The following is a 90,730-nucleotide window of genomic DNA, read 5'->3' as shown; positions in this document are numbered from 1 at the left end:
CTGAACGCCTCGAAGGATCGGTCAACCGATCGCTCGAATATTTCTTAACTGATCGGCATTAGGCGAAAGCCCGTTTTTTATTGCGCTTAAACGAGCCATCAACCTTGATTAACTTTGCAGCAGATTCTCCAGCGCGGGTTTGAGGTGCTGGAACTGAAAATGAAAGCCAGCTTCTTCTAAGCGCGTGGGAATGACGCGCTGTCCGTATAAAAGCAGCTCAGACATTTCGCCAAACAGCAGCTTCAGTGCAAAGCCCGGCATGGGAAACAGACAAGGGCGTCCTAGCACGGTGGCCAGGGTTTCGGAAAACTCCTGATTTGTGACAGGATTCGGGGCGGTTAGGTTATAAGGCCCCTGACAGTCGGGGGTTTCCAGTAAAAAGCGAATCGCAGCCATCATGTCACTGATATGGATCCAGGACATAAATTGTCGCCCGTCGCCCATTCGGCCACCTAATCCCGCCCTGAATGCCGGGAGCATCTTGACGAGTGCGCCACCTTTGCGACTCAGGACGATACCAGTGCGTAACAAACAAACCCGGGTATTTTCGCTTTGCGCCTGAGAAGCAATCTGTTCCCAGCGTTGGCAAAGCTGGTGGCTGAATTCATCATGCACGGACCGGTGATATTCGCTGATTAGCTCTTCTCCCTGACGTCCGTAATAGCCAATAGCGGAGCCACTTAAAAACACCTTGGGGGGATTGGCGCTGGTCTGACACAATTCCACCAGTTTTTCGGTGATCTGCCAGCGACTTTGACATATCCGCTGCTTTTGCTCATTGCTCCAGCGTTTGTCGGCAATAGGCTCACCGGCCAGATTAATAACAGCATCGTAGCCGTCCAGACTGGGGAGTTCGTTAAAGGAGGAGATCCAGCTTGCGCGCCGACCAAGTGCCAGTTCCGCCTCGGCAAGATTCCGGGTCAGCACCGTGACCTGATAACCCTCTGGCAGCCTGGAAAGCAGACGAGTGCCAATCAGTCCTGTACCTCCCGTCATCAGAATCTGCATAATAGGAAAAATCCTTTATGGCTCAGCGTTTACTACAAGATAAGCACAGAGAGACCGAATCAGCAAAGCGCAATGCATGGGGTTTATCTACCTCGGCTTCAGCATGAATCACCCAGGGATGCTCCGACGCGATTGCCAGGATGTCTGAAGTGAGCTTTTCCAGCAAAGAGAAGCGGTTGTTTTCCACCAGGTCAATAATACGTTTGGTGATAGTGCGGTAGTTTAGGGCGTCCTGCATATCATCACTATTGGTGGCTTGCTCGGCCTGGTACTGGATAGTGACGTTAATAAGCACATCCTGTTTATTATCAATCTCGTCTTGCTTGATACCGATGTAAGTGCGCAGGCGCAGATTTTTGATTCGAATGATTGCGGGGTTTAGCTTCATAGGGACATCCGTTTTTTCTTGATTTTGTTTCAAACACATAAGGCTTTTGGTAATTTTGCCACAACCTGACTTTCTTCTCTCTTGGATATGGAAATAAAAAACGCCTCTTCGAGCAAAGTTCTCCTGACCATGGCGGCCCTGGTAGTGATTCTGGCCGGCGTAAAAGCGGCCAGCAGTATATTGGTGCCGTTTCTACTGTCGGTGTTTATCGCCATGGCCTGTAATCCGCTTATCACCTGGGCCAGTCGCTATCGGGTACCGCGCTGGCTGTCAGTGATATTAGTTATACTGTTGATCGTGGTTTTTGGATTTATGCTGGCCGGATTAGTTGGCAATTCCATGAACGAGTTTTCCCGCAATTTGCCTGAGTATAAAGAGCAGTTAGCCGGTGAGCTAAGCTGGCTGGTCGGGCGCCTGGCAACGTTTGATATCCACTTGGACCGCAGCCAACTTTTGTCCTATTTGGATCCTGGTCTGGCCATGAACATGGCATCTAACCTGTTATCAGGTGTGGGAGCTGTGATGACCAACTTCCTGCTTATCCTGCTTACCGTGGTATTTATGCTATTCGAAGCCGAGTCGGTGCCGCGCAAGGTGCATATAGCCCTGGACGACCCGGCGATGAAAATTGAACAAATCGATAAGTTTCTGTCCTCAATTAAGGATTACCTGGCAATCAAAACACTGGTGAGTCTGGCGACGGGATTTCTGGCGGGTTTGATGTTGTATTTGCTGGGGGTCGACCATTTTATGTTGTGGGCCGTACTAGCCTTCCTGCTTAACTATATTCCTAATATTGGCTCTATTATTGCGGCTGTGCCGGCCGTGCTGTTAGCACTCGTACAGCTTGGCCCTGCTACCGCTGGCTTGGTGGGTATAGGTTATGTGGTGATCAACACCCTGATGGGCAATGTGGTGGAGCCGCGCTTTATGGGGCGGGGCTTGGGGTTATCTACCTTGGTGGTGTTTTTGTCGTTGATCTTCTGGGGCTGGCTATTGGGCACGGTGGGGATGTTGTTATCGGTGCCCCTGACCATGATTGTTAAAATCGCCTTGGAATCTACTCAGGGAGGGCGCTGGTTTGCGTTACTCTTGGCTGATGATGTTAAGCCGGTAGAGGAAAGCGCAAGCTGATTCTGGCGCCACCAAGCTCGGAGTCTCTGATTAGCAGGGTGCCGTTGTAGGCTGCCACTAAATCAGAGACCACCGCCATGCCAATTCCCTGACCACTGGCGTAAGAGTCCAGTCGTGTTCCGCGGTTGAGGAGATCCTGGCGTTTGTCTGTCGGGATCCCCGGACCGTCATCTTCAATATCAATACACAGCTGCTGGTTACAGTGCAGACTCACCTGAACCTGCTTATGGGCGGCTTTACAGGCGTTATCCAGCAGGTTGCCAAACAGTTCCATCAGATCGGTTTGATCGCCGGGCAGTGCTAAATTGTCCGGATCATGCAATTGGATAGCCAGTTGCTTGTCGGCGTGCACTTTTGTCATCGCGGAGATAAGTTTCGTCAGCAAAGGCGCCAGTGGCTCGGCTTGTTGCCAGCCGCTGCCGATACCGGCTACTGCTCGCTTGAGTTGGCGGGCGATAATGCTTTCAATCTGTTCCAGTGGCTCTCTGGCAGAAGCGGGCAATTCAGGATTGCCTTTGAGAACCGCTAAGGGCGTTTTCAGGTTGTGCGCCAAGTCGCCCAAACTATGATGATAACGACTACGCTGCTGCTGCTCTGAGTCCAGCAGGTGGTTAAGGCTGGCTTTGAGGTGTTCAAGCTCTGGTGGAAAATTACCCTCTGCGCGTCGCTGCTTACCGGATTCTACTTCACTGATTTGTTTGACCAGGCCACCAATAGGTTTAAGCGCCGCATTCAGGCTGAAGGCTAGCAGGGCGATAAGTACCAAGGCAACGAAGGCTAACCATTGCCATAGGGTGTAGCGAAAGGTTGAAAGTTCGCTATCGAAAAGTCGTCCTTCCATCAGAATGTGAAAGGTGACCGGAAACATCAGGCTTCTGTCCTCAAATTCGGCCGTGTAGCTGAATTGAAAAAAGGTACGGCCATTGAACTGCTTGGATAAAAACAATTCATCGCCGACATCAGGCCGTTGTAGTTCCGGTATCTTCTGCCAGTGCAGGGTTGACTCGGATTGCCATAACGGCAGCATATGCATGGAAATAAGGGCATAGGTGCCGGAGTCGGGAATATTCAGGCTGTTATTGAACAGGGTTTCCGGCATCTGGATCACGCCGTTGATGACCTCAAACTCAGAAATGAGTCCCAGATTCTGAATGCGCAGTTGATCCTGCATGGATTGGGTCAGGCTGTTGGTATACGCCTTTTCCAGAGTGAGTGCGGTCAGCGGCAAAAATACCACTAACACCAGCAGCGCCGCAGCAAAACTGCGGCCTTTCAGTGACCACCTGCGCATCGCAATCAAAGCTGGCGACTAATACGATAGCCACGTCCACGCAACGTATCGATGGGCTTTATACTGCCGTCCGGGTCGATTTTTTTGCGCAGGCGCCCGATAAACACCTCAATGACGTTGCTGTCCAGATCAAAATCCTGATCATAGATATGCTCGGTCAACTCGGTTTTAGACACAATCTTATTGGGATTCATCAACAGGTACTCTAGTACCTTATATTCGTAGGCGGTAAGCTCTACATACTGCTCGTTGACAAACACTTCCTCCGAAAGGGTATCCAGACGGATGGGGCCACGTTCTATGGCTGGGTTAGGCTGGCCTGCAGCGCGGCGAATCAGAGCCTTGGCGCGGGCTAACAGCTCTTCATTGTGAAAAGGTTTAGTCAGGTAATCATCGGCGCCTGCCTCCAGGCCTTCGACTTTTTCCTGCCAGCGATCACGGGCGGTAAGGATGAGAATCGGGCTGGTGATCTTGTCTTTTCGGACCTGACGGATTAAATCCAGACCGTCCAGCACTGGCAGTCCGATATCAACTATGGCCAAATCGTAAGGATATTCGCGAAACAGAAAAAGGGCTTTTTGCCCGTCATCGGCCAGATCCACACTATAGCCATTTTGCTGCATCAGTTGGTCAAGCTGGGTGAGCAGCCGGGCGTCATCTTCAACAATTAATACTCGCATTACGCTTACTTCCTATCTTTGTTGTCCTTGCTAGGTCTGACTTTTCCTGACTTTTTATCTACGTCTACCGTCACGACACGGCCGTTTTTCTGCAGCACTTTGACCCGGTAGTTGTCTTTTTGTGGCTCGACTTTTAACACCCGGCCATTGACCTGTTGCTTCACGCGTTTGGCTGCCTGCGCCTCATCCAGTTGCTCCTTGTCCTGAGGGGCAGCGTGAGTCGCGGCAGCCAACACACAACCTAGTGTGAAAATCAGTATTTTACCCAGTTTCATTCTCGCTACCTTTGACTTGCATTGATGCTGACAAGTCTACCTGTAAAGCCCATATCAATAAAATGCAGGACGAACATTTATTTTAACTTTCAGGCGCTTGCCAGGATGGCGCTGGGTCACGGTATGATAGAGCTCGCCCTTGTATTTGTACGTCACATCATAGCCGGTCAGTTCGCGTATGCGACGTTGCGTTCCCGGGCGCATTTCACACACTTCCCGATAGCCGTTGCGTCCTACATCATGACCAATGGCCCCACCTAATGCGGCACCGGCCACCATGCCAACTTTCTTGTTTGACGAGCTATGACCTAAGGCATGACCCACGGCTCCGCCAATAATAGCACCCACTACGGTAGGGGTTGCGTCATGGCGCTGGCGGGTGGGGTAGCAAACGCGCTCGGGTGCACTGCTCACCAGTACGGTTTCGTATATGGGGGTAACCTGCTTCACTTTGGCATAAGCATAACGCTCAGCGGCTTGGACGTTGGCAGATAACACTAGCATGGATAAAGGGATGATCCAGGTTTTCATAATTGCATCCTCATCGTTCTCGTTATGCATAGAGTAGGATGACGAGGATGAATCTTGCCTGAACTTTTACTTAAGGGTAGAAACTGTGTTCCAGATAACAAAACAGGGGCCTGAGCCCCTGCTTTACCGCAACATATGACCTATCAAGCCAGCGGGTTGGTGCATTCAGCGTAAACGCTAAACTTTTTGTTAAAGGTATAGATATGCACCGACAAGGACAGTGGACCTATCTCCTGCCAGAAGTCCTGCTGTGCGGCAGAAGGACAAACAGATTGGCGAAGATAGTTACGCTGATACTCCAGTTCCATATCCAACTTGGCGGGGATCTGGATATAGGCGTTGATACCGCCCTTAACCACCTGCGCACCTTGGTAATACCAATCGCCCATCATAAAGGAGGTCTTGAAGCTATGATTGACGCGTTTAAGGGCCTGCTGAACCAACTGCGGATCTTGTGTGTCTACCGCAGTGAGGGATTGGCTCTGGATACAGGCAGACAGAGATAAGGTGGCCAGCAGCGCCACTGCTGAATAACAGAGTTTGCGAATCAGGGTATGGGGCTGTTTGGACATAAATGAACTCCGTCTTGCGTTTACATACTGAAGTATCGGCAAATCCGGCATATCCTTTAATCTGTTACTGAGTCAGGAGTGTAACCATTTGAAGATATTGAGTTTCATGCTGATGGGCGGGGTTAAACTTTTGTCTCATTGTTTTTACCGGGGGGCACCCAACTGGCTGAGTCAGGAACGGGAAGCCGCGCTTCGTGAAGTACGCCTGGTGGTCTTTTTAAATCATACCAGCCTGTTTGAGCCCTTATTTATCCGCTTTGCCCCTTGGTCATTTGTCTGGAACATTGCCCATAAGGTTATTGTGCCTGGTGCAGACGTTACCCTGCAGCGGCCCTTGGCGGGGCGCGTACTCAAGGTGTTGTTGCCTGGGGTGATTCCCATAACCCGTAAAGCCGATGAAAGCTGGGAGCATTTTTTATCTCTGGTGCGAGGCGATGTGATCACGGCGATTTTACCCGAAGGACGAATGAAAAGACGCAACGGTCTGGATAAAGACGGCCAGCCCATGTCTGTTCGGGGGGGCGTGGCGGATATTCTGCAGCGCCTCGACAGCGGCAAACTGTTGTTTGTGTATAGCGGCGGATTGCACCATATCCAATGTCCCGGGGAACGGTTGCCTCGCCTGTTTAAAACCCTTAACGCTAATCTGGAAGTAGTTGATATTGCAGACTATAAAGCACGGATCGGTAAGCGTACAGAAAGTAACTTTAAAGCCAAGGTAATGGCAGATATGAATCAGCGCCTTGATGATTTTGTGCCGTAATCGGCGATGCTGTTATCAATGATTAAGGGAAAGGAGGGGCACCACAGGATAACCGCTGATGCTGCTAAACCGAGCATAATAAAAAAGCCGCATAAAGCGGCTTTTTAGTCTCAGTGGAGACTTACAGTACGGCTACTAACGCGTCCGCGATGTAGTCAACGTTGGAATGACTGATACCGGCGATGTTCACGCGGCTGGAGTCCACAAAGTAAATTGCATAGTCGCTGCGCATTTTCTTCACCTGCTCAGGACTGATGCACAAGTAGGAGAACATGCCTTTTTGACGGGTAATAAAGTCAAAGTCGTTGCCGCTTTTCTCTTTAATCTTATCCGCCAGCAAGCGACGCAGGGTTTGCATACGCTCACGCATCTCGGTGACTTCATCCTGCCACAGAGCCTTAAGCTCGTCGTTGTTCAGGATAATGTCCACCAGTGCACCACCGTAAGAAGGCGGCATGGAATAGATGGCTCGGGCAATTGCCTGGATCTGGGTTTGCAGTGCATCGCGGGTTTGACGGTTAGCGCTGATAATGGCGGCCAGGCCAACACGCTCACGGTACAGACCAAAGTTCTTTGAACAGGAAGCCGCAATAATCACTTCCGGTAAATTGTCTGCCAGTAACCGCAAACCGTATGCGTCATCATCAATGCTGTCACCAAAACCTAAGTAGGCAATATCCAAAAATGGCAGGAATTCACGCTGTTGCGCCAGTTCCAGTACTTTATTCCATTGCTCTTTGGTGAGATCGGCACCTGTGGGGTTATGGCAGCATCCGTGTAGCAGCACCACATCGCCCTTATTAACTTTTTCCAGGCAGGCAACCATCTCGTCAAACTTGATGCTGGCACTGTCTTTGTCGAAGTAGGGGTAAGTTTCGATTTTAAGACCGGCACTGCCGATCAGAGGGATATGGTTAGCCCAGGTCGGATCGCTAACCCAAACGGTCAGATCGCCTTTGGCACGCTTAAGCAGTTCCGCCAGAATACGCAGCGAACCACAGCCACCTGGCGCTTGAACTGCTGAAACACGCTGTTCGATCAGGGTCTTGTGACCTTTACCCAGCAGCAATTCCAACATACCGTCAATAAAACCTTGCACGCCCTGAGGACTGATGTAGGTTTTGGAATCCTCATTCGCCAGCAGGATATTCTGCGCCTTAGCGACAGCGTGCAAAATTGGCGTGCGGCCTTGTTCGTCTTTGTATACGCCAACACCCAGATCAACCTTCTTAGGGTTGGTTTCCTGTTTGAACGCGGCGGACAGGCCAAGGATAGGATCGGCAGGTAACTGCTCAAGCACTTCTAACATGGTTTCCCTCAACTAATTATGTGCAGATGGTTTGGTGCGCAAAAGGCGTCCTATTATGACAGCAGTACGACAAATTTCGAGTGCCGATTTATAAATAGTCGCTTATCTGAAGATGTTGACTGACATTGTTGTAAACCGCGCCTGATGGCAGAAAGCTCCGTTCATACCAACTCAGTTGATGATGGCGGTTTATCAACAGCAAAGTAGAGGTTCTTGTGCCGTATTCTTCTGAACAGATAAAGATGGACGAGAGGCGCTTTTCCCAATCTTTGGGAACGCCTGTGTCTGGTAGCGCTGCATCCTCGGCTTGTGTGTCATTTCGCAGCAAGCTGAACAAGGTTTCAATGTCGGTATCACCCCGTTGGCAATAGGCCGTCAGGGCGGCCACACCCTGACTGGTCTTAGGCCAGGGACTATGCAAATCGGCGTTGGACAAGCCGTAGATACCTGGCTCAAGCGAGGTCAGCGCATTGCTGTGATTATTGTAGACCGCCAATGATTGCCAATCACCAAACAGCAGGTTGTAGCCATTGTAATCGTTTCGGTGCTGGGCCAGCCACTGCGCGTAATCTGCCGGTGGGGTGTCAGCCAGGTAGTGGCTGACCAAATGGCCGCGACTGGGTTTATCAGCAACAAAAGTGGCCGGGGCACGGATATTGGTTAAAGCGGCAATCCGGCCTTGTCGGTTTACCCCCATCCAAGTGCCACCGCCCTGAAGGTCCCGACCCGCCAATATCTGCGGCTGTTCAGGCCAGAATGCCGACGCCTGAGTAGGGCGGTTGTGAAACTCATCCCGGTTGGCAGCAATCAGCAGCGGATACTCCGGATGCTGACGTACTGCCACAAACAGGATGCACATGCCTTAGATTACTCTTTACCGCGACTTGTCGCGGTTTTCTCATAGGTACTGGCCAGACCTTCCACAAACTCTTCTGTGGACACCCCATCGTCAATGGCATAGGTGCCTGGGAGCAAGACAAACTGATAGGGGGGGCGAGGCGAGAAGTCTGCCTGTTTAATTTCCTGCCAACCCATCAGGCAGGCAACCAACAAAAAGGTGCAGCCCAAAGCAATACGGTTGCGACGGTAGGTTGGTTGATGGAAGGCGATAAGTAACGTCAGCCACAGTAGCGTAAAGAACAGCATACCCAATGCAACCAGTTCAACGCCGTTCCAGGCTGGGAACTGGGCAAAGTTAAACTTCAGCCATTGATTCAACAGCGACAGTCCCATGCCTATCAATACCATCAACAGTAAAATAGAGTATTGGCTGGCAAGCCGGGCATCTTGCTTTTGCAGCCTTGAGAGTAAACCAAATAACAACGGCCATACCGACAATATCAGTAGTTCGCTGATAAGTCTGGGGAGCATTTTGCCTAGCTCAAACTCAACAAAGGTATGCAGGTAGGTTTGATAAGTAAGGGCCAGGGCGTACACAAAGGCCAATAAAAAGGTAAACCGCCAGTGGGACAGGAAGGATAGGCGCGATTCGATAACGCTCAGCCTAAGAGCCGGCTCGACCTGTTCGGCACTGTCAAAAACACGCAGACGGGTTTTACCCAGCACCACTACATCGTCTTTTGCCAATCTTGCCTGCTGCTGCACCTTACCGTTGATATGTATGCCATTGAGTGACTGGCAGTCACGAATATGAATCTGGCCCTCAGCATCCTGTTCAATCACGGCGTGCTCGGCCCCCACATAAGGGTCATCCAGGCGGATATCGTTGTCATAACCGCGGCCAATGCTGACCGACGACTGGCCGAAACGGTAATGTTTTACCTGACGGTTATTGGCCGCTAGCTTTTCAATAATTATTGCCATGCCATAGCCTCCACAAAACGCTGGGTAAAGGCCTGACTCATTTGCTGAGTGACACCGGCCAGGGTGAAATGGCTTATCAGTCCCTGCTGAGCCTGCCCGTAACTGGCGCCAAGAATGAGCACATCAAAGAGCTGATCAAAGTCTTTATAGGCGCGGGTGCAGAATACGAAGCGCAATTTCATGTTTTGTGCGTTGCTGACTCGTTGCTGCTGGCATTGATAATTGGTGACGTTTTCCTTTCCGGCATTATTGCCTGGGCCGGCACTTTGCATACCCTGTTCGTATAAATTATAAAAAGCCGCAGAAGAGAGTTTGTTGGAGGTCAGCCATTCGTATTCAAGTTCCAGGGTACCGGTACGCAAACGCTGATTTAAAAATATTTCTTCATCCAGGCGACAGCGCTTTTGCACAGTCAGATAACGGGCATTCTTGTCATCGGCGTTGGAGTTGCCCCAACAGGGCAGAAAATCCACCACCTCACCAGCGACGCTGGCTTGCCCCAAAGATGCCAGCGGCCATGGCGCCTGAATAAATGGCGAAAGCAAGCGCTCCTGGTTAACAATCAACTGGCGTTGAATTTCGTCCATAAAACGCTCAGGCGTTGCGTCTTTTGCACGTGCAACCAGAGCTTGTAGCGGGGCCAATGGCACCAAAAAGCCTATTTGATTACCGGCTGTGGCAACGTTTACACCCACCACTTGCCCCGAGGCATTGACGGTCGGTCCACCACTCATGCCGGGGTTGATTGAACCGGTAAAGTGAATTTTCTGATTAAAACTGCTTTTTTTCAGTCCGTTATAGGTGCCGGGAACGACAATCATGCCCAGGTCATGGGGATTACCCAGGGAAAATATACTGTCACCTTGTGCCGGCAGGCTGTCGGCCAGGGGAAAATGCTCGGCTCCCTCTACCTTGCGGCGCACCAGGGCCAGATCATTGACTACATCAATATGCTGCAGAGTGAGTGGGCCGGTTTCTCCGGTATGAGTAAGATACTCTATGCGGTATTTTTTAGGGGAGAACACTGAGTCAGAAATCACGTGATAATTTGTCACGATCAGGCCGTCATCGCTGACCTGAAAGCCCGAACCGATGGACGATTTATTGCCTGATTCAACTTCGATCATACGGATTTGAAACAAGGCCGGCTGATAATGACCAAATACATCCTTGGCGTTTTCTTCAGCCAGCAGCGTCGTACTGACCAGTGAACAAAGCAGGCACACCGTAGTGCCGATTAACGACGTCAACTTCATTGTCATACCAGAGGGTGGTGAATAGCCCCATTCTGCCTGAGCAAACAAGGCTTTACCATGCTTTCTCTTGTTTGCCTTTGTGCAAATCCACTCGACAAGTGGCAGGAGGTCGGAGAACATTAAGGATATTGAAGTTAAAGACGTGAATTTATGCAATCTTCACTGAATATGCCGCCAATTGGCGATAAAGTGCCCAGAATAGGCAGCCGTTTTACCTTTTGGCTTGGCTGTAAAGTTTTGTCGATGAAAGGTTGGAGAATGGAGGGTGAGTTTCCTAATCTGGATAAAATGGTGGCCTGTGTTGCACCACATACCTCCAATTGGGATTTTGTTATTGGTCTGGCGACCGCGTTTGCACTCAGATTGCGGGTATCTTTTCTTGGCAAGCATTCCCTGTTTAAGGGGCCCCTTGGTTGGTGGATGCGTAAAATAGGCGGTATTCCGGTGGAGCGCAGCGCACCACAAGGATTAGTGCAACAGGTGGCGGATGTGTTTGCTCGTCAGGATATGGTGTTAGGTGTGGCGCCAGAAGGGACGCGCAAAAAGGTAGAAAACTGGAAATCTGGTTTCCTGCATATTGCTAAAGCCGCCAATGTACCTGTGCTGCTTATATATTTGGATTATAAAAAGAAAGTAATTGGATTTGGTCCTTTGCTGGAAATCGGCGATGATATAGCCGTAGAGATGGCTAAAATAAGAGAGTTTTATGCCGGCGTCACAGCCAAGTATCCTGAATTGGCGTGATAAGTTAGTGTTAGGGCGGTGAGTGAGTTATTTACCGTCCTTCAGGGCAACGACGAGGTGATTTTTGGATTTTAAAGGTTTTACTACCAAGCTGGTGCATGCAGACCGCCTGCTTAACCATCCCGAGGATGGTGCGGTGCACCAACCTGCAACCAAGTCAGTGCTGTTTGAATACAAACGAGTCGAAGACTTGGTGGATGTATTTCAAGGGCGTAATGCTGGCCATGCCTATTCGCGTCAGTCATCCGCTTCCATTAATGCATTGCAGAATATGCTGACGCAAATGGAAGAGGGGGTGGGTGCTCTTACCTTTGCTAGTGGCATGGCAGCGATTACTACCACCATGCTGGCCTTGTTTAAGCATGGCGACCATCTGATTTTCAGTCAGTACTTATTTGGCAATACCAATAGCTTTGCCAATACGCTGCGCGGCTTTGGCATTGAGGTTACGCTGGTGGACACCACCAAGGTGGCCAATGTGACGGCGGCTATTCAGGACAATACCCGTGCGGTCTACCTCGAAACCATCGCGAATCCGGTGACACAGGTTGCCGATTTGGCGGCCATAGGTAATTTATGTGAGCAACGCGGGTTGCTGTACTTGGTGGATAACACCATGACTCCGGCAAACTTGTTCGATGCTAAATCGGTCAAAGCCTCGATGTTGGTTGGTTCATTAACCAAGTATATTGCCGGACATGGTCAGATTCTGGGTGGTGCGGTGATCGATACCGGCTTGTTTAATTGGCAAGCTTTCCCGAATATCAATGATTCATACAAGTCTCAGCCGGCACATTTGTGGGGCCTGTTGCAAATTAAGAAAAAAGGCTTGCGGGATATGGGCGGCTGCCTGACGCCGGATGCGGCACATATGATTTCGGTCGGTATGGAAACCCTGGCGCTGCGCATGGATAAAATCTGCAAGAACGCCCTAACTCTGGCCACCTATTTGGCCAGCCACGCCAAAGTGGAGAAAGTTTACTATCCGGGATTGAATGACCATCCTCAGCACGCGCTGGCTAACGAGTTTTTCACCCAGTATGGCGGTATTCTGAGCCTGGATTTGAAGGATGGCGCAGACTGTTTTGCATTTTTGAATGACCTTAAATTAGTTCTTAATGCTACGCATCTGGGGGATACCCGCACCCTGGCTATTCCGGTTGCCCACACTATCTATTTTGAGATGGGAGCTGAGCAACGTGCCAAGGCGGGTATCAGCGACAATATGATTCGTCTCAGTGTCGGTATTGAAGACATTGATGACATTATTGCTGATTTTGACCAGGCGCTGGATAAGCTCTGAGTTATTTTTCCATCTTGTTAAAGGCGCGTTTTTTTACGCGCCTTTTTTGTTCCTGTTTGAGTTGAATTGAGGCGCGAACAGGCCAGGGCCTATGCGTGCCGCTTTGCATCTGTGTTACTCTTATTCTTTATACCGCAGGGGAAGGCGCCATGAATGAAGTGATCGGTATTATGCTGTTGGGTGGGGCGCTGCTGGTATTTAGTATTTTGGCCAGCGTGTTGTCAAACCGCCTGGGCGCGCCGTTGTTATTGGTGTTTTTGTGTATCGGTATGCTGGCCGGCGAAGATGGCATACTGGGTGTGGAATTCGACAACCCTCAGTTAAGTTTCTTTATTGGCTCTCTGGCTTTGGCCATTATTCTCTTTGACGGTGGCATGCGTACCCATAAGGAGCGATTCCGGGTCGCACTGTGGCCGGCTATCAGCTTGTCTACCTTAGGGGTGGCGCTGACATGCACTATTACCGCGGCTGGTGCGGTATGGTTGTTTTCATTGCCCTGGCCCACGGCATTACTGATTGGTGCCTTATTAAGTTCCACTGATGCGGCAGCGGTATTTGGTATTTTCCAGTCCCGTGGCGTGACGCTTAAGCAGCGAGTTGCTTCGACATTGGAAATAGAGTCGGGTACCAACGATCCCATGGCCGTTATTTTGACCATGACGCTTACTACGGCCTTGGCAACCGGTGCATCCCTGGACTTATCCAGTTTGGGGTTAAATGTGTTGTGGCAACTGGTTATCGGTCTGATCGCAGGGTGGCTGGGGGGCCAGGCATTTATTTTGTTGGTCAGACGTATTCCGCTGGATTTTACCTTTGTGCCCTTGTTGGCAGCCGCCAGTGCCATTTTAGTCTTTGCCCTGACCGCCAAGGCTAATGCTAGCGGCTTTTTGGCGGTATATCTGATGGGCTTTCTTATCGGTAACGCGCGTTTACCGCAGCTTGTGCATATATTGCAGGTGCAGGATGGATTAACCTGGCTGGGACAGATATTGATGTTCCTTATTCTGGGACTGCTGGTCACCCCTTCGCATCTGATGGACAACGCTGCGCTGTCGTTATCCGTTGCGTTGATTCTGATTTTTGTGGCAAGGCCTATTGCAACCTTGATTTGCTTGTTGCCATTTTCCTTTCCCTGGCGCGAGCAGCTATTTATCAGCTGGGTGGGGCTGCGTGGCGCCGTGCCAATTATCCTGGCACTGTATCCCTGGTTATCGGGGTTGGAAGATCAGGCGCTGTATTTTGATGTGGCGTTTTTCGTGGTTTTGATTTCTCTGTTAGTACAAGGTTGGACAATGACACCGCTGGCTCGTTGGCTGGGACTGGAGGTGCCGCCTACACCGGAGCCGACGCAGCGCTTGCCGCTGGAAACCTTGCCAAGTGGTGACCCCATGGAGGTCTGGGCCTTTCCCATCACCAAAGACAGTCTGGCCTTTGAACATCGCTGGGATGAACTTACCTTTACCCATCAGCCTTGTTTTGTGGGCATTATTCGTAATCTTGCCTGGATCCAGCCCGAGCATACCCGACAGTTTATCGAGGGGGATAACGTCCTGGTAATGGGGCGCGCTGCCGATATGGAAAGTGTCAGCCGGGTGCTGGCGAGTACGGATAAAGCCAAGCAACTACAAGAAAGCGACTTCTTTGGTGCGTTTAGCTTGCATGCCGGTCTGTCATTACGAGAAGTGGCACAGTTTTATCCGCTAGGGGAGTTACCTGAGGAAAAAGCGGCCTTGAGCCTGTCTGACTTTTTCGCCCGTAAGTTTCATCGCCGGGTAGTAGTGGGAGACTATCTGAATGTGGGAAGCGTCACACTGACGGTTCGCCAAGTGGATGAGCAGGGCAATATTGAAAGCGTGGGGATAAAGGAAAGTTAGAAACAAAGCGGCCCAAGGCCGCTCTGTTGGGTTGTCATTCTAAACCACCTCCTATGCAGGTGTTTTTTACTAGGGCTGGCTGTCATCCAGCAGCAAAACCTGCGCAGGTAAGCCGCCACCGGCGGCGTCCAGTGCTACGGCGGTAAACACCCGTCCAGGCATAAGATCCAAGGCTATTGGCCCTATGGCGGCTTGTTTACTGCCGGTTGGTGTGACGGTCACATAGTAGCGCCCTTCGGGTAATTCAACGTAACCGGTATTTATCAGCTCGGGTGAGCCATACGGAATATCGCTGAATGCCGCGTCAGTATTGGTGATGTCCTCGCTGCCAGTCACGTAAATATCTACATTCCCTGCACTGGGTGAGGCATGCACGATGCGCACTTTAGCTGCGGTGGCCAGGGGGCGGGGCGTATCAAGCAAAACACCCAAGGCAATATTGGCCAGTTGGTTGTGTGCCATGGCCGTGTAGATAGCGCCTTGTTGCAAGGTTAAGACGGCATCATCAATGACAACAACACTGTTATCTGCATCGGCGACCACATCAACCAGATAATCACCTTCGGCTAAGGGCAGATAGCCCGACTGTTGTAAAAATGCCACACCATCCAGTGACGGGGCCGCCGGCGTTGAAGCATTGTTGAGTAAAATATCCACCGCTGGTGCATCCGCTACACCATGAACGACGCGAACGTGCGCGCCCGCGTTAGCATCCCAAACCATGCTGGAGCCTTCTGCGGTGGATAACAGTAGGGTGACCGGGGATGCCCCCGCGCCTACGTTATCTGTGGCTGTCACCATGGCATCCAAACCCTCTGGCAGTGTTAGGGTGCCGGAGTCAAATACCACATCCTGGCTGCCTGCAGGTGTTACCCTTACCCTGTAGTCGCCTGCTGACACTTCCGTTTGGGCGGTATGTTCCTTAAAGGACAGGGTTGCCAGCGCTTGAGCGCTGCTGAGATCATCCTCTGGTGCGGTGACATAGATATCCACCATGGGGGCATCTGCTGCGCCATGTACTATTTGTACTCTAGCGTTACCGGCTGACACCTGGGTAAAGTCATTTTCAATGATCAGTGGCTCAATGGTTGCCACCTTGCCGACCGCCAAAATGTCATAGGTTTTATTGCCCATAAAGGCCAAATCGACCGGCCCTATGACCGGTGTTTGAGTATCCATGGGGAGTTGAGCGTCTACTTGTATGCTGTAGCTGCCTTCGTCCAGGGCTATCCAAGGGGATGAAACCTGGTAATCGACATTTTCCAGTTCCGCCAGTATGCTGCCATTGGCGAGAATATTGACCTTGGGCGCATCAGATACCGCATGGGTAACACGCACATAAGTGCTGGCCGGTGCGGGGGGCTCTGGCTCTGGGGTAGGTGTGGGAGCAACCGAATCGTCATCGTCAAGCCAGCATCCCGATAGTGCTGCAGTCATCATTGAGATCGTCAAGAGTTTTGTGATCCCTTGCATGGTTTTTTCCTCATTGTTGTTTAGGCAAATTCAACTACGGGGAGAAGTCGGCAAGGGATCACATTCCATTTACAAGAGTGTCTTTCTATTACCTTCCTGTTTTTTAGAATGGTTTTGCGTATTTTTTGCGATTTTCTTTCTGTTTTTAGTGGTTAGAATGACTAGGACTTAAAGATTAACCGACTGGAGAACAAGCCATGAAAAAGCTGTTACTAATCAATTCGAGCCTTAACGGTGCACAAGGTCATTCCTGGCAGTTAGCCGACAAATTCGTTAAACAGTTAGCTGCGTCTACCGACATCAGCGTTTCGGTGCGCGACCTGGATGGCGAGAGTCTGCCACATCTGGGCGGCAGTGAAATGGCAGCATGGATGACTCCTGCTGAGGAACGTTCACAAGAGCAACAAGCCCTGGCGGCGCTATCAGATGGTCTGATAGCCGAGCTGCAGGACAATGACATTATTGTCATTGGTATGCCCATGTACAATTTTGGCGTGCCATCGGTATTTAAATCCTGGATTGACCGGGTGGCGCGTGCCGGAATGACATTCCGTTATACCGAAAACGGCCCTGTGGGGTTGGTGCAAAATAAGAAGGTTTATGTGGTGGCGGCGCGCGGCGGCGTTTATCAAGGAACGCCCAAAGACAGCCAAACCCAGTATCTGAACGATGTATTGGCATTTATGGGCATGACGGATGTGGAGTTTGTGTATGCCGAAGGCCTGAATATGGGCCCCGAAGCAGCTAATAAAGGTTTTGCTCAAGCCGACGAAAAAATTTCTGAACTTATTGAAAAAATGGTTGCCTGAATAAGTGCAGTGAGTGAGAGCCGAGCTCTCGCAAATGTGTGTTCCTAGTTGAGTGTGCTCTTTATGCCCCGCTTATAAGCGGGGCTTTTTTATGCCCGTTTATAAGCTCATGATTTGTCCCCAATTTTCTCACTATCTGAATATCTATGCTAAACCTTGATAGTCCGGGCTTTTTATCTGTGCCGGACAAGGCTTGGAGGGAAGTATGGCCAGCCTTTGAGCATCGATGGCGTTCATTACCCGTTGTGGCGTTGTCGATACAATGAAAATCAAGGGAGTACAGCATGAAAAAGCACACAATCAGTATTGCCGTGGCGGCCATTTTGGGCAGCTTACCGGTTACGGAAGCCGTTGCACAGCAACAAGGGGCAGAACAAGTTGAGAAAATAGCCGTGGTGGGAAGCCGTGTGTCAGGCCGCTCTGCCGAAGAATTACCGGTACCCGTGGATATTCTTGACGCCGAAGCCCTGCAGAACACCGGCCAAACGGAAGTGGGTAGAATGCTACAAGCGGTCGCCCCGTCGTTTAATTTTTCCAGTTCATCCATCAGTGATGGTACCGATGCCCTGCGACCTGCGACTCTCAGAGGATTAGGGCCAGATCAAACCCTGGTGTTAATTAATGGCAAACGCCGCCACCAGGCATCGCTTATCCATATTAATACCTCGGTCGGGCGGGGAACGGCAGGTACCGATATGAATGCCATTCCTGCTGCCGCCATTAAACGCATTGAGGTACTCAGAGATGGCGCGGCGGCGCAATATGGCTCCGACGCTATTGCCGGTGTGATTAATTTGGTGCTCAAAGACAGTGCCGAGCAGGGGAGCGCCGCGCTGTCTTATGGTGAATACTCGGAAGGTGATGGTGAAACCCTGAATCTGGATTTGAATAAAGGTCTGGCGCTTGGGGACGAGGGGTATCTGAATTTAACCTTTAACTACCGTGATCGGGGTTACACCAACCGGGCCGGTTTGCATGGCTCCTGCCAGTTTCCTGGCTGCACTACACTAGCAGACGGCTCCTTGCTGGCGGGGGATCCCAGAGAGCTGACCGCGCCCCGCGATACCTTTCGGATTGGTGACGCAGACTCCCGGCAAATCGCCTTAACCCTAAATACGGGGTATCAGTTGGGTGAAGGGGAGTTGTATGCTTTTTTAACTTACTCTACCCGAGATAACGAGTCCGCCGCGTTTTTCCGCCACAATGCCAATACCGGTGGCAATACCCCCTTACAAGATGGCGATGCCACTATTCAGATGGGCTTTTTGCCCAAGATAAACTCACAGATCGATGATGTGTCGTACAACCTGGGTTACAAGGTGGATTTTTCCAACCAGGCCAGTCTGGATCTGTCCTACACCTGGGGTGAGAACCGCATTGACTATGAGACCAGTGACTCCATTAATGCCTCTTACGCTAATACATTACGTTATGAGCAGGGTATGAGCGCGGAGGAGATTCGCGCCAGTATTCCCAGAGAAGCAGATGCCTATGGCTTAGAGCTGACACTGCAAACCCTGAATCTGGATTACACCAAAGAGTTTGATGACTTTTCCCTGGCTCTGGGGGCTGAACTCAGGGAAGACGGCTATAAAATATTGCCTGGTGAGGAATATGCCTATCGTGATTACGACACGGTAAATGGTGTGAGTATTTACAGTGGCATGAGTGGTGGTGTGGGCAGTGAAGATGCCAGTGGCGGCATCCAGGGCTTTCCAGGTATTGCCCCAGCCTCGTCGGTGGATGAAACTCGCAATGTGATGTCGTTCTATCTGGATGCTGAGACCGATCTTAGTGATAACCTGAGAGTCACCGGGGCAGTGCGCTTTGATGATTACGACGGTTTTGGCCATACCACCAACTACAAACTGGCCGCTAATTGGTTTGTCACCGACAACCTGAGTTTGCGTGGTGCGGTCAGCTCCGGTTTTCGCGCCCCGTCTATGCAGCAATTGTATTTTAACAATATCGGTACCCAGTTTGTGGTTAACGACCAGGGCGTATTGGTGGCACAGGAAGTGGGTACCTTCAGAAACGACAGTAACCTAGCTCAGGCCATCGGCATCCCTGAATTAACCGAGGAAAAATCGCAAAACTGGAGTGTGGGGGCCATTGTGAAGCTGTTTGATGAAATCAGCGTGACTCTGGACTACTACGCCATTGATATTGATGACCGTATAGTGATCAGCAACCGTCTGGGCAAAGGTTTATCGTCCACCCTGGACGCGGCCCTTGATGCATCCGGTGCTGGCGCCGGGCAGTTTTTCTTAAATGGGGCGGATACCGAAACCCGCGGACTGGATATTGTTAGTACCTGGAATACCGAGCTGGCCGGAGGGGACTTAGATCTGACTTTTGCGGCGAACTTCACCGATACCGATGTTGTCAGGTTGTTTACACCCCAAGGCAGTGGCCTGGAGACGGTGTCGGTGGACCAGGTGTTTTCTGAGCAGGATATTTCCATTATCGAAGAATGGCAGCCCGACAGCCGCCTTAGCCTGAGCGGTTTATATCGTCAGGACAGCTGGGATATGACACTGGCATTTAATCGGTACGGGGAATACACCGTCACCGATGGCGGTATGCAAACCTATGGGGCCGAGGTGCTGACCGATGTGAGATTCCGCTATCACTTTAGTGAGGATATAAGCATCAGTCTGGGGGCTAACAACCTGTTTGATGTCACCCCAGATGAGAACCAGATCGGCAATTCCCGTGGCGGTACTATAGTGGATGCTCAGGGCAATGTAGTGGTATCCAGTCCGGGGATTTTCAAATATTCACGCCGCTCAGCACCTTTTGGTTTTAATGGTGCTTATTACTATGTCGGGGTGGAATACCGCATGTAATTAAGATGTTCCCGGTCAGACACTGTCTGACCGGGCGTTTGTGGTTATTCACCCGCCAGGGTTTTCTCCAGGGTCTGAATAAAGTCTTTGTCCTGTGGTTTAGTTCTAGAGCCGTAAGACTCCACCACGTCTCCTTTGCTGTTTACCAGATACTTATAGAAGTTCCATTTGGGCGTTGTGCCGGATTTTCTGGCCAGCATGCGATACAGGGGATCAGCATCATCACCACGCACGGCGATAGGCTCAAACATGGGGAATTTCACCCCGTAAGTTAACTCGCAAAGCTCAGCCGTTTTGGCTTCGTCGTTGTCTTCCTGATTAAAATCATGAGAGGGGAAGCCCATCACCACTAACCCTTGGTCTTTGTAATCGGCATAGAGTTTCTCCAGCCCTTCAAATTGCGGGGTAAAGCCGCAGTAGCTGGCAGTATTGACGATAAGCAAGGTTTTGCCTTGGTAGGCCTGACACAAGTTAACCTCTTCCTGTGAGTTCAGTTTGCGTTTAACAAACTTGAGTAAATCTGGGCACTGGTCAGCCATGGCACTGCCGGCTACCAAACTGAATAACAAAGCAATCAAACGCGTTTTCATGGTGATCCTTATGGAATTGGGATATTAAAATCTGTTGTATAACAAGAACTGATAATACGCCATCGTCTTTCAGTCAGATCATTTATCGTAGCGATAAACGACGCTTTAGGATTTAATAATCGGTTCATCACCCAGCAAATACGGGAACACTATAACAATGCACAAGACGACAAAACGTTATCTGGTGCTGCTGATGTGCGCCGGCTTAAGCGCATGCAGCACCACCAGTCAAACATCCTCAGGCCCAGCCGTACAATCCAAACCCTTGCCAGAACCCGTTCAGGCCCAGGCAGCCTTAGCTGCCCAGGGTGACAAAATCAGCCTGGAACAAATTATGGCCGATCCGGACTGGATGGGGCGTTTCCCTCAGGCGCCATTCTGGGGATTGGACAGCCAAAGTGTGCGCTATGCACGTAAGCGCGAAGGCAGCCCGGTGATGGATCTGTGGCAAACCTCTGCACAGCAAGGTGGCAATGGTGGGGTACTTCCTCTTGGTGAACGGCACCTGACCGATAACGGCCAGCGTATTTTTAATGCCGATGCCAGCCAGGCGGCCTGGTTGTTTGAAGGCAATTTGTTCGTGAAAGACCTAGCCAGTGGCAAAGTGACTCAACTGACCCGTTCCAGTGAACGTGTCAGCCGCCCTATGTTTATGACTAACGGCAATCTGGCTTATCAGATGGGCAATGCCTTACTGGCTATTGATCTCAACAGTGGCTTGACCCGCCAATTGGCCAGCTGGACGTTTGCTGACAAGCCCAAAGCGGTAGACGCGCCCAAAGATTACCTGGCCGAAAAGCAGTTGGAATTGATTCAGTATGTGAATAAGGAGCGCGCTGATCGTCAGGCCAAGTTTGACCACAAACAGGCACTGATGGCTGAAAATGCCAGCCTAACCCCCGAGCCCTTTTACCTACCGGCCAATTATCGCACTGTAGAAGCCAGCTTGTCGCCGGATGGCAAGGGCCTGGTCTTGGCTATCGAGAAAGATGAGCCGGGTCGCGATGATAACGACATCATGCCTAACTACATTGGCGAAGATGGCCGGATTAAATCCGAAGCCGTGCGCCGTATGGTGGTCGATGCCAAGCCCCGCGCTCAGGAACTATGGTTATTGGACCTGACCAAAGGCAGCCAGGTGGCGCTGAGTTATCAGACCTTACCTGGCTACAACGATGATGTACTGGCCGAGGTGAAAACCGAAAACGCCAAAGCCAAAGGTGAGAAATATCAAGCCAATCGTCTGCCCCGTGATATCGGTTTGATTACCGACTGGTACTGGAGCGAAAGTGCTATCAAGTGGCACAGCAACGGTCAGCAAGTGGCTGTGATGCTCAAAGCCTGGGACAACAAAGACCGCTGGATTGCCACCGTGGATCTGGCCAAGGGCAAGCTGGTTAATCAGCACCGTTTACACGACAAAGCCTGGGTCAACTACCGTTTCAACAGCTTTGGCTGGCTGAACCAGAGTGAAACCTTGTATTTTCTGTCTGAGCAGTCGGGCTATGCCCAGTTGTATCGTCAGGAGCTGGGCGGCAAAGAGTTGGCCCTGACCTATGGCGACTATGAAGTGGACAAGCTGACGCTGACCCGCGATGACAAGTTCATCTACTTCAGAGCCAACATTAAGCACCCTGGTATTTACGAGATTTATCGGGTGAATCTGCAAAGTGGTGATATTGAAGCCCTGACCGATATGGGCGGCGATAATGAATATGTGCTTAGCCCCGATGAGCAAAAGCTGCTGCTGACCCACAGTCAGGTAACCCGTCCGCCCGAATTGTACGTGCAGGATGCCCAAGTAGCGGCCAAACCGGTTAAACTGACCGATACGGTTAGTGAGGCCTTTAAGGCCTTGCCCTGGGTAGCGCCTAAGGTGGTGCCTGTGCCGTCTAGCCATTCCGAGCTGCCGGTCTACGCCAAGGTTTATTTGCCTGAGGATTATCAGCAAGGTCAAAAACGTAAAGCGGTCATCTTTAACCATGGCGCCGGTTACTTGCAAAATTCACATTTGGGCTGGTCAGGTTATTTCCGTGAATTTATGTTCCACAGCATGCTGGTACAGCAAGGCTATGTGGTCATGGATATGGATTATCGCGCCTCTGCCGGCTACGGCCGTGACTGGCGTACCGCTATATATCGTCAAATGGGGACGCCGGAAATTCAGGATCTGCAGGACGGGGTAAACTGGTTGGGCGCCAATGCCAACGTAGATACCCAGCGTATCTGTACTTACGGCGGCTCTTACGGCGGTTTTATGACCTTTATGGCACTGTTTACCAATCCTGAGCTGTTTCAGTGCGGCGCGGCGTTGCGTCCCGTTACCGACTGGGCTTATTACAACACGCCTTATACCGCCAATATTCTCAACACCCCGCAGGTAGACGATTTGGCCTATAAGCGCAGTTCGCCTATCTACTATGCTGAAGGTTTGAACAAGCCGCTGCTGATTAACGCCCCTATGGTGGATAACAATGTGTTCTTCGTGGATGTGGTGCGCCTGGTGCAGCGTTTGATTGAGCTGGAGAAAACCGATTTCGAAACGGCTATTTATCCGGTTGAATCCCACGGTTTCCGCCAGCCCAGCTCCTGGCTGGATGAGTATCGTCGTATCTACAAGTTGTTTGAGGATAACCTCAACTAATCAGGATAAAGCCCCGCTGGTCGGGGCTTTTCTTTTTTTTATCAATCCATTAAGTTATCGCCCCTGGCTGGAAAGGGGACATGCTGATGAAAATAGCCTTAATTGGTCTGGGGGATATTGCCCAAAAGGCCTACTTGCCGCTGTTGCAGGAATGGCCACAAGTGGACTGGTTGTTTTGCAGCCGTAATCCTGAGGTATTAAGCCGGTTGACCAGGCAATATTCGGCTGCCGAGGCTTGCCTGGATTACCGTCAGTTGCCTAACCTTGACGCAGTGATGATCCACAGTGCCACATCCAGCCACTTTGAGATTGCCCGCTATTTTCTGGCTCGTAAGGTTGCTGTCTTTGTGGATAAGCCCTTATGCGACAATTATGCCGATTGTGAAAGTTTGCATGAGCTGGCCGCGAAACAGGGCGCGCCGCTGTTTGTTGGCTTTAATCGTCGCTACCTGCCCATAGTGCAACAGCAAGCCGGCTGTTCGCTGGACAAGATGCCAGGGCTGACATCACTGCGCTGGGAGAAGCACCGACATAACCTGCCCGGGGATGTGCGTACCTTTGTGTTTGATGATTTTATCCACGCCCTGGATGGCATCAACTTGTATGGCAATGTGAATCCGGATGATATGGTTTTGCATAGCCAGTTTCAGGGGCTGCAACTGGGCCGGTTAGAGTGTCAATGGCGAATTGGAGAACAAGACTTTGAGGCTCGCATGGATAGGCGCTTTGGCATGACCTGTGAGCGCATTCAGCTTTGTCAGGTTAATCATACCCTGGAGTTTGACAGTTTTACCTCAGGCCGGCTGTTATCAAACAACGTTGCATCACAGTTTGCCCTGGCGGATTGGACGCCCATGCTGCACAGCAAGGGGTTTTCTGCCATGCTGACACATTGGCTCAGTGTGGTGGAGCAGGGCAAGTTAGACGATGCCAGTATAGCCCGCAATCTTAACAGCCATCTGCTGTGCGAAGAAATCTGCCATCGTCTGGGCGCCTAAGGGCTAAGCTTAATGCGCTTTAGTCTTGAGGGGCGAACTGGGCAAACACTTCTGCGCCGGTCATATTGTGGGTCTGGTTGGCAAAGCTGTAATAGTGCGGCTTTTCATCGATAAAGATTTGATGATCCAGGGTTAAGCCATCCAGGTCGTCAAACAAACCGGCCGACACGATATGCTGGTTGTTTTGCTTGAGCCGGTAAAAAAGTGCACTGCCGCATTTTTTGCAAAAGGCGCGTTCAGCCCACTCAGATGAAGCAAAGCGCTCCACATGTTGCTCACCACTGATTGTTAGTTCGGTGCCGCCGTCTACGGCCAGAAAGGGGCCGCCTACCCATTGCCTGCACATACTGCAATGGCAGACTCCTACCTTGCTTTCCACCTCGCCGCTAAGGGTTACCGCGCCGCAAAGACAGCGCCCGTCTGCTGGTAATTTCATCTCATCTCTCCTTATGTGAAAAATGCCTAAACAGCGCAGGAAGCGCTAATACTGTTCCTGATATGGCACCGAATAAATGGGCATCTATGGCAACATTGGCGTCAATCAGCGCGGCTACGTCCGCACTTGGGCCAAACCATTGCTCATAAATCACTTTGGCCCATAAACCCAGCAATAGCAGCCAGCCTGACTGGATGCCCTGGCGGATATCCATCATGGCGCCCCAGGCAAATAAGCCATGTAGCACACCGGATAACCCTACGTACCAGATTAACTGTACCGAAAACAGATACAAGCCCAGACTGCATGCCAAGGCAGATAGGAGCATAAACAGCAGGTAAGGGCGGTATTGATAATAATAGCCGTGTAGCGCCCAGAGCAATAACACCCCGGCACTATTGAGTAGCAGATGATTGAAATTAGTATGTAGCAGATGCCCGGTGAGCAAGCGCCACCACTGACCATTTTCAATTTGCAGGCGATCATACTGTAAGTACGTCTGGCTCCAGGGCTCCAGGCCATATAAAAGCCATGCCAGCGTAAGAATCAGCAATGGCCCGGCAAAGTGCTGGAATTGAAGTGGTAATTTTGGCATAAGGTCTTACATCGTCTGAGCTGGGACTATGATACCTTGCCGGCCGAGCTTATGCCTGAGAAATTCCCGTGGAAACTGGCCCGGGGGCAGTGGTCACTGGTAAAGTGACAAAAAAGTCCGGAGAAACCCATGTCTTTGATCCAAGTGTTATATGAACAGCATGTGCTGAAGATTCAACTGAATCGTGCTGACAAGAAAAATGCCCTGTCAACGCAGATGTATGGAGAGCTGGCGCAGGCACTTGAAGAAGTAAAACAAGACCCGGCCATCAGAGCGGTGCTGTTGTGTGCGGCCGGTAACGATTTTACCGCAGGCAATGATCTGGCTGACTTTGCCGATTTTTCCGGTCGGGATATGCTCAAAGACACCGAGCGGTTTATGCACGCCTTATTGGAATGTCCCTTGCCTGTGGTGGCGCAAGTGCAGGGGATGGCGGTGGGCATTGGTACTACCTTGTTACTGCACTGCGATTTGGTGTATTGCTCACCGGATAGCCGTTTTGCCTTGCCTTTTATCAATTTAGGATTGGTACCTGAATATGCCTCCAGCTATCTGTTGCCTAAACGGGTCGGGCATGCCAAGGCTGCTGAGTGGTTGATGCTGGGTGACGCTTTTGGCGCCGAAGAAGCCTTGCAGCATGGCTTGGTGAATAAGATTGTCGATACCCCAGAGTTAACCGAAGAGGTGAACAAGGTGTTGGCCAAATTAGTGACCAAACCACGTCAGGCATTGGCTTTGACCAAGCAACTGATGAAAGGGGATATCGATGAAACCCGTCGGCAAATGGGTAAGGAGCTGGCCTGCTTTATTCAGCAACTGGACTCACCGGCCGCTAAGGAAGCCTTTGCAGCATTTCTGCAAAAGCGTAAACCCGACCCAGCGATTTTTAATTAGCCGCGCGATAAGACCGGCGGCTTTGTCAGGCCCTGTGGCCTGCTGGCATAATTAGCGTAATGTACGCGTAGAGGGGAATTGATTTGTATAAAGTGGCGTTGTTATTGGGATGGTGTTTATTGGCCTGGCCGGCAGTGGGTCAGGACAAGGCCAGGGAAGACAGAGAGCCTGAGGCCGCAACCGGATTTGCCAATAAAACCGCTGTGCGTGGGCAAAAGTTTATGGTCAGTGCGGCCAACCCTTATGCGGCCTGGGCGGGGAAAAAAGTGCTAATGCAAGGCGGCAGTGCTGTTGATGCGGCCATTGCTATTCAGGCCATGCTGACCTTGGTAGAGCCGCAGTCCTCCGGTATTGGTGGCGGTGCCTTTATGCTGTACTGGGACAATAAAAAGCAAGCTTTATACAGTTACGATGGTCGCGAAACCGCCCCCCGTGATATCAACGCTGCGCATTTTATTAAAGACGGTAAGCCCATTCCCTGGCGTGACGCCATTGTGGGTGGCCGTGCCGTTGGTGTGCCCGGCGTGCTGCGTGCACTGGAAACGGCCCACAAGGAACACGGTAAACTGCCTTGGATCAGCTTGTTTCGTGATGCCACTATTGCCGCCGAAGAAGGGTTTAAAGTCTCGCCGCGTCTGGCCAAATTGGTGGAGCTGGAATTACACCCTGGCCTAAAGCAGTTTATTGCCAGCAAGGCGTATTTTTATCCCGACGGTAAGCCTATTCAGGAAGGGTATCTGCGTAAAAATCTGCCGCTGGCGCGTACTTTTAATACTATTGCTGAAAAGGGCGCCGATGCTTTTTATCGCGGCGATCTGGCTGACAAGATAGTAGCGGCCGTGCAAAAGGCCAGTATTAATCCGGGAACTATGACGGCCCAGGATCTGGCCGAGTATAAGGCCAAAAAACGTACCCCCGTCTGTGGTGGCTATCGCCAATATAGGGTGTGCGGCATGGCGCCGCCCAGCTCCGGTGGGGTCGCGACCCTGCAAATCCTGCGTCTGCTGGAAGGTTTTGATATGGCAAGTTTTGCGCCCAATCAGCTTGAAGGCCTGCATTTATTTACCCAGGCCTCAAGGCTGGCCTTTGCAGACAGAGAAACCTTCTCGGCCGACCCGGACTTTTTCCCGCATCCGGTAGCCGCCATGATCAGTGGCTCATATATCAAAGAACGCGCCACGCTGATTGATAAAGAGCAGGATATGGGTCGCGCTTTTGCTGGCGATCCTTTCCCGCATCAGCGTTTGGCCACCGATAATGCCTATGAGCTGCCCAATACCAGCCATATTTCTATTGTTGATGCCGAAGGGAATGCGCTGTCCATGACCACCAGTATAGAAATGGCCTTTGGCTCTGGCTTGATGGTGGAAGGCTTTTTGCTGAATAACCAATTGACCGATTTCTCCTTTGTACCCGAGGTGAACCGTGCCTTGGTGGCTAATCGCGTTGAGCCGCTTAAACGGCCTCGCAGTGCCATGAGCCCGACCATGGTATTTGATAAAGAAGGGGATCTGTATCTGGTGGTCGGCTCTCCAGGTGGCAGTCGAATCATCGACTATGTGGCGCAAACCCTGGTAGGGGTGCTGGATTGGAATTTGGATATCCAGCAGGCCATCAACCTGCCGCGCATTACCAACCGTAATGACTATACGGCACTGGAAAAAGACAGTGCTCTGGAAGCGCTGGCGCCTGCATTTGAAAAGCTGGGTCACCAGGTTAAAGTGCAGGAACTTAACAGCGGCTTGCACGGCATTATGATTAAAGACGGTAAGCTAATCGGCGGCGCCGATCCCAGAAGAGAAGGGGTGGCTGTCGGTTTGTAGGATATTCGAGGTTTCACTGACCCGCCAATGGCGGGTCTTTTTTTATCTATTTAAAATAGGGTGTTACTCCGCTTTTAGCCAAGTCTTGATGCGCCAGTGAATTTTTAAGCGGGAGTTGAAGCGGCCTAGGCCGCTAAGGGAATGGAGGTTTCAGAAATTCAGACCTTTCGATTGGTTAGTTATGCTTGGAAGCTTTAGTTCTTATAAGTGCTGTTGCAATATGGGTGAGAGAGTTGTGCATTATCAATACTAGAATCGCCACCGTCGGCTTTTCGAACTCTGTGATCAATAGAAATTGATTTCTGATGGAGAATTCCTCCGCAAATTTTACATCTACTTGCATTATTTAAAGCTTCAGATATAAATGCAGCACTTTTTGTTGCTTTTGAAAATGATGTTGAACTGGTGTTCGACTGACTCACTTCATCTAAATTAATGTATGAAAATTCTTGAGACTTACTTAACTCGTCTAAGACATCAGCGGTATTAGTTTGCAAGGAAAGTTTATCAAGAATAGCATGGAAAAACTTTACTAAAGGTATGACGGCCTTATTGGCTTGCCTAGCCTTTCTAACTATTTGCTGTATTACTAGGTCTGATCTTACTATTGTGTCTTCAAACTCTTTTCGGTACTTTGTGAAAATATCCAGCTTTTTGAACTCAAGTAACTCTTTAGTGAAAACAATAACTGCATGAAAGCAACTAACTCTAAAATTCCCTGACTGACTGTAAATATAGACTGCAGGGTGAATTCCCAGTGAAGAAGGGTGAATATCGTTGACTCTTTGAAGAGATTTTCTTATTTCACATAGGGTCTTAAGTGTTTCATCTCCAGTGTGGTCTTCGTCTTTTATGTTTGCCCCTAGTAATTTAACCAACTCAAAAACCATTGCGAGTGATGTGCTAGCATGATTTTTCCCTCCCAATGGGAGATCTAGTGTTTTTATTGGTGTTGATAGTTCAGGCTTGAAAATAAGATCATTGATTTTTTCTGCTTCATCCTGAATTTTCTTTGATAACTCTGTTTCAAATACACCCCAATATTTGTATCCTTGCCCTCCTCTTAAAATAGCTCTGGAACATAATCCAGCAGGCATCCTTCTAGCTTCTAATATTGCAATTTCTGTCTCGCTAATGGGAGTGGATTTTTGATTTATTTTGAAGAAACTACTTTCTGCTTTTTTTGAATCCCCATCCACCCATTGTAGCTGCAATGCTCTTGTACCAAAGTTTTTGAGTCTTTTCTTTACATGGTCTGCCGCAATCTCAGGTTCAAACAGTGCGTCCTTAAAGTCTTTGAATGCTCCGATATCTTGATTAATCATTTGACGCGCTTTCTTTGCAGCGTCTAACTGTTGTTCGGGAATAGCGTTGTCGAAAAACTTTCTAGATATTTTTCCATCGCCGTAATCATCGTTCACCCAAGCAGCAATCGCACTAATTCTATGTGCTCCATCTATTACAAATGTATAGCTATCTGCATATTTCCATAAAATTATTGCAGGAACTAAATCGCCGTCCAAGAAACTCTCTACTAGGTCTTTAACTTTGTCAGCATCCCACTCATTTGTCTCACGTTGAAAATCTGGCTTGCGCAATGACGAAAAGAAAAAGCCGGGTATTTCAAAATCACCATAGCTAAGTGTGGTTTTGTGGGGGCCTTGCGAATTATGAGCCTGGTCTTGAACTTCAAAATCATCTCTACCAATAAGTGCGTCTAAAAATAATTTTTGGGCCATTTCTTATCCTAAATACTATTGAACCGTCATTTGCCGCGACTCTTTTGTTGGTGAATCGCCATATTTGAATGTTAAACATGTGGTTGTCGTATGCGGCTGTTTTGTAACATGTTTGTAACCCTTTGCCTAGCAAGAGTTTTTTGGATTACACCAAGTTTGTGAAGGTAAATGTGTTGATAGGCATTAGTATTGCTGTGATACGGCATTCTGCTTTCAAAGAAAAAATACCGCCGCAGGGTGATTGGCGAAAGCAGAGGGCGAGCGCAGAATAGGCGTCTGCGTGTTTACCTACCTTGTTTATGTAAAACCCGGTTGTTATTTGTGTACTGCTGATACGCTGCAATCTGTTTGTAACCTGCGATGGTCATTTTAAAGGGATGAGCAGCAAGCCCTGGCTAATTGCCGCACTGGTATGTTGGGGTATCGCCTTATTTGAATATCTGTTGCAGGTGCCGGCCAATCTTGGCTATACGGTATTGTCCGTGGGACAGCTAAAGATTATTCAGGAGGTGATTACCTTAAGCCTGTTTGTTCCCTTTGCGGTGCTTCACTTAAAGGAGCCACTGGAGCTGACTATCTGTGGGCAGACATGTGTCTGATGGGGGCGGTGTTTTTTTATGTTCCACGATAAACCGGCTTGATGTTGAGAGAAAGGGGCCATAAGGCCCCTTACATAAATTTGTCCACTTCGATTTCGTCAACCCGCCAGTCACCGCTGATTTTCAGCAAGTTGACGGTGCGTAAATCTTCTTTCTTTTCACCGTGATCGGTGCCGGTAAAGAAGATGACTACCGAGGCTTTATCTGAGTATTCCGAACGCATCTTGTTGTTGCCGGAGTCCACCATCATTTCCACTTCCTGGTAGGTCAGGTTCATAACATGGCGCTGGAAGTTACGGCTGGTTTTATAGTTTTTCAGCAGTCGTGCCATTTTAGGGGAACTGAGTTTAAGTGTTTCCTGAATATTCCCGTCATGGTAGAGGTGATCAAAAAACTCAATGGCAGCGTATTCGGGGGTGCCCTGAGCGAGCATGCCGTAACGGCCGACACCGTCAGATTTTTTCCCTTCGCTGCAACCGCTTAGTAACACCAGACCGGCCAGCAAAGCGCTGGTTAACAGGGCTCTTAACATCTTATTCCCGTGTATAGCTGTAATGAACAGCCTGAGTCTGCAAGCTTGCCTGTAAAAAGTAAAGTCTGTGTTGCTTAACCTTAACTTACAGCTTGATACCCAATTAAAAAAAGCGCTCAGTTGAGCGCTTTTTAGGGTTACCTTTCGGTGATTACTGTTCCAGCTCGGCGTCGCTGAAGGCACCAGCAAACAGCGGGCTGGACAGATAACGCTCGGCTGAGCTTGGCAGAATAACTACGATGGTTTTGTCGGCATTTTCCGGCTTTTCGGCCAGACGCTTAGCCGCTACCACGGCTGCACCGGAAGAAATACCGGCCAGAATACCTTCCTCGCGCATCAAGCGATGGGCCATTTCCATGGCTTCATCGTTGCCGACCTGTTCAACCACATCTACCAGATCTAAATCCAGGTTGCCGGGAATAAAGCCGGCACCGATGCCCTGGATTTTATGTGGACCAGGGGTTAGCTCCTGACCGGCTTTGGCTTGAGTGATAACGGGAGAGTCGCTGGGCTCCACTGCTACAGACAGCACCGCTTTGCCTTGGGTATTTTTCAGGTAACGGCTAACGCCGGTAAGCGTGCCACCCGTACCTACACCGGCAACAAAGATATCTACCTTGCCGTCAGTGGCTTCCCAGATTTCGGGACCTGTGGTCTTTTCATGGATCTCAGGGTTAGCCGGGTTATCAAATTGCTGCAGCATCACGTATTTCGACGGATCGGAGTCAACAATTTCCTGGGCCTTGACAATGGCACCTTTCATGCCTTTGGGGCCTTCGGTTAAGACTAAGTTGGCACCTAAGGCTTTTAACAGTTTACGACGCTCCAGACTCATGGTGCTTGGCATCGTCAGGGTTAGCTTGTAGCCACGGGAGGCGGCCACAAAGGCCAGAGCGATACCTGTGTTGCCACTGGTAGGTTCAACCAGCTCTTTATCTTTGGTCAGCACACCGCTTTTTTCGGCGTCCCAAACCATATTGGCACCGATACGGCACTTAACACTGAAGCTGGGGTTACGGGCTTCGACTTTAGCATATACGTTGCCACCCGTTACCCGGTTTAGTTTAACCAGTGGGGTATTACCAATGGACTCAGAATTATCTTTAAATACTTGCATGGTGATTCCTTGCGTAACGGCCGCCGCCCGGAGTCTTGTGACCAGAAAGCTGGATTTGAACAAAATCCATACTCAAAAAGTCAGCAAGTCCTGGCGCCGGACTAAAATTTTGTCCCCAGTTTAGGGGAATGTGTAATAGATTAAGGCTCTTAGACTAAAAACAAACTGCTTTTTCGCTATATGATATTGTGAATCATCACAATCATTAGAGTAGTCTATGTCCTTTACCGGTACCGATAACTATATTGCCAGCCAGGAATTGCAGTTGGCCGTCAATGCTGCCATCAGTTTGCAGCGCCCCTTGCTGATTAAAGGAGAACCCGGTACGGGTAAAACCCTGCTGGCTGAAGAGGTAGCCAAAAGCCTGGATACTGAGCTTTATGCCTGGCATATCAAATCTACCACTAAAGCCCAGCAAGGCTTGTATGAGTATGACGCAGTATCCAGGCTGCGCGACTCACAGCTTGGCGACGCCAAGGTGCAGGACATCAGCAACTATATTGTTAAAGGTAAATTATGGCAGGCCTTTGAAGCCCCCAAACGCCCCGTGCTGTTGATTGATGAAATCGACAAAGCCGATATCGAATTTCCCAACGACCTGTTGCTGGAGCTGGACCGTATGGAGTTTCATGTGTACGAAACCCGTCAGACCATTAAAGCTCAGCAGCGCCCGGTGGTGATTATTACCTCTAACAATGAAAAAGAGCTGCCCGACGCTTTTTTACGCCGCTGTTTTTTCCATTACATTCGCTTTCCTGAGCCTGACGAAATGCGCAGTATCGTCGAAGTGCATTTTCCCAAATTAAAACAGCAGCTGCTGAATCAAGCGCTGGATTCCTTTTTTAACCTGCGCGATATGCCGGGCCTTAAGAAGAAGCCCTCCACCTCCGAGCTTATCGACTGGCTGAAGTTACTGGTGGCCGAAGACATTCCGCCTGAGGCGCTGCAAAGTAAAGATGCCAAGCACAGTATTCCGCCACTTTATGGGGCGCTTTTGAAAAATGAGCAGGACATTCACCTGTTTGAAAAACTGGCCTTTATGGCCAAACGCTGATGCTGATTGCCTTCTTCTTTCGTCTGCGCGCCTATGGCCTGGCAGTAAGTCTGCGTGAGCTGCTGGATTTATTGGGAGCGTTAAAAGCCGGTTTGGTGTTTGCCGATATGCAGGGCTTTTATTATTTGGCCCGCACCATCTTGGTCAAAGACGAAAGCCAATACGACAAATTTGATCAGGCCTTTGCTGATTATTTTGATGGCGTACAAAGCCTGGATTTGTTCGCTGAAGTTCCACAAGACTGGCTGCGTAGGGAATTAGACCGGCACTTCAGCGAAGAGGAAAAACGCCGTATTCACGCCTTGGGCGGTCTGGAAAAGCTGATGGAGACCCTGCGTGAACGTTTAAAAGAACAACAAAAGCGTCATCAGGGGGGCAACAAATGGATAGGCACTGGCGGTACTTCGCCCTTTGGTGCCTATGGCTATAACCCTGAAGGCGTGCGCATTGGCCAGGACGGCAATCGCCAGTTCAGTGCTGCCAAAGTGTGGGATAAGCGTGAGTTTCGCAATCTGGCCAACGATGTGGAGTTGGGCACCCGTAACCTCAAAGTCGCGCTTCGAAAGCTGCGCCAATTTGCCCGAACCGGCGCCAGTGAAGAGCTGGACTTGCCTCAGACCATAACCGGCACCGCCAGAAATGCCGGCATGCTCGACTTGCATATGCAGCCGCTTCGGCATAACAGTGTTAAGCTGCTGATGTTTTTTGATGTGGGTGGCTCTATGGACGAGTACATCCAGTTATGTGAGCAGCTTTTTTCAGCGGTCAGAAGCGAATTTAAGCATCTGGAATATTTTTATTTTCATAACTGTATCTACGAAGGAGTGTGGCAGGATAATGGCCGCCGTCATGAGCGTTTACCTGTGTGGGACATCATTCACAAATACGCCGCTGACTATAAGGTGATTTTTGTCGGTGACGCCACTATGGGGCCTTATGAAATTACCTATCCTGGCGGCAGTGTCGAGCACTGGAACGAAGAGCCTGGTGCCACCTGGATGCAGCGGCTGCTGGGGTACTTTAAACACAGTGTTTGGCTCTGTCCCCAGCCTCAAAGTTACTGGCATTATTATGCGTCTATCGGCGTGATACAGAAGATAATGGGGGAGCGCTTTTATCCCATGACGCTGGAAGGCGTAACGCAGGCCATAAAAAAATTACAGGAAAAACAATAATGCCTTCTCAAGCTATGACTCAACAGGAAACCCGTGAAATTATCACCCCTTATGCTTTTAAAGTGGCGGATGAATTGCTGGGTACGCCGCTCGCGGGCCCCATCAGGCGCGGGATTGCGTTGCTGTTGGATCTCTTATTAGTTGCCATGCTGGCAACAGTGAACAGTTTGATCCTGGCAGCGCTATTCTGTTGGATGTTCTGGCATGCCAGCAGTCGTTTACATGCCCGCAGCCCGGAAAAACGCCGTAGCAACCTGGCCCTGAGAATTGCATCACTGTTTATGCTGTTTATATTTGCCACCGGGTTGTTTGAAGCCTTGTCACCGGACGACAACTACAGCGATGATGCAGAGGTAACCAACTACACTGCCACCGAGAGTTTGGTGCTGCTGGCCCTGAGTACCAAACATCTCACAGGTATAGCTAGCCTTAAAGACGATGTTGCTGCGGGGGTGTGTAAACCGGCGCTCACTTGTTGGCAAACGGCAGGGGAGTCCCTGGTGGATGATTTGGTAGATGCTGAACTGTCGCCGGAAACGGCTAAAAAACTGCTTAGCGAATTTTCTCAGGCAACATCCGACATTTTGGATAAGTCGGCGCGCGCGCAGTTAGAAGCAGACTTGTTGGCGTTGTACGACCAAAAAAATCCTCAGCCCGTTGCCACAGACAAGCCACAAACTGCCGATACCAAGTCAGAAGCAAAGGAAGAGACCACTCCCAGCCAAGAAATACCCAGCATTGATAAATCAAGCACAGATTACAGTGTGGTTAACTGGGTAAAAGGGCTGGCAGAAGACCTGGGGCTGGGCTTTGGTTGGGCGGCATTTTACTTTTCAGTTTTTACCGCCTGGTGGCAAGGCCAAACACCGGCCAAAAAGCTATTGGGTATAAGGGTGATTAAGCTGGATGGTAACGGTTTGAATTTGTGGGAGAGCTTTGGTCGCTACGGTGGCTATGGTGCCGGTGTTGCCACTGGCCTGTTAGGCTTTTTGCAAATATATTGGGATGCCAATCGTCAGGCAATTCAGGATAAGATATCAGAAACCCTGGTTATTGATTTACGCAAACCCAAAGTGGTGTTGAGTGAGCAGCAGGTTGCTACGCTGGAACATCAAACACAGGCATCGAATTAAGCGCTGCCACTATCTAAAAAGGAAGATAACGATGAAAGCCAAATCTCTTGTTGCTCTGGCGGTACTGAGCACTCTTAGTCTGGGTGTTAATGCCGATAGTCTCATTACCGTCGTCAGTCAGGATGTGGACGGCAGCGAAACCTCAAAGATTTATGTGGCTTCTGGCAAAACGGCGGCGGTTAACGCTCGGGGGCAAACTGATTTTATCTTTGATACTAAGAAAAACCTCGCCATCGCCCTTAATCATGATGATCAGCAGTATGTGCATGTCGATGCCGAGCAAATGCAGAAAATGGCAGAGGGCCTGGGCCAGATGCAGCAGCAAATGCAAAGCATGATGGAACAGCAGATGCAAGGCATGAGCGAGGAAGAAAAAGCGCAGATGCGTGAAATGATGGGCGGTCTGATGCCAGGTGGTCAATCAAAAGAGAAAGTCAGCATTAAAGAAACCGGTAAGTCCGACAAAATTAACGGCTACAACTGCAAATGGATAAACCTTAACCGCGGCGATGAGCTGCTTAGCGAAGCCTGTGTGGTCAGCGTTAAGGATGTGGATATGGCCGAAGAGGATTTTGCTACCTTAATCGGCTTTTTGGACAGAATGAGTGAGTTTGCCAGCCAAATGGGTGACAACGACGAGATGATGCTTAACCAGCATTTGTTGGGCAAAAAACAAGTGCCAGTGCAAATCAAGGATTATGAAGACGGCGAAATTGAGGTCAGCACCTTGAGTTTTGCACAAAAGGCTGCCCCAAAGGGTGTTTTTGCGATTCCCGAAGGTTATCAGCAGATGAAAATGCCGGAAATGGTAGATTATTAACCTCTGGATCTGAGTGAAGCATATTCTTAAATGATAGACAGACCGTATAGAGATTGCGGCCAATGCGGCCGACAGGGGCCGCAGCACTTGTTAGGATAATGTTATCCGGCAGGTGTGCGGCATCTTCACCTGCTTTTACTGGGGTGATAAGCCCTACCAAACTGCTATGTGAAAAATTATGTTAACAACAAGAAAAATAGCCAAGCCGGCTTTATTGGCAATTACCCTGATATTCAGTCAGTGGACACAGGCCAATAACCGTGAAATAGAAGTGGACCACAAGGTGGTCACAGAGCATAAAACCCAGATTGAAGGACAGCGTGTTGCATACTCTGCCACCACGGGTACCCAACCTGTGTGGGATGACGAAGGCAAAGCCGTTGCCACCTTGTTTTATACCTACTATCAGCGTACCGATGTGAAAGATCAGGCTTCCCGGCCCTTGGTGATTTCCTTTAACGGTGGCCCAGGTTCCGCGTCGGTATGGATGCATATTGCTTACACCGGCCCGCGTATCCTGAAGATTGATGACGAAGGTTATCCGGTTCAGCCCTATGGCATCGACACTAACCCCTATTCGATCCTGGATGTGGCGGATATTGTGTTTGTGAATCCGGTGAACACCGGTTACAGCCGCGTATTAAAAGACGCTGACGGCAAAATGCCAGCCAAAGATAAGCAAAAAGAACAGTTCTTTGGCGTCAATGCCGATATCAAGTACCTGGCGGAATGGGTGAATACCTTTGTCACCCGCAATAATCGCTGGTTGTCACCTAAGTTCCTGATTGGCGAGAGCTATGGCACCACTCGGGTGTCTGGTCTGGCACTTGCCTTGCAAAATAACCAGTGGATGTACCTAAATGGCGTGATTTTGGTGTCGCCCACAGATATCGGTATTGAGCGCGACGGCCCGGTGAAAGCGGCCAACCGTTTGCCCTATTTTGCTGCCACTGCCTGGCATCATGGCAAGCTGGATAAAGAGTTGCAGGCACTGGATTTAGATGCGCTGCTGCCTCAGGTAGAAGACTTTACCCTGAATAAATTGATCCCCGCGCTTAGCAAAGGCAGCTTTATTGATGCGGCTGAGAAACAAGCGGTTATTGCCCAGATGGCCCGTTATTCAGGCTTAAATCCACAGGTGATTGCGCAGAGTAACCTGGATGTCAGCACGGCATTTTTCTGGAAAGAGCTGTTGCGGGACGAAGGTAAGACTGTGGGGCGTTTAGACAGCCGTTACCTGGGTATCGATGAAAAAGAGGTGGGCGATAAGCCAGACTACTGGGCTGAATTAACCTCCTGGTTGCATTCGTTTACGCCGGCTATTAACTATTACCTGCGCGAAGAACTGAATTATAAAACCGACATTAAATACAATATGTTCGGGCCTGTGCATCCCTGGGATCGCAGCGATAATAAAACCGGCGAGAATCTACGTCTGGCTATGGCACAAAACCCTTATCTGAAAGTCTTGATTCAGTCGGGCTACTACGACGGCGCCACCAATTATTTTGATGCCAAGTACAACATGTGGCATCTGGATCCCAGCGGTAAAATGAAAGCGCGCCTGAGTTTCAAGGGCTATCGCAGTGGCCATATGATGTATCTGCGACGTGAGGACTTAAAAGCCTCTAACCAGGATTTGCGTGAGTTCATTCGCGCAGCCCTGCCGGGCGAACAATCCGCCCACTATGCCCGATAAGTAAAAAAAGCCCCGTTAACCGGGGCTTTTTTATACGCAAATGTCGGGTTATTGCATGTGAATGCATAATAGGTATAAATGAACATATATAAAACGCCGTCACATTCCTTGTCACAGTTTTGCTACATTGTAAGCTGTAGCGCTTAATTTCAGACAGGGACAGTCCGGCATGCCTGGACGATTTATGCACCTAAAATCAGTTCGAAATATGCTCTGGCTTGCCTTGTTCAGCCCCTTTACTTATGCCACATCGGAGTCGGCGACCATGCTGGATCCTCAAATAACGCAGATTCTTCTTATTGTTGTATTGGTTGTTGCCTTGCTATTGGCCGGGGCCTGGCTGTTGGCCCGCCGCAGGGTAGGGCAACAGCAAACAGAAATGGCTGAACAAAAGGCGCAATTGCACAACAAGCAGAGTCTGTTGGATGGGTTTAACCTCGGCATGCTGCATCTGGACAGCCAAGGCAATGTGCTGTACGTCAACCGTATTGCAGCCTACTGGCTGGGGGGCAAAGCAGAATCGTTATTAGGAACCGAACTTAGTCGTTGGGTGCAGGAGGAAGCCGCGTCGCCTCTGCTTGGTGCGCTTTCCAGTTTGGTGGATTGCAAAGTGCAGTGGTTCAGCCCCAAGGCTGAGCGACATATTTTGTTAAGCGCCTACCCGCTGAGCAAGCCCAAAGACGAGCTTGCCATGATCCTGACCTTACAGGATGTCAGTAGCTATCAACAGCAGATAACCGAACTACAAGACGATGTGGCCTGCTTGGACGGCCTGCGCGGGCAAGCCGGTTTAGCACAGCTCAGCTTAAATCTTAAAGACAAGCAGGCCAGTGCCGATCCATTGCTGCAAAGCTGGTTGGGCTTGGCCCAGGCCGAGTGCAGTCTGGACGCATTGAAAGCCAAAGTGCTTAGCAGTGACTGGGCCAATTGGATACTGGCGATTGAGCACAGTATTGACGATAACGAATTAGACCTTGCCGGCAGCTTAGAAACGCCGCATGGGCAAAAGCCGGTTAGATTACTGGGGCGTATTGTTCAACGTGACGATGGCAACCGACCACAACTGCTGCAGTGCCAATTACAGGATCTTACTGAGATTAATCAGGCTAAACGTAATCTGGACGCGTCTCGCAGCCAATTTAAGTCTCTGTTAACCGCCAGCAGTCAGCCGCTGTATTTATTGAATGCCCAAGGTGAGTTTGTTGATTGCAACCTGGCGTTTCAGCGTTTGTTTGGCGTGAGTATGATGCAATTGCAGGGCAAAACAGTGGAGCTGGTGGGGCTGTTTGATGATGCTGTCTGTCAGTTGCATCAGTCTGGCGATCTGGCTATGTCGTCCATGGCGGGGCAGGGGCGTGAATTCAATGTACCCTTTAAGGATGGCAGCTTGCGACCGCTGCGTTTTCGTTTGCAACCGCTTAAAGACGGTGAGGGCAATAGACATGGTACGCTGGGGCAGATTGAGGACTTGTCTGAGCTTAGGGGAATTCAAGCTAATCTGAGGGAAATACAGCAACAGTTTGATCAGTTTATGAATGCCTCGCCACTGGGCATAGTGCTGATGGATGCCGAGGAGCATTTACGTCAGGCCAACCAGCCGATGCTGGAGCGCTTTGGATATAGTGAGCTGGAACTGAATAAGATGTCGCTTTATCAGTTGTTTGCTGAACCTGGCCAGGCGGCCAGAGCGGCAAAACAGCTACAACAAGACAAGCTCAGTGCCTTGCATGTCAGTCTCAAGGACAAACACGGCAAGATACATCCCAGTGAGTTGCATGTGCATGCTATTGGTGAAGGGCAGTACTTGTGTTGGATTGCCGATATGAGTGAAAAGGCCTTCCAGCAGGATAAGTTCGAGAGTTTGCTGGCGCACAGCAGTCTGGCCATGGCGGTCTTGTCAGACAGTGGTTTCACCCGTCTTAACCCGGCAGCTTGTGAGTTTTTTGCCATTGAAGATGAACAGCAGTTATTTGGATTCTTCCCCTATTCAGAGGGTTTGAACCCGGATGCTGAGAGCGCCGATAAGCTAAAACAGAAGTTCCAGCAACTACGCAGTGATGGTAAGGCCCTGTCGCTGGTGTGGCAGCATCAGCATGGTAATGAAGCGCTGCCGTGTCAGGCCACTTATGTGCCGATGTTCAAAGGCGGGGTGCTTGAATCGGTACTTTGCATCTGGATGGATATGCGCGCCATCAATCAGGCGGCCGCCGAGCGGTTGGAAGCCATTAACTTACGTCAGGCTGCCGAGCGGCAGATGGCCGAGCAGCAGCAGTTACTGCAGAACAGTCAGGATCAGCTGGCTAGCAAAGCTAAGAGTCTGGTGGACACGCAAAGTAAGTTGCAACGCGCGCAAGAGAGCCTGTCAGAGCAACAGAATAAGATTGATGATCTGAAACAGGCCCATCAGGACGTTACGGCTCACTTGCAGGAATTGCAGCAGGAATACAGTGAAAGCTGTAAGCAATTGGCCGACAGTCAGCAGAATAATGCGGAACTGGAAACCCAGTTGGAACAGTTTAGTAGCAAAGTCGGCGCGCTGGAAAAACAACGTAACCAGATTGCTGATGCCTTGCAGCACAGCGAACGCCAGTACCGTCGCACCCAGCAACAGTTGCAGGAAAGTGAAGAGGCCGGTCAGAAACTGCGAGAAGAACAGGACGCTCAGGCGCAAAAAATGCAGCAACTGGTTGAGCAAAATAGCAGTTTGAAAGATTCGATTCAGAGTAAGGATAAGCAAATTGAAGATGTCAGCGGACAGATCAACACGCTGCAATCGCAACTGCTCAGTTCTGCAGAAGCCAGTGAATCCCTGCGCACCCAGTTGGCCAACCAGCGAAAAGCCAGTGAACAGGCCCAGCAATTACATCGAGAGGTTGAGCAGCGCTGCCGTCTGGCACAATCCGAGCTGAGCAATAAAGCCAGACAGATTGAACATTTGCAATACGAGATGCAAAAGGTCGAGGAAATGTCTTCGCAGCAGCGGGACGATTTGGAAGAACAGCACAAATTATTGCAGCAAGAGCTGCAGGCCAAACATCAGCAATTACAGGAGACCCAGCAGACGCTGGATGAAACTCGCCGTCAGTCTGAACAGGAAAAAGCCGAGAAGCAGCAACAACAGGCACACCTGACCAAGTTGCAACAAGAACTCAGCGAAATGGAACAACGTGCCGCCGAGCAGCAGCAGCAGGTGGAGTCGGTAGAGCAGGAGTGGCTGAATAAACAAGCCGCTTTGCAACAGGAGCTGGCGGACAAGCAGCAGAAGCTGCAGCAGACCGAGCAGATCCTGCAGGACGCCAAACAGCAAACCGAAGCTGAAAAAGCCGAGAAAGCCCGCCAGCAGGAAATCTACGACAAATTGAAGGCCGAGTTGGCAGACGTGGAACAGCGTGCCGTAGAACAGCAATCGCAGATGTCGCAAAGTGATGAGCAGTGGCAGACCAAGCAACAAGCCATGCAGGATGAACTGGTGGCCAAACAGCAGCAACTGCAACAAACCCAGGCACGTTTGAACGAGTATCAGCGCCAGGCGGATGACGAAAAGCAGCAGCGCCAGGAACAGCAAATGAAGCTGGATCAACTGAAGGTGGAACTGCAGGATGTGGAGAGCCGCGCTAGCCGTCAAAAAGAATTGATGGCAGGCAGCGACGAGCAGTGGCGTCAGCATCAGGCCGATATGGATGAGCAGAAGCTGCAACTGCAACAAGCATTGGAACAGGCGCGTAAGCAGAATCAGGAAATGGAAAGCCAGTTAAAAGCTAAGTTATCCGAGCTGCAGCAGGCGGAAAGTCAGGTACAGAAAACCCAGTCTGGCGAGCAGAAACTGCTGGACGAGTTGAATCAGTCCCGCCGCGATGCTGAAGCGTTGAAGAAAAAGCTCCAACAGCAAGAAGCCCAAGAAGCCAGCTTGCAGCAGCAGTTACAGGCACAGCAGCAGGTTCTGAAAGACAGCGAAAGCAACATTCAGAAACTGGAAGATGCACAAAGCGCCTTAACTTCGCAGTTGCAGTCGGTACAAAAGGAATATGAGCAGAGCCGTCGTCAGTTAAATGATCAAAGCAGCAGTCAGTCCGACCTGAGCAGCCGTATGCAAGCGTTGGAACAGGAACTGCAGCAAAGCCGGGCACAACTGGATGACCGGGAGTCGGCCTTGCAGGATGCCCAGAAGGCTCTGCACAGCAGTCAGCAAAAACTGGCCGAGCAGGAGCAGGCGCTGGTACAAGCGCACCAGCAAGAGTTGCAACAGGCCAGAGCTGAGCAGGCCGAGCAGCCACAAAAAGCCAAGCCGGCTTTTGCCGAGCAGCCTATGCCAGATACGCCCAAGGTGTGGTTCGATTTGCTGCCCTATTTACAGAAAAATCCCCATACCGGTTCGTTGGCTGGGGCACTGAATCAGTTAATGCAGGCGTTGGAACAGGCCACAAGCCAGGCCGATACTGCCATCAATGAAGAAGATACCCGTCAGATGTTGCAGGCCACCCGTCAGTTGGTGAAGCTGGCCGAGCAAATAAATTCAGAGCCGTTGATGGACCTGACCAGCCGCCTGGAAGCGGCCGCAAAGCTGGGGCATCTGGATAGCATCTCTATCTTCTGGCCTAACGTAAAACGCTCACTGATGATGACCTTAAGGGTTATCTACTCCCATTTGGACGGGTAGGGGCTGTTTCTGAACGGTAATACGTGCATATGGCTCCCTGACTTGCTGTTCGGCAATGATGTCGTTCGGACTAATAGTGCCTGCGCTTCTGTTGCCAGCAACATGGGTATAGATTTCTGTCGTTCTTAAATCGGTATGGCCAGGCAATTCCTGTATTGTTCGAATATCTGTGCCTTGTTGAAGCTGGCGTGTGGCGAACGAATGTCTGAATGTATGCGCATATGGCACTTTTCAGTGCGAAGACGGTAGTGACGGGTGCGTAATTCTTGGCGCAAGGATGCCATAAAAGGTGAGTGGCCCATCATCGCCTCCTAATCAAGATGCAGTATTTATATACAGTCCTAATATGAAAGTTGGGTTTCCGCCAATGAATCGGCACATTATCGTGAACTCATTCTCACTTTTACACTAGTTTAGTGCAAGGCTTTGAAAAACAACAAGAAAGTCAAATTGTTGTGTGTTTAGCAAGACCTCGTTTACACTGCATGCTTACTTTCTCCACAAACGCACTAGGTCGCCATATATCGTGTTAACTATTTGAAAATAAGGGATTACTGTGAAGATGGCAGGGCAAAGTGGCCTACTCAGATACGAACATTAAGCTGTTAGAGTACCAATGAACACAGAGCATGTACCAAAGATTGACTACCTTGCGAACCGCAAGGAATTTATTCCACTATTGAGCGATTGGCTCATCGAAGAATGGAAAGAGTGGTACGGAATAACCGGACCAGGTGATGCCGAGTCAGATTTGAGGTCGGCTGCACGCCTTGAAACACTCCCAATTGGATTAGTGGCAACTTTTGATGAAACACTAGTTGGGTATATCAACCTTAAACACGAACCTATTGAGGGATACAGAGATTTCGGTCCCTGGGCGGGTGCTGTACTAGTTCATCCAGCGGCCCGAGGGCGTGGTATCGGTACGCTTCTAGTTCAGCATCTTGAGGACGTGGCTAGAAATCTAGGATATACGTCCGTTTATTCAGGAAATCGCACGCATACCGGTATCATGAAAAGAAACAACTGGTTGCACGCTGGAAGTTCGCTGCACAACCAAGAGTTAATTTATGTTTATCACAAGGCACTCTAACAAGTTGCTGCAGTCTGCCCCTGCGGGGCCGGACACATAAACCGCTAGGCGCTTTATGTGCCGCTGCGCAAGGTGCTAGGGCTACTGTGCAGCATTCCTAAGATGCCCAGGCGATACGGGCATGTTTGGCGGCCAGGGCCACAATGGCGCGCTTATAGCCACGTCGTTCCAGAACGCCTTTGGCCCACAAACTCAGTTTATCGTTCTTATCTTTCAGGTTGCTGATAACCGCCCTGGCCCCTTGCACTAATAGCGCTCACCGTTATTTATGGCCTTTCTTGCTGATTCGGCCAAGCTTGTTCTGCCCGCCAGTGGAATATTGCTTCGGCACGACAGGCTTCTAACCCTACCAGGCCAACAGGCAGATTTGTCATTTCCTTCAACAACTTGGTACGGCTCACTGTTTTTGAACCAGTGGCTTGCCATGACGCTCTTCGCCATGGATACTGAAACTCAGTTTGGCTAAATCAATGCCATAGAAATAGTTGAAATCAGACATGGACGGTTCTCCTCAATGGTTGCCAGTTAAGCGTGGCATAACCCCAGGAAAGGGGGAGTCCATATCATTCGTTATACGAATCGGTGATAATTAATTAATATCTTGGGTTGTTCAGGAATAAAGTAAATAAGGAAATTAAATGAAAATCTCTTCAAAATTAGTTTTATCCGTAATCGCTTTTTCAACCATTATTGGCTTGCAAGCATTTGTCGTTTACCAACAAAATCAGGCTAATCAATCTTTACAAGCAAAAGTGAATGAGCTTCAAAACCAAGTTAATAGCTTGGATTCAACAAATGCCAAGCTGCTTTCAAAAGTAGAAAAGATCGAGAACGACTTGGAAAGCAAACCCAGACAACTGCTGTCAATGAATTAGTCGTGGATTCGTATAACAAGGCGCTATTGTCGCCGTTAATGCGGCAGGGACGGCTTACGCTTAGCTTCAGCCGCCCCAAAGCTTTGCGTTGGCAGTGTCGAGATTTCGGACATATTTAATTAAATCAAGGAGAGTAAAATGAATGGAAGTGACATCGTATCACAAGGTGGTCAATATGCTTTAGGGTTAGGAACTCTAGCTTTACTAAATGCAGGTTTGGCCCAAAGCAAAAATAGAAGTGGATTACTGTGGTTTTTTATTTCTTTACCCTTAGGCCCTATTGCTACATTCTTACTCGTCGTTTTGGAAAAACAGCCAGAAATTGAGCAGCAGTAAAAACTGCTTACAAGACGTTCAAATGGAAAAAAGCAATTGGCTTTTTCACTCATCTAACAATTTTTTTGCCGCTAACGTGACGTTGTACGTACAAGGAAGTCATGACTAGATCTATTTTAATAATATTTGCGATCGTTTTAGCTAATTTTGTTAATGCCGAAGAAAACACTGAGGTGTCTGAGCTTATAAAACCTTTGGATGTCGGCATACCGAATATTTTAGATAAACACAACGCTCCCGGTGTCGCACTAGCAATCGTAAATGGAAATAGAATCGTTGAATTTCGCTCCTATGGTTTTGCCGACGTAGCAACCGAAACGGAAATTACCCAGAGCACAATGTTCAACGTAGGATCTATTTCTAAGCTGGTTACTGTTTGGGGAGCGATGCAACTTGTAGCCCGAGGCAAAGTCGATTTAGATGCGCCAATTAATCAATATCTCAAACGCTGGCAGATTCCTGATTCTGAGTTTAGCGTGAAAAAAGTAACCTTGAGAAATATCCTATCTCATACTTCAGGCTTGTCGCTGGGACCATATGCAGGATGGGACTCTCGCGAAAAGCTATCATCTATTGTTGACTCATTAAATGGTGATAACAATGGCGCTGGATCTGTTGAGCTTATCCATGCACCCGACACCAAGTGGTCTTATTCTGGTGGTGGGTATTCAGTGGTGCAACTTTTAATTGAAGATGTATCCGGCATGGCATTTGAAGACTATATGCAGCAAAACGTGTTCGAACCTCTAAATATGGAGGATTCTACTTTCAATATTACTGAAAATGTAGTCAATAAGTCGGCAACACCTTATGACGATACCGGCAAAGTCACGGGTATGCTGTACTTCAATGAAAAAGCCGCAGCAGGTTTACAAACAACAGCTATAGACTTAGCTCGCTTTAATATGGCAATACTGCGCAACAGCGATGGGGATTATAATGGTTTAACCTTGTTACCAGAAAAACTCATTGATCTCATGATTAAGCCTGCCCCCAATACTAACGGGCGCTGGAGCATGAGCTATGTAGTTGATGCAGAAAACAATAGTCTCGGCTTTGCTGGATTTAATCGAGGTTGGGTCTCGCTATCGCGTTCTATTACTGACCTTAATTTAGGCTATGTAATATTAAATAATAGTAGTATTGGTGCAGTGAATAATGAAATTGACAGCCTTATCCTTTCTATTATCAAACAAAAGCATAAATAAAGTGTGTACCACAAAGCATTTCAGCGGATAAACCGTTGAGTGTGAGTATTATATGGAAGACGACTATTCAACTAAGAGGATATATGGCGGAGGCTACGAAGTTTTTAATTTTATATCTAATTCCAGTGATTTCCCTTGCTGTTACTTTTGGTACGTATATATTTGTTTATGGTGAGAGTGTTGATCATCCTCTAATAGATTTTTCCTTAGTCTTAGTTATGTTAGGTTTTCTGTTTTCATCGAGTTTAAGTGTTAGGCTAATCTCTCATTTTTCAGGTGGAAATGTAAATTACTTGGGTATCACTTTTGCCGTAGTAGGTTGGCTATTAGGGGGGATTCCAGTAAGTTTATATGTGTTGTTTCTTCTACAGTGAATGCAACCAACAATGCACACATAGCAAGGCGTATCACTCGCTGCCTGCGGCTGCTGGGACGTTAAACGCTAACGCGTTTCTCCTCTCGTGTACTTTGCGTTAGGCCGCCCATCTTGGGAACAGCTGCTGCACTCAGTAATGCCGTTAAGGTTAGGCTGTAAAAGGACGGAAATATTGCCATGAAAAACGCGACAAATATTGGCTGTGCTTGCGGGCAAACACGCCTGGAATTACTGGGGGAGCCAATCCTCGTGTCGGAATGCTTATGCACCAGTTGCCGGCTTGCGGCTGACCGGCTTGCTGCGCTTCCCGGTGCAAAGAGCATTCTCACTGCATACAGCGCAACGCCATGCGCAGAGTATCGTAAAGACCGTGTCCGAATCCTCTCCGGCGCGGAGTATCTAAATGAGTTTCGACTGTCGGCCGATGCGGGCACGCGCCGATTCGTGGCGACGTGCTGTAATACGCCAATCTTCATGGAGTTGAAGGGGGCGCATTGGCTGAGCGTGTATCTCCATCTCTGGCCCGAACAAGAGCAACCAAAGATCGTATTACGAACAATGACTGGCGATCTGCCCGATCGCTCGAGCCTGCCTTTTGACATTCCCAATCTGAAAACGCACAGCGTCATGTTTTACGCCAAGCTCTTGATGGCTTGGTTCAGTATGGGCTTTAAGAACCCGAAAATTAACGTGTCGGGAAAGATTGATGTCTGATATCAGGCGTAATTGGGTCCAAGCCGCCTAGTAAACAATTTAAGAGTGATTCACCACGCTTGGCATTCTTGGTTTGGGGCAGGTTCAGTGACTACGATGCTCATATTGAGTTGTGTGGTAGCGTGGTTCACACCTTAATTGGGCGTTATACATAGGACTTACCCAAAAGAAGTGGACATCTCTTATAGTGAGATAAGAGGTGATGTATGACACGTAAAAAACGACAAGCCTATTCAGAAGAGTTTCGGCGTGAAACAGTTCGAAGAGCTGAGCAGCCTGGTAACTCCAACGCTAGCGTTGCAACCGAATTAGGTATTTCTGCCCAGCAGATTTACAACTGGCGCCGGCAATTTAACCGCCTGACAGACAAGAAATTTAGCACCATGAGTGTCTATCTTATTGAATCTACTTTATTTTATGAGAGGATCCCTTAGGTTGAGACGTCATGTGTTTCAATCATCAAGCACGGAGTAGTAAATGAATCATTATTGGGTAGTAGGCGCGTCCTGGGGTGGAACGGAGCATCAAGATAAAAAATTTATTGAACAAGGAATATGGATGCTCGGATGGGAGGAAGGTGAGCAGCCAGCACAGTACAAAAACGCTTCAGAAATTAAATCGGGTGACCGAATCGCCATTAAGCGTATGAAAGGTCGTGGTCAAACTGGCATAAAAATTCTCCATCTTGGCGTTGTAAAAGGTGTCATTCTGGATACTGATAAAGTTGTCTGTACCGTTGATTGGGTTGCAACCGACTTAGGCCGTAACATTGAAGAAAGTCGTGGTTGCTTTAAATCAATTCATGGTCCGTTTGAGAAGGACGAATGGGTAGAAAAAGTTTTTTGTCTATAGCTGGGCATGGATAACAAATTGCTCAATTGCCAGCCTCCACGGGCAGCCTATGTGTTGCTTCGACTGCCATAAGCAAGGCTAACTATTAGAACAAAAAGGTAACGTCATGGCATCACAAGAAGTACATCGAGGTCGTTTGATTGATCACGTCCAGTTGGTGGTGCGAGATTTTTCAGCCAGTCATCATTTTTATAACGCTATATTGGCCTCACTTGAGGTACCTATCACCGCTTCTGGTGATGGATATTTTTTGGCTGATGAATTGTTTGTGACGAGTATGGATATTGAAGCAGCGCTAACTGGCCGTCATCACTTAGCATTTCAAGCCAGAGATCGCGCCATGGTTGATAACTTTTACCAGGCGGCACTCGCACATGGCGGCAGAGACAATGGTGCCCCGGGAGAACGGGCTTATCATCCTGGCTATTACGCAGCTTTCGTTTTGGATCCGGATGGGAATAATATCGAAGCGGTTTATCGGGGGGAAGCTACCCGCAGTGCCGCTTCGGTGGTTATTTCGTTTTAGCCCTAGCATATCCCTGATAATCCAAGACATCTGAGAATGCTAGCGCTACATTTGGAGAGGCTTAAAGAAGAAAGATATCGTCCGATTTAATCTTTTAGATAAAAAAGCCACTTCGCGGACGGAGTGGCTTTAGGGGATTAAAGTCGGCTGCGGCCTATCAGTAGAAATTCATCTTAAATTCCACGCCGACAATACGCGGTTCATTCACAAACACCGTGTTGTTGTTAAAGTCTACCGCGCCCTTGATATTATCTTCATCGGTAATATTGCGTCCGAACAGGGCGACTGTGAAATCATGACTAAAGTTCTCATAGCCAATACGCAAGCCGCCTTCGAAGTTGTCTTTGGTACGGAACTCCACGGCGTCATAAAGGAACAGATTGGTTTCCCCTTGGAATGCCCAGTCGGTGAAGACAAAGAATTCACCGTCGTTGCCCATAGGTACGGCATAACGCGCGGTAAAGTTAATGATTTGCTTGGGCGATTGTGGGAAAGGGTTGCCGTCAATCAGCGCTTGGCCATTCACCATGGGGTCCAGCACCGTGCATTGACCAGAGCCGCAGGGAGCCACAGTTTGTGTATCATCCTGTAATTCGGTATCGCTGTAGCCATAACCGGCAGTCAGAGTCAGATTGTCGGTGGCCAGATACTCCAGATCAATCTCAAAGCCTTTACCTACGCCGCTGTCGGCGTTCAGCAAACTGTTGCCTTGAGCCTCACCACCTATTGCAGAAATTTGGATATCATCAATTTCATAGTAGAACAGCGCCACATTTAAACGCAGGGTGTTGTCCAGCAAATCGGACTTCATACCTACTTCAAAGGAGGTGATGGTCTCAGCGTCAGCAATGGTGGGCGCACCTTCAAAGGCGACGTTACGGCCCTGAATAGTTTGTGCCCTGAAGCCACTGGCAAGCCTGCTGAACAGACTGGTGCTGTTGCTGAGATTGTAATTTAATGCCAGCTCCCAGCTTAGCTGACCGTCATCTACATTGAGGTCTTCGTAGTTCTGAATCTGACATTCAGTAATGCCATCGCCGTTAAAATCCAGGAACAAACAAGCGCCGCCGACGTTCTGGGCACCTACACTAAAGTCTTTCTCATCGTAGGTGTAGCGCAGGCCACCAGTCAGGCTGAGCTTGTCTGAGAGATCATACGAACCCTGCCCAAATACCGCCCAGGTATAGTTGTCGTGATAGACAGTGGTGGAGCCGAATAATCCATCAATACTGGTAACGCCAAAAGAGGAGTCAAAGAAAAAGGCCCCGAACTGCCAGTCATACCCTTGGGTATCTTCGCTGGCAATACGCAGCTCCTGGGTAAATTGTTTCAGATCGTTAAGCTGATCTTCGGTCACGGCATCAAAGGGAATAAAGCCTGGGCCAACGCCTGCAACGCCGCCGTCTACGTCAGCTTTACCGCGACCATCAGCGGTTTCATAGGCGGTAATCGACGTCAGACTGAAGCCGTCGAAGCCTTTTTCAAGCTTTAACGACGCGCCGTGGCTACGGTATTTTTGGAAGTTGTTGTCGCCTTTGTCGTAGGACACTCTGTCTCGGTCATAACTGCTGTTCAAATCGTTACTGCCGGTGCTAACCCCATTAGCGCGGAAAATAGAAGCGGTGCCATCCAAGTCCCGGGTATGCAGGTTAAGCAGGGCGCTAAAGTCGGTGGTTTCATACAGCAATTGCAGACGCCCGGCATTTTCATGGTAGCCGCCCATGGCGTCTTCTTCCCCATTGAAGTCGTTGGCTATCCAGTCATCGCGGTTTTGTGACAGGCCAGATAAGCGGAAAGACCATTCATCGTTAATGGCATTGCCCACCGCACCTTCGAAGTTCAGGGTGCCGTAGGTGCCGCCAGCGGCTTTTACAAAAGCATCAAAGCTTTGGCCAGGCTTGACCGTATCAAATTTTACAATACCGGCGGTGGTATTGCGGCCGAACAAGCTGCCTTGTGGGCCTCGGATCACTTCCACTCTTTGTACATCAAACAGTGGGAAGCTTTTTAATATCACGTTTTCCATCACCACGTCGTCCATGATGATAGACACCGGCTGGGAGGCGGCCAAATCAAAGTCTGAGTTACCCAAACCACGGATATAGAAACGCGGTGCTACGCGGCCATTAGAGGATTCGGCATACAAACCTGGAATACGATTGGCCAGCGCCTGAACATCGTCACCGGCGGAGAATATCGCCTGTAACTTTTCGCCGCTCAGTGCTGCAATAGAAATCGGTACTTCCTGAATGCTTTGAGTACGCTTTTGCGCGGTCACTTCTATCTTCTCAAGCGAGGCGTTTTCTTTTTTGTTGGATTGTTCCTGAGCCATGAGTGGCGCAGAGAGTAGGGCGGCCTGTACGGCCAAGCCAAGTAGGGCTTTATTCATGGTTTTCATTGTGTGTTCTCGGTAGGGTGCATCTTCAGGCATTTAAAAATGCCGCTTATTATTTCTTAGACGAAAAATGCCATAGCGCAATATCCTTGCACCAGTTCGCCTTAAAACAGCTTCTATGGGCCAGACAGCAAAAGTGTGCTTGATCCACAGAGAGGTGTTTTAATCTTTTTATTAGATTAACTTGTTTCTATTTAATTGTTTTTTGCTTTTAATAAAGCCGGGTAAGCTTAAACCCTGAATCAGATTATGGAAACAACCAATGTGTAAAACCGTTACATTTGCCGTTCTTCATTTCGGTATAGCCTTTACTATCACGTATTTGCTGACCGGAGATGTCGTAGTAGGCGGGCTAGTGGCGTTGGTTGAGCCCGCGGTTAACACCCTGGCGTTTTACTTTCATGAAAAGGTTTGGCGACGAATTGAAGCCAAGCGTAATCAAGGGCCGGGGCAACAGCTTCCTGCCTAGTGTTTGTGATGCTCCAGCCAGGCTTTCAAGGCCGCCGGTTTGATGGGTTTAGCCAGAAAGCTAACCCCCATATTCTGCGCCCGTACCTTTAAGCTCTCGTCTTTGGCTGCCGTGACCAATAGTGCTGGCAAAGGGCTCTGCCAGCGGTGGCGAAGTTTTTCAATCAAGGCTAAGCCATCGGTTTTATCATCATCAAGCTGATAGTCGATTATCAGCACATCTGGGGCCTGATGGCTGTGTGCATGATCAAGGGCATCATTGACGGACTGCAGATATTCACCCTGGCATCCCCATTTGCCTAGCAGGGTTTGTAAGGCATCCAGGTTGGTCGGATTGTCATCGACACAGAGCGCCATGGTGCCGTTGAATTGTTGCTTGTTGTTATCCACCGGGCTTTGGTTTTTAAGCATCATGCTGTTGCCCATGGGCACTGTGACACTAAAACAGCTGCCTTTGCCTGGCTCAGAGCGCAACTGAATAGGGTGATTAAGCTGCTCGCTCATTTTTTTCACCACACTTAAACCTAATCCAACCCCTTTGATTTCTCCTCGGTGGGCCCGGTAAAAATCAGAGAAAACATCGGCCTGTTCAGTTTCATTAATACCAAAGCCGGTGTCCCATACCTGGATCAGTAAGTTCTGACCCCGTTTGCGACAGCCTACCAATACCCGGCCATTAGGACTGTATTTAATGGCATTGGAGATCAGGTTTTGCAGAATGCGCCGCAGGTACGTGGGGTCGCTGTACACCACCATAGGGCAAGCGCGAATCGTCAGAGCAACCTGGTTCAGCTCGGCTTGCATGCGGAATTCTTGTTCCAAGGGCCGAATTAAGTCCATCATGCTGATATGGGACAAGGTTGGTGTCAGCGCCCCTTGTTCCAACTTGGCAATTTCCAGCAAGGTGGAGATGAGCTGCTCACTGGAGGTGAGCGAGGTGCTGAGCTTATGTACAATTTGTTGGTTGTGTTCGGAAAGCTGCTCTTCATCTAAGGAAGACAAATATAAACGCGCTGCATTTAGCGGTTGCAGAATGTCGTGACTGGCCAGGGCCAGGAAACGCGTTTTGGATTGGTTGGCTTGCTCAGCGACCTGCTTGGCCTGGGTTAACTCAGCATTGATCTCACGGATCTGGCGGGTACGATGATCAATACGCTTCTCCAAATCGATATTGGCGTCTTCAAGCGCTTTTTGGATTTCAACGTGCTCGGTAATATCGTTAAAACTGGTAACAAAGCCGCCATTAGGTAATGGGTTACCATTCATCTCAATCACCCGTCCATCGGAACGGCGACGAATAAAACGATGCGGTGAGCCTTGTTGCATATGGTCAATGCGTTTGCATACCAGTTCATCTACATCACCCGGACCGCATTCGCCATTGATGGCGTTAAAACGCACCAGGTTTTCAATGGGCTGGCCAATCTCAACCATGCCGGGGGGGTAGCTAAACAAATCCAGATAGGCTTTATTCCAGGCAACCAGTTTGAGATCGCGGTCCACCACACTGATGCCCTGACTAATGTTTTCGATACTGGAGAAAAGAATGGCTTGATTGGTTTTAAGGGCTTCGGTGGTGTCTTCAAAAAAGTTAAAGACCTCTTCCACATCCATTTGTTGCCCGGATACCAGTACTTTAATCAGGGTTCGCGCGGAACTGCCGCCCAACACCCCGGATAAGGAGCGTTCACAGAACTGAATAAAGTCGTCACTGGGCAGACTGCCCCCGTCAAGGGTCTCCTGATGCTCCCTGGCGTAGCGTTCCATCAGTTGTGCCGTTCTGTTTTGTCCAATAAAAGTATTGAGCAGTTCCTGCAAATCCGCTACCCGGATTTTACTTTGCGCCGTGACCCTGCGGGTCGCGGGTGTCAGGGCATTGGGGGTAACAAAAGCACTGGCTTGCATACGTTCCAGCAAGCTGTGACCGGCACTTAAGGAGAACAACAGATAGCCGGCCAGATTTGCCAGCCAACTGATGACTACCCCCTGAGTGATAATACTGACGCTGTTGTCGCCGTGCTGTTCGGCCAGCGGAAACATAACAAATAACACCCAGCAACCGATCCCCAGCGCTAAGCCGGCCAGTACGCCACTGGCATGGCCCTGGCGCCAATACAAGCCGCCTAAAATAGCGGGCATTAATTGCACCACCAGGGAAAATGCCAGCAGGCCCATGCTGGAGAGGGCACTTTTATCGGCCCAACTACTGAAATAGACATAGGCCAATAGCAGAATAAGGAATATCACCAGGCGGCGAATATTCAGCAGCTTTTGCTTGTAGGTTTTGTCTTTCAGCCACCGCTGGGGTTGATTGCGCAGTAACAGCGGCACAATTACATCGTTAGTCAGCATGGTGGACAATGCCAGACTGGATACCACTATCATGGCCGTAGCAGCCGAAATGCCGCCGAGAAAAATCAGCAGGCTAAGTAAATGCTGATCTTGTGCCAGGGGCAACTGCATCAGGAAGGTATCCTGATCCACGCCGCTGCCGGCAAACAACAGGTTGCCAGCTAGCGCTACCGGTATAATGGCAACGGCGGTTAGTAACAGATATAACGGGAACAGCCAGCGCGCCATGGCCATATGCGACATCTTATGGTTGTCTACCACCATGACGTGGAACTGACGGGGCAAACAGAAAATCGCGGCAGCGGCCATCACCGCTTGTACAATGAAGTCAAAGGCTGAGCCTTGCCAATGCTGCCAGTCTGTCATTTGGCGTGTTATGGCCTGAGTAGAGACTTCCGGGCCGGTGAGCAAACTAAAGGCAAATAGGGCAGCGCATAACAAACCGAATAGCTTGACCAATGATTCGGCACCAATGGCAAGCATCAAACCCGAACGATACTGAGTAATATCTGAATGCCGGGTACCGAATATCACCGCAAACACGGCCATAATCAGGGTGGCGGCGAGAGCTTTATAATCACCCCCTGATTGTTCCCCCAAACCGGCGAACACACTGAAACTGGCATCTACCGCTTTAAGCTGCAGCGCAATATAAGGAATGGTGGCCAGTGTCATCAATAGGGTGACTAAGACGGCAATACTGCGTTTTTTGCCGTACCTGGAAGAAATAAAGTCGGATACCGAAGTGATATTCTGTTTTTTACTTACCAGCAGCATTTTTTGCAGCATGGGGTAACCGAACAGAAACAGCAAAATGGGGCCGAGTAAGATGGGCAAGTACTGCCATTGAGACTTGGCGGCCTGTCCCACCGCACCGTAATAAGTCCATGACGTGCAATAGATCCCCAACGCCAGGCTGTAGATAACAGGCTGGCGTGCCAGGCTATTGGCTTTGGAGCCGGACTTGTCACCTTTTTGAGCCAGCCAGAACAGCAGCCCAACGTAGGCCAGTGCAGCGAGGATCCAAAAAATTGTCATGGGCAGGTTACATCGTCGTCCATTTCCTTGCGCCTACTCTAGCACGGACCGGCGTTTTTTTTCCGGCTTATTCGACCAAGGTCGATTGCCCAAACACTGCATAGAATATGGGCTACGACCATGGTCTTAGTACAATCAAGATATTTTAACAGGGCGTTTACCTTCTCTTTGCTTAACCCGCTGAGCTTTATCTTGCCCTGCAATCCTAACCGTGCGCCCGTCTGGCGCGGGATCGCGGCCAATATCATTCGTTAACTGCACGCAGATGAGACGAGGGGCTGAATAGCTGGCACACAAAGGGTTCGACTAAAGTCGGGCTACCAGGGTCAGTTGACACTGCTAAATTAACAATAGTTTTACAACAAGAACGATAGGAGTAAACAAATGGCGGGAGATAAAGAGATGGCTGCAGCCTATTGGCAGGCCAACTTACGTTTGATCGCCGGCTGCCTGGTTGTATGGGCACTGGCGTCCTATGGATTCGGAATTTTGCTGCGCCCTATGCTGTCAGGTATTAGCGTCGGTGGCACGGATCTCGGTTTCTGGTTTGCCCAGCAAGGGTCAATCCTGACTTTCATTGCGTTGATTTTTTTCTATGCCTGGAGAATGAATCAGCTTGATAACAAATTCGGCGTTCACGAGGAGTAGGGCAAATGAGTCAGTTTGCAATTAACCTGATCTTTGTTGGTGCGTCCTTTGCCCTCTATATTGGCATTGCCATTTGGGCCAGGGCCGGATCAACGCGAGATTTCTATGTGGCCGGTGGCGGTGTTCACCCGGTGTTAAATGGTATGGCAACGGCCGCTGACTGGATGTCAGCGGCTTCCTTTATTTCTATGGCCGGTCTTATTGCCGCCGGTGGCTATGCTAACTCTACCTTCCTGATGGGATGGACGGGCGGTTATGTATTGCTTGCCATGCTGTTAGCGCCTTACTTGAGGAAATTCGGCAAATTTACTGTACCGGATTTTATCGGTGATCGCTTTTATAGCTCCAGTGCCCGTTTGGTGGCGGTAGCTTGCTTAATCATTGCCTCGGTTACCTATGTTATCGGTCAGATGACAGGTGCTGGTGTGGCCTTCAGCCGCTTCTTGGAAGTGGATAGCAGCACAGGTTTGATGATTGCGGCTGTGGTGGTGTTCTTGTACGCCGTGTTGGGTGGTATGAAAGGTATTACATACACTCAGGTGGCGCAGTACGTGGTACTGATCATTGCCTACACTATTCCAGCGGTGTTTATTTCTTTGCAATTAACCGGCAATCCGATTCCGGCGCTGGGTTTGTTCTCTGAGCATACCGAGTCTGGCATGCCACTGCTGGCCAAATTGGATCTGGTGGTGCGCGATCTTGGCTTTACCGACTATACGGCCGATGTGTCCAATAAGCTGAATATGGTGCTGTTTACTCTGTCACTGATGATTGGTACAGCTGGTCTGCCGCACGTAATCATTCGTTTCTTCACCGTACCTAAGGTGGCAGATGCGCGCTGGTCTGCTGGCTGGGCATTGGTGTTTATCGCCTTGTTGTACCTGACTGCTCCAGCGGTTGCCTCTATGGCGCGTCTGAACCTGTTGACCACTATCTATCCGGCAGGCCCAACAGCCGAGTCTATTGATTATGAGCATCGTCCAAACTGGATTCAAACTTGGGAACAAACCGGTTTGATCAAGTTTGAAGACAAAAACGGTGATGGTCGTATCCAGATGTATAAAGAGTCTCCAGCCTTTGAAGCAACGGCTGAGGCACGTGGCTGGAAAGGTAACGAACTGACAGTGAACAATGACATCCTGGTACTGGCAAATCCCGAGATTGCTAACCTGCCTGGTTGGGTTATAGGGTTGATTGCAGCTGGTGGTCTGGCGGCGGCGTTGTCGACAGCGGCCGGGTTGCTACTGGCCATTTCCTCGGCGGTGAGTCATGACCTGATTAAAGGTTCGATAAATCCGGCCATCAGTGAGAAGAATGAATTGCTGGCGGCACGTATTTCCATGGCGGTGGCCATTGTGGTGGCGACCTATCTGGGGATGAATCCGCCTGGTTTTGCCGCGCAGGTGGTGGCATTGGCCTTCGGTATCGCCGCAGCGTCCATCTTCCCTGCACTGATGATGGGTATCTTCTCCAAACGCGTAAATAACAAAGGTGTGATCTGTGGCATGCTGGCGGGACTGATTTCTACCCTAGTGTATATCTTTATGTATCTAGGTTGGTTCTTTATCCCCGGCACTAACTCGTTTGCCAATACACCGGACAACTGGATTATGGGTATTTCGCCCTTGTCCTTTGGTGCGGTTGGCGCGGTCATTAACTTTGCGGTTGCCTTTGCGGTGTCTATGGTTACTGAAGAGCCGCCAGAAGGTATCCAGGAGCTGGTTGAGAGTGTTCGCTACCCCAGAGGTGCAGGCACGGCTGTTGACCACTAATGCTTCTTCGAAACGGATATTCGACATAAAGTAGTTGGGCGGGCTGGTGACAGCCCGCTTTCATGATTAAAGACGTTCAGAGAAGGAAGTACCTATGTTGTGGGAGTTTGTTGCAACCCTGGTGGCTGGTATCGGTGCTGCTGGTATCGCGCTGATAATTGGCAAACTGAGTAAGAACAAATCACCTAAATGGCTGATTCCGGTCTTTGCCGGACTGGGCATGCTGGGCTTTCAGGTACAAGCCGAATATAACTGGTTTTCGCATCAGGCAAGTTTGCTACCTCAAGGGGTAAAAGTTGTGCGTAGCGTCGATGAACAGGCCTGGTATCGTCCGTGGAGCTTTGTGTGGCCGCAAACAGTACGTTTTATGGCAGTAGATACCAAAAACGTTGCCACCAATAACATGCATGCCGATTGGCTGATGATAGACCTTTACTTGTTTGAGCGTCGTATGGCCGCTAAACGGGTGACTCAGGTGCTCAGTTGTCAGGCCCAAGCGATGGCTCCTTTTTCCGACAAATTGTCGGCTCCCGATGCAAGACAGGGCGTCAGCCGGGACTGGGTAAAACTGGCATCCGACGACCCACTGCTTGCACTGCTTTGTAGTGAGTAGACTATGAATGATTCCACCCTGGCATTTTTACATCGCTGTGCACCCTTTGACCGCTTGTCGGATACCTTGCTGCAATATTGTCAACGCCATCTGACTCTGCATTATTTGTGTCAGGACAATGTGCTGGAAGTGGTTCCCCGGGATAAGCCGCAGTTGTATCTGATTAAGCAGGGGACCTTCGATTTAATTGGCAGTAATCGCCAGTTAATCGAGCGACTTGAACCCGGTGATATATTTGGTTATCCGTCACTGATGACCAAACGAGCAATCACCAATACCGTTAAGGTGTTGGAAGAGGGTTTTTTGTTTTCGCTGGGGCAAGTGCATTTTGATTATCTTTGTCAGCACAGCCAGGAGTTTGTTGATTACTTTGCCCGCGCACTGGGGGACAGGTTGTTAACCGAAACGCGCAGTGATATCAGTACCGATTGGACCCAGTTGCCTATTGCCGACATTATTGAACGGCCTTTGATTCGCTTAGACGGTCATCAAAGTATGGCGGATGCGGCGGTGTTGATGACCGAACAGAAAGTGTCTTGTTTGCTGATCTGTGAACAGGAAGAATTAGTCGGTATTGTCACCGATCGGGACATTCGCAGCCGGGTGGTGGCTGCCAGGGAGTCTTTTGAATTACCTGTCAGGCAATTTATGACCTCGCCGGTGATCAGTATTGATAGCGAAGCGCCCTTATTTGACGCTATGCAACTGATGACCAGCCACAACGTACACCATGTTGCGGTGGTGAATAACAATCAGCCAGTGGGCGTGATTACGGCCACCGACTTGATGCGTCAGCAGCGCAGTGAACCACTGTTTTTGATTAATCGTATTCGTAAGGCTGAGAGTGTTGAGCAACTCGAAGCCATAGCAGAGCAGGTGCCGGAGCACCTCAACCAGTTTGCTAACCGGGTGGTGGATGTACGTTTGGTGGGGGATATGTTGGCCACCTTCACCGATGCGTTTAACATCCAGTTGATTCGTTTATATCTGCGTGAGCACGGCCCGGCGCCTTGTGCCTTTGTATGGCTAACCTTTGGCTCACAAGCCCGGCGTGACCAATCCATGAGTTCAGATCAGGACAATGGCTTGTTGCTGGATGATGCTGCCGATGAGCAGAGCATGGCCTGGTTTGCCGAGTTGGCTGAGTTTGTCTGTCAGGGGCTGGCCCGCTGCGGATTAACCTTGTGTAAAGGCAATATCATGGCCAGCAATCCAGAATTACGTCAGCCCTTATCGGCCTGGGTGGAGAAGTTTCGGGGCTGGACTCAGGAACCCGATCAAAAGGCCTTGTTGCACAGTAATATCTTTTTTGACCGGCGTATGTTGTACGGCGACAAGTGGCTGTTCGAACAATTTGACAAGCAGATTGCCAAGTATGCGCAGAATCAGATTTTTTTGGCTAATCTGGCAGCGAACGCTGCCGATTTGGCAGTTCCCATTGGCCTGTTTAATCGTTTTCGCACTCGTCAGATAGGTAAGCATCGAGAGGTGCTGGATATCAAAAAAAGCGCCATTGCGATCATCAATGACATTGTGCGTATTCATGCGCTTAACGCCGGTGTTCGTCAGTGCAGTACGCCGGAACGCTTAGCCACACTCGGTGAAAGCAAGGCAATGAACCGCAAGGATTGTCTGGATCTTTTAGCGGCCTGGCGGTTTTTAGTGCAATTGCGTTTGCAGCATCAGTTAGGTCAGGCTGAACCGGATAACTTTATTGCCCCCGATGCGTTGGACTCCTTGGCCCGCCGGCAATTAAAAAGTGCTTTCAGGCTCATTAAAGACGCGCAGGAAGGGCTGGCATTGAAGTACTCCCGGGGGGCATTTTGAGTAACCTGGCCAGACATATTAAACACTGGTTCTCTGCTAAACCTAAGTTGGCCGATTGGCGGGAATACCGTTATCTGGCTTTAGATCTTGAGCTGTCGAGCCTGGATCCGCATCAAGGAGAGATCCTGTCCATTGGCTGGGTACCGGTTAAACCGCCGAGCATTTACCAGCAACAAGGTGTGGAGTTGTTGATTAAGGACCCTGGGGATCTGGGACAGAGCCCGGTGATTCATGGCCTGACTCGTAAACAGTTAAACAGTGGCATTTCACTTAAAGAAGCACTGGGCCAGCTATTGGATGCGACGGCCCAGGACAGTGATAATTTGTGGCTATTGCATCATGCCGGTTTGGACTTGGCGTTTTTGCGTAAGGCTTTTGAGGATTGCGGATTACCTTTTGAAACCCCACGCATAGTGGATACATTTCGATTGGAGCAACGTTTGCTGATGCGCCGGGGCAAGGAGCCTCAGTTCGAAGGACTGACTCTGGATAAATGTCGTCAGCGCTATGGTTTGGACGGACATCCCGCTCACAATGCGCTGGAAGATGCACTGGCCACCGCGGAGTTGTTTCTTTGTCACGGCTTCCAGAATTTTGGCAAGCAGGGGCGTACCTTATCGGACCTCCTGTCCCGGCCTTGAATTCTCGCCTGCGTACTGGCATTTGGCGATGTTCCCTAACCCTAACCCATCGCTATATCTGCTGATTTAACCACTCTACCTATAGCTTAATGCGCAGCCCTCGAGCTGCACTGTTAGCGGGTCATGTCACTGGGCGAATCGCAGCTATGCTTAGTCATACCTTTCTGTCAGGTTGTTGTAACAAATTGGAATGACTGTAGATAGGTCGCGAGCTAAATTTCAGATATGATTCGCCAGCTTAATATGCAGATGGAGCCTTAATGAGCATTGTATATTTAAACGGGCAGTTTATGCCCATGGAGCAGGCCAGCATTTCTCCGCTGGACAGAGGATTTCTGTTTGGAGACGGTATCTATGAAGTGATCCCCTGTTTTGACGCGCAACCTGTTGGGTTTGCGCTGCATATACAGCGTATGCAGGATGGTTTGAGCGAATTAGGTATCAAGGTGCCGCTGACCCTGGCGCAGTGGCAAGAGATTGTGGAGCAATTGCTTGAAGCCAACGGTAAAGGCAATCTGGGTGTTTATCTACATGTAAGCCGGGGCATGCAGCCCAAGCGCAACCATGCTTACCCTGAAGACGCGACACCAACAGTATTTGGTTTTGCCTTTGATATTGGCCAGGCCCCAAGCTCAGATCCCAAACAGGTTCGTACCTTCCGTGCGGTTACCGAGCAAGATCAGCGTTGGCGCCGTTGCCATATTAAATCCACGGCGTTGCTGGGCAATATTATGCACTACCATCAGGGACAACAGCGTGGCGCTGATGAAGTGTTGCTGTTTAACGAACAGCAGCAGCTTACCGAGGCTGCCGCCTGTAACGTGTTTGTGGTGAAGGACAAGGTGATAGCGACACCTGTGCTTGATCATCAGATTCTGCCAGGTATTACCCGCCATATTCTGCTGGCTATTTTGCGTCAGGATGGTGGTTTTACCGTGGAAGAACGCGCCATCAGCTTGGCTGAGGTGCAAAATGCCGACGAATTATGGTTGACCAGTTCCAGTAAAGAAGTGGCGCCCATTGTGAGCCTGAACGGCCAAGCAGTTGGTGGTGGACAGCCAGGCCCGGTATGGGAACAAGTGCAACAGTTGTTCACTGCCCATAAATATGAATACTGATTTTACCTGAGTGAAAAATAAAAAAGCTGCCTAGGCAGCTTTTTTTATTCATGCTGAAACTACTCGCTGTCTGCGCAAGTCGGTTCACAGTAACCGTACAGGTACAAGCTGTGGTGGGTTAATCTGATGTTGTTCTTTTTGGCAACTTCGGCTTGTCGCTGCTCAATAATTTCATCTTCAAACTCAACCACTTTGCCACATCTGAGACAAACCAAGTGATCGTGGTGTTTCTTATGGCCAATTTCGAACACGGACTTACCGCCTTCGAAATGGTGACGATCCAGTAAGCCGGCGTCATCAAATTGGTTTAGCACCCGGTAAACCGTCGCCAGGCCAATTTCCTCACCTTGGTCCAAGAGAATCTTGTACACGTCTTCAGCACTGATGTGCTGGTTTTTGGGATCCTGCAGTATCTCTAGGATTTTGATACGGGGTAAGGTGACCTTCAGGCCAGCTTTTTTCAACTCTTGGTTCTGATCCATGCAACAAGTGCCCACATTGTTATAGGTGGTCTCATTATAGGGAAGTCGGGCAAGATGAAAAGCCATTCCATGGCAATTGTGCAACTGCTCGACGACAGCAGTATGTCTTTTGTTCTTCGGAGATCAAGCGCGTCATCAACTATTGGCAAGGTGTTAACTGGGTGTTAACATCCTGGTCAGACCAGGTGTGAGCAGAAAACGCTGGGCGTTCTTTGTGAATAGGGTCGTCATTTACCTATCCATGGACTATATAAAATAATTAAAGAGGGGATGAACCCTCGCATAATCAGGTAGTTATCCATGCGAATAACCGTTGTTGGTAAAATTGTTACCGGCTTTGTGCTGTTTGGCGTGTTGTTGCTTTGTACCAGTATTTTGTCCTACTGGGGATTGTCCAGTATCCGTGATTCGGCTCAACTGGTGGCGAAGGAGAAAATGCCGGTACAAGCACGTATGCTGGCAGCGCAAACCCAGATCCTAAGCTTGGACAAGGTATCCTTGCAGGGCTACTTTCTGAATCAGTTGCCAGGTCTTGAGGCTAACTATGATGAGTTCAGTCGTTTATCCGCGCAGTTTGGTGAGCTGCTAACGCAGTTGGACGCCTTGTCGCTGGCTGAGGATGAAAAACACAGTTTACGCCAGGCAGTAGAAGCCTCATCCCGCTATTTACGCGCCTCAGATGGTATGTATGCGTCACGTCGCCAGGCCCTGCAAGCCAGACAGAACATTGAGAGCTTCTATAAAGAATTGCAGTATAGCGGCGGAGATGCCGGGGCTAACCTGTTGGATATGGCTGAAATGGATGGGGCCGAAGAAGGGCGCCTGGCATCTGTGGTGGGAGCGGGGGCACGGATAGATAACATCATTATCACCTTACTCAATGCGTCAAAAGAGTACCTGGTGGCCACCGATGCCGAACTGAGCGTTAACATTGAAGAAAACCTGGTGTTGACCTTGGGTGATTTGGCCAACAATGTTGACTATATCAACAGGCTGGCCGAAGGCCTGGATACCGATGGTCTGATGGCGGCATTTAATGACCAATATCAGCTTTTTGTTCGCCAGTTTAACGGGCCGGGGGGGCTGGTTGAACAGCAGCGCCAGCGTATTCAGTTTATTGTCCAGGCCGAACAACAAATGGCAGAGGCCGAGCAGGGCTTACAGAATGCCAGGCAGCATCTGGCGAGCTTATTTGCCAAGGTGAATGGCGATACCCTTGATGGGCAAAATGCCATATTGGATGTGGTGCAGAACAATATTGTTAAGACCCTGGTGATTCTGGCTTTGGCCCTGGTTTTGGTCATCATCATCGGCACGATGGCTGCCCGCAGTATTTCCCGTCCCATGGAGAAAATTCGTGCCAGTTTAAGCATTATTAGTCAGGGCGATCTGACCCACAAAGCCGATGCTTCTGGGGAGGATGAATTTGCCGCGCTGGCAAGTGATGTGAACCAGCTAAGTGCCAGTTTGCATCAGGTGGTTGAACGTATTACCCGTCAGGAAAGCTTGCTTGAAAAAGCCACCCGCAGCAGTGAAGCACTGTCACAGAAGACGCTAGAGCAGGTAGAGCAGCAAACCTTCAGAATCAAACAAACTGCAGAGCATACCGAGCAGGTCAGAGCCACAAGTAAAAGTAATCTGGTACAGATTCAGAATAACAGAGCTCAGCTTAGCCAGGTTTTAGAGCAGGCAGCGAAGGCCAGTGAGTTGGTGAGTGCATCACGCCGTCAAATTCAGGCTCAGGCCGAGCAGGCGGTAGAGTCCGGTCAGATCATTGACCGCCTGGATAATAACAGCCGCAGTATTGGCGGTATTTTGGATGTGATTAAAACCATCGCAGCACAAACCAATTTGCTAGCTTTAAATGCTGCCATTGAAGCCGCCAGAGCGGGTGAGCAAGGCAGAGGGTTTGCCGTGGTGGCCGATGAGGTCAGAACCCTGGCCAATCGTACCCATCAGTCCACCGAGGAAATTGAGCAGATGATCTTGAGTCTGCAATCTGATGCAGGGCAAGCCGTAACAGCTATCGAAACAGGCCAGGTACAGGCCCAGGACAGCGTAGGTTTGATTGAGCAGGTCAACCAGGAGATTGGAGCTATCAGGCAAATCATCGAGGCACTGACGCAAGTGAACAGCGATATTGTCACGGATACCGAAAGTCAGGACGAATTACTCAATACGGTCACTGACAGTTTGCAACGCCTGGTTGAGCTGACCGAACAAAGTGGGCAATCCACCCGCCATTCCAGCGAAGCCATCGCTGAGGTAGGTGAGTTGATGCAACAGTTAAGTCAGGCTGTGGCGCGTTTTACACTGTAAAAAAGGGCCCGTTTGGGCCCTTGATGTATCGAGAGGATTAGAAACTGTAGTTTATCCCGGCACCAAAAGTGGCAGGGGCACCCACCAGTCTGGCGCCAGCATTCAGCTCCAAGAAGTATTCCTTATCCAGAATATTGCGACCATAGGCATATAAGGTCATGCCATTATTCATGGCCAGCTCCAGGCGCAGTCCAAGCAAGGAGTAGGAAGGAGTCAGATTACCTTCACCGGCATTCAGACGGTTTGACTCTTCGTCATGGTAGCTGTACTCCAGGCGGGCGCGCACCTGTGAGTCAGCCAGTAAATGCAGGTATTCCAGGGCGGCGTTACCACTCCAGCGCGGCGAGCCTGGCAGCGGATCGCCCAGGGTGTTTTGCACGTCATTGACCCGGTTGGAATGAAACTCGGTGATCTCTGAGTCTAAATAGGTGACGGCTGCGTCCAGGTTGAATGACTGATTATCACCTTGCCATACCGGCAGCGACAGCGCGGCTTCGGCCCCTTTGACTTCGGCCTTACCTACGTTGGTACGTCCGTTTGTGTCGTTGGCCAGACGGGCGGTGGCTTGCAGTTCTTCAAACTCATAAGAGAACAGATCCACGCTCAGATTCAAGCCTTCTTCGTGCACGTAGCGCAAGCCAGCCTCATAGGCCAGAACTTCTTCTGAATCAAAAGGCTCTGTTTCTTCCAGGCTGAAGATGGAAGTGCCGTCAAAACCGCCACCACGATAGGCAGTGCCCACAGAGGCAAAGACGTTCAGGCGATCAGACACAAAGTAAGTGGCAGACACTTTGCCCGACAGATTGTTGTCGGTAAATTCTTTGTCCCAGGAAAAGTTGGATGGAGACTTAAAGTAATCTTCAAACACTGACACACCCCAGGGATCGTGGTCTATGTTGCTACCACGGAATTTGACCTGGTCGGTGGTGTAACGCAGACCGGCATTAATGCTCAGATCGTCGGTCAGGTACCAGTCGACATTACCAAACAGGGCGGAGCTATTGCGACGCTGGCTGTAAGGAGAGCTGTACTGTGACATTACCGCATAGCTGGTCCAGTCGCTGACAAAATCTACGCTGTCGCTGACCAAGAAAGCCCCAACCATCCAATCGATTTCACCGCCACTTGGGTCTGACAGGCGCACTTCCAATGAGCTTTGCTCCAGCTCTTCGTCAAAGTCATAGCGAAAACGAGGGAAAGGTGTACCGTCACCATTACCTGATACCTTGCGCTCGCTACTTTGATAACCGGCTAACACATCCAGGTTCATTTGATTAGGAAGCTGGTGGGAGAACTCGCCGTTAAAGCCGTTTACATCGATTTGATGGGAGTAATACTCAGATGCGTAGAAACGATAAGGATCGCTGTCTTCACCGGCGTTTAGGGCTGGCTTGTCGTCAGCCAGGGCGACACGATCATACTGACGAGTATCGCCATTGTTGGCGCTCATAAAATAGCGCAGAGTCAGTTCTGTTACCGGACTGAAGGCATACTGTACCGTTCCACGCATGGCAAACAGATCAGCATCACCAAAACCGTCTCGCTTACCCGGATCGCTGACAGGAGGGATAATCCCCTCAAAACCTTCAGGTACATAACCGGCAAAACTGCCTGCCCCTTCGCCGTCCATAAAGCCGCCGCCCTGACGCATAGTAACCGCGACGCGGGCACCCAGTTTATCGGACAGGGGGCCGCCTACCGCAAAGGTACCAGAAATATGGTCGTAGGAACCGTACTCCAGTTCCGCATAGCCTTCCAGCTCATCGGTGGCGCCTCGGGTGATAGCGTTGATGGCACCGGCCGTGGTGTTGCGACCATACAAGGTACCTTGTGGGCCTTTCACTACTTCGATACGTTCCAGGTCAAACAATGGCATGCTCAGGTAAGCATTAGAGGTCTGGTAAATGCCGTCCACATGCAAGGCGACGGATGGGTTGCCGTTGGGTTTATAGTCATCGGCGCCACCGATACCGCGTATGGTGATAAAGCTGTTTTCCGGGCCACCAAAGGCCGAGTTGATGGAAACGCCAGCCAGGCTGTCCACCAGATCGGTAAAGTCGCTGATGCCTTTGTCGCGAATAGCTTGCTGCCCCAGTACTGATAGCGCCACAGGCACATCCTGCAAGGTACTTTCGCGCTTCATGGCGGTCACTACGATTTCATCCATGCTTTTAGCGGTGGATACCTGTCGTTCAGTGTGAGTGTCGGCACTGCTTTGACCGGCTTTGATGACCAGGGTACCGTTATGGTCTTGCTGCACCTGTAAGCCACTGCCTTGCAACATCTGGCGAACCTGGTCCAGCGGCGGAAGCTGGTTGTCGGCCGCAGCCGCGGTCTTATCTCTAACCAGGCGGGTAGGGGCAATGATCACTAAGCCCAGTTGTTGAGATAAGCTGTTTAAGGCCTGTCCCAAAGGCTGGCCGGTGAGCGTCGTAGTTTGGCTTTGGGCGTAGCCGACTGATGCACAACCAAAAGTCAGGGCTGAGACTACAGCCAGGTGGCAAAGAGAATGTTTAACGGGCGCCGGAAAGGCTTTCATGTGCGGATACTCCAATAATTAGTTTGTGTGACGTCTGATGTCATTCCAAGGAGTCCGGACTGGCGAAAATTTTCCAGCCAAAATGAAAATGTCATGGAAACTTCATATAACTGGCCAATAACTACTCAGTCTGCTGGATTACTGTCCGCCCTGACTCTGCTACTAGTGTTAAGTCATGGGCCAGCAATAACCCTTCCAGCATTTGATCGATCTGATCAATGCGACAGGATGTCGTGATTTGTAATGCTGCTAACTGACTATCATCTATTTCAATGGGGGTGGTTCGGTAGCGATTCAGCTCCTGCATGACCTCACTCAGCGGTGTGCCGTCATAACTGAGCCGGCCTTGCAGCCAGGTAAGAGACTGACCACTGTCAAACTCACGGACTTCACCCATCAGGTTGCCATCGGTATCAGCCAGTTGCTGTTGGCCGGCGCTGAGCATCAGGCCTTGCTCTGGCTGATCCGTATTCAGAGCGGCGAGTTGAACACGCCCTTCATGGACTGACAGACGCAGTTGTCTGTCGCCTAAACTGATTTCAAATGCGGTACCCACCACTGTGATGCGCGAACCTGCGCTGCTGATCACAAAGGGGTGTGCGGTGTCATGGGCAATATCGAAATACAATGTGCCAGATTGCATCGCCAAACGGCGTTGATTATTTTCAAATTTGTAGCTGAATTTGGCTTGCCCGGCTGCCACCAAACGGCTGCCGTCAGCCAACAAAACTTCGGTATTGGTGTGAGCTGGGGTGGTAAAGTGCTGAAGCGCAATAGTATCTGCGGGCAAGTTGTGATGCTGCCAGTTCCAGCCTGCTACCATCAGCAATGCCGCTGCAGCTATGCCTAACCAGCTTGACATACCTATGCCTGGTACAGCCCGCTTAGGTTGTGCGGGTAACATATCGGTTAGCTCTGCCAGGTTGTCCAGCAGACCCAACTGGCGCCAAAGTTTTTCACTGCGGACAAATGCCTGACGATGTTTTTCTGATTGTGTTATCCATTGGCTGAACTCGGCTTTTAATTGCGCCGTTGGCGTATCTTCCATGAGTTTAACCAGCCAGGCGCGGGCCTGAGCCTCAATGGCAACCTGATTATCCTGTACTGTCATTGGCTTATTCCTGTGGCTGGCTGGCTGCCAGATGGGCCAGGGCACTGGTCAACTGGCGACTGATATCCGCCAGACTCCAACCCGTTTGCTCGGCAATCTGTGCGTAGGTTTGGCCTTTGATGCGACAGCGCAGCAGAATTTCCTGCTGTTTGTCAGTTAATCCCGCCATCGCGCGCTGCAGGGCATCAAGTTGTTGCGTTTGCGAAAGCTGATGTTCTGGACAGACTTCGTTGCTCAGAATTTCGTCGTCTTCTAACTGTTCGGCAAGAAATTCGCGGGTCTTTACAATATGGCCAATAGATTTGTGACCGATATTAAAGGCCACTTTGTACAGGAAAGCCTTGGGGTTGTGCACATGGCTAAGGTTGTCCATTTGCGACAATTTGGTAAAAGCATCCTGGGCTATATCCTGAGGGTCGGGTGGCCCGTCACCATATAAACGGCGCAACCGGCCGCACAGTTCATTCCAGCATTGGTGGTAGAGGGTTTCGACCACGCGCTTTTGACGCACTTTGGCAGATTCAATGGGGACTACACTGGCCGATATCGGCCTGAATGTGGGAAAAGATTGCGCCTTATTCATCATCTTGCAAGCCATAAAACGGCCCCTTCACTGGGGCTTGGATGCCTTGGGATGCGCAGCTTAGTCGGACTATGTTACAGATTTATGGCGAAAAAAAAGGAGCCATAGGCTCCTTCTTGAATAGATTTGGCTTATTCCAGTTCAGCCAGGCACATTTCTTCGTGAATTTGCTTACACCAGGCTTTTACCCGCTGTTCGGTCAATTCTGGCTGACGGTCTTCGTCAATGCCCAGGCCAACAAAATGGTTGTCATCTGCCATGCCTTTACTGGCTTCGAAATGGTAGCTGTCGGTGGGCCAGTGACCAATTATAATGGCACCACGGGCTTCAACGATATCGCGGATCATGCCCATGGCATCCAGGAAATACTCGGCATAGTCTTCCTGATCACCACAGCCAAAAATGGCTACCAACTTGTCGGTGAAATCAATCTCTTCCAGTTCAGGGAAGAAATCATCCCAATCACATTGAGCTTCACCGTAATACCAGGTCGGGATACCGAACATCAGCAGATCAAAGTTAGCAATATCCTCTTTGCTGCTTTTGGCGATATCGTGGACGTCGATTAAGTTCTTGCCCAACTCTTTTTGAATCATCTTGGCAACATGTTCGGTGTTGCCTGTGTCGCTACCGAAAAATAGTCCAACACTTGCCATATGTCTTGATACCTCTGTTTGACGTGGTTAGCCGCCCACGCCGGATGATTGCCAAAAAACTTGAATCAGCCCCTTTGCCAGGAAGCCGGCGGCGCCCAGAAACAGCACCAGATAAACCACTGCCCGACCTACTATGGGTACATTGTTCTTTTTCAGCACATCATGTACTGCAAAGCCCATCAGTAGAAACAGGGCCACTAAGGTCAGGTTGAGGACAATGGCTTCAATTTGCTCATAATACTGGCTCAACATGGCTCTGATACCTCATGAAAACGGCGCGGACTATAGCACAATGCCGCTCTATATGCTAATGAGTCTCATCTACGCGAATGAAATCGCGAACAATCTTACAAAAAGCGGCGGGCTTTTCTGCATGCAACCAATGTCCGGCATCAGCGATAATGCGTCCTTGGCTACGTGGAAACTGCGCGGCGATTGTATCCTTATACGCCGCCTGGAGATAGTCCGATTGACCGCCTTTAATAAAAAGTGTCGGGCCTGGGTAGCATAATTCGCTAAAAGGCCAGTCGGTAATTTTGCTGTAGTCCCGCTGCAATAGGGCAAGGTTAAAGCGCCATTGCCATTGGCCATGCTCCTGAGCCAGGCTTTTCAGCAAAAACTGTCTGACGCCAGGCTCTTTAATATGCTCAGCCATTTGTCTGTCTGCCTGGCGCCTGTCCTGCAAGGCGGGCAAATCTACCTGGTTCAGTCCAGCAAAGATACTGCCATGCCTGTCAGGGTAGGCGACCGGAGCAATATCCGCGACAATCAACTGGCTGACGCGCTCAGGATGATGCTGGGCCAAACACATGGCAACTTTTCCGCCCATTGAGTGCCCCAGTACTGCGGCTTTTTTCACAGCCAGACTATCTAATAACTGCAATACTTGCTGACTATAGTCCAGATAACTAAAGGTTGTGGTGTGACCGGAGCGCCCATGGTCAGGCAGGTCGACGGCAATGATTTGGTATTGACCTTCCAACTCCCGGCGAACGCCGCCGAGGTTTTCCAGGCTGCCAAACAAGCCGTGTAGTAATACTAAAGGCTGCCCTTGTCCGCTGATCTGATGATTCAATGTCATGGAATTTAGCTATTGCATGGAAAGTAAAGCCGGCCGTTATAACACAAACAGACTATGCTGCGCGAGACTGTACCCGGCGGCCAGGCCAAGTATAATGACCGCCAGGTGAATAATCAGCAGTACAAAAAATGAAAAACATAGAAATTGATGAAGAGCTGTATCGTTATATTGCCGCACAGACCCAGCACATTGGTGAAAGTGCCTCGCAAATCCTGCGTCGTCTGTTGTTCAGTGATGGAAAGGTAAAAGTTGATGCTGTGCAGGTTGCCGCGCCCAAAGAGGAGGCTGTAGTGGCTCCCCCGGTTAAATCTGCGCCAGTGGCTAAGTCGGCGTTACCTGTTCAGGAAGGGGCATTGTTTGACTATCTGGAGCAGGCCGGTGTGGCTGAGATGGGCAGCGTCGTTGAGCGTTTTATTGAAGTACTGGCTGCGCTGGCGCGTTTTCAGGGTAAAGAATTTGCCAAGGTACTGGAGCTTAAGGGGCGGAACCGCACTTACTTTGCTATCAGTAAGGAAGAGTTGCTGGCGGCAGGTAGCAGCACCAATCCGAAAATGCTGCCGGGTAGCTGTTATTGGGTCGTGACCAACAACAACACCCGTAAGAAACTGACCATGATTATGGAAGTCGCTAAGTTATTAGGCTATAGCGATAGCGATGCAACGCGTTTAGCGCGTTTCCTGGATGCTGAATTTGGCAAAGACGCCGAGTAATTAAATATTTAAGCGCTGAAGTAAGGAGAACCGATGGCACTTCACCCCCTGGCAGGACATCCCGCCACTGATGCACAACTGGCTAATATTCCCCGGCTGGTGGCTGCGTATTACAGTTTAAAGCCAGACAAGTCAGATCCGGCCCACGCAGTGGTGTTTGGTACCTCGGGTCATCGCGGCAGTTCGCTGAAGAGCACCTTTAATGATGTGCATATCGCTGCTATCTGTCAGGCGTTGGCGGAATACCGGCAGGCCAATAACATTGACGGCCCGCTATTTGTTGGCATGGATACCCATGCGCTGTCCGAGCCTGCCTTTATTACCGCCTTGGAAGTGCTTAGCGCTAATCAGGTGCAACTGGTGGTGGAAGCTGGACGCGGGTTTACCCCCACACCCGCCGTTTCTTTGGCTATTCTTAATTATAATCGTGAACGTACCAGCGGATTTGCTGATGGCATTGTGATTACCCCTTCCCATAATCCACCTGAGGACGGCGGTTTCAAATACAATCCGCCTCATGGCGGGCCGGCCGATACCCAAGTAACGGATCAGATTCAAACCCGCGCCAATGATTTGATTGCCAAAGACTTGCAAGGTGTTAAACGCCAGGATTTTTCCCAGGCACTGCGCAGTGGTTACGTACATGAACGGGATTTCGCCGAGGATTATGTGGCGCAGCTTGATCAAGTCGTTGATATGCAGGCCATCGCACAGGCGGGCTTAAAGCTGGGGACAGATCCGCTTGGCGGGGCGGGACTGGCATACTGGGATCGCATTGCTGAGCGATACAAGTTAGATATCCAAGTGGTTAACCGTCGGGTTGATCCAGCGTTTTCCTTTATGCACCTGGATAAGGACGGCAAGATCCGCATGGATTGCTCGTCCCCTTATGCCATGGCTGGTTTAATCAATATGAAAGACCAGTTTGACTTGGCCTTTGGCAATGACGCGGATTTCGATCGTCACGGTATTGTGTGCAAGTCCAGCGGTTTGATGAATCCTAACCATTATCTGGCCGTGGCCATCGATTACCTATACCGCCACCGTCCAGCGTGGAATGACAAACTGAAGATTGGTAAAACCCTGGTATCATCAAGCATGATCGACAGGGTAGCAGCGGCACTGAATCGTCCGTTGGCGGAGATGCCAGTGGGCTTTAAATGGTTCGTACCATATATGCTGGACGGCAGCATGGGTTTTGCCGGTGAGGAAAGTGCCGGAGGGATTTTCTTGCGCCGTGACGGCAGTGCCTGGGCAACCGACAAGGACGGTATTATTTTGTGCTTGCTGGCGGCCGAAATATTGGCGGTCACAGGTAAAGATCCGGGGCAGGCGTATCAGGATTTAACCGACAAGTTTGGTGCACCAAGCTATAAAAGGATTGATGTGGTAGCAAACGCGGCGCAAAAGCAGCGTTTGTCTAGCATGACCCCTGAGGTGGTAACCTCTAAGCAGTTAGCCGGTGAAGCCATCGAACAGATTCTGACCCGTGCGCCAGGTAATGATGCAGCAATAGGTGGGCTTAAGGTTTGTACGCAAAATGGTTGGTTTGCGGCGCGTCCATCCGGTACTGAGTCGGTTTATAAAATTTACGCGGAAAGTTTTAAAGGCGATGCCCATTTGCAGTTGCTGATAGATGAAGCGCAGGCCTTAGTTAATCAGGTCTTTGAGGCTGAAAGTTAAGCTACTGATCTAATCATCCGCTAAAATGTTAATGAAATGCTATCAGTGCCCGGTTTTACCGGGCATTGTTTTTTCTGTTAACCAGGCTGCAACAAAATTGCCATTTCAATTCCATTCAAAAACATTACACTCAGGACTGTTTTGTAATTAAATTACAAAACAGTCAGGCTGGATTGGCTAAACTAGAGACTCTAGTAAAAGGTTAGCGCCTCAATTTGACAGTTGAGGTTTTCGTTCCTGGCTGGTAAGAATTTCTGCAAATGTCTGCCGCGTTGAGCTGGCAGGCGGAGACATTCCATAGGGGATAGCGATGAACACGACAGGCAACTCGGCATTACATCCACAACAAACAAAAGCCATAACGGAACTGGATAAGAACGATATTAAGCAAGCCATTATCCGTCATCTGCATTGTTCGCTGGGAACCGATGAAAACAAGGCCAATAACCATGCCTGGTGGAAGGCGACCTGCGCCGCTGTTCAGGAGCAGGTTATGGAGCGTCTGCGTATAACGCAAAAGACCCATTATATGAACGACACCCGGGCGGTACATTATTTCTCCGCCGAGTTTTTGATGGGCCGCTTGATGGGCAATAACCTGCAAAATCTGGGATTGTTTGACGCGACTCGCCAGGCGCTGATGGAACTGGGTGTAGAGCTCAGTGACGTGATGGAAGAAGAACCGGATATGGCGCTGGGTAACGGTGGTTTGGGCCGGTTGGCGGCTTGCTTTATTGACTCACTGGCTACCTTGCAATTGCCTGCCATTGGTTACGGTCTTCACTACGAGCATGGTCTGTTTCGCCAGGAGATTCAGTATGGGGCGCAGATTGAACGGCCTGATACCTGGCGCGACTACGGTAATCCATGGGAAATTTGTCGTCCTGAGTCCACTCAGGAAGTGTCGCTATATGGTTATGTGGAGACAAAGTACGGTGACAATGGACAAATCTGCAAGGAATGGCACCCAGGCTCTATTGTCAAAGGGGTACCTTGGGATATTCCGGTGGTGGGATACGGCGGTGATACTGTAAACGTACTCAGGCTGTGGGAAAGCCGGGCGTCCGGTTATTTTAACTGGGACGTGTTCAATGCCGGTGGCTATGTGGATGCACAGCGGGAAAATGTACAGGCAGAGACTATCTCCAAGGTGTTGTATCCCAATGATGAAACCGAAGCCGGCAAGGAACTGCGCTTAATTCAGCAGTATTTCTTCTGTGCCTGCTCGTTAAAAGACATTATTCGCCGTTACAAACGCGCTCATGGCGATGACTGGAGCCGTTTTGCAGAACAGGTGGTGATTCAACTTAACGATACCCACCCGGCGATTGCCATTGCTGAACTGATGCGTATTCTGGTTGACAGAGCGCAGATGGATTGGGACAAAGCCTGGGATATTTGTACCCGCACTTTTGCCTATACCAACCACACTTTGTTGCCAGAAGCGCTGGAGCGCTGGCCGGCCCGGATGTTGGAAAAAATCCTGCCGCGTCACCTGGAAATTATCTATGAGATCAATCACCGCTTTATGGCCCTGGTAGACAAGACCTGGCCAGGGAATGATGCGGTCAAACGTAAGCTGTCCATCATTGAAGAAGGTAGTGAGAAGATGATCCGTATGGGCAACTTGTCGGTTATTGGCTCGTTTGCGGTCAACGGTGTGGCGGCTATTCACTCCAAGCTGGTGAAAGAGCAACTGTTTCCCGAGTTCGATCAACTGTGGCCCGGTAAGTTGACCAATGTGACCAACGGTATCACTCCCAGACGCTGGTTAAAGGCTTGTAACCCTAAACTGTCGACCTTGATCAGCAGTAAGTTGGGCGATGACTGGCCGGTCAAACTGGACAAGCTGCAGGGGCTGGCAAATTTTGCTGATGATGCAGAATTTCAGCGCCAGTTCATGCAGATAAAGCATGAAAACAAACTGGCCCTGGCCGCCGAAGTGAAGCGCCTGACTGGCGTGGAGCTGGATGCGGGGATGATCTTCGATGTACAGATTAAACGCCTGCATGAATACAAACGTCAGCACCTGAACCTTTTGCATATTATGGCCTTGTATCGTCGTTTACTGGAAAACCCAGATTATGACATGCACCCTCGCGCGTTCTTGTTTGGCGCCAAAGCAGCACCAGGTTACAAACTGGCGAAAGACATTATTTATGCCATCAACAAGGTGGCGGACAAAATCAATAACGACAAAAGGGTAAACCATAAACTCAAGGTAGTGTTTTTACCCAATTACCGGGTTAGCCTGGCCGAAAAGATGATTCCGGCTGCGGATATCTCCGAGCAGATTTCCACTGCAGGCAAAGAAGCCTCTGGGACTGGTAACATGAAATTGGCGTTAAATGGGGCCGTGACGGTAGGTACGTTAGATGGTGCTAATATCGAAATTGCCGAGGAAGTGGGGGAAGAGAATATCTTTATCTTCGGCTTAACTGTCGAGCAAGTGCATAAAATGCAAAAGGCCGGATATAACCCTTATGATTACTATGACACCAGCCGCGAGATCAAAGCGATTTTGGATTGGCTGGAGACCGATTATTTTACGCCGGGTAAACCGGGTGAATTGGTCAGCGTGAAGCACAGTTTACTGGACGGTGGCGACCCCTATATGGTGCTGGCAGATTTTGATGCCTACTCAAGTGCTCAGCGCCAGGCTGACTTAGCTTATCGGGATAAAGCGCGCTGGGCGCGGATGGCAATTTTTAATACCGCGCGGATGGGGAAATTCAACTCGGATCGCTCAATACGCGATTACGTGGAAAAAATTTGGCGCCTGTCGCCCTGCAAGGTAGACTAGCGAAAAATAAGCAAGGCTGGGTGATTAGCAGGATGATCGCCAGAGGCCTTGCGTTACGCATGGAAGCGTTCGGTGCGAAACCACGTTTCCGGATTATTGTTACCCGCATGACGCGGCGTAAGGATGTGGTGTGTTTTACACCCGGCCAGCGCTTTGCATAGAGGGCTGGCTGTTCTGGTTATTCAGAGGTAAAGCCGTACTCAATGAGTGTTTCATATCAGTCCCTGGCGACCATTCCCAACAGGTATGCATTTTTTGACCGCATAGAACAGGCTGTTAATGTGACGCCTGAACTGTCGCTGTTGTTTATTGATGTTGTGCGTTTTTCTGATGTCAGTAGTAGCTTCGGATATAAAGTGGGCGACCTGATTCTCGAAGAGCTGGCCAAGCGTATCAAGGACTTATTTGGCCCTCATTGTCTACTGGGGCGCATTAGCGGCGACATCTTTGGCCTGATGATTCCTGGCTGTCACAGTGACGCGCAACTGCGCGGTTTTTACAGCCATTTGGTGGAACATTTCAAAACTCCCATCAGTTTTGATGACAATGCCTTTGTGGCCGACTTTAATGTAGGGGCCGTGGCAAACCTGACCGATAACCTGGACGCGGCCAAGCTGTTTGCCGGAGCCGAAACGGCACTCAAGCAGGCCAAGCAGAACAAGTACGATAACTTTCACATTACCCGTTTACATGAAAAAGCCGAAACCGGCCGCTCGCTGGCGCTAAAGGCTGATCTTAAGCGGGCCTTCGCCAATGACGAGCTGGAATTGTACTTTCAGCCCAAGGTCGATTTGCATACTTTCAAAGTCGTGGGGGCGGAATGCCTGTTACGTTGGAATCATCCGTTGGATGGCATCATTGTTCCTGGCAGCTTCATTGAAGCTGCTGAGTCTTACAATATGATGAATGAAGTCGGCTATTGGGTGTTGGAGAAGGCTTTTTACAGCGCCATGTTGCTTGAACAGATGGGGCTGGAATTACAGGTCTCGGTCAATATTTCCCCCACGCAGTTATATGACTCGCAGTTTGTCAGCAAAGTGAAGCGCCTGGCGGCAGACTATGCCGTGAATTTGTCGCGTTTGGAACTTGAGCTGACCGAAGATGTGGCCTTGTCCAACTCCTTATTGGTTAAGCGTCAACTGTCACAAATTAAGGCACTGGGGCTGTCCATTGCCGTCGATGACTTTGGCAAAGGGTACTCAAATCTGGCGTATATCCGCGATATCCAACTCAATACCATCAAGATAGACAAGACCTTTGTGATGGGATTGGATCGCAACCCGGTGAATAAGGCCATCATTCAGGCTTCCTTGTTAATCGCCGGTGCTCTGGATTGTCAGGTGATTGCCGAAGGCATTGAGTCGGTGGAACAGTTACACGCATTGCGTGAAATAGGGATCTGCAAGGGGCAGGGCTTCTTGTTTTCCAAAGCCGTTCCCTTTGAACGTTTGGTGGAATTTATTCATACCGATGTCATAGTCGGGGATTCTCTGGCGTACCGTGACCGTGTAAGTTGAGGACGCGCTGCCTCATCGCGGCTATTCTGGTAACATACGCACCAAATTCATCTAGCCGGGAAATCTATGTCCGTTGAGTTGTTGCGTAAACATGGTCAGTTTCTTTCTCTCAGTCGTCAATCGCCAGCACATTTTGATACGCCGCAGGCGTTTACGCTGGATAACGGCACCCTGGTAGAGATTACCGCCCCTGGTATCATCAGTTTCACGCCTGGCACGCCTAAAGGTAAAGACATTGTGCTGTCGTCTGGCGTACACGGCAACGAAACTGCCCCCATTGAAATTTGTGATGAGCTGGTGCAAGCCCTGTTAACTCAACAGCTAACGGCATGTCACAGGGTCTTGTTTTTGTTTGGTAATCTCCCTGCTATGGACTTAGGGGAGCGGTTCGTCGAAGAGAACATGAACCGCTTGTTCAGTGGCGCGCACTCATCGGGCCCCGGACTGATTAATCAAGAGCGGGTGAGGGCAAAAGCCCTGGAGCAGGCGGTGGCAGATTTTTACCGCCAAGGCGATAGCCTGGGACAAAGCTACCGTTGTCATTACGATCTGCATACTGCCATTCGTGGCTCAAAAAATGAGAAGTTTGCGGTGTATCCGTTCAGACATGGACAGCCCTGGAAAACCACTCAGCTGCAATTTTTGTACGCCTGTGGCGTGAATACCTTTTTGTTGTCAAACAGCCCCACCACCACGTTTAGCTATTATTCTTCTCATCAATTTGGTGCTGATGCCTTTACTGTTGAACTTGGTAAGGTCGCGCCCTTTGGACAGAACGAGATGGGCCGGTTTACGCAGGTTAGAGATACCTTATGGGCATTGGTGAGTCAGCCAGCTTTAATACTGCCAGAGTACAATCCGGACGATATGCTGGTGTATAAGATTAATCAGATTATCAATCGCACACAGGAAGACTTCAGATTGAACTTCCCTGATGATGCGCCCAACTTTGCCGATTTCCCCAAGGGCTATCTGCTGGCAGAAGAAACCGGGGCCCAGTATTTTGCTGAGCAGGAAGGGGAGGCGATAGTGTTTCCTAATGCCAAAGTGGCGATTGGCCAGCGGGCGTTACTTACCGTGGTACCCACCCGCATTTAGACTAGAGGTCTTTAAGCGCGAAATCCTGTTGATAGAGTGACAGCCTGAGCTTTTCCACCAGGCTGTCACTGGTGTCCAGGCTGGCCGCCAGGTAGGTGAGCTGATCCAGCTCTGGGATCATGTACACAAATTCCACATCCTGTTGGGTCAGGTTCAGGTTGAGTAACATCTCGTCAATGACATCGGGATCTTCAATAATCAGGTCAACTTTACCTTTACGCAGTAACTCCCAGGATTGCTGAATATCGGCGGTAAGAAACAACTGCTTTCCCAGTTCAAAGCCGTGGCGAATCAATACATCAGAGGCAACATCACGCCTTTGCACTGCCGTAACGTATTGACGGGCCTGTTCCAGGTGGGTAACGGTGATATTTTCGTGCCGTTTGAGCTTCAGAAAACCCAGCCGATAACGCCCCACTGCACCTACCCACTTAAATTTATGCTCGCGCTCCGGGGTTTTGGCCATGGCGTAGATAAGTGTATTTGGCCCTTTTAGTGCTCGTTCATATGCTCTGGCCCAGGGATAGGCTTCAATTTCGGTTTGTATGTTGGCAGCGTCTAATACCTGTTTAACCCGTTCGGTCACAATACCGCCCACCTGGCCATTTTCCCAAGTCTGAGAAGGTGGGGAAATTTCAGTGACAACTTTTAGAGGGACGGCGAAAATTGTCGTACAGACAAGGCTCAGACTGAGAAAACTGAACCGCAGCAGGCTGGAAACGGAAATTGAATTGGTCACAAGCTACACAACTGAGGTATCTTTGAAGCATCGAACTTAAGGCTACCTATTTACCCACCATGTTTCAACTGGATCACCGTTTAGCGCAAGATTGCCTGCTGATTACCGAACTGCCCCTGAGCCTAGTGTTGTTAATGAATGACAGCCAGTATCCCTGGACCATACTGGTGCCCAAAGTGGAAGGCGTGAGAGAAATCTTGGATTTGTCTGTAGCGCAGCAGCAACAGCTTTGGATTGAATCAGCCACTCTAACGCGTGCCATGCAGTCGCGCTATCAACCCGACAAAATGAATCTGGCCGCACTGGGCAATGTGGTTGAGCAATTGCATTTGCATCATATAGCCCGTTTTCGCCAGGACATCGCCTGGCCTGCCCCGGTATGGGGCAAGCATCCGGCACAGGCATATACAGCCGAGCAGGCACGCAGTGAATGCGAGGCCATTAGTGAGTTATTAGCGGAGTTTAAGGCATGATCATTACTACGACACACCATTTGGATAGCAAGGAGATTGAGGCTTACCTGGGCATAGTGGTTGGCGAAGCCGTAATGGGGGCAAACCTGTTTTCTGACTTGTTTGCCTCTATTCGCGATATTGTTGGTGGGCGCAGCGGCTCCTATGAGGATGAGCTAACCAAGGCGCGCAAGATTGCCTTTGCTGAGTTGGAAGCAGAAGCGCGCGCATTGGGTGCCAATGCAGTGTTAGCGGTAGATATTGACTATCAGGTAGTGGGCAGCAAAGGCAGTATGCTGATGGTGAGTATCAGTGGCACGGCCGTGCGTTATCGCGGATAGTCGTCTTCTTCGTCATCCCAGCCCGAATTTTTATCGTCACTTGTTTGGTTTTCGGGGTGCTTGTCTTTAAGACTGGGCAGCTTGTGATTGGCGGTTTGTTTTAGCAATAACAAATTACCGACGATAACCCCCAGCGCCAGGGCGATAATCAATGCAACGGTCCAGCTCATGGGTGGTTTGCCTCTGTGTCTAGTTGAATAAAGCGGCGATAGATTTCCGGCAGATTGGCCAATATGGCCTCTTTGCCGAGAATATCCAGTTCCTCAATACATTGCTGCAAGGTGGCAAGGCTAAGTTGAGACTGCATCTTTTGTGCGCAGGCCTTATGGCTAAGGTGCCAAGGTTCGGCAGCCACACCGCCGCTATAATGCTGATACGGGCGGAAAAATCCAAAGTGCTGCGCGTTATTATCCAGCCAGCAAGCCAGGTTATGGCAAGGGCCGCCTTGAGCATACTCTTGCGGGATTAACTGAAATTTTTCAGGGCAGTTATTCACCGCATCCGCATCATAGACATCTAAATCCGTGCCCCAATGATGGCGACTGGCTCCGGGCAGCGCCGACCAAGTCAAAATAGCCAAGAGTTTTTGCTGTTCTGAGAGCTGATTGATATCCAATGGCCGGCTGTTAATATCCAGAATAGGGCGCTGTCCCAGCCATTTGCTATTCCATATGGCTAACTGACGCTGGCAATCACGGTAAGTGCTAACAGGCTGTAGATCGATACCCGCATGATGTGCAGCCTGGCTCATATGTTCCATGGCCTGGGCGACCTCAGGTTGCAGCCAATGGCCGGGGCGCCACTCAATCAGGTGGCTGCGATCCCGACCGGTCAGCTGCAATTGGCTCAGCATAACAGACCTTCCAACAGGGCTTCGTAAGTGTCGGCCAGTTTATATAGGTCTTCAATTTTCACGCATTCGTTGACCTTGTGAATGGTGGCGTTTACTGGCCCAAGTTCAATGACTTGTGCACCTGTTGGGGCGATAAAGCGACCATCTGAAGTGCCTCCGGCAGTGGATAACTCGGTTTCCAGGCCGCAACCTTGACGAATTGCTTCGCGGGTTGCATCCACCAGTTTACCGCTGTCGGTCAAAAACGGCTGGCCGTTGAAGGTCCAATCCAGATCGTACTCCAGAGCATGTTTGTCCAAAATGGCACGGGTACGTTCAATCAGTTGCTGATCGGTCACTTCGGTACTGAAGCGGAAGTTAAATTGCACCGCCAGTTCGCCGGGGATCACATTTCCTGCACCGGTGCCGGCCTGGATATTGGAGATTTGAAAGCTGGTAGGGGGGAACGAGGCATTGCCTTTATCCCATTCTACGCCCGCCAATTCGGCCAGAGCGGGGGCCGCCTGATGCACTGGGTTACGTGCCAGGTGAGGGTAGGCCACATGGCCCTGAATGCCTTTTACCTGTAGGTGACCGGTTAATGAGCCGCGGCGACCATTTTTAACAATATCCCCCACTTTATGGGTGCTGGAGGGTTCACCCACGAGGCACCAGGTAATCTTCTCATTGCGGGCTTCGAGGGTGTCTATGACCCTTGTGGTGCCGTTAATAAAGGGTCCTTCCTCGTCGCTGGTGATCAAAAAGGCAATGCTGCCCAGATGCTCAGGATGATTTTCTACAAAGCGTCTGGTGGCAACCAACATAGCGGCCAGACTGCCTTTCATATCGGCGGCCCCACGGCCGTACAAGTAGCCGTCTTTCTCCGTCGGTTTAAAAGGCGGGGACTGCCATTTATCTAAAGGGCCTGGCGGTACCACATCGGTGTGACCGGCAAAGCAGAACAGTGGACCTTGTTTACCCTTGCGTGCCCACATGTTCAGGGTGTCTTCAAAGTGCATCATTTCGATATCAAAGCCCAGTGGGCTTAGAAACTCTGCCATTAATGTTTGGCAACCGGCATCTTCCGGCGTAATAGAATCTTTTTCTATCAGTGCTTTGGCTAGCGCCAGTACATCATTTTGCATTGAACAGGCTCGCGTAATCATCGGCTTTAAAACCGAGTTGGTAATCTTGGTTATGTTGCAGCAGTGGTCGTTTGATCATAGCCGGGTACTCGCACATCAGCGCAATGGCTTTGTCGGCGTCCATATCGGCTTTTTGGGCCTCGTCTAACTGACGGTAAGTGGTACCACGGGTGTTGAGCAAAGCTTGCCATCCCACAATATCGGCCACCTTACGCAGCCACTCACCATCCAGCCCCTGAACGCGGTAATCGTGAAATTCATAAGGGATGTTATGCTGTTCCAGCCAGGTTCTGGCTTTTTTAATGGTGTCGCAGTTTTTAATGCCGTACATGGTGGTCATGGGATGAGTCTTGTCTGAAACTAAGGGGCTGCAAGCTTAGCCTAAAGTCAGGCGCGATTGAACCATCTGCCACTGCCTTGCTATACCAAATACTGCCAATGCCACGCGTTTTGGAATTAGCGTGATGATCTCAAAAGCGTTAGCGAAAATGCAGTGTCATGCAGGGCTCCTGCATTGCCAACATACTTTGGCAGTGAGCCTGGATGCCGCTGAGTTTGCTAGTTTGCGATGTCAGCACCAGACAATGGGCGATGCCAAAGCGGCGCTTAAGTAAATTCAGGTCGAAATCCATCAGTGCCTGGCCCTGTGTAAAGGTCTGGCCACGACGCAGCTTAGCTTTGAATCCTTCGCCCATGAGTTTGTGGCTATCTATTCCTAATTGGATCAGCAGTTCTAGTCCCTGCTTGCTGCGCAGGCGCAATTGCTCACCGCTAACGGTATGGTCTTGCAAAATGCCATCGAAAGGGGCCTGCAGGCGATGCCCGGCCATATCGATAGCAATCCCAACTCCAAAAAGTCCATTGGCAAAGGCTGAGCTGGGTACAGCGTCGAGTAGCCCGACTTTACCACTGACGGGGGCCAACACGTCCAATTGCAAGCGGGAGCTTTCGGGGGCAAGGGGGCTGACCAGGTCACAAGGATCCCACATCTTAATCCACCTTATAGCCGTCTTGTTGTAACGCGCGAATTGCCCGTTCCAGGTCAGGCTGTTTAACCAGAAAGTAATCAGTTTCAAAGGTTGAAACGACAAAAATGCTGACCCGGGCTTTGGCCAGAACTGAACCTATACTGGCCATAATGCCCACCATGGACAACTGCAGTGGCCCTAAAACCTCCAGTATCCGCCAGCCTGCATCACAGTTCTCAGACGTCAGTGTTAAGGTATCCGGCACCACAATAGATAACTCGTCGCGGGTACGGCCGATAAAATATAAAGGTTGCGTTAATACTGCTGCGGGTAACTCGGCGTTCTGGGGAAAACTGTGAATACTGAAGCTTTCAGGTAACACGGCGAGAGTTTGTTTAGACATGGCGCTTCCTTTGTGGCCAAAGACCGGATCGTTATTGTGCGCAACGGCTTGAGTGGGTGCAAGTTAGTAGATCTGGCTATTTTGACAAGGTTATCCACGATATCTGTGGATAACCTTGTTGAGTTCTCGTTATAAGGTTTATATGTTATTGAAAATAAATGAAAAAGTTATCCTGCTCGGTTTTTCTACAGTGGTGGTTAAATCAACGATTTTGGCCGTTTTTTACTAAAGTCAACCGTAAGTTAGTGAATTTAAAGCCTTGACGAGGGGGCTTGGCATACGTAAAAGAGGCTGTCTGTGAATAACACCCAACAGGTACCCTGATGTCGGTATTGGAACTCTATGCCGGGCCTGCGGCCTATCGGCAGATACAAGATGAAGGACTGCATGCGGATCTGTTCGATTACATGCTCGGCGCGTCCGGCGGGCCCAAGTGGTTTGTGTTGGCCGGACTGGACAGGGTGATTTTTCCACAGCTATTTTCAGGACGAGACAGACCCATTCATGCTATCGGTTCGTCGGCCGGTGCATTTCGCTTCGCCTGTTTTGCCCAGAACGACTCGCTGTCAGCCATCAACCGACTGGCAGAGCGTTATTCTCAAACCGTCTATTCGACCAAACCTGATGCAAGGGAGATCAGCCAAAAAGGCTGGAAACTACTGGATTATGTATTAGGTGAGACGGGCGCCAATGAGATACTCGCTAACCCGGTTGTTAAAGCACATTTTATCGTCGCCCGTTGTCGAGGCTGGTTAGCGCGTGAGAGCAAACCTTTGCAAATGAGCGGGTTACTGGCCAGTGCCGGTGCCAATCTGTTAAGGCGTCGCTGGCTGTCAGGTTTTTATCAGCGTTACAGTTTTGGTGCGCCAGGCAGTGAACTACATATTCAGGATCCTCAGGGAATGGCCAGTTATCAGGTGCCACTCAGTCATGCCAACCTCAAAGCTGCACTGATGGCATCGGGATCTATTCCGCTGATATTGGAAGGGGTTCAGGATATTCCTGGTGCTCCGCCGGGCATGTACCGTGACGGTGGCATCATTGACTATCATTTTGACCTGTCGTTTGGCCCGAAGCCGGGCTTGGTGCTTTATCCACACTTTAATCGCCGTGCTGTCCCTGGCTGGTTTGATAAGTCCCTGAGCTACCGTCGCCCGGCTTGTTCAAGCTATGACAAAGTGCTGATGGTGGTGCCTTCTGCTGAGTTTATTGCGTCACTTCCCTTTGGCAAGATTCCGGATCGCAAAGATTTTGAACAGATGAGTGCCGAGCAGCGCATTCCCTATTGGCAAAAGGTGTTAAGTGAGTCTGACCGTTTGGGTGAGGCCTTCGCGCAGTTGCTGAGCAAACGGGATATCGCCAGTCAGATTCGCCCAATAGGCTTTACTCGCTAGAGGTCTAGGCTGGGCCTATACGCTGAGTCTGACAGCCAAACTACAATTAGATTACATTTCTGTAAGGAATGTTTACATCCCATCTTGTCGTCTCTAAGGTGCCTGTGAACTGAATAATTGGACAGGCCAGTGATTCTTTTTACATCAGAAGTGATCCCCCAGGCTGAGTGGCAATTTGAGAAACCAGTATCTCCGCTTGAGAGGGCTACCCACTTTTTACCCCCTAATGGGGTATTGATCACATGGCACTGTTTTAACACTATTTTCTTGAATTCCTCAGGTGTGTTGTGCAGCCATCACCCTGGACGAGTCTGTTTGGAGATGTGATATGAATAGACCTTTGAGGGGGCTCGTGCTGACCCTGCTGTTAGGTGCAGGAAGCAAGGCGGCGATAGGGCAGTCCAGTGATGTTTTGTCGGTGTACCGCACGCCGCTGTGCGGTTGCTGCAAAACCTGGGAGGCTCATGCCGAGCAGCAAGGTTTGTCATTACAATCCCAAGTGCATGAGGATATTAGCTTTATAAAAGCACAACAGGGTATCGCACCACGTCATCAATCCTGCCACACCACAGTATCGCCACAGGGCTTTGTGTTTGAGGGCCATGTCCCGGCCAAGTTTATTAAGCAGTTTCTAGCCGAGCGTCCTGCCGGCGCCATTGGCCTGACTGTGCCTGCGATGCCACTGGGCAGTCCGGGTATGGAGATGGGCGATCGTTTCACCCCCTATCAGGTATTGCTGTTGTTAAAGGATGGGCAGACAGAGGTTTATGCCAAGGTCACCCATTATGAGGAGCAGTTCTAGTGCGCTGGTTGCTATTTATCGTTAGCAGTAAAAGGCCAGATAGCGGAGGCTGGGTATGTTAAGTGCCACCGCTATTGTATTGATTGTGATTCTGGCCTTGTTGCTGAGCTGGCTTTTTTACCTGCGCCGTCGCCCACAAGGGGCGACGTCGGTTATGGCTAAAGCCCGTAAGTACCACAAATGGCTGATGGGCATTATTGGTATTCAGTTTTTGATTTGGTCAATCAGCGGTGCCTATATGGTGCTGGTGGATATCGACTTTATTCATGGCGACCATCTGGCCAAGCCAGCCGATGCCAAGCTCAATATGGCTGACGTACAAGTGGATATTACCCACATACTGGCGCATTACCCTAAGGCCGAAAATATAACACTCAGCTTGCTTGGCAGTTTACCTGTGTGGCGTTTACAGCTAGACGGCGAGAAACTGATGGTGGATGCCACTAATGGTGCCGCCATGCCGCCATTGTCAGAAAGTCAGGCTATTCGCTTAGCGAAGGATTTATACAGTGGCAGCTCACAGGTCGTGTCCAGTCAGCTTCTCATTGATCATGCGCCGCCTGAACTGTCTCCGCGACACTTGCCCGTGTGGCGTATTGAGTTTGCCGGGATGGTCAGTCCAACCTTGTATATCACCCAGCAACACGGTGAGCTGGTGACCAGACGGCATGACTTCTGGCGCGTGTTTGACCTGATGTGGAAGTTGCACATCATGGATTACGATGACGGCGCAGATATTGATAACTGGTTGCTGCGAATTCTGGCCATTGTCGGTGTGTTGGCTGCACTGTCAGGTTTGATATTGACCATACTGCGTTTTGCTCAACCGACCTCGTCCAAAGGAGGTGCCCATGAAGCTGGTTAAACAACTGCATAAGTGGGTCTCGCTGCTGGTTGGACTGCAATTTATGCTGTGGCTGATAAGTGGTGTGTACTTTAACTTTATGGATCACCATAAAGCTGCTGGCAGCACTTACCTGGCCGATGCCTCTGAGCCTGCAACCTTTACAGCGCTGGCGCCACTGCCTTTTATGCAAGGGGTGGAAGAAGTTCGGCTGGTGCAATTATTGGATAAGCCTTATTACCTGCTGGTAAAACAGCGTCCGCTTTATGCCTATTGGCTGGGGCAATATGAACTGGTGGATGCACTCACCGGCAAACCCAGCCAGATAGACAGTGCTATGGCCGAGCAACTAGCAAGAGCATCCTATACCGGACCGGGCTTATTGTTTGAGGTGACGTTACAGCAGCCGCCTATTGCTGATTTACCTAAAGAGCGCAACGCCGTATGGCGTGTGGCCTTTGATGATGACATTCAGACGGCCGTTTATGTGCGTCAGCAAAGCGGTGAGATTGCCGGTCACGTGGATACCCACAGGCGCTGGCGAGATGTGTTCTTTACCCTGCACTTTATGGACTACGCCAGCGAAGGCAGCTTTAACAATGTTCAAATCATGATTATGGCCGTGCTTAGCCTGTGGCTGGCAGTGACCGGCATAATCTGGATTATTGCGCTGGTGAAAGACGGTCAGTATCGCCCGGCGCTAAGCCAAACCCAGCATGGCTTGCAGCTTCTCAATGTTCAGGGAGTGCCGGCCGGATGTCTTAATCTGGATGGCAATGCCAGCCTATACGATGGCCTGGCTAAAGCCGGGCAGCTTTTGCCATCAAGTTGTGGCGGTGGCGGTACTTGTGGTTTGTGTAAAGTGCAAAGCCCGGATGCACCCGCGTTTACCTCTGCCGATGCCGAGGTGTTGTCAGAGCAGGAATTAGCCCAGGGCTGGCGGCTGGCTTGTCAGCATCAGGTTAAAGACTTCAGCGGGGTCAGTTTGCCCGCGCAATGTCAGAAAGTTGAACGCCATGAATTGCAGTTAACTTCGGCCCGTTTTGTGACTGGCAATATCAAAGAACTGACTTTTAGAACCCTTGCCGGCATGCCGTTGGCTTATCAGGCCGGTGCCTATATGCGTTTTGATATTCCCGCAGGTCACCAACCTTCTGTGCTGCCCGAGCCTGTTGGTCAAAGTGTTGAAGATAATAGCAAACCCTTTGAGCGCCGTGCCTGTCAGAGAAATTACTCGCTGGCTGTGCCTGAAGGCGAGCGTGAGCTGGTATTTAACATTCGTTTACACTGCGCGCCGAGTCAACATCTTCCACCGGGGATGGGGTCCAACTATCTGTGCCATCTGCAGCCGGGGGATACTGTCACAGCCTTTGGTCCCTTCAGCGAGTTTAAAATGATCGAAGGCAGCCAGAAACCCGTGGTTTTGCTGGGCGCAGGCTCTGGCATGGCGCCCTTGCGAGCCATTTTACTGGCGCTTTTGCAGCAACAAGACGCACAGCGGGCGGTGCACTTTTTCTACGGCGCACGTTGTGAAGATGATTTGCTGTATTACGAAGAGATGATGCGCCTTAGTGCTTTGCATAGTCGTTTGTCGTATTACCCGGTGTTATCACAGCCAAGCGGGCAGTGGACCGGCGCAACCGGCTATGTACAGGACACGTTGATGCTTAATCAAGAGCTGTTGGGTGAGCTGACAGAACTGGAATATTACCTTTGTGGTCCGGTAGAAATGATGCAGCAGACCATCGCTATGCTCAAGGCCGCTGGCGTGGCTGACGAGGCCATTCGGTTTGATAGCTTTGGTCAGTTTCCATCCTCAGGAACAGACAAACATGAGGTTAAGCGATAGCGGCCGGCTGGATAATACAAAATGGCAATACTGACTGGCACGCCCCTAGAACTGATATGCCGGGTGAGTTTCAGGCAAGGTGAGTCATCTTGAATAGCCAGGCTATGTTTGAGTGCCGGGCTGGGGTTGATGGCTTCCAGTGTCAACTGCGCTTCACTAAGTGGAACCAAGGAACTGAGGTAGGTATGGGTGGTGATGCGGGTAAAGTCCTGTTGCAGAAAGTCTGGAAAATATTCGGCATTAACGAAGCGTTCTTCCAGTTGGATGGGATGGTTATTTTCAAAGTGCAGGATCACCACCTTAAACAGGGTACCGCCGTCGGCTGCCAGGGCAGCGGCAATATTGGGGTTAGGAAACAAACGCATACGACTGATGAGTTTGGCCGAATGTTGATGGCCGCGGCGCTGAATTTCATCGGCAATATTGTGAATGTGCAGCAGCGAACTGCGATAAATGGGCGCGTTGACAAAACTGCCGACTCCGGCAATACGAGTCACTTTTTCGTCTGCAACCAAGGTGTCGACTGCTTTGCGGGCAGTCATGCGACTGGCTGCGAAGTGTGCGGCCAGTTCACTCTCGGAGGGTACGGGATGCCCCTCTTGCCATTCACCGCTGTCGATTCGTTCAGCGATGAAACTGGCAATGGCTTTGTACTTGGGTAACACCATTTGCGTTTATCCAGTGCCGGAAGCCACCGTGCCTGGCACGGCTTAGGAACTGCCGATTTTATCGGCAAATTGCTTAAAAACATCAACTTACGCCTTTGATACGGGTTTGTAAATACATGCTATCAAGGTGCAGATTGAGTATTAAGCACCCCTGTATATACAGGTATATAAAACACAAACCGCACTATTCGCAGTACAAAAACACGCGGTGTAAATGCAACAAGAGAAGGGGTCAACATGAAACGTTCTGCTATCTATCAGGCGCTGATACTAACGGGAGTTCTGCCGTTAAGTGGTGTGTCATACGCTCAACAGGCTGACAACCAGGCACAAGCCGACGAGCGCGTTGAGAAAATCTCGGTGACAGGTTCGCGAATAAAACGAGCCGACATGGAAACAGCTAGCCCGGTAACGGTACTTAGCGCCGACCAAATTGCCGTGTCCGGTATAAGTAATGTGGAAAATTTGCTGCAGGAGATGTCCTTCTCCGCCGGGGTGGCAGGTAACGCGACCAATGCTTACTGGACCAGTGGTGGTTATGGTACGGCCCAGGTAAACCTGCGGGGCTTAGGGGTGAAACGCACCTTGGTCTTGCTAAATGGTCGTCGCGTGGTGGGCGGTGGTACCGGTGCCAATAGCAGCGTTGATTTAAATATGATCCCGACCTCCATTATTGAGCGAATCGAAGTGCTCAAAGATGGTTCCTCTGCGGTGTATGGCGCGGATGCGGTGGCTGGTGTGGTGAATATCATCACCAAACAGGCGTTTCAGGGCGCGGAATTTAACCTTAAGGCCGGCATGGCCGATGAGGGGGATGGCGAAAACCAGGATATGTCATTAACCCTGGGGGGCAGCTTCGATAGGGGCTCATCCGTAACCAGCATTAACTATTCTAATACCGAGGCGGTTAGGCAGTCAGACCGTATCGAATGTTCCAAGGCCGGTACACCGGATGGCACGCTTGAATGTTTTGGTAGCGCCACCACCGAAGGAGGTAGGGCGCTACTGGCAGATGGGTCCAGTGTGCAATTTAACCAAAACCCGGATACCGCCAACCATGGTGATGATTACGGCCCTTATAATTCCGCCGAACATGGCTTTAAGTACATCAGTTATCTGAACGCGGTCAGTCCCATTGAGCGTTTTAATATCAGTAACTTCACCCGTTATGAAATGACTGACAGTAGCAGCCTGTTTTTGGAAGCTATCTACACTAAACGTAAAGGCGAGCAGATTGTCACGCCGCGGGCTATCAGGCCGGTGATGGTGGACGCAGATTTTCGCTATAACCCCACAGGGCAGGACCTGGAAATTACCCGCCGTCGCAATACCGAGCTGGGGGCGCCCTATTTCTTTCAGGAAACCGACACCGTGCGCGTGGTATTGGGTATTGAGGGGGAGCTGTCCAACAATTGGAGCTGGGATCTGGCCTTTAACTTTGGCCGTAATACCGCCACCGATGGCTGGACCTTTGATCTGGATAACGCCAAAGTGGCACAAACCCTGGACGACAGCATTTGTACCTATGACAACAGCAATGGTATTCCCTGTGGTGACTGGTTTGGTGTAAACGAACTGACGCCTGAGGTCATTGACTATGTGAAGTATCGCCGCGAAGGAACCGGCGGTAACCAAATGCGCTCCTGGACCGCCAACTTATATGGTGATCTGATGGAATTGCCGGCCGGTACCTTAGCCTTTGCGGCAGGGGTGGAGCGTCGCGCCGAAAAAGGCTGGCGTGACCCAGACTCAACCGTGTTGCGTAACGGTGCAGAAGAGGCCATCGCCGGCAGTTACAAAGTGTCGGAAGCCTATATGGAACTGTCGGTACCTTTATTGGCTGACGTCCCCTTGGTTGAAGAGTTGACCGCTGAAATTGCGGCTCGTTATTCTGACTACGACACAGTGGGGGGAAAATCCACCTACAAGCTTGGTTTAACCTGGCGTGTGGATGAGAGTCTGATGCTGCGAGGCGTGCGTTCAACGGCTTTCCGGGCCCCGGTCATTACCGAACTGTTTGGCGGTACTAACGGTGAAAACTTACGTACCATCGACCCTTGTGAGAATGCCTCTGGGACTATTTTGCAAAACTGCCTGGCCGACGGTGTGCCGGCTGACTTTGTACAAGATGGCAACACCATACTGACCAATGTGGGCGGCAATCCCAATCTGGGGGCTGAAACCGCCGATACCTTTACCCTGGGTGTAGTGTGGGAGCCTCAATTTGTTGAAAACCTGTCTGCGACCTTGGACTACTTTGATATTCAACTG

At 50.1% G+C, this 90,730-nt stretch carries 81 protein-coding genes and 3 pseudogenes (1 of these 84 only partly in view); 46 read left to right on the top strand and 38 right to left on the bottom strand.

Going from position 1 to position 90,730, the window contains the following annotated elements:
* Positions 1-108: 108 nt before the first annotated feature.
* Together IEX02_RS12755 and folX are read right to left on the bottom strand one after the other, a co-directional pair.
* Complete coding sequence (locus IEX02_RS12755; RefSeq protein ID WP_188695635.1) at positions 109-1,008, bottom strand: TIGR01777 family oxidoreductase; 900 nt, start codon at positions 1,006-1,008, stop codon at positions 109-111.
* Between the two features lie 22 nt (positions 1,009-1,030).
* On the bottom strand, positions 1,031-1,396 hold the full coding sequence (gene folX, locus IEX02_RS12750; protein ID WP_188695632.1) for a dihydroneopterin triphosphate 2'-epimerase: 366 nt from the start codon (positions 1,394-1,396) through the stop codon (positions 1,031-1,033).
* A gap of 87 nt (positions 1,397-1,483) precedes the next feature.
* On the opposite strand from folX, the gene IEX02_RS12745 reads away from it, so the two are divergent.
* Positions 1,484-2,530 carry an AI-2E family transporter gene (locus IEX02_RS12745; protein WP_188695629.1) on the top strand — a complete coding sequence of 349 codons (1,047 nt, stop codon included), beginning with the start codon at positions 1,484-1,486 and terminating at the stop codon, positions 2,528-2,530.
* On the opposite strand, the gene IEX02_RS12740 is transcribed toward IEX02_RS12745, so the two are convergent.
* From IEX02_RS12740 to IEX02_RS12720, 5 genes are all read right to left on the bottom strand, one after another.
* Positions 2,502-3,821, bottom strand: coding sequence for an ATP-binding protein (locus IEX02_RS12740; protein ID WP_188695625.1), 1,320 nt, complete (start codon positions 3,819-3,821; stop codon positions 2,502-2,504). The genes IEX02_RS12745 and IEX02_RS12740 overlap by 29 nt on opposite strands.
* Before the next feature lie 5 nt (positions 3,822-3,826).
* Complete coding sequence (locus IEX02_RS12735) at positions 3,827-4,501, bottom strand: response regulator transcription factor (RefSeq protein ID WP_188695623.1); 675 nt, start codon at positions 4,499-4,501, stop codon at positions 3,827-3,829.
* Positions 4,502-4,506: 5 nt separating this feature from the next.
* Positions 4,507-4,776 carry a PepSY domain-containing protein gene (locus IEX02_RS12730; protein WP_188695620.1) on the bottom strand — a complete coding sequence of 90 codons (270 nt, stop codon included), beginning with the start codon at positions 4,774-4,776 and terminating at the stop codon, positions 4,507-4,509.
* A gap of 54 nt (positions 4,777-4,830) precedes the next feature.
* Positions 4,831-5,307, bottom strand: a complete 477-nt coding sequence (locus IEX02_RS12725; RefSeq protein ID WP_188695618.1) for a glycine zipper 2TM domain-containing protein — start codon at positions 5,305-5,307, stop codon at positions 4,831-4,833.
* Between the two features lie 143 nt (positions 5,308-5,450).
* Positions 5,451-5,879, bottom strand: coding sequence for a hypothetical protein (locus tag IEX02_RS12720; RefSeq protein WP_188695615.1), 429 nt, complete (start codon positions 5,877-5,879; stop codon positions 5,451-5,453).
* 88 nt (positions 5,880-5,967) lie between these two features.
* On the opposite strand from IEX02_RS12720, the gene IEX02_RS12715 reads away from it, so the two are divergent.
* Positions 5,968-6,642 carry a 1-acyl-sn-glycerol-3-phosphate acyltransferase gene (locus IEX02_RS12715; RefSeq protein WP_188695612.1) on the top strand — a complete coding sequence of 225 codons (675 nt, stop codon included), beginning with the start codon at positions 5,968-5,970 and terminating at the stop codon, positions 6,640-6,642.
* A 121-nt stretch (positions 6,643-6,763) separates the two neighbouring features.
* Here IEX02_RS12715 and IEX02_RS12710 read toward each other — a convergent pair whose 3' ends face one another.
* The 4 genes from IEX02_RS12710 to IEX02_RS12695 form a co-directional block, all read right to left on the bottom strand.
* The gene (locus IEX02_RS12710; protein WP_188695610.1) at positions 6,764-7,951 is read right to left on the bottom strand and encodes an amino acid aminotransferase; all 1,188 of its coding nucleotides are present in this window, start codon (positions 7,949-7,951) and stop codon (positions 6,764-6,766) included.
* Between the two features lie 88 nt (positions 7,952-8,039).
* Positions 8,040-8,810: an NRDE family protein gene (locus IEX02_RS12705; protein WP_188695607.1), complete on the bottom strand. Its 771-nt coding sequence runs from the start codon at positions 8,808-8,810 to the stop codon at positions 8,040-8,042.
* An 8-nt stretch (positions 8,811-8,818) separates the two neighbouring features.
* The gene (locus IEX02_RS12700) at positions 8,819-9,775 is read right to left on the bottom strand and encodes an FHA domain-containing protein (RefSeq protein WP_188695604.1); all 957 of its coding nucleotides are present in this window, start codon (positions 9,773-9,775) and stop codon (positions 8,819-8,821) included.
* Positions 9,766-11,031 (bottom strand): S1 family peptidase, encoded by a 1,266-nt coding sequence (locus IEX02_RS12695; protein ID WP_188695603.1) that lies wholly within the window; start codon positions 11,029-11,031, stop codon positions 9,766-9,768. Before IEX02_RS12695 ends, IEX02_RS12700 begins: the two co-directional genes overlap by 10 nt.
* A gap of 150 nt (positions 11,032-11,181) precedes the next feature.
* Here IEX02_RS12695 and IEX02_RS12690 point away from each other — a divergent pair, with 150 nt between their 5' ends.
* The 3 genes from IEX02_RS12690 (at position 11,182) to IEX02_RS12680 (ending at position 14,952) form a co-directional block, all read left to right on the top strand.
* Complete coding sequence (locus tag IEX02_RS12690) at positions 11,182-11,775, top strand: lysophospholipid acyltransferase family protein (protein ID WP_229702211.1); 594 nt, start codon at positions 11,182-11,184, stop codon at positions 11,773-11,775.
* 64 nt (positions 11,776-11,839) lie between these two features.
* Positions 11,840-13,078 (top strand): cystathionine gamma-synthase family protein, encoded by a 1,239-nt coding sequence (locus IEX02_RS12685; protein ID WP_188695600.1) that lies wholly within the window; start codon positions 11,840-11,842, stop codon positions 13,076-13,078.
* 149 nt (positions 13,079-13,227) lie between these two features.
* The gene (locus tag IEX02_RS12680; protein ID WP_188695597.1) at positions 13,228-14,952 is read left to right on the top strand and encodes a potassium/proton antiporter; all 1,725 of its coding nucleotides are present in this window, start codon (positions 13,228-13,230) and stop codon (positions 14,950-14,952) included.
* Between the two features lie 69 nt (positions 14,953-15,021).
* Here the strand turns inward: IEX02_RS12680 and IEX02_RS12675 are convergent, their stop codons facing one another.
* Complete coding sequence (locus IEX02_RS12675) at positions 15,022-16,425, bottom strand: DUF4397 domain-containing protein (protein WP_188695594.1); 1,404 nt, start codon at positions 16,423-16,425, stop codon at positions 15,022-15,024.
* A gap of 197 nt (positions 16,426-16,622) precedes the next feature.
* Between IEX02_RS12675 and IEX02_RS12670 the strand changes: the two genes are divergently transcribed.
* Together IEX02_RS12670 and IEX02_RS12665 are read left to right on the top strand one after the other, a co-directional pair.
* Positions 16,623-17,234, top strand: a complete 612-nt coding sequence (locus IEX02_RS12670; protein WP_188695591.1) for an FMN-dependent NADH-azoreductase — start codon at positions 16,623-16,625, stop codon at positions 17,232-17,234.
* Positions 17,235-17,518: 284 nt separating this feature from the next.
* A complete protein-coding gene (locus IEX02_RS12665) occupies positions 17,519-20,083 on the top strand; it encodes a TonB-dependent receptor plug domain-containing protein (protein ID WP_188695588.1) in 2,565 nt (854 codons plus the stop codon).
* 44 nt (positions 20,084-20,127) lie between these two features.
* Here the strand turns inward: IEX02_RS12665 and IEX02_RS12660 are convergent, their stop codons facing one another.
* On the bottom strand, positions 20,128-20,673 hold the full coding sequence (locus IEX02_RS12660) for a glutathione peroxidase (RefSeq protein ID WP_188695586.1): 546 nt from the start codon (positions 20,671-20,673) through the stop codon (positions 20,128-20,130).
* A gap of 157 nt (positions 20,674-20,830) precedes the next feature.
* On the opposite strand from IEX02_RS12660, the gene IEX02_RS12655 reads away from it, so the two are divergent.
* Together IEX02_RS12655 and IEX02_RS12650 are read left to right on the top strand one after the other, a co-directional pair.
* Positions 20,831-23,317 carry a S9 family peptidase gene (locus tag IEX02_RS12655; protein ID WP_188695582.1) on the top strand — a complete coding sequence of 829 codons (2,487 nt, stop codon included), beginning with the start codon at positions 20,831-20,833 and terminating at the stop codon, positions 23,315-23,317.
* Between the two features lie 86 nt (positions 23,318-23,403).
* Entirely contained in the window at positions 23,404-24,315 is a 912-nt protein-coding gene (locus IEX02_RS12650; protein WP_188695578.1) for a Gfo/Idh/MocA family protein, read from the top strand.
* Positions 24,316-24,334: 19 nt separating this feature from the next.
* On the opposite strand, the gene IEX02_RS12645 is transcribed toward IEX02_RS12650, so the two are convergent.
* Both IEX02_RS12645 and rrtA read right to left on the bottom strand, forming a co-directional pair.
* Positions 24,335-24,751, bottom strand: a complete 417-nt coding sequence (locus IEX02_RS12645) for a GFA family protein (RefSeq protein WP_188695575.1) — start codon at positions 24,749-24,751, stop codon at positions 24,335-24,337.
* 1 nt (position 24,752) lies between these two features.
* Complete coding sequence (gene rrtA, locus IEX02_RS12640; protein WP_188695571.1) at positions 24,753-25,346, bottom strand: rhombosortase; 594 nt, start codon at positions 25,344-25,346, stop codon at positions 24,753-24,755.
* Positions 25,347-25,475: 129 nt separating this feature from the next.
* Here rrtA and IEX02_RS12635 point away from each other — a divergent pair, with 129 nt between their 5' ends.
* Together IEX02_RS12635 and ggt are read left to right on the top strand one after the other, a co-directional pair.
* Entirely contained in the window at positions 25,476-26,240 is a 765-nt protein-coding gene (locus IEX02_RS12635) for an enoyl-CoA hydratase (RefSeq protein WP_188695568.1), read from the top strand.
* Positions 26,241-26,323: 83 nt separating this feature from the next.
* On the top strand, positions 26,324-28,063 hold the full coding sequence (gene ggt, locus IEX02_RS12630) for a gamma-glutamyltransferase (protein WP_373284998.1): 1,740 nt from the start codon (positions 26,324-26,326) through the stop codon (positions 28,061-28,063).
* A gap of 194 nt (positions 28,064-28,257) precedes the next feature.
* On the opposite strand, the gene IEX02_RS12625 is transcribed toward ggt, so the two are convergent.
* Entirely contained in the window at positions 28,258-29,802 is a 1,545-nt protein-coding gene (locus tag IEX02_RS12625; RefSeq protein WP_188695565.1) for a GmrSD restriction endonuclease domain-containing protein, read from the bottom strand.
* Positions 29,803-30,119: 317 nt separating this feature from the next.
* Here IEX02_RS12625 and IEX02_RS12620 point away from each other — a divergent pair.
* Positions 30,120-30,433 (top strand): annotated as a pseudogene (locus IEX02_RS12620) (DMT family protein).
* A gap of 38 nt (positions 30,434-30,471) precedes the next feature.
* Here IEX02_RS12620 and IEX02_RS12615 read toward each other — a convergent pair.
* The gene (locus IEX02_RS12615; protein WP_188695562.1) at positions 30,472-30,933 is read right to left on the bottom strand and encodes a hypothetical protein; all 462 of its coding nucleotides are present in this window, start codon (positions 30,931-30,933) and stop codon (positions 30,472-30,474) included.
* Positions 30,934-31,084: 151 nt separating this feature from the next.
* A complete protein-coding gene (gene cysK, locus IEX02_RS12610; protein WP_188695559.1) occupies positions 31,085-32,050 on the bottom strand; it encodes a cysteine synthase A in 966 nt (321 codons plus the stop codon).
* 217 nt (positions 32,051-32,267) lie between these two features.
* Between cysK and IEX02_RS12605 the strand changes: the two genes are divergently transcribed.
* The 6 genes from IEX02_RS12605 (at position 32,268) to IEX02_RS12580 (ending at position 42,588) form a co-directional block, all read left to right on the top strand.
* Positions 32,268-33,104 (top strand): AAA family ATPase, encoded by an 837-nt coding sequence (locus IEX02_RS12605; protein WP_188695554.1) that lies wholly within the window; start codon positions 32,268-32,270, stop codon positions 33,102-33,104.
* Entirely contained in the window at positions 33,104-34,279 is a 1,176-nt protein-coding gene (locus tag IEX02_RS12600; RefSeq protein ID WP_188695551.1) for a vWA domain-containing protein, read from the top strand. Before IEX02_RS12605 ends, IEX02_RS12600 begins: the two co-directional genes overlap by 1 nt.
* Positions 34,279-35,412: an RDD family protein gene (locus IEX02_RS12595; protein WP_188695548.1), complete on the top strand. Its 1,134-nt coding sequence runs from the start codon at positions 34,279-34,281 to the stop codon at positions 35,410-35,412. Before IEX02_RS12600 ends, IEX02_RS12595 begins: the two co-directional genes overlap by 1 nt.
* A gap of 31 nt (positions 35,413-35,443) precedes the next feature.
* A complete protein-coding gene (locus tag IEX02_RS12590; RefSeq protein WP_188695545.1) occupies positions 35,444-36,232 on the top strand; it encodes a DUF4412 domain-containing protein in 789 nt (262 codons plus the stop codon).
* A 178-nt stretch (positions 36,233-36,410) separates the two neighbouring features.
* Positions 36,411-37,931: a S10 family peptidase gene (locus IEX02_RS12585; protein WP_188695542.1), complete on the top strand. Its 1,521-nt coding sequence runs from the start codon at positions 36,411-36,413 to the stop codon at positions 37,929-37,931.
* A gap of 184 nt (positions 37,932-38,115) precedes the next feature.
* Positions 38,116-42,588 carry a PAS domain S-box protein gene (locus tag IEX02_RS12580; RefSeq protein WP_188695539.1) on the top strand — a complete coding sequence of 1,491 codons (4,473 nt, stop codon included), beginning with the start codon at positions 38,116-38,118 and terminating at the stop codon, positions 42,586-42,588.
* 60 nt (positions 42,589-42,648) lie between these two features.
* Here IEX02_RS12580 and IEX02_RS20380 read toward each other — a convergent pair.
* Positions 42,649-42,804, bottom strand: a pseudogene (locus IEX02_RS20380) (tyrosine-type recombinase/integrase); the annotation flags it as partial.
* Between the two features lie 400 nt (positions 42,805-43,204).
* Between IEX02_RS20380 and IEX02_RS12570 the strand changes: the two are divergent.
* Positions 43,205-43,681 carry a GNAT family N-acetyltransferase gene (locus IEX02_RS12570; protein ID WP_188695534.1) on the top strand — a complete coding sequence of 159 codons (477 nt, stop codon included), beginning with the start codon at positions 43,205-43,207 and terminating at the stop codon, positions 43,679-43,681.
* Positions 43,682-43,778: 97 nt separating this feature from the next.
* Here the strand turns inward: IEX02_RS12570 and IEX02_RS20595 are convergent, their stop codons facing one another.
* On the bottom strand, positions 43,779-43,928 hold the full coding sequence (locus IEX02_RS20595) for a hypothetical protein (protein ID WP_188695532.1): 150 nt from the start codon (positions 43,926-43,928) through the stop codon (positions 43,779-43,781).
* Positions 43,913-44,015: pseudogene (locus IEX02_RS20590) on the bottom strand (transposase); the annotation flags it as partial. The pseudogene IEX02_RS20590 and the gene IEX02_RS20595, both read right to left, overlap by 16 nt.
* Before the next feature lie 304 nt (positions 44,016-44,319).
* On the opposite strand from IEX02_RS20590, the gene IEX02_RS12560 reads away from it, so the two are divergent.
* The 7 genes from IEX02_RS12560 (at position 44,320) to IEX02_RS12530 (ending at position 48,568) form a co-directional block, all read left to right on the top strand.
* Positions 44,320-44,556, top strand: a complete 237-nt coding sequence (locus tag IEX02_RS12560) for a hypothetical protein (protein ID WP_188695529.1) — start codon at positions 44,320-44,322, stop codon at positions 44,554-44,556.
* Positions 44,557-44,694: 138 nt separating this feature from the next.
* On the top strand, positions 44,695-44,892 hold the full coding sequence (locus tag IEX02_RS12555; protein ID WP_188695525.1) for an antitermination protein NusB: 198 nt from the start codon (positions 44,695-44,697) through the stop codon (positions 44,890-44,892).
* 101 nt (positions 44,893-44,993) lie between these two features.
* Positions 44,994-46,100, top strand: a complete 1,107-nt coding sequence (locus IEX02_RS12550; RefSeq protein WP_188695521.1) for a serine hydrolase domain-containing protein — start codon at positions 44,994-44,996, stop codon at positions 46,098-46,100.
* 553 nt (positions 46,101-46,653) lie between these two features.
* Positions 46,654-47,190 (top strand): GFA family protein, encoded by a 537-nt coding sequence (locus tag IEX02_RS12545; protein ID WP_188695519.1) that lies wholly within the window; start codon positions 46,654-46,656, stop codon positions 47,188-47,190.
* Positions 47,191-47,396: 206 nt separating this feature from the next.
* Entirely contained in the window at positions 47,397-47,624 is a 228-nt protein-coding gene (locus IEX02_RS12540) for a transposase (protein WP_188695516.1), read from the top strand.
* A 43-nt stretch (positions 47,625-47,667) separates the two neighbouring features.
* On the top strand, positions 47,668-48,042 hold the full coding sequence (locus tag IEX02_RS12535) for a hypothetical protein (RefSeq protein ID WP_188695513.1): 375 nt from the start codon (positions 47,668-47,670) through the stop codon (positions 48,040-48,042).
* Positions 48,043-48,148: 106 nt separating this feature from the next.
* A complete protein-coding gene (locus IEX02_RS12530; protein ID WP_188695510.1) occupies positions 48,149-48,568 on the top strand; it encodes a VOC family protein in 420 nt (139 codons plus the stop codon).
* 157 nt (positions 48,569-48,725) lie between these two features.
* Here the strand turns inward: IEX02_RS12530 and IEX02_RS12525 are convergent, their stop codons facing one another.
* Positions 48,726-50,966, bottom strand: coding sequence for a TonB-dependent receptor (locus tag IEX02_RS12525; protein ID WP_188695507.1), 2,241 nt, complete (start codon positions 50,964-50,966; stop codon positions 48,726-48,728).
* Between the two features lie 259 nt (positions 50,967-51,225).
* Between IEX02_RS12525 and IEX02_RS12520 the strand changes: the two genes are divergently transcribed.
* Complete coding sequence (locus tag IEX02_RS12520) at positions 51,226-51,432, top strand: DUF2061 domain-containing protein (protein WP_188695504.1); 207 nt, start codon at positions 51,226-51,228, stop codon at positions 51,430-51,432.
* On the opposite strand, the gene IEX02_RS12515 is transcribed toward IEX02_RS12520, so the two are convergent.
* The gene (locus tag IEX02_RS12515; RefSeq protein ID WP_188695502.1) at positions 51,429-54,821 is read right to left on the bottom strand and encodes a hybrid sensor histidine kinase/response regulator; all 3,393 of its coding nucleotides are present in this window, start codon (positions 54,819-54,821) and stop codon (positions 51,429-51,431) included. The two genes, IEX02_RS12520 and IEX02_RS12515, sit on opposite strands and share 4 nt — an antisense overlap.
* Positions 54,822-55,205: 384 nt before the next feature.
* Here IEX02_RS12515 and IEX02_RS12510 point away from each other — a divergent pair, with 384 nt between their 5' ends.
* The 6 genes from IEX02_RS12510 (at position 55,206) to IEX02_RS12485 (ending at position 61,440) form a co-directional block, all read left to right on the top strand.
* Positions 55,206-55,469: a DUF4212 domain-containing protein gene (locus IEX02_RS12510; protein WP_188695499.1), complete on the top strand. Its 264-nt coding sequence runs from the start codon at positions 55,206-55,208 to the stop codon at positions 55,467-55,469.
* A 5-nt stretch (positions 55,470-55,474) separates the two neighbouring features.
* Complete coding sequence (locus tag IEX02_RS12505; protein ID WP_188695496.1) at positions 55,475-57,241, top strand: sodium:solute symporter family protein; 1,767 nt, start codon at positions 55,475-55,477, stop codon at positions 57,239-57,241.
* A 94-nt stretch (positions 57,242-57,335) separates the two neighbouring features.
* Positions 57,336-57,854 (top strand): hypothetical protein, encoded by a 519-nt coding sequence (locus tag IEX02_RS12500; RefSeq protein ID WP_188695493.1) that lies wholly within the window; start codon positions 57,336-57,338, stop codon positions 57,852-57,854.
* A gap of 3 nt (positions 57,855-57,857) precedes the next feature.
* A complete protein-coding gene (locus tag IEX02_RS12495) occupies positions 57,858-59,681 on the top strand; it encodes a putative nucleotidyltransferase substrate binding domain-containing protein (RefSeq protein ID WP_188695490.1) in 1,824 nt (607 codons plus the stop codon).
* Positions 59,678-60,322 carry a 3'-5' exonuclease gene (locus IEX02_RS12490; protein ID WP_188695488.1) on the top strand — a complete coding sequence of 215 codons (645 nt, stop codon included), beginning with the start codon at positions 59,678-59,680 and terminating at the stop codon, positions 60,320-60,322. The genes IEX02_RS12495 and IEX02_RS12490 overlap by 4 nt, the downstream gene beginning before the upstream one ends.
* Before the next feature lie 260 nt (positions 60,323-60,582).
* A complete protein-coding gene (locus IEX02_RS12485; RefSeq protein ID WP_188695486.1) occupies positions 60,583-61,440 on the top strand; it encodes an aminotransferase class IV in 858 nt (285 codons plus the stop codon).
* Positions 61,441-61,499: 59 nt separating this feature from the next.
* Here the strand turns inward: IEX02_RS12485 and fur are convergent, their stop codons facing one another.
* Positions 61,500-61,922, bottom strand: a complete 423-nt coding sequence (fur, locus tag IEX02_RS12480) for a ferric iron uptake transcriptional regulator (protein WP_188695483.1) — start codon at positions 61,920-61,922, stop codon at positions 61,500-61,502.
* A 300-nt stretch (positions 61,923-62,222) separates the two neighbouring features.
* Between fur and IEX02_RS12475 the strand changes: the two genes are divergently transcribed.
* A complete protein-coding gene (locus tag IEX02_RS12475; RefSeq protein WP_188695480.1) occupies positions 62,223-64,241 on the top strand; it encodes a methyl-accepting chemotaxis protein in 2,019 nt (672 codons plus the stop codon).
* Positions 64,242-64,278: 37 nt separating this feature from the next.
* On the opposite strand, the gene IEX02_RS12470 is transcribed toward IEX02_RS12475, so the two are convergent.
* The 6 genes from IEX02_RS12470 to IEX02_RS12445 form a co-directional block, all read right to left on the bottom strand.
* Positions 64,279-66,780: a TonB-dependent receptor gene (locus tag IEX02_RS12470; protein ID WP_188695477.1), complete on the bottom strand. Its 2,502-nt coding sequence runs from the start codon at positions 66,778-66,780 to the stop codon at positions 64,279-64,281.
* Positions 66,781-66,901: 121 nt separating this feature from the next.
* Positions 66,902-67,891, bottom strand: coding sequence for a FecR family protein (locus IEX02_RS12465; RefSeq protein WP_188695474.1), 990 nt, complete (start codon positions 67,889-67,891; stop codon positions 66,902-66,904).
* A 4-nt stretch (positions 67,892-67,895) separates the two neighbouring features.
* Entirely contained in the window at positions 67,896-68,477 is a 582-nt protein-coding gene (locus IEX02_RS12460) for an RNA polymerase sigma factor (RefSeq protein ID WP_188695471.1), read from the bottom strand.
* A 128-nt stretch (positions 68,478-68,605) separates the two neighbouring features.
* A complete protein-coding gene (gene fldA / locus IEX02_RS12455; protein WP_188695469.1) occupies positions 68,606-69,130 on the bottom strand; it encodes a flavodoxin FldA in 525 nt (174 codons plus the stop codon).
* Between the two features lie 27 nt (positions 69,131-69,157).
* Positions 69,158-69,382: a DUF2788 domain-containing protein gene (locus IEX02_RS12450; protein WP_188695466.1), complete on the bottom strand. Its 225-nt coding sequence runs from the start codon at positions 69,380-69,382 to the stop codon at positions 69,158-69,160.
* Between the two features lie 55 nt (positions 69,383-69,437).
* The gene (locus IEX02_RS12445) at positions 69,438-70,211 is read right to left on the bottom strand and encodes an alpha/beta fold hydrolase (RefSeq protein WP_188695463.1); all 774 of its coding nucleotides are present in this window, start codon (positions 70,209-70,211) and stop codon (positions 69,438-69,440) included.
* Positions 70,212-70,339: 128 nt separating this feature from the next.
* Here IEX02_RS12445 and IEX02_RS12440 point away from each other — a divergent pair, with 128 nt between their 5' ends.
* From IEX02_RS12440 to astE, 5 genes are all read left to right on the top strand, one after another.
* The gene (locus tag IEX02_RS12440; RefSeq protein ID WP_188695458.1) at positions 70,340-70,921 is read left to right on the top strand and encodes a hypothetical protein; all 582 of its coding nucleotides are present in this window, start codon (positions 70,340-70,342) and stop codon (positions 70,919-70,921) included.
* Positions 70,922-70,954: 33 nt separating this feature from the next.
* A complete protein-coding gene (gene pgm / locus IEX02_RS12435) occupies positions 70,955-72,604 on the top strand; it encodes a phosphoglucomutase (alpha-D-glucose-1,6-bisphosphate-dependent) (RefSeq protein WP_188695455.1) in 1,650 nt (549 codons plus the stop codon).
* Positions 72,605-72,914: 310 nt separating this feature from the next.
* Entirely contained in the window at positions 72,915-75,407 is a 2,493-nt protein-coding gene (locus tag IEX02_RS12430) for a glycogen/starch/alpha-glucan phosphorylase (protein ID WP_188695452.1), read from the top strand.
* A 203-nt stretch (positions 75,408-75,610) separates the two neighbouring features.
* The gene (locus IEX02_RS12425; RefSeq protein WP_188695449.1) at positions 75,611-76,924 is read left to right on the top strand and encodes a putative bifunctional diguanylate cyclase/phosphodiesterase; all 1,314 of its coding nucleotides are present in this window, start codon (positions 75,611-75,613) and stop codon (positions 76,922-76,924) included.
* 66 nt (positions 76,925-76,990) lie between these two features.
* Complete coding sequence (gene astE / locus IEX02_RS12420) at positions 76,991-78,022, top strand: succinylglutamate desuccinylase (protein ID WP_188695448.1); 1,032 nt, start codon at positions 76,991-76,993, stop codon at positions 78,020-78,022.
* A 1-nt stretch (position 78,023) separates the two neighbouring features.
* Here astE and IEX02_RS12415 read toward each other — a convergent pair whose 3' ends face one another.
* On the bottom strand, positions 78,024-78,620 hold the full coding sequence (locus IEX02_RS12415; RefSeq protein ID WP_229702210.1) for a substrate-binding periplasmic protein: 597 nt from the start codon (positions 78,618-78,620) through the stop codon (positions 78,024-78,026).
* A 200-nt stretch (positions 78,621-78,820) separates the two neighbouring features.
* Here IEX02_RS12415 and IEX02_RS12410 point away from each other — a divergent pair, with 200 nt between their 5' ends.
* Positions 78,821-79,234 carry an HIT domain-containing protein gene (locus IEX02_RS12410; RefSeq protein WP_188695442.1) on the top strand — a complete coding sequence of 138 codons (414 nt, stop codon included), beginning with the start codon at positions 78,821-78,823 and terminating at the stop codon, positions 79,232-79,234.
* Positions 79,231-79,554, top strand: a complete 324-nt coding sequence (locus IEX02_RS12405; RefSeq protein ID WP_188695437.1) for a heavy metal-binding domain-containing protein — start codon at positions 79,231-79,233, stop codon at positions 79,552-79,554. Before IEX02_RS12410 ends, IEX02_RS12405 begins: the two co-directional genes overlap by 4 nt.
* On the opposite strand, the gene IEX02_RS12400 is transcribed toward IEX02_RS12405, so the two are convergent.
* The 6 genes from IEX02_RS12400 to IEX02_RS12375 all read right to left on the bottom strand — a co-directional run bounded on the left by IEX02_RS12400 (position 79,542) and on the right by IEX02_RS12375 (position 82,902).
* Positions 79,542-79,724 carry a DUF2897 family protein gene (locus tag IEX02_RS12400; protein ID WP_188695433.1) on the bottom strand — a complete coding sequence of 61 codons (183 nt, stop codon included), beginning with the start codon at positions 79,722-79,724 and terminating at the stop codon, positions 79,542-79,544. The two genes, IEX02_RS12405 and IEX02_RS12400, sit on opposite strands and share 13 nt — an antisense overlap.
* Complete coding sequence (locus IEX02_RS12395; protein WP_188695430.1) at positions 79,721-80,407, bottom strand: M15 family metallopeptidase; 687 nt, start codon at positions 80,405-80,407, stop codon at positions 79,721-79,723. Before IEX02_RS12395 ends, IEX02_RS12400 begins: the two co-directional genes overlap by 4 nt.
* A complete protein-coding gene (dapE, locus tag IEX02_RS12390; protein ID WP_188695427.1) occupies positions 80,401-81,531 on the bottom strand; it encodes a succinyl-diaminopimelate desuccinylase in 1,131 nt (376 codons plus the stop codon). The genes IEX02_RS12395 and dapE overlap by 7 nt, the downstream gene beginning before the upstream one ends.
* Entirely contained in the window at positions 81,521-81,871 is a 351-nt protein-coding gene (locus tag IEX02_RS12385) for an ArsC family reductase (RefSeq protein WP_188695424.1), read from the bottom strand. The genes dapE and IEX02_RS12385 overlap by 11 nt, the downstream gene beginning before the upstream one ends.
* A 139-nt stretch (positions 81,872-82,010) precedes the next feature.
* Complete coding sequence (locus tag IEX02_RS12380; RefSeq protein ID WP_188695421.1) at positions 82,011-82,520, bottom strand: PTS sugar transporter subunit IIA; 510 nt, start codon at positions 82,518-82,520, stop codon at positions 82,011-82,013.
* Between the two features lies 1 nt (position 82,521).
* Positions 82,522-82,902 carry an ACT domain-containing protein gene (locus IEX02_RS12375; protein WP_188695419.1) on the bottom strand — a complete coding sequence of 127 codons (381 nt, stop codon included), beginning with the start codon at positions 82,900-82,902 and terminating at the stop codon, positions 82,522-82,524.
* Positions 82,903-83,225: 323 nt separating this feature from the next.
* On the opposite strand from IEX02_RS12375, the gene IEX02_RS12370 reads away from it, so the two are divergent.
* The 4 genes from IEX02_RS12370 (at position 83,226) to IEX02_RS12355 (ending at position 87,791) form a co-directional block, all read left to right on the top strand.
* Positions 83,226-84,296, top strand: a complete 1,071-nt coding sequence (locus IEX02_RS12370; RefSeq protein ID WP_188695416.1) for a patatin-like phospholipase family protein — start codon at positions 83,226-83,228, stop codon at positions 84,294-84,296.
* Between the two features lie 328 nt (positions 84,297-84,624).
* A complete protein-coding gene (locus IEX02_RS12365) occupies positions 84,625-85,098 on the top strand; it encodes a DUF411 domain-containing protein (protein ID WP_188695413.1) in 474 nt (157 codons plus the stop codon).
* Positions 85,099-85,153: 55 nt separating this feature from the next.
* Positions 85,154-85,963 (top strand): PepSY domain-containing protein, encoded by an 810-nt coding sequence (locus IEX02_RS12360; RefSeq protein ID WP_188695410.1) that lies wholly within the window; start codon positions 85,154-85,156, stop codon positions 85,961-85,963.
* Positions 85,950-87,791, top strand: a complete 1,842-nt coding sequence (locus tag IEX02_RS12355) for a 2Fe-2S iron-sulfur cluster-binding protein (RefSeq protein ID WP_188695407.1) — start codon at positions 85,950-85,952, stop codon at positions 87,789-87,791. The genes IEX02_RS12360 and IEX02_RS12355 overlap by 14 nt, the downstream gene beginning before the upstream one ends.
* Here the strand turns inward: IEX02_RS12355 and hutC are convergent.
* A complete protein-coding gene (gene hutC / locus IEX02_RS12350) occupies positions 87,746-88,459 on the bottom strand; it encodes a histidine utilization transcriptional repressor HutC (RefSeq protein ID WP_188695405.1) in 714 nt (237 codons plus the stop codon). The two genes, IEX02_RS12355 and hutC, sit on opposite strands and share 46 nt — an antisense overlap.
* 237 nt (positions 88,460-88,696) lie before the next feature.
* Between hutC and IEX02_RS12345 the strand changes: the two genes are divergently transcribed.
* A protein-coding gene (locus IEX02_RS12345) for a TonB-dependent receptor (protein WP_188695401.1) crosses the window boundary here: on the top strand, positions 88,697-90,730 show its 5' portion. 645 nt of this gene lie beyond the right edge of the window; only the first 2,034 of its 2,679 coding nucleotides appear in the window; it begins with the start codon at positions 88,697-88,699; the stop codon falls past the right edge of the window.

This window comes from Bowmanella pacifica, from assembly GCF_014645355.1.
GTDB lineage: Bacteria > Pseudomonadota > Gammaproteobacteria > Enterobacterales > Alteromonadaceae > Bowmanella > Bowmanella pacifica.
The sequence above is the reverse complement of the archived record's forward strand: the minus strand, read 5'-3'. Positions and strand labels throughout refer to the sequence as shown.

What these genes read in the sequence shown, in the direction of transcription:
- IEX02_RS12385 (WP_188695424.1), bottom strand. Translation starts at nt 81,871, where the DNA reads ATGACCACCATGTACGGCATTAAAAACTGCGACACCATTAAAAAAGCC.
- IEX02_RS12500 (WP_188695493.1), top strand. Translation starts at nt 57,336, where the DNA reads ATGTTGTGGGAGTTTGTTGCAACCCTGGTGGCTGGTATCGGTGCTGCT.
- IEX02_RS12720 (WP_188695615.1), bottom strand. Translation starts at nt 5,879, where the DNA reads ATGTCCAAACAGCCCCATACCCTGATTCGCAAACTCTGTTATTCAGCA.
- IEX02_RS12450 (WP_188695466.1), bottom strand. Translation starts at nt 69,382, where the DNA reads ATGTTGAGCCAGTATTATGAGCAAATTGAAGCCATTGTCCTCAACCTG.
- IEX02_RS12580 (WP_188695539.1), top strand. Translation starts at nt 38,116, where the DNA reads ATGCACCTAAAATCAGTTCGAAATATGCTCTGGCTTGCCTTGTTCAGC.
- IEX02_RS12670 (WP_188695591.1), top strand. Translation starts at nt 16,623, where the DNA reads ATGAAAAAGCTGTTACTAATCAATTCGAGCCTTAACGGTGCACAAGGT.
- IEX02_RS12690 (WP_229702211.1), top strand. Translation starts at nt 11,182, where the DNA reads ATGCAATCTTCACTGAATATGCCGCCAATTGGCGATAAAGTGCCCAGA.
- dapE (WP_188695427.1), bottom strand. Translation starts at nt 81,531, where the DNA reads ATGCAAAATGATGTACTGGCGCTAGCCAAAGCACTGATAGAAAAAGAT.
- IEX02_RS12680 (WP_188695597.1), top strand. Translation starts at nt 13,228, where the DNA reads ATGAATGAAGTGATCGGTATTATGCTGTTGGGTGGGGCGCTGCTGGTA.
- IEX02_RS12725 (WP_188695618.1), bottom strand. Translation starts at nt 5,307, where the DNA reads ATGAAAACCTGGATCATCCCTTTATCCATGCTAGTGTTATCTGCCAAC.
- IEX02_RS12560 (WP_188695529.1), top strand. Translation starts at nt 44,320, where the DNA reads ATGAAAATCTCTTCAAAATTAGTTTTATCCGTAATCGCTTTTTCAACC.
- IEX02_RS12550 (WP_188695521.1), top strand. Translation starts at nt 44,994, where the DNA reads ATGACTAGATCTATTTTAATAATATTTGCGATCGTTTTAGCTAATTTT.
- IEX02_RS12425 (WP_188695449.1), top strand. Translation starts at nt 75,611, where the DNA reads ATGAGTGTTTCATATCAGTCCCTGGCGACCATTCCCAACAGGTATGCA.
- IEX02_RS12440 (WP_188695458.1), top strand. Translation starts at nt 70,340, where the DNA reads ATGAAAAACATAGAAATTGATGAAGAGCTGTATCGTTATATTGCCGCA.
- IEX02_RS12355 (WP_188695407.1), top strand. Translation starts at nt 85,950, where the DNA reads ATGAAGCTGGTTAAACAACTGCATAAGTGGGTCTCGCTGCTGGTTGGA.
- IEX02_RS12745 (WP_188695629.1), top strand. Translation starts at nt 1,484, where the DNA reads ATGGAAATAAAAAACGCCTCTTCGAGCAAAGTTCTCCTGACCATGGCG.
- IEX02_RS12605 (WP_188695554.1), top strand. Translation starts at nt 32,268, where the DNA reads ATGTCCTTTACCGGTACCGATAACTATATTGCCAGCCAGGAATTGCAG.
- fldA (WP_188695469.1), bottom strand. Translation starts at nt 69,130, where the DNA reads ATGGCAAGTGTTGGACTATTTTTCGGTAGCGACACAGGCAACACCGAA.
- IEX02_RS12515 (WP_188695502.1), bottom strand. Translation starts at nt 54,821, where the DNA reads ATGACAATTTTTTGGATCCTCGCTGCACTGGCCTACGTTGGGCTGCTG.
- IEX02_RS12510 (WP_188695499.1), top strand. Translation starts at nt 55,206, where the DNA reads ATGGCGGGAGATAAAGAGATGGCTGCAGCCTATTGGCAGGCCAACTTA.
- IEX02_RS12375 (WP_188695419.1), bottom strand. Translation starts at nt 82,902, where the DNA reads ATGTCTAAACAAACTCTCGCCGTGTTACCTGAAAGCTTCAGTATTCAC.
- IEX02_RS12655 (WP_188695582.1), top strand. Translation starts at nt 20,831, where the DNA reads ATGCACAAGACGACAAAACGTTATCTGGTGCTGCTGATGTGCGCCGGC.
- IEX02_RS12650 (WP_188695578.1), top strand. Translation starts at nt 23,404, where the DNA reads ATGAAAATAGCCTTAATTGGTCTGGGGGATATTGCCCAAAAGGCCTAC.
- IEX02_RS12595 (WP_188695548.1), top strand. Translation starts at nt 34,279, where the DNA reads ATGCCTTCTCAAGCTATGACTCAACAGGAAACCCGTGAAATTATCACC.
- IEX02_RS12485 (WP_188695486.1), top strand. Translation starts at nt 60,583, where the DNA reads ATGAGCATTGTATATTTAAACGGGCAGTTTATGCCCATGGAGCAGGCC.
- IEX02_RS12405 (WP_188695437.1), top strand. Translation starts at nt 79,231, where the DNA reads ATGATCATTACTACGACACACCATTTGGATAGCAAGGAGATTGAGGCT.
- IEX02_RS12525 (WP_188695507.1), bottom strand. Translation starts at nt 50,966, where the DNA reads ATGAAAACCATGAATAAAGCCCTACTTGGCTTGGCCGTACAGGCCGCC.
- IEX02_RS12735 (WP_188695623.1), bottom strand. Translation starts at nt 4,501, where the DNA reads ATGCGAGTATTAATTGTTGAAGATGACGCCCGGCTGCTCACCCAGCTT.
- IEX02_RS12700 (WP_188695604.1), bottom strand. Translation starts at nt 9,775, where the DNA reads ATGGCAATAATTATTGAAAAGCTAGCGGCCAATAACCGTCAGGTAAAA.
- IEX02_RS12600 (WP_188695551.1), top strand. Translation starts at nt 33,104, where the DNA reads ATGCTGATTGCCTTCTTCTTTCGTCTGCGCGCCTATGGCCTGGCAGTA.
- IEX02_RS12645 (WP_188695575.1), bottom strand. Translation starts at nt 24,751, where the DNA reads ATGAAATTACCAGCAGACGGGCGCTGTCTTTGCGGCGCGGTAACCCTT.
- IEX02_RS12615 (WP_188695562.1), bottom strand. Translation starts at nt 30,933, where the DNA reads ATGTTAAGAGCCCTGTTAACCAGCGCTTTGCTGGCCGGTCTGGTGTTA.
- IEX02_RS12695 (WP_188695603.1), bottom strand. Translation starts at nt 11,031, where the DNA reads ATGAAGTTGACGTCGTTAATCGGCACTACGGTGTGCCTGCTTTGTTCA.
- IEX02_RS12475 (WP_188695480.1), top strand. Translation starts at nt 62,223, where the DNA reads ATGCGAATAACCGTTGTTGGTAAAATTGTTACCGGCTTTGTGCTGTTT.
- IEX02_RS12730 (WP_188695620.1), bottom strand. Translation starts at nt 4,776, where the DNA reads ATGAAACTGGGTAAAATACTGATTTTCACACTAGGTTGTGTGTTGGCT.
- hutC (WP_188695405.1), bottom strand. Translation starts at nt 88,459, where the DNA reads ATGGTGTTACCCAAGTACAAAGCCATTGCCAGTTTCATCGCTGAACGA.
- IEX02_RS12710 (WP_188695610.1), bottom strand. Translation starts at nt 7,951, where the DNA reads ATGTTAGAAGTGCTTGAGCAGTTACCTGCCGATCCTATCCTTGGCCTG.
- IEX02_RS12590 (WP_188695545.1), top strand. Translation starts at nt 35,444, where the DNA reads ATGAAAGCCAAATCTCTTGTTGCTCTGGCGGTACTGAGCACTCTTAGT.
- IEX02_RS12370 (WP_188695416.1), top strand. Translation starts at nt 83,226, where the DNA reads ATGTCGGTATTGGAACTCTATGCCGGGCCTGCGGCCTATCGGCAGATA.
- IEX02_RS12520 (WP_188695504.1), top strand. Translation starts at nt 51,226, where the DNA reads ATGTGTAAAACCGTTACATTTGCCGTTCTTCATTTCGGTATAGCCTTT.
- IEX02_RS12530 (WP_188695510.1), top strand. Translation starts at nt 48,149, where the DNA reads ATGGCATCACAAGAAGTACATCGAGGTCGTTTGATTGATCACGTCCAG.
- IEX02_RS12660 (WP_188695586.1), bottom strand. Translation starts at nt 20,673, where the DNA reads ATGAAAACGCGTTTGATTGCTTTGTTATTCAGTTTGGTAGCCGGCAGT.
- IEX02_RS12665 (WP_188695588.1), top strand. Translation starts at nt 17,519, where the DNA reads ATGAAAAAGCACACAATCAGTATTGCCGTGGCGGCCATTTTGGGCAGC.
- IEX02_RS12555 (WP_188695525.1), top strand. Translation starts at nt 44,695, where the DNA reads ATGAATGGAAGTGACATCGTATCACAAGGTGGTCAATATGCTTTAGGG.
- folX (WP_188695632.1), bottom strand. Translation starts at nt 1,396, where the DNA reads ATGAAGCTAAACCCCGCAATCATTCGAATCAAAAATCTGCGCCTGCGC.
- IEX02_RS12470 (WP_188695477.1), bottom strand. Translation starts at nt 66,780, where the DNA reads ATGAAAGCCTTTCCGGCGCCCGTTAAACATTCTCTTTGCCACCTGGCT.
- pgm (WP_188695455.1), top strand. Translation starts at nt 70,955, where the DNA reads ATGGCACTTCACCCCCTGGCAGGACATCCCGCCACTGATGCACAACTG.
- IEX02_RS12495 (WP_188695490.1), top strand. Translation starts at nt 57,858, where the DNA reads ATGAATGATTCCACCCTGGCATTTTTACATCGCTGTGCACCCTTTGAC.
- IEX02_RS12705 (WP_188695607.1), bottom strand. Translation starts at nt 8,810, where the DNA reads ATGTGCATCCTGTTTGTGGCAGTACGTCAGCATCCGGAGTATCCGCTG.
- IEX02_RS12430 (WP_188695452.1), top strand. Translation starts at nt 72,915, where the DNA reads ATGAACACGACAGGCAACTCGGCATTACATCCACAACAAACAAAAGCC.
- IEX02_RS12395 (WP_188695430.1), bottom strand. Translation starts at nt 80,407, where the DNA reads ATGCTGAGCCAATTGCAGCTGACCGGTCGGGATCGCAGCCACCTGATT.
- IEX02_RS12535 (WP_188695513.1), top strand. Translation starts at nt 47,668, where the DNA reads ATGAATCATTATTGGGTAGTAGGCGCGTCCTGGGGTGGAACGGAGCAT.
- IEX02_RS12400 (WP_188695433.1), bottom strand. Translation starts at nt 79,724, where the DNA reads ATGAGCTGGACCGTTGCATTGATTATCGCCCTGGCGCTGGGGGTTATC.
- IEX02_RS12465 (WP_188695474.1), bottom strand. Translation starts at nt 67,891, where the DNA reads ATGACAGTACAGGATAATCAGGTTGCCATTGAGGCTCAGGCCCGCGCC.
- IEX02_RS12445 (WP_188695463.1), bottom strand. Translation starts at nt 70,211, where the DNA reads ATGACATTGAATCATCAGATCAGCGGACAAGGGCAGCCTTTAGTATTA.
- IEX02_RS12585 (WP_188695542.1), top strand. Translation starts at nt 36,411, where the DNA reads ATGTTAACAACAAGAAAAATAGCCAAGCCGGCTTTATTGGCAATTACC.
- IEX02_RS12365 (WP_188695413.1), top strand. Translation starts at nt 84,625, where the DNA reads ATGAATAGACCTTTGAGGGGGCTCGTGCTGACCCTGCTGTTAGGTGCA.
- IEX02_RS12740 (WP_188695625.1), bottom strand. Translation starts at nt 3,821, where the DNA reads ATGCGCAGGTGGTCACTGAAAGGCCGCAGTTTTGCTGCGGCGCTGCTG.
- IEX02_RS12545 (WP_188695519.1), top strand. Translation starts at nt 46,654, where the DNA reads ATGAAAAACGCGACAAATATTGGCTGTGCTTGCGGGCAAACACGCCTG.
- IEX02_RS12625 (WP_188695565.1), bottom strand. Translation starts at nt 29,802, where the DNA reads ATGGCCCAAAAATTATTTTTAGACGCACTTATTGGTAGAGATGATTTT.
- IEX02_RS12635 (WP_188695568.1), top strand. Translation starts at nt 25,476, where the DNA reads ATGTCTTTGATCCAAGTGTTATATGAACAGCATGTGCTGAAGATTCAA.
- cysK (WP_188695559.1), bottom strand. Translation starts at nt 32,050, where the DNA reads ATGCAAGTATTTAAAGATAATTCTGAGTCCATTGGTAATACCCCACTG.
- IEX02_RS12755 (WP_188695635.1), bottom strand. Translation starts at nt 1,008, where the DNA reads ATGCAGATTCTGATGACGGGAGGTACAGGACTGATTGGCACTCGTCTG.
- IEX02_RS12570 (WP_188695534.1), top strand. Translation starts at nt 43,205, where the DNA reads ATGAACACAGAGCATGTACCAAAGATTGACTACCTTGCGAACCGCAAG.
- fur (WP_188695483.1), bottom strand. Translation starts at nt 61,922, where the DNA reads ATGGATCAGAACCAAGAGTTGAAAAAAGCTGGCCTGAAGGTCACCTTA.
- IEX02_RS12360 (WP_188695410.1), top strand. Translation starts at nt 85,154, where the DNA reads ATGTTAAGTGCCACCGCTATTGTATTGATTGTGATTCTGGCCTTGTTG.
- IEX02_RS12460 (WP_188695471.1), bottom strand. Translation starts at nt 68,477, where the DNA reads ATGATGAATAAGGCGCAATCTTTTCCCACATTCAGGCCGATATCGGCC.
- IEX02_RS12380 (WP_188695421.1), bottom strand. Translation starts at nt 82,520, where the DNA reads ATGTGGGATCCTTGTGACCTGGTCAGCCCCCTTGCCCCCGAAAGCTCC.
- IEX02_RS12410 (WP_188695442.1), top strand. Translation starts at nt 78,821, where the DNA reads ATGTTTCAACTGGATCACCGTTTAGCGCAAGATTGCCTGCTGATTACC.
- astE (WP_188695448.1), top strand. Translation starts at nt 76,991, where the DNA reads ATGTCCGTTGAGTTGTTGCGTAAACATGGTCAGTTTCTTTCTCTCAGT.
- IEX02_RS12505 (WP_188695496.1), top strand. Translation starts at nt 55,475, where the DNA reads ATGAGTCAGTTTGCAATTAACCTGATCTTTGTTGGTGCGTCCTTTGCC.
- IEX02_RS12540 (WP_188695516.1), top strand. Translation starts at nt 47,397, where the DNA reads ATGACACGTAAAAAACGACAAGCCTATTCAGAAGAGTTTCGGCGTGAA.
- rrtA (WP_188695571.1), bottom strand. Translation starts at nt 25,346, where the DNA reads ATGCCAAAATTACCACTTCAATTCCAGCACTTTGCCGGGCCATTGCTG.
- IEX02_RS12675 (WP_188695594.1), bottom strand. Translation starts at nt 16,425, where the DNA reads ATGCAAGGGATCACAAAACTCTTGACGATCTCAATGATGACTGCAGCA.